The organism is Neobacillus solisequens, from assembly GCF_051233465.1.
Lineage (GTDB): Bacteria > Bacillota > Bacilli > Bacillales > Cytobacillaceae > Neobacillus.
This window is the reverse complement of record NZ_JBKFGJ010000002.1, coordinates 1-115,343: the sequence shown is the minus strand read 5'-3', so window position 1 is coordinate 115,343 and position 115,343 is coordinate 1. Positions and strand designations below refer to the sequence as shown.

The following is a 115,343-nucleotide window of genomic DNA, read 5'->3' as shown; positions in this document are numbered from 1 at the left end:
CTCATCAAGATTTGCAGATTTTGCTCCGTTCCGAGGTGGCGGACCTGGGCGCGCAGGAGCTTCAATCCGGCAGCATAGCCACGGCGTTCAATATCCTTAACAGCATCTGTTAACGGATCGGTAATGCTCTCGGTTGCTCCGTGCTGCAAATTAATTTCATCTACATAGCGTATTAATTCAACTACTTGAGAATCCGGAAGGTAATCAGTCATCCAGCCGCCGAATTCACTTGTAATATTAAACTTTCCATCCGAATAAGCACCAGCTCCACCAAATCCATTGGTAATCGAACAAGCTGGCAAACAGCCTGCAAATTCTTTTCTTCCGGACGCCGGTGGGCATTTTTCAATCTTCTTTTGTAAAATGGGGCAATTTCTCCGATAAATATCATGTCCTTTATCCACTAATAATACCTTTGCGTTAGGCAATTTTAGCGTTAGTTCATAGCAGGTAAAAATGCCTGCAGGGCCAGCACCCACTACAATCACATCATATCTCGTATCCATTGTCAAAAACCCCCATGTCTTGAATTTCTTTAACCATTGGTAAATATATCAGACATCACCCCACTCGTCAACATTAAATACGAACTATTTATAAAATAATTTACTCATTGTTCGTGTTTTTGTTTATGTTTGAAAATACAAAAAATGGCTGATTCTCTTAGAATCAGCCGTCCTAACGCCATATTATTAATATGCCCAGCTAGCGCCAATAATGATTAATAGAATGAACAATACGACGATCAATGCAAATCCGCCAAAACCAAAGCCAAAACCGCAGCCTCCGTAACCATAACCGCCTACAGGGTAGCCGCCGCAGCAGCCATCCATACCATATCCATGACCATAATACATTCGCATTCACTCCTCTAAGAATGTTTCTTTCCCTGTTACTTTATGAAGTAGATGCTTGACCCGTATGTGCAATCGCCTATATTATTTTAAGGACAGGATGAAATGTAGGTGAGAAAAAATTGAAAGCAATCTTGAAAAACTTTATAAATGGGATCTTGACGATCGTTCCAATTATCCTTGTAGTTTATGTAATCTACAAAACGTTTATTTTTCTAGACAGTCTTTTAGGAAATACTCTTAAAATTTATTTTAAGGATGATTACATACCGGGGATTGGATTATTAACTACAATTGTGTTAATAACTTTGTTAGGATGGATGTCTACAAAATTTGTGACAGGTAAATTAATAAAAATCATTGATCGAATTTTAGATAAAATTCCGATCGTAAAAACCATTTATTCCGTCATAAAGGACACGATACAATCATTTTTAGGCGAAAAGAAATCTTTTTCAAAAGTGGCGTTAGTAGTGATACCTGGTACGGAAATGCGAAGTATCGGCTTTATTACTTCCGAACAATTGGAGGATTTCTATAGTCCTCTAAAGGATCATGTGGCAGTCTACATTCCGCAAACCTTTCAGGTGGCGGGATTTACCTTCTTAATCCCAAAAGAACAGGTCGAATTGATGGATGTAAAACCTGAAGATGCAATGAAATTTGTATTATCCGGAGGAATGACTTCAACAGCAAAGCTAAAAAGCCGCTAATGCGGCTTTTTACTTTTCTTCAAATAGTTTTATGAATTCTGCATAGCCTGCCTCTTCAAGCTGATCCTTTGGGATAAATCGTAACGCTGCAGAATTAATGCAATATCGGAGGCCAGTTGGCGCAGGACCATCATTGAAAACATGTCCCAAATGTGAATCAGCCGTTTTGCTTCTTACTTCTGTCCGAATCATAAAATGGCTGTAGTCGGATTTTTCCAGCACTTCTTCTTCCTCGATTGGCTTGGTGAAACTTGGCCATCCACAGCCTGCATCAAATTTATCCAGAGAACTGAACAGCGGCTTACCTGACACAAAATCCACGTAAATGCCTTCTCTCGTTTCATTCCAAAATTCATTACGAAACGGGGGTTCTGTCCCGTTATTTTGCGTCACTTCAAATTGGATTGGCGACAGAGTCTTTTTTAATTTCTCTAGATCCTTCATTTTTTCTGATCCCCCCAATGTTCTTTTATAAACCCAGCCCGGCCGGAACCGATATGATATCTCTCATAATGAACTGGATTTTTTTTATAATACTGCTGATGATACTCTTCGGCAGGATAAAAGGTTTTTGCCGCTAAAATAGGAGTTACGATTGGCTTACTAAATCGGCCGCTCTCTTTCAACGCCATCTTAGAATCTTCTGCTAGCTGTTTCTGCTGCTCATTATGATAAAAAATCGCGGTTTCATAAGATTGTCCACGGTCATAAAATTGACCCCCGGGATCCGTTGGGTCAATTTGTTGCCAGAATAATTCAAGCAGCTTTTCGTATGGAAAAACTTCCGGATCGTATGTTATTTGCACGGCTTCGTAATGACCTGTTGAATCGGAACAAACCTGCTGATAGGTCGGATTTTCAACGGTACCCCCTGTATACCCTGAAATGACGTTGATGATGCCTGGTTGCTGGTCAAAAGGCTTCACCATACACCAAAAGCATCCCCCGGCAAACGTTGCCACCTGATAGGACTGATCCATGTTACCCACCCCTTTTTGTGTTTAATATGAGTATACAGAAAGTCTCCATCAGATTGCAAAAAGCCGAACCAATGAGAATGGTTCGGCAACTTCTTTATCGAATTTTTCGTTGTTTCATTTGCTTATGGATATTCTTCCACTTTTTCTTTTCTTCAGCCTGAGCCCGCTTATCTGTTTTCCGCTCAATAAAAGCTAACTCGCGCTGCAGTTTATTGTAACTTGATAGTCGGTTGACATCAATTTTGCCTTCTTCTATGGCTTTCAAGACGGCACAGCCAGGTTCATCATTGTGCTCGCAATCCCTAAATCTGCATTCTTTGGAAATTTGTTCAATTTCAGAGAATGTTTCTGATAATCCATCTGCACTTTCCCATAACTGCAGTTCTCTCATTCCTGGGGTATCAATTAAAATACTGCCATTTGGAAGCAAAATCATTTCCCGATGTGTGGTGGTATGTCGACCTTTATCATCATCAAGCCGAATTTCTTTTACTAATTGCTTATCAACACCTAATAGACGGTTCGTTAAGGTGGATTTACCAACTCCTGATGAACCCAGTAATGCAATAGTCTTCCCCGGAAGTAAATAGGCATTCAAATGTTGAAAACCTTCCTGAGTTTCTGCACTAATTGGTATGACTGGAACACCGTAAGCAATGGCTTCTACTTCAGCCACCTTCTCCGCCACATTCCCACACAAATCAGCTTTACTTAGAATAATGACCGGGCTTGCACCGCTTTCCCAGGTTAATAATAGATAGCGTTCCATTCTTCTGAGGTTTAAGTCTTCGTTTAAAGAATTCACCAAAAAGACTGTATCCACGTTAGTGGCAACGATTTGTTCTTCTGTTGTCAAACCAGCTGTTTTTCTAGAAAATTTACTTTTCCTAGGGAGTATACCAGTTATGGTTCCTTTGCCATCATCTATTCTTGGCTTAATGATTACCCAGTCGCCAACAGCGGGGTAATCCTCTCGGCTAAAGGCTTGATAGTTGAATTTACCAGATACTTCGCATAATAGTTCACCATGTTCTGTCCAAACACGGTACATTTGTTTATGTTCGAGAGCGATCCTGCCTAGAATCGCATTATCTTCTGTTTTTAATTGTTCAAAATCGGTATGGATCTTCTCCGTTAATCCAATTGTTAATAAGTTCAATGTTAATTCCTCCAGCGAAAATAATTTGAGTTGGCTTTCATGCCATAACAGATAAAAAACCATGGGCAGACACAGCCCATGGTTTTATTCGCAGGAAGGAATAAACGTCAAATATCTCTATAAAGAGACACTATGGGCTGTGCAGATACTAAAATTTTTCTTCACAATTCTATTCGACTGAATAAACATTGCACATCACCCACTTTCCAACTTATTTGTTTTTAGTATATGTTTATAATATCCATTTGTAAACAAAAAATGAAAAAATTATATCTTTTGGAATAAAACTTTGACACTCCCCCATTTCTGTTTGAATAAAGTAGTATGTAAAAGATTAGAGGAGATGGTTGGATGCCTGATAAACGAACCTCTACAGAATATCTGCAAAGAGCTGCACTATACGATACTCTTGCTCAGTATTATAAATACACAAATCCGCAATATCACATCCATTACTACCTTAAACACCTTCACAACATAAATAAAGCAATGGAAGTTATGCTTAATACCGCCCGAACACAGAGTGATGCAACTGTCAGAATTCTGCATTCATCATATAATTCCCCTAATATTGACGTTTATGTCAATGGTCAACAACTCATTAAAGATCTGCCGTTTAAAAAGGTCAGCACTGATCTTACATTAAAGCCCGGCAAATATCATATTGATTTATATCCTGCCGGAAATATGGTTGACAGTGTGTTAAATAAAAAAATCACTGTCGAATCAGGGGGTTCCTATACTTTAGCTACAATTGACCAAGTTACCAAAATGCGACTGCTCATTTTTGAAAATCATCCATCTGTTCCAATGAATGAAGCTAAGGTCCGGTTTATTCATTTATCACCTGATACCCCCTCCATTGATATAGCCGTTAAGGACAGAGATGTTGTATATCCAAATGTGTCCTATAAACAAGCAACTGAATATCTTGCCCTTACCCCTATGACCATTGATCTTGAGATCAGAAACGCAGGAACCAAACACGTAATCCTCCCAATGCCTAAACTGCTTTTTAAAGCCAATGAAAGCTACACCATTCTGTTAGTGGGATTATCAGAAGAGGCACCTGAGCTTCAAATCGTAAGGATCATCGATTGAAAAAGGCGCCCTGCTTTGAAGGCGCCTATTTTACGGGTACTAAAATTGTAAAAGAGATCTTGTTTTTCTTTAAATCAAATTGCTCTGCTTCTATTTTCATATCACTTTTCAATTTCAACTCTTGCATATGAACATATATAAGTTTGTCAGACGGTCTTATTTCCACACCACGAGGCAGTTTATAATTTTCTTTTATAAACGAAAGGACGTAGGAAATGGGTACGCGCAAACTACCAATTGACATTGATTTTTGCTTTAAGACTAAATCCCCGTTTTTTATAGCTTCTGGCTCAAATGTCAGTTTCATATTAATTTTATCGCTAAAAACTGGGAGAATGCCGTACAATTCCACTTCATCATTCAATACTACACGATAATCAATGGGGGAATCTTCCACTTCTTGTTCCAAATAATGATTAATTAATCGGTTTAAATCGTATTTATTTGATTTGACGTGAAAAGATACATAATCTCGATTTGAACCTTTTTTGGCTGGAATATCAGGACTGGAAGCTGGAGACACAATTAAGGAAAATAAAATAATTGCTGTCAAAAGGTTGATACCCATTAAAATCAAGAACGACATTTTCCATTTATTTTTCATATCCGTCTAATTCTCCTCATTACTAACCACGTACGGCTTCTTTTCAAGATCAGGCAGAACCTTCTCCTCCAAGGTATCATTCAGCCTCTCAGCAATCAGCTCATAGCCTCTGTCATTAGGATGAAAGTTATCGGTATATAACAAATTTTCATTAGCGTGCAAAAATACATCCTCAATAGAGACGAAATAGGCATTTCCATAATTGGTCATGATTGCTTGAGCTGTTTGATTCCAATCAGAGACGATCTGATCCATCTCTTTAATATCGGAAAACCACTTGGAAAAAGGATTATATAAGCCCACAAGCACAATCGAGGCATTAGGATTTTCTTCAGAAATTTCTTCCATAATCTCGATTAAGTTTCTCCGATAGATTTCTTTTCCCTCGGTAAAATCCGAAAGCTGGAGATCTGAGAAATGATCCTTCACCACTTTCATTAAATCATTGCCGCCAATAGTCAGGATGACCAAGTCTGCCTTTTGTAATACAGGTTTCATTTCTGGAGATTTCAATCTCTTTAACAGCTGAGTAGTACGATTCCCTTTTACACCGTAGTTATAAAAATCCACTTCTTTGATTCCTTTTTCTTTTTCAAGCATGGTTTTTAAATAGGGCAGATAACCGCCCTGCCCGGTGCTGTCACCTACACCTTGTGTCAGGGAATCCCCTGCTGATAATACAGTTAATTTACGTGGATAAAAATCCGCAGGAACGGGCTCATAAACTTCTATAGCTGTTTGCTTAACCTGATGGAGGGCCATTTTGTCTTCACTGCAGGAACCCAATAATAGGATTAAGAGAACTAGAAGGGGGACAAACTTTTTCAATTTCATTCACCTGCCTTCTATATCATTCTTATTATATCATGACTTAAACAATACAAGATAAATGTGTAATTTATCTTATGCATATTGAAAAAAATAGACCAATTCAATGGTCTATTGCAGTGCTTTAATATCATGAATCATTTCATCATACTGAACATTTTTGTACCCGTCATAGGATTTTTTTATATGTCCATCCGGACCGACTAAATAGATATACGTTTGATGAATAACCTGGTTTCCTGTATCAGGTTTTTTCACAAAAGTCTTGAAGTTTGTTTTAGCAAAGTCTTCTATAAATCCCTGTGAATACCCTGTTAAAAATGTCCAATTCTTAAAATCTACTCTGAATTGCTGAGCATATGTTGTTAATTTGTCCGGAGTATCAACCGTTGGATCAACACTAAAGGAAACAAATTCTACATTTTTTAGTTTTTCCTCTTTTACCATCTTTTGCAATTTGAGCATATTGGATGTCATAGGAGGACAAACGTCAACACAACTGGTAAAAATAAAATCAGCAATCCAAATCTTACCTTTTAAATTCTTCAATTCAACTGGTTTATTCTCTTGGGAAGTTGCCGAAAAATTTGTAACCGGCCAATCTACTTTATTCTGAATCTCTTCTTTTCCACATCCAGATAATAATAAAGCGATCAACATAAAAATGATCCATCCAAACCGAATCTTCATTAGCTTCACACAACCTTTTATTCAATATCCGTCAATAGTGTAACAAAATTTCAAAAAAGAAGAAAGAAAAGTTCTGCTGTAAAAATTTTTTGAACTATTTTTAAGATGTGATATAATGAATGAACATTCACTCATTCTATTAAAAAATGAATGTTAAAGGCGAGGTGAACAGGATGGAACAAATTGGTCCATTGATGATTTTAGAGGGTCCCAACCGGAGCAAAGTCCCTTATTCTAGAAGTTTGTATTTGGATTGCTCTGAAAAAGTATTAATTGACACAGGTGCTGATCCAAAAGTGTTATTGGATGTTGATCATGAAAAGGGAATTGAATTAATCATAAACACTCATTACCATCCCGATCACACCCTTCATAACCATCTCTTTAAAGATGCCACCAAATTAATCAATCCGATTGAATTTGATACCTCCCGTACGGTAGAAGAAGTCGCAAAGGCAAATGGAGTCTATCAGGAATGGGGCGCAGAGGGTGTCGAGAAATGGAAAAGGACACTTCCAAAAGAATGGACTAAAAATCTAGGCGAAATTTCGGGTACCTACGAATATGAATCCCAATATATCTTTGACGGGGTGAAGGTAATCTTCTTACATACCCCAGGACATACCCAAGGTTTTTCATGCCCGTATTTTCCTGACTTAGGGGTTGCGTTTGTTGGAGATTATGATATGACTTCATTTGGACCATGGTATAACGGAACAGATGGAAATATTGATGAATTCATTGCCTCAGGAAATCGGCTGCTAACCCTTGATGTACATACCTATATTACCGGACATCAAAAAGGTATTTTTTCGAAGGAAGAATTCCAGGATTCCATGAAGATCTACCTAGATATTATCAATCGTCGAGACCAACTAATTGAACAGCATGTCCATCAAGGATTAAGCTTTGATGAACTGGTTAAGGTCGGAATTTTTTATCCTAAAAAAGCATTGGAAAATCCAATTTTAAACACGTGGGAACGAAGTGGAATCCGTAAACATTTACAACGGTTGGGGTATGCGATAACAGAAACAAAAGAATTAGTAAAAGACAAATAGGATGGGCAGCTTCGCCCATCCTATTTTTTAATCTGTATAATACATTAAGGCAAAAGCACCTGGTCCCGTATGAGTACTTACCGTTGGACCTGTATAATCGATTTCGACATCCTGAAAACCGGTTACCTCATAAATGCCTTCTTTAATTTTTGCGGCAATTTCATATGCTTCCGCATGGGCAATGCCGACACGTTGAATCGTTTTTCCCTTAACATCTTCTGCAAACTGCTTGACCATAAATTTGACAACCTGGGAATAACTGCGCACTTTTGTAACAGGTGTATATTCCGCTCCTTCAAGAGAGGCAATTGGTTTGATATTCAATAGAGAACCGATAAATGCCTTACCTTTGCCAATGCGACCACCTTTAACAAGGTTCTCCAACGTATCTACCATTATATATAATTTGGTATGGTCACGAATCGTATCTAGGCGTTCAAGAATTTCCTGCATATTCTTGCCTTGTTCAGCCATTTCCGCAGCCTCACGAACCTGAAATGACAACGCTTTAGAAATAAATTTAGAATCAATAACGGTCACTTTCGATTCAGTCATTTGAGCGGCACTTTCAGCAGATCTGACGGTTCCACTCATTTTCCCGGTCATATGAATAGAAAGGACTTCGTAGCCTTCTTTTCCAAGGCGGTCATATACCTCAAGAAAAGCGCCAGTGGAAGGCTGAGAGCTTTTTGGAAGCTCTTTGGAATGACCCATTTCTTCAATAAACCTAACAGGATCTAATTCCACTCGATCTAAATACGTTTCTCCATTTATCGTAATTGCCAATGGAACCACTTCAACACCCAGTTCCTTTGCTACTTCAATTGGCAAGTCCAAAGTTGAATCGGTTACAATTTTAATTTTGCTCATGTGTTCACATCCCTAACGTGTTCCTTCTTTGTATTATACAGGTTTCAAAGCTTGAAAGAAATAAATTCTTCATAATTCCTTAAAATTGACCAAGAAAAAACAGGTCAATTTTACATGACCTGTTCACTAATCAAAGGATTTAAAAATATAAGGACTAATTTTTGGTTGAGTATTCGGTTCATGTTGGAGATCAGATTCCTTTACAATAAATAGATGAGGACCGTCTTGCTTTTTTGCTTTTGGTACAGTGGCTTTTACAGATGTTAGATCCTGATTGCAGGTTGGACAAATCCAATTTCCATCAGCATAGCTACTATAAGAAACTTTGTCACATTTTGGGCAGAGTTTTTTGTACATGATTACGACAACTCCTGCTAATAATTATTATTTTTTTATAATATATGATATAAATTGAATAATAGACCTTCATATAGTAGAGTGTTGTTCTCATTAAAGAACCGTTTAATATGATTATACTATAAAAACCCCTGAAAATAAAGTTTATTTATTCTTTATTAAGAACAAAATGGATATTAAAAAAAATGCCCCCATTCTATGTTGAATGGAGGCATTTTATTAACAAATCCGCGGAAACATTGTTCCTGATAATCTTGTCAGTAATCTTTTTGAACCAAGTGGTGTTTCCAGCAATAGCTGACCTTTTTGTTTTCCAATGATCGACCCAATTACTTTTGCATCTTTTCCTTCAGGAAATTCCTTTAATATATCAAGTATTTTGTCCTTTTCGTTTGCTGCCACAATAATAATTGCTTTTCCTTCATTAGCGAGATAAAGCGGATCATAACCCAAAAGATCACAGGCCCCGTGCACTTCTGATTTTACAGGTAAAGCAAGCTCATCCAATTTCATGGTTAAGTGGAAGTCTTCTGCTATCTCCACAAGAGTTGTAGCTAATCCACCTCTTGTTGGGTCTCTCATGATTTTTACTCCATCTGTTTGTTCAAGAACTTCCCAAAGCATTTTATTTAATGACGCACAATCACTGTTAATCGGTACCGTAATACCTAATTCTCCACGTGCAGCAAGGACAGCAATCCCATGATCACCAATTGTGCCTGTTACTAGGATGGCGTCCCCTTCTTCAAATTCCAAACTGCAACCCTTACCCGTTTCATAGATGCCGATTCCAGTAGTGTTAATGTAAACTCCATCTGCACTTCCCCGTTCAACTACTTTTGTATCGCCAGCTACAATTTTTACACCGGTTTTACTGGCTTCATCTGCCATATCCCTTACAATTTTTTTAAGTTCTGCAATTGGGAACCCTTCTTCAATTACAAATCCACATGTTAAGTAGGCAGGTTTAGCTCCACTAACAGCAAGGTCATTTACTGTTCCTGCCACCGCTAACTTACCAATAGAACCACCTGGGAAAAATATTGGATTAATCACGAATGAGTCAGTCGTAACGGCAATTTTGCTGTTTTGAATAGTAATTTCTGCCGCATCAAATAAGGCTGCTTTACCATCGCCAAAAGACTCCACAAAAATTTCCCTAATGAGTCGGTGGCTCAATTCACCACCATCTCCATGTGCCAGACTAATATATTTCTCCATTAAAAGCTCTCCCTCATGTATTGATAATAGGCTGCACAACTTCCTTCTGCTGATACCATGCATGGGCCAATAGGGTTCATTGGATGACAGGCTTTTCCGAAGAGCGAACACTCCGTTGGTGCAATCAGTCCTCGAATAACTTCACCGCAACGGCATTTTGTTTTTCTAGGCTCTCCTACATTCACTGAGAAGCGCTTTTTGGCATTATACTTATCATACTTTGGCTTTAAATCCAGTCCACTGTTGGGGATGATTCCGATGCCCCTCCATGCCTCGTCGCATTCTGTAAGATATTGGTCCATATGGTTTTGAATCACCTGGTTCCCTGTTTTTCTGACAACAGCTCGATGATTATTTAATATCTCCGTTTTCCCCGACATTTTTAGATCCATTAATTTGTATATACCTGAAAGAAGTTCTGCTGTCTCAAAACCGGTTATGACTCCTGAAATCTGATATTCATCTGTTAAATAGTAATAGGAATCTTCCCCCAGAACAATTGAAACATGTCCAGGCAGTAAAAAACCGTCTAAATGAACTTCACCTGCATCAAGCAAATATCTTAATACAGGCTCGACTAATTTTGTTGTCATCCAGATCGAGAAGTTCTCGATCTTTCGTTTTTCAGCCTCAGCAACCATGAGAGTTAAAATGGGAATCGTCGTTTCAAAACCAATTCCGAGAAAGATTACTTCTTTTTCTGGATGTTCCTCTGCTACTTTAACAGCATCAATCGGTGAATATAATACGCGAATATCCTTACCGGCAATTTTTGATTCCAGCAATGTTCCTTTGGAACCTGGCACTCTCATCATGTCGCCGAATGTACAGATGATTCGGTTCTCTCCCTCGGAAAGGGCAATCATAGCATCTATCGATCGCTGGTCTGTTACACATACGGGACAACCCGGTCCGGAAATAAGGTTTACATAATCCTTTATGTATGGTTTTACCCCTGTTCGGGCAAGCGACATAGTATGGGAGCCGCACACTTCCATGAAAGCCGGTTTACGGCCAAATTTCCCTTGGAATTCCTTTGCTTTTTCAATTACAGCTTCAGCCAGTGGCTTACAGATTTCTGGATTGCTAGACTGTTTCAGAACTTCGTGCATTGACAAGTTTCATCCACTCCTCCACACTTTGTTTAGCATATTCCTCATCGACAATACTCATTGCCTGGCCTGCATGGACAATGACATAATCCCCCAACTCCACCTCAGGCACGAAGATGATCCCCACTGTTGTTTGTGAACCAAGGACATCAACCTCTGCACTAAATTCATCCTTTTTTATTACCTTTGCTGGTACACCTACACACATAATTTTGCCTCCTTCTTGGCTGCAGCCGCAGCTAATTGTCCAAAGGACAGTCCCCCATCATTGCAAGGAATTTGTTCCGGGACAAATACGTGGAATTCATTCTTTCGCAATTCCGCGGAAATTCTTTTTCTAAGGTACCTGTTATGAAAGCTGCCACCTGAAAGTACTACCTTTTTTTCTTCACAAGGAATATCCCTAGTTATGTTGCTCAAAGAAGCGAGAATAGCTTGGACAACCGTTTCATGAAAGCTTCCACTAATCTCGGAGACCTTTTTTTCTTCCAAAACGTCAGAAGCAATTTCCATTAGCATTTCTGAAAAATCAATAGTTAAAATCTCTTGGTCTAGCAATTTATAAGTATACGGTTGATACACTTTATTCTCATCAACCAGCTCAGAAAGCAAAATGGCAGCTTCGCCGTCATAGCTTGAGACCGTTGTCACGCCACATAAGGCACTTACAGCATCAAATAACCGACCGCAGGTTCCGGCATAAACGGTATTGATATTTTTATCAATCATCCTTTTTAATACATCAATATTGGCAGTATGTTCAGGGAAAATTTGTTTCACTAATCGCTCCCCTTCCTTGCCGTTTAGAGATATGAGCATTGCTGCTGCATTTCTCCATGGTTCTTTGATACACTTTTCACCACTGGGAAGAGGAGTATAGTGTAAATGTGCCAGGCGATTAAACGAAGCAGCGTCTCCATGAAGAATTTCAAATCCCCAAACGTTTCCATCTACCCCATAACCAGTCCCGTCCAAAATAACCCCAAATGCCTTTCCAGAAATACGATGCTCCTCTAAACAGGCTGCCATATGGGCATGATGGTGCTGAATTGGATAGACTTCCGAAAAATCAAATTCATTTACTAGATTCTGAACTTGATAGCCGGGATGCATATCAATTACTGCTGTATTCATTGGTGGGTCCATCCATTTAAGAAGATGGGCCAACTCCTGCTGATAATGATTAATGGTTTCTAGGTTTTCTAAATCACCAATATGTGGTCCAATAAAGATTTGTTCATTTCTACCGATTGTAAACGTCGTTTTTTGTTGTCCCCCAAAGGCTACAATCCCAGATACATTCAGTATAGAGGTTAAAGGGTCAGGAACATACCCTCGCGAACGTCGAAAAAAATCAAGTTTACCATCATTGATCTGTACAACAGAATCATCTACAGGATGAAGAATTTCTCGATTATGTACCAAATAATAATCTGCAATTCCGTCTAAATAGTGAAAAGCCTCTTCATCTTTATATAAAATTGGCTGACCGGATGGATTTGCACTTGTCATAACTAGGCAGGAAAGATCTTGGTCTGCAAATAATAAATAATGAAGCGGTGTATAAGGCATCATGACTCCGATCGTACCCATACCGGGTGCCACACTATGAGCCAAGTCGTAATTGGATTGTTTTTTTAAGATGACGATTGGTGATTCAGGACTTTTTAATAGATTTCTTTCGGTCAGATCCATCCTCGTAAACTCTGCAGCAGAGTCTAGTGAGGACGCCATGACGGCAAGAGGACGATTAGGTCGTTTTTTTCTGATACGGAGCATAGATACAGCTTGCTCATTTCTCGCATCACAACTGAGGTGATATCCACCAATCCCCTTAATTGCCACAATGCCGCCTTGTTTTAGTAGATTGATCGTGTGTTGAATTGGATCCTCACAATCCACCTCATTACCTTCCCCGTCAAGTAAGCGGACTGTAGGACCGCACTTAGGACAAGCAATTGGTTGAGCATGGTGTCTTCTATTTGTCGGATCCTCATATTCCTTCCGGCAGTCTTCACACATTGGAAAGCTTTCCATAGAAGTGTAAGGCCGGTCATAGGGCAGTTCTTTAATTATCGTGTAACGTGGACCACATTGAGTGCAGTTAATAAATGGGTATTGATAACGAAAATCTGTCGGATTATTCATTTCTTGTAAACAATCCTCACAAACAGCCGAATCAATAGGAATAACTAGCATCGATGTTCCGCTCCGCTCACTTTCAATAATCGTAAAATCGCTTACATGTTGAAATTCAGCTTCTTCAACTATAATTTCAGTCATTTTTGAAAGTCTTGGAGCTTTATTTTTTAAATCTGCTAGGAAGGCATCCAGAACGTGGTTGTCTCCTTCAAGATAAATTTTGACACCATCCATATTATTTTGTACAGTGCCGCACAGCTGATATCGCTTAGCAAGCTGAAACACGAATGGCCTGAAGCCTACCCCCTGTACCCTTCCTCTTACAGCAACCCTTATTGCTTTAAGCATTTGCCATATGCTCCTTCAATCCATGATATCCATTCATGAAGTCCTTCCTGAGTACGTGCGGAAATAGGCAATAAGAGGGATTCAGGATTAATCTCAGTCAAATCCTTTTTGGCTTCTTCAACGCTAAAATCAAGATATGGCAATAAATCTATTTTATTTAAAAGTACCAGTTCAGTCCGCATGAACATTTGCGGATATTTTGGGATCTTGTCATTACCTTCAGGAACACTGAGGACAGCTACCTTATGGTTTTGCCCAAGATCGTAGCCTGAAGGACAAACCAGATTACCAACGTTTTCGATAAATAAGAGATCAATCTCCTCCAGATCAAACTCAGCCAGTGCAGCAGCTACCATTCTCGCATCAAGATGACATCCTCCATGAGTATTGATTTGAACTGCTTTAGCACCCATTGCTCTAATCCGATCAGCATCTCTTTCTGTAGCCAAATCCCCTTCAATAACGGCTATCCGATATTTTCCTGAAAGAGCTCTTACTGTTTCTTCTAACAGCGTGGTCTTACCCGCACCAGGTGAGCTCATCAGGTTAATCACTAAGGTATTAGTGCTTTGAAAAAGCTCTCGATTGAACTCTGCAGCTTTGTTGTTATTTGTTAATACATCTGTTCTTAATGTTACCTTCATAATAGATTACTCCCCCTCATATGATAGTACCTGAAAAGTTTCCCCTGACAGCATCCTGCCGGAAGGAATGTTGCATTGAGGACAAAGGGCAATCTTTTGCTCGGGACGGTAAACATGCCCGCATAGTACGCATTCGGCCTTTGCCTCCTCAAGGTGTATAACCAGTTCAGCAGTTTCGGAAAATAGCTGGGGATTTTGCTCACGAATTATAGCAAAGGCCATTCTAAGAGCGTCCGGCATAGCGTTTGCTATTTCTCCGACAAGCAACTCAATTTTTTCCAGCCTTTTTATTCCTTTTGCCTCAGCGTCCTCTTGAACAAGCTGGATGATATCCCCCATTAGTGACATCTCATGCATAACTACCACCCTGTCTCTTATACGTCTGTATCCCTATGTAATACTGGTGATCCTTTAATTTCAACGGTAACGAATCAAGTCTTAGTTCACCTGTCATGGACTTAAAATTAAAGTCTTTTTCGCAATTCAAACATTTCCCTGTTGAATATTGCGAAGCCAGGAAAATAATATTTGAACATTCAGGGCAAATCCCATCCACTGCATGCAGGTTCTCACCATGCTTTGAAACAATAATGGGTTTACCATTAAGAAATTTCATTTCCACTTCAGCGTAAAGCTCACTTTCGTTCATTAAAGGAATCCAGCTAATCCCCAAAGCTTTATCGGCAGCCTCCTCCATTTTTTCCAAGTCATCACTCAAAAATGGCTCGTAAACAGATTTAACTGTATGGAACAAACTTCCAGCCATCTCTTTTAAAAAATCTCCCCGTTTCATCTTGAATGACTCCAATTTTGGACCTGCTTAATTACAGCACTTGCTAGTTCATCAAGATTGGCTTGATTGGTTTCAGTCAAGCCAATTCCAAGTTGAAGTGAAGTTGGCTGCATTCCCAACATGGCTATTCGCTTCGGATATCTTTCCCGCATTTTGGCGGCCATTAAGACCTCTTGGAAACCCAACTGATGAATAGACATTTTAATTCCGAAGTATGCTGGAATCTCGTCACCTTCCAGTTTAATTATCGTCCCTCCAGGTTTACCTGCATTAATGGCATCAATGATTATTAAGTTCTCTGCGTCTTCCACTGGACCAAGCAACTTGATCCCATCTGTCAACCCTTCAATTATTTCAATATTTTCATTGTTCTTGAATGCTTCCTCTAATAATGGTAAAACATAAATTCCTACACCCTCATCCGAGAAAAGAGTATTACCAATTCCTAAAATGGTTATTTTATTTTCGCTCATGGCTATTCTCCGATCTGTTTCATTTCATTCAAAAAACAACCAACCGTTATGGTTTACAATTCCCCTCCGTAATTCCTAATAAGTTCTTCTATTCATAATGCTATCACTTTGACATGGTAATAACTGTGAATATTTTTTAAATCTTTTTTGGCCGATAGGAAAGTATAAACTTACCATCAGGTATAAGTGCAACTACGCCTCTGTCTTCGGCTAAAGGTTCGCCAATCGTCGAGTTTTCTTATTAAAAAACTTGACTGTTGATTTCCGCTCCAGGCACTTCGCTTTCCAAGGGCGTTTCGGAGAGCCTCCTCGGCGCTTGCGCCTGCGGGGTCTCTCCAGAACCGTACTCCAACAGGACATTGATTTTCTTCCTAGAATTCGCCCACGCACGAAGGAAATGCGTTAGCATTTTCGAGGAGTCTTCGTGCCTTCCTCTCCAATCAACAGGGTACAAAAAATCAACAATGTCGTTTAACGTAGCCATTAAAAAAAAATGGAGTAAGCAACTTCAACAACCCGACTAGGACTATTAAAGTGCATACTCCAATTCAATTTAACCCCTATTTTTCATCCTCTTTTACTGCTTTTTTCGGTTCGGTTTTATAGCCAGTAAACATAGATGAGATTGAACCGCAACGTTCTAGGTAATCATCTCGGAAGGCTAAATATACATGGAGCACGATAAAGAGCATAAAAGCCCACGCTGTCAGATGATGCCATGAACGACTTAAATAGCTATCCCCAAAAATATATGGAACCCAAGCAAACAACTTTGCCCAAATAGTTTCCTTTTGAGGCTCAAAATACATATAAAAACCTGTCACAATGACAATGAAGGATCCAAGATAGTTAAAGATCCAATAGCTTAAAAATGCCAGTGGATTATGACCTACGAAGTGTGGTTTTTTATTTGGCAAGAACAAATAAAATTTGATGGTTTCCCATGTATCCTTCCAGAATACCCAACGAAACGGATTAAATTTGGCAAACTTGTTCCCAACAAAACACCAGAACATCCGATAGATAAAGGCTGCTGTAAACACAAATGCAGTAAAAAAGTGAATGTATCTAACCCAGCCCATCAGATTGGAATAGTAAGCCTCTTCAGGAATGCCTGCTCCTGCAAAGGGTTTCCCTATATAAATTCCTGTTACCATCAAAATGACTATACAGATCGCATTGACCCAATGGTAAAGTCGTACCGGCAAATCCCACACATATGCCTTTACATCATTTTCCATCGTTGTATACTTGATTGGCTCTTCCGGGTGGAATGAATTCTCGCTGTTTTTAATAACTGGTTTTTTAAGGAAGGTTCCCGGCGGCTGGGTCGGTAATTTAGGCGCACCCATTTGTTTCCCTCCTAACCTAAACGAATTTCAGTCGTCTTATTTGTTTCCAAATCGGTTAAGTGAACAGCACATGCAAGACACGGGTCAAACGAATGGATTATTCGTAATAATTCCAATGGCTGTTCTTTGTTTAACAGTGGTGTTCCTTTTAGTGCTGCTTCATATGCACCAATATTATTTTTATGATCTCGAGGCGATGCATTCCAGGTTGTCGGAACAACTGCTTGATAATTTTTGGTCTTTCCATTTTCGATGTCAATCCAATGTCCCAGAGCTCCTCGAGGGGCTTCTAACCAGCCAACCCCTTTAGCACGTTCAGGCCATGTATCTGGATCCCATTTAGTCCTGTCAAAGGTGACCTGGTTGCCGCTCTTGACGTTTTTCAGTAACTCATCCATATCATTTCGCATCCAGTCAGCAATCAAAACTGATTCAAGCCCCCGTGCAACGGTTCGTCCTAGTGCAGATTGCAATGCTGTGATGGGTAGCCCCAATTTTTTCAAGGTATCATCGACAATGCTTACAAACTCATCTTTACCAGATGCATAACCGACCATCATCCTTGCTAATGGACCAGTCTCCATTGGGTGTTCTTTCCACCTAGGAGCCTTCAACCAGCTATATTTCTTATCAGTATCCAATGTTTTGTACGGTGCTTTAGGTCCTGTATAGTTAAATTCAGTTTCACCAACAAATGGGTGCTTTCCTTCTCCACCATCTTTACCGTCATAGGTGTACCAAGAATGATCAATAAATTCTTGGACATGTTTAGGGTCTTTAAGATCTACATCAAGTACTTCGTTCAAATTTCCGTTTAAAATTATACCTCTAGGCATTCTGTAAAGCTTGGTATCGTAAATATCACCAGTCGAGAAATCTCCGTAGCAAAGATAATTATTCAATCCTCCCCCATACGTCCAATCCTTATAGTAAGAGCCGATTGCAAGCAAATCTGGTATGTATACTTGGTTGACAAAATCCCGTGCTTGGTCAATTATTTGGGAAACATGCATCAATCTTTCAGCGTGGACACCATTATCGCTATTAATATCTAGTGGAGTCGCCATACCACCTACCACATAATGTGGGTGAGGGTTCTTTCCACCAAAAATAGTTTGAATTTTTACGACCTCTTTTTGCCAATCTAAAGCTTCCAGATAATGCGCAACAGCCATCAGGTTCACTTCTGGCGGCAGCTTATAGGCTTTATGGCCCCAATAGCCATTAGCAAATATACCCAATTGCCCACTTTGTATTAGTTTCTTTATTTTATTTTGAACATCTGTAAAATAACCGGGAGATGATTTTGGCCAACTTGAGATAGATTGGGCAATTCTTGAAGTTTCAGCAGGATTGGCCTGGGTAGCACTTACAACATCAACCCAATCTAATGCATGTAAATGATAGAAATGCACCACATGGTCATGCAAAAAAACTGTTTGGTTCATAATGTCGCGAATTAAATGAGCATTTCTTGGTATTTTGATGTTTAATGCATCTTCTACTGAACGGATCGCTGCTAGTGCATGAACCGATGTACAAACACCACAAATTCTTTGAATATATGCCCAAACATCCCGTGGATCGCGATCCCTAACTATTAATTCAAGACCGCGAACAGCAGTTCCTGAACTGAAGGCGTCTTTAATTACACCTTTTTCATCAATATCAACTTCAACCCGAAGATGACCTTCGATTCTTGTTATCGGGTCTACAACAATTCGTTCACTCATTCTTCTGCACCCCGCTTGTCGTCTATCTTTTTCTTGATCACTGTTCCTGCAGCATGCACAGTTACACCAGCCGCCGCCAAACCAACAACGGCTGCTCCTACGCTATCCGGATTAATTGTTGTCTGTGTACCTGGAATTTTCGCTCTTCTTGTATATAGCGGGCCATTATCCCAGAAATCTTTCTCCGAACAGCCAATGCAAGGATTACCGGATTGAATGGGATAACTTACTCCCCCACTCCAGCGCATCTCAGCACAAGAGTTGTAAGTCGTGGGTCCTTTACAGCCTACCTTATATAAGCAATAGCCTTGTTTAGCACCTTCATCATCAAAGGATTCAACAAACAGACCGGCATCAAAGTACGCACGTCGGTTACATTTATCGTGGATGCGGTGACGGTAAAATGCTTTTGGTCGACCGAATTGATCTAATTCAGGCAACTTACCAAATGTAATAATATGGGCTATCACACCTGTCATTACTTCGGCAATAGGAGGGCATCCCGGTACAAGGATAGTTGGAGTATTTTTCACATAGCTGGTGACAGATTTGGCACCTGTAGGATTTGGATGTGCCGCGGGTATACCCCCCCAGGAAGAACAGGATCCATAAGCAATAATCGCCATGGCACCTTCTGCCATTTTCAGAAATGTGTCTTTAGCAGATTTACCTGCTACCATTAAAAAAGAGTCATCTTCAGGAATGCTTCCTTCAACAGCTAGTACGTATTTTCCTTTATAATCTTTTAATACTTGTTCCATTGAAGCTTCCACTTGATGACCTGATGCTGCTGAAAGTACCTCAGAATATTCAAGTGAAATCATTTCTAATAAAACGCTTTCTGTTTTCGGCTGTGATGAACGAATAAATGATTCAGAACAGCCTGTGCAATCTTGGAATTGGAGCCAAACTACTGGTACTCTTGTTTTTGTTTCCATCGCTTTTACAACTTGATCGGATTGTGTAAATTCAAGTCCTAGCGTAGCAGCAAGAGCTGTACACATTTTCAAAAAGTCACGACGGCTAAAACCGTGTTCTATCGCGGCCTCATATACAGTCTTCTGTCTTTTCATCCGCTTTCCCCCCACTTATATGGAAATATAGTCCAAAACTAGATTTCAAGGCAATTGTAGTATAATTTTGGTTCTTTCGTCTTGAATTTTCAAAAAAAGACACAAAGTATCCTTATCTTTGTTTCAATGTTATAAATAGTGTTTAAGTTGATAATGTTGATTGACTGAAGATATGATGCCACTATAGTAGTGTTTTGAGCATTAAAAAAGACCTTAAGAGATGATAATCCCCTAAGATCTTCTAACTTACGCTTCTATTAATTCTTCTTCCTCATTCTGCTGTTTTTTTAAACGTTTTCGATATACAAACTTCGATAGATTAATACTAATTTCGTATAAAAGCAATAATGGTACGGTAACAACAAAGTCAGACATAAAATCCGGTGGTGTAATCACAATTGCAATAATCACAAGGACGAAATAAGCATATTTACGTACCTTCGATAATATAAACGGATTGATGATTCCTAAAGAAGTTAAAAACATAACCACCACTGGCAATTCGAATAATACTCCAAACGGAATGGTCATATTCATAATAAAGCTAAAGTACCGTTCTGCGGTAAAGTTTGTAACGAACATGTCCTGACCGATTTTTACCAAAAAATCCAGAACCATCGGAAATATTACAAAATACCCAAAGGCAAGACCAATGATAAATAGAAAAAATAATGCTGGTACATACGATAAAGTAATTTTTCTTTCCACCGGTTTCAAGGCCGGCCTGACAAACAGCCAAATTTGGAAAGCTAAAACAGGAATTGTTCCAGCAATGGCCACCACGGTAGCCAGCATAAAATAAATCCACATGATATCACTGGGACCAAGCACCATTAATTTGGTACTACCCACAAACCATCGATAAATATCATCTACATAAATAAAGCCAACTATAAAAAACAAAACAAAAGCAACAGCGGAAATGATGATTCGTTTCCGGAGTTCTTCTAAATGATCAACCAATTGTAATTCTTTATCTTCCATTTATTTCCCCTGCCAATTTCAATGGTAAGAAAGTAGTCTATCCTTAAACATATTTTTAAGAAGAAAAAGGTGCAAGACACGGAATCTTACACCCTTATTTTGTCAACTTTTTCTTTTCATCATCTATTTCACTCATAACGTCATCTGTAAGTTCGCGTGTAGACTTTTTGAATTCCTTTAAAGTTTGTCCAAAAGCTTTACCGATTTCCGGAAGTTTTTTGGGTCCAAAGATAATCAATGCAAGTGTTAAGATTAAAATTAATCCAGGTACGCCAATATTTGAAAACATTGAAATACATCCCCTTCAATTTAGAAGTAACTTCTACTAAGATTATAGTATTGAAAAAACTTTTTGCATAATTTATTTGAGATAATTCATAGTAATTTCACAATATTAAATAAAAATAACGTATTTGTGATATTTTTCATTTCGTTTTACTGCCTGCCAATCTCTATAACAATTTAACAGCAACCCCATTATTAGTCAACCTAAAAATTACGATTGAATATTTAATATATTTTGACTACATATGCATTCATACATATAATCAGACCGCCATACGCATAATATATAGAAAATTCTGAATTTGAATGATTGGATGTGAATTGGATGGAATTTTCACTCTTCAGCTTTGATGGGGCCCTACCTGTTGAAGTAACCATTGATGATGACAATGGAAGATATACCATTCGCAAGAGCGACCGAAGTGGAGAATACTTCAACAGTTCTAAGGAACTGATCACATGGGTAAAGACCCATTTCCGCGAGGAGGAATTTCGCCATCGCCATGAATTCCATAGCATGATCGCTGCATTAACAGAATACGAAACGAACGGAAAGTTTTAATGAAAAAGCATCAGACGTGTCTGATGCTTTTTTATGATACCATACCATGGTCATCAAGATTTCTAATCACGATTTGGCGAACATTTTCCGCTAATTCTTTCAAATCCAAATTTGCATATACTTGTGGATTGATAGGTTGACCAATCGTTATCGTAATAGTCGCAGGACGAATGAATCTGTTATTTTTTTCAAATACGTCTGATGTTCCTTTTATTGAAATCGGTACAATTGGAACTCCTGCATCCTTGGCTAAGTGAAAACTGCCAGTTTTAAATGGAGATATAGGTCCACCTTTACTTCTCGTTCCTTCCGGGAAGATTAAAATCGAATGGCCCCTTTTTAACATAGCTGCTCCTTCTCGAATCGAATTAACAGCTTGTCTACGATTCCTTCGATCCAGAAAAATGCAATTCATAACTTCCATCCAAGAAGAAAGGATTGGAACCTTCATGACTTCCATCTTTGAAACAAATCCAAATGGTTTATTAATATACCCAAGGAGCGAAGGTACATCAAAATCGCCCTCATGATTGGCAACAAATACTACTGGTCCATCCGGAATAAATTCCTGTCCTTCCACACTAACCCTTGATCCTGTAATTTTCATAATGGTTCGTGACCACATTTTCGGTACTTTATGTATTAGTAAATCTCTTTCAGAAACTGGTATATTCTTGGACAGTCTTTTCATCTTCCTTAAAGTTGGAATGCTATAAATCAAATAACCGCTCATATATAAAAAGCACGTGATTAATCTAACCATGAAGTCTACCTCTCCTAATTTTACTTCCGGTCATAGATACTAAATTCATACTTGTAGGGATTTTTTTCGTCTGTTTTCCCTTTTTCAGAAGAGATGAGTTTCCAATCCTCCCAATTAAATTCCGGAAAAAATGTATCCCCATCAAATTTCTCATGAATCTTGGTAATGTACAGACGGTCAGCATAAGGAAATAATTCTTTAAAAATTTCCGCACCGCCAATCACAAAGATCTCGTCTTCTCGACCCTTACTAGCCGTCAAAAACTCCTCAATAGAATGAAAAACCGTGCATCCCTCACACTCAAGTTCTGCCTGTCTAGTGATCACCATATTTTCTCTGCCAGGAAGAATCCTGCCTATCGATTCATGCGTCTTTCTCCCCATTGCAATAGGGTGCCCCATGGTAACACGTTTAAAAAATTTCAAATCCTCCGGTAAATGCCAGGGCAATTGGTTTTCCTTTCCAATCACCCTGTTTTCATCCATCGCTACTATATAGGAAATCATACACTCACGACTCCTTTAATGTGCGGATGTGGATCATAATTTTCCAGCGTAAAATCTTCAAACTTATAGGAAAAAATATCTTTTACCGCAGGATTTATTTTTAAAATTGGTAATGCACGTGGTTCTCTGCCTAATTGAAGCTTAACTTGCTCTAAATGGTTTTGGTAAATATGGACATCACCAAATGTATGAATAAATTCACCAGGCTCTAAATCGCAAACTTGGGCAATCATCATCGTCAGTAGAGCATAGGATGCTATATTAAATGGAACGCCAAGAAACACGTCCGCAGAGCGTTGATATAATTGACAGGAAAGCTTTCCTTCAGACACATAAAATTGAAACATGCAATGACATGGCGGTAATGCCATGTTATCAATTTCGGCCACATTCCAGGCATTGACAATCAGACGTCTAGAATTAGGATTTGTTTTAATTTGATTGATTAACTCGGATATTTGATCAACAGTTTTTCCATTGGCACCTGTCCATGAGCGCCATTGATGTCCATAAACCGGTCCAAGCTCACCGTTTTCATCAGCCCATTCATTCCAGATTCTGACACCATGGTCTTGCAGATACTTCACATTAGTATCACCATTTAAAAACCATAGTAATTCATGGATGATGGATTTTAAATGAAGTTTTTTTGTTGTTAATAAAGGAAATCCTTCCTCCAAGTTAAATCGCATTTGATATCCAAAAGTGCTAATCGTTCCAGTTCCTGTCCGATCGCCTTTGACGGTGCCATGTTCAAGAACATGCTTGCATAAATCTAGGTATTGCTTCAATTTAGTCACACTCCTTGCTGTGTTTCATATCTTAACATTTTACCATAACTTTTAGAGTATGTTTTCGAAAAATTTATATGTGTTTGGTGCCTTTATTTTAAGTTCATTTTTTGAATCTTTATTTAAATAATACATCGCAAATGTCTCAGCAAAATATTCCTCTTGGTAATTGAAATAGCTGTTTCCGGGGAACAACTGGTCGTGCTCTTTTTCCCAAATATCATGAAACTCCTGTTTTTGACTAGTATCATCATAGACATAATGGTCAATAGAATGGGCCAGTTCATGAAGTTCCAAATTGATGGAACCATGTCCTTTACCTTGTTCACTGCAGCCTATTTTGACAAGAACTACCTCAGACCCACCAACACCGGGGACATCATCCCAGGTTGTTTTTGTTTGATAGCCTCTAGGAATTTGTCCGCTTAAAGCACTTGCAGTTGGATTATCCGTTAGTTTTCCTGTGAACAATTTTAATGTGATTCCTTTGTTATCTATATCCTGTAACAAAGAAGGTGGCAATTCATTGATCCGATTAATGATATTTGCTGCTTCCCTCTGATTGAAATGTTGCCTAGGAAGCACAATGATGTCATTCAAAGATCTAGAGTAATTTGGTGTGATAGACTGATAGAGTACAGAGTTCCTTGAAAAATCCCCCAGCAAAATCCCGTCATATGATGCTTGGGATGTTGATATAAAAAAAAGGAACGAGCAAGTGATGATAAATAATCCAAACCATTTACGCATGCTAATTCCTCCACATATACAGTTTTATATAGTATTATAGCATGTTAAGAAGCCAGTTTAAGATGATTTTAATAGGCAAAGCTGGAAATAAAAGTAGAGAAAACAAAATATAAGCTGTCCATTGAAGACAGCTTACAAATCTACCATTATCCATATATTCTAACTACCTCACTTAGATTGGCAGCCCTTATCCCCTCTCCAATCGCTGAAAATTCCCATGAAGTTTCATCTCGATATAATTCACCGACAAGGAGGCTTGTTTTTTCAGCAAAATCCTCGGTAATATTAAAATGAAGTAATTCCTGCTGATTTGTCGCATTAACAATCTTTATAAATGCATTTTTTATCATTCCAAAATGCTGCTGCCTTTTGATTGGTTCATAAATAGTAACGACAAACACTAATTTTTGAATAGTAGATGGAACTTTGTTTAGGTCAATTTTAATACACTCATCTTCTCCTTCTTCCGAACCAGTTAGACTATCGCCCGAATGTTGTACACTTCCATCATGGCTGCTTAGATTTCCAAAATAAATGACATCTTTGTTTTGCAAAAGCCGATCGTTCTTTCCAAGCATGATGACAGATGCGTCACAGTCGATATTAGGCATATCTCCAATCCCAAATAAAGCTCCAAATAATCCTCCATTATTTAGGACCGGATTCCAACCTAAACTGACAATAATCTCAGATAAACCAGGGTTTCTTTGGGTTAAATTTACTCGTTGACTTCTTTGTAAATTAATAGCCATTTTTATCACCCCAATAGTTTTTTCCTATTCCTTTCAAACAATAGACATGAAAATGTTACGTCTGCTGCTTTTATCACATTCTGACTTGTACCCGCATATATTTGAGTACAACTATGCTAAGTAGGTGCTTCTATGAGATTTTTATATAAACGACCGAAAATGGAGGCAGTTCAGGAAGAACTGAATACAGTATTAGAGGTATTGGGTTCTGAAGTGTTTGTATTTCTTGATTTTATTCTCTTCAGTATTATTTTAACATTACTTTTAGTGCCTGTATTGAAATCGCTTGCAGTTTCAATTATATTTTTTATTATTTGTTACAGCTTTTTGTCTACCCTATATATTTTTGTCGTCAGCCGTTTAGGTAAGAAGAGATAAAAAAGGCAAATCTCATTTTCTCTATGAAATTTGCCTTTTTTTTAATAATTCTTTTTTACATTCTTTTTCCGGTTCAAAAAGTGCACAATAAAGGTAGCTCCAAAAGTGACGATTAAAATGAGAAAGAAGGTTATGTGATGTATTTCAATATGAAAAACGGTTAAGAACATCTTTATAGAAATGATCATGATTAAGACATAAGCTGCTGTTTCAAGTTCCGGAATCTTGTCAATCAAGGATAAAAATATCCCGGCTACCCCACGCATCATTAAAACCCCAAGCATTCCGCCAATGAGCAATACCCAAATTTCATCGCTGATTCCAAAAGCAGCCAGCACGCTGTCCACTGAAAAGGCTACATCCATCAATTCAACAGATGCAACTGTTCCCCAAAACGTTCCAAAAAGGCGAATAAGCAGACCGCTCTGATCCAATCCCTCGGCCTCAGGTTCTTTATCAGTTCCAGTCTTTCGTTTATCCAAAAAGTATTTAATTGATAGCCAGGACAAGTAGGCTGCTCCCAGCACCTTGATCCACCAGAATTTTATTAAGTATACCCCGATGCCAATCGCGATAAAGCGAAAAGCGTATGCCCCCAACAAACCATAGAAAAGCGCCTTTTTTCGTTTCTCGGGTTGCAAATGTTTGACCATGACAGCCAGTACGAGAGCATTATCAGCTGAAAGGAGTCCCTCCAATATCACCAATGTACCTATCAGCCCCCAAGCAACCGGATCCGTTAATACTTCCTTCCACATATGTAAATCAAAAAAGCCTGCGTATGTTTCAATGATTCCTTGAAAGACTGACATAAAGATGCGCCTCCATCAATACGATTACATCCCGTAAAAAGACCCAGCTCGTCACTGGGTCTCTAGTAGGTAGATTAATAGTATATTTACGAGTATATCTTAAAAAAGTTTCATTTATAAACGATAAAATTTTAGCTCATCCATTTTGGAGGTATATTTTTATCCCAATAAATTGAGCCAAGCTCATGATGGACTTGAAAATGATCAAAACAAGTATGATAATGAAAGTTAAACCAATACCCAGCATGTGGTGGGTGATCCCGTCTCACATGAAATCGAAGAATATCTTTACCTGTAACACGATTTTTCACGTTAAAAATTTTTTCCGACATTCCCGCACCAGGTTGTTCCGTAATCGTCAAATTTTTCAAATCCTCTTGGGGAAATTGAGCAGCAGTTTCAGCAATTGCTAAGTCAATTTTAGGCAAAATAATATCACGAAATTCATTTTCAATAACAGGCTTAATTTTACTGCCAAATTTTTGATAGGATTGTTCTTCCGCCTGTTTCACTAGCTCGTCAACAAACTCTTCTCTATCAAAATCGGAATCTTCTTCAATATAACTTTCCAGATGAACATAATTCGTTTCAGAAGTAGGTACTTCTAAAACGTCCTGATCAACTGGAGTCTCCGCATTAACTGAATTCATTAGTTGTGTTGGTGTAACCAAACCAAAAGTAAGAATCGATATGATGACAAAAAGCGATTTACGGAGCCACTTGTTCATTGCTTTCACCTATTTTTTCAAAATTTACTTTCATAATTGATTATACTGTTTTTTTCTTAAGAAAAGATTAATTTATTAAAAATGAAATTATTTTTTAATAATTCCATAATGGAATTTTGCCGATTTTCTTTGAATCACTTCGAAGCCGTATTGATGGAATCGTTCACTCCTATAATGGTCCTTTAAAATAACCCTTTTTTTTGCCACTCTTTTGGCATGTAAAATCACTTCTGGGCTAAGGTCATCATGAAGGGCCAAGCGTGCAAGTGGCTGTAATCCTACTGACCCCTCAATGCTTTCTTCAAACATTGGATCAAAATAAACACAGTCAAATGATTTATCTGGAAGACCAGTTAAGTAATCTATAGCTTTAGTATGGATGACCTTTATTCTTCTCATGGCAGCATTGATCGCTTCAACCCCTGAGTCCCATGATTGAAGTCCTTCGCTGACAAGGTACGCGAGATATTTATTTCCCTCTGCCCCCACTACTTGACCGTCATCGCCAACTAGGTAGCTGGCAACTGCGGCATCGGATGCTAACCCCAATGTACAATCGAGTAATGTCATTCCCTTAGAAAGATCAGCAGCTTCTGCAAAAGGATCATGTTCTCCGTTTATAAGACGTTTAATACGGAACATGGCGGAATTGGGATGAAAGAAAAAGGGTTCTGTGCTCCCCGTTTCATGTAACTCTAGTCGGTCCTTCCCCACCACGATACAATGGCTGTCCTTCTCATTTTGAAGCAGACTGATAGACTTCTTTCTACGGGGAACATAAGGTATTTCAAGTGTTTCTGCCACACCAATAGCAGTTTCGATCAAGTGTTGATTTGTCCTCCCTGATGTTGTCACAAACATGTAAGATCCATCCTTTTTAAAAAGAAAGAGACGAAAAAATCGTCCCGTTTCTTTAGCAATTGGCTTCAAGAGCGCCTTTTAAATTTTCCATTACAACTTCCATTGGCATACCTTCAATATTATGCCGCGGAATAAAATGTACGACTTCCTTACCTTTAAGTAAAGCCATAGAAGGAGAAGATGGTTCAATTCCTTCAAAATATTCTCGCATTTTTGCAGTAGCTTCCTTATCTTGACCCGCAAAAACAGTTACGAGATGATCCGGTTTTTTCTCACTGTTTAATATTGCTTGAGTAGCAGCAGGTCGAGCTAATCCAGCTGCACAGCCGCACACAGAGTTCACGACAACCAGTGTGGTCCCTGTTACATTTTCCATAAAGTTTTCTACTTCATCAGCAGTTGTCAGTTCTGCAAATCCCGCTTTTGTCAATTCTTCACGCATCGGTGTAATAATTTGTTTCATGTACTCTTCGTATGCATTTGACATATTCATTCACTCCATTTCTGTTATATAGAATACTATAAGCTAGTATTTTTGCAAAATTACTCTTCCCTTTGTCTGGCTTCGGTCATTTGCTTCCAGACCGACCCTTTGGCTTCTTCTCCACCCGCAATTCGCTCAATTGCCATTTTCACTTGCAAACTAACCTCAAATTCAGGATCATTTTCTGCTGCTTTTAAAGCAGGAAGGGCTCGTTCATCACCGACCTCATATAAAAACATCGCAGCACGCCATCGAACCAACTTACTGGAGTCTTTGAGAGCTTTAGACATTTCAGGTATTGCTTCAGGAAATCCTAAATCGGACAAGCAATCCCCTGCTGTTCGACGGACTGTAACAGATTTGTCTCTTAATGCCTTATATAGAAGAGGCAAAACATCTTGATCCTCAATCATGCCTAAGTACACGGTGGCAAGGCGCCGAATGGACGGTTTTTCATCCGCTAAGGCCTTTTCTAAAATTGGCAGATCAGTCAATTCCGGATCGTCCATTTGCTCAAGTAGACGATAACGGCTTTGCCATTCAGGATTGCTTAAATCTTCTGCTGAAATTTTGATGCGTTTCTTCATTGGTTTTATTTGGTTAAACGATTCCGTTGTTTGGGCTTTCTGTACTAACTCTTCTAGTCTTTCAAGCGGATAGGCTGCAATCAATTCCTCTACAATTTCAATTCCGATTTGGTCCATTTCACCATATCTGACTCCTTGATTTTTCCACTTTCGAAGTAAGATATAGTTGTCCTCTGGAAGCTGCGCCCTTTCCCTAGCCTTTAAAAATTCTTCTGGCATTCCAAAGCGTTTTTCCGATGTTCCATCAGTCAATTTCACTTGAAGAGGAATGTCTTTAAATATTTGGACCTCGACTTTTATCTCACCGTAATGTTCATTAACTTTATTATGATCGGGTGCCTCTTGTGCTTTTTCTCCAAATGCCTGTCGGACCTTTGGTAGAATCTCTTTCCAATCATATTTGGCGTTCCGCTCAACGGCCAGGAAATCTGCGACATGATACACTCCTTTAATACCTTCAATCTGAAGAATAGATTGAATGACCGGAGGGGCATCTGCTGATGTTTCTTTCTTATAATTATGACTCTTCCCCATCGGAAGCTCCTGATCCAGATTGATTTTCATCGTATTTGGACTTGGGGTAGGTTCGATCGATTTCATTTTCATGTTATCACCTATTTATGTGCTTTCTCATTTACAAGTTTAACATATTGGCGATGGTTCATTCATGTGAAAAGCCTCGTTTTATGATACTCGTATTACCTGTTTGTTCAAATGCTATATTATATAAGTTGAAATACCAATAAAAGAGTGCGCCATCCGGCACACTCTCTTTATTCATTCTCAGCCAACTCGGCCAAATAAGACCACCGTTCAATTAAATATTCCAGTTTTTCGTTTAATTCCCTCTCTTGCTTCATCAATTCCTGCAATTTTGTAAAATCACTGCCTGCTGTAGCCATTTCCGCTGTAACTTCTTCCAATTTCGCTTCGGTATTGGCGATGACTTCATCCATTTCGCTCCATTCTTTCTTCTCCTTATAGCTCATTCTTTTCTTCTTTTCTTTTTCAGGAGCTTTTGGTACTGAAACTGATACTGTCACGTTTTTTGGGGCTTCCTTCAGTGACTCTTTTTCTAGAAACTCACTATAATTTCCATAAAACGAATCTATTTTTCCTTCGCCTTGCAACACTAATAATTGCTCAACCACTTTATCTAAGAAGTACCGATCGTGGGAAACGGTAATGACAACTCCTGGGAATTCGTCTAAATAATCTTCGAGAACCGTTAGTGTCTGTGTATCAAGATCATTGGTCGGTTCGTCCAATAATAGCACATTGGGTGCTGTCATCAGGATTTTCAACAGGTACAAACGGCGCTTTTCACCGCCAGAAAGCTTGCGAATTGGCGTTCCGTGAGTAAAGGACGGAAAAAGAAACCGTTCAAGCATTTGGGCAGCTGAAATTGATTTACCATCTGATGTTTCCACAATTTGCGCTGTTTCCTTAATATACTCAATCATCCGCTTGTTTTCATCCATATCCTCGCCTTCTTGCGTGTAATAAGCGATTTTAACCGTTTGTCCCATGTTAAATTCGCCCTCATCAAGCGGCATTCGTTTAGCGAGAATGTTTAACAATGTAGATTTTCCTGTACCATTTTTCCCGATTATTCCGATTCTGTCACCAGGCTTTACGAGCAAGTCAAAATGACTGAGGATGATTTTCGCATCATATCTCTTGGAAGCATCTTTTAATTCAAAGACCTGCTTGCCTAGACGGCTTCCCGATAATGAGATATCCATTTTTTCAGTAGTAGAACGGCCTCCGGATACTTTTTCATCCAACTCCTCAAAGCGTTGAATTCTTGCCTTTTGTTTCGTTGTCCGCGCTTTGGCGCCGCGTCTTATCCATTCCAGTTCACGCCTAAAAAGATTTTTTCGTTTTTCATAGGTAGCCGCTTCGTTTTCCTCACGAATAGCTTTGGCCTCCAGAAAGGCCGCATAGTTTCCCTGATAGCTGAAGAGATTGCCGCCATCCAATTCAAAAATCCGGTTTGTCACCCGATCCAAAAAATAACGGTCATGTGTTACTAATAGAATGGAACCTTTATACCGGGTCAAATATTCCTCCAGCCACTTCACGGCTTCGAAATCAAGATGGTTTGTCGGTTCATCCAAAATTAATAAATCCGGTTCGGCTATTAATACCTGTGCTAATGCTACACGTTTCTTTTGACCGCCGGAGAGCTGACCAACCTTTTGCGTAAAATCCTCAATCCCGAGTTTCGTTAAAATGGACTTAGCATTGGTGCTGACATCCCAGGCATCCAGAGCATCCATTTGTTTTTGCATACGGAATAAATCCTCTTGAACTTTGCTATCGTTCGGAGCAGAATTCAACTTTATTAAAGTATTTTCATATTCGCGCATCAACTTTAAGATCGGTGCATCACCATGAAACACCTGTTCAAGGATTGTTCTGTCTGTATCAAAATCCGGTTGTTGATTTAAGTAGGTAATAGAGTAATCTTTTCCGGCAATAATTTGACCATCATCAGACTGGTCTAAACCGGCGACAATTTTCAATAATGAAGATTTACCTGTTCCATTAACCCCAATCAAGCCGACCCGCTCTTTTTCGCCAATTGTAAATCCAATATGATCAAACAATTGTTTCTCTCCATATGTTTTCGATACATTTTCGACTGTGAGCATTTTCATGACTACTTACCATTCCATTCTTGAAAAAATTGGTTTAAAAAGAGTTGCATCATTTGCTGTTTGCTTCGTGCCATTTTTTTAGCACTATCCGTGTTTAAAAGATCCTTTAATTTTAACAGTTTTTCATAAAAATGATGAATGCTCGTCGATTTCCCTTTTCGATATTCTTCTAGAGTCATTCCCTCTCTTACTTTTATTTCGGGGTTATAAATAGGCTGTCCCTTTTTACCTCCATACGCAAATGCACGGGCTATTCCAATAGCGCCAATTGCATCCAACCGATCGGCATCCTGGACGATTTCTGCTTCAATGGATTCTAATTTTGCGAAATTACCTCCTTTGAATGAAATCGTTGAGATGATTTGCTTAATTTGACTTTTTTCACCAGCAGTTAGTGATATTGATTGTAAAAAGTTCTCAAGTTTTTGCTCGCCTTTTTCAATACTTTCATTGATTTTTTCATCTGGGATATCATGAAGGAGGGCCGCCATTTCCACGATAAACGGGTCTCCAGCTTGTTCCTCTTTGCATATATGTAAAGCATTTCGTCTGACTCTGTCAACATGGTACCAATCATGTCCAGTCGAATCTTCACTCAATTCATGACGGACAAATTCTTCTGTTTGTTTAATGATGTGATCTTTCACTTCATAGCACCTGCCTTTATCCTAGCTATTTTATCATGAAGTCAAAAAAAAGCCCACGGGATAAACCGTGGACACCTCTTAAATTAAGTCAAATTATTAAACCAACTAATACCCAATGTGTTTTCTCCGGCATGCACTCCGATCACAGCTCCTAATGGTGATGTTGAAACCTGTAACTCCGGATATTCAGCCTGCAGTTCCTGTTGCCATTCTTTTGCCTGTTCCTGATGCAATCCATATAAAATATAAACCTCTTTAAAATGATGTTTTCCATAGGATTGCTTAAAGTAATCAAGAATTTTTTCCTTCGCCTTTTTCTCACTGCGGACTTTTTCCTTTACAAATAGGGCACCTTGATCAAAAGCTATAATCGGTTTCACATTCAACATACTGCCAAGAAAAAATTGCAAGCCAGTTAATCTTCCGCCGCGATGAAGTTGCTCGAGACTTCCCACAAGGACGTAAGTCTCGTTGGTGTCTCGATACGCAGTTAATGTTTCGATCACGGAGTTAAGGCTGTTACCGGCTTCTAGTAATTCCATTCCCTTTTTTAATAATGCAGCCATTGGCATGGTTAAGATATTCGAGTCAAAAGTGACAACCGGAATCTCAACTAATTTTGCAGCCTGCTCACTGGATGAGACAGTTCCGCTTAATTTCCCTGAGAGCAGCACAGCAACGATTTGATCGTAGTCTTTTGATAATTGTTCGTATAATGCTTGGAATGCACCTACAGAAGGCTGGGACGTCTTTGGCGGTGATTTTACCTGTTTTAGTCGTTCAAAAAGCTGCTCCGGTGTCAACTCAATCCCATCAGCGTAGGATTCACCATCAAGGATGACAGAAAGAGGAACTGAGTAAAGGTCTGGATGATTTTTCAATTCTTCATCCAAAAATGCCGTACTGTCAGTTACCCAAGCCGTTTTTGCCAATTACATCCTCCCCTTAATTTTTATCGTAAAAACAACCATCTCCACCGCCGATATTCTACAGTAAGGCTTCAATATCTTTAGTCAGTTCACTTGGCTTAGTATTTGGAGAGTATCTCTTTACAACATTTCCTTTAGAATCCACAAGAAACTTAGTAAAATTCCATTTCACCATACTCATGCCAAGCAATCCAGGTGTTTGTTTCTTGAGATAGTCAAATAACGGATGAGTATAGACGCCATTTACATCTACTTTTGCAAACATGGGAAATGTCACCCCGTAGTTTGTTTCACAGAATGATTTAATTTCCGCTTCCTCTCCGGGTTCTTGGCTCATGAATTGGTTGCATGGAAATCCCAAGACAGTCAAGCCCTTATCTTTGTATGTTTCATAAAGTCCTTGCAGATCTTTATATTGAGGTGTGAATCCGCATTTACTTGCTGTGTTTACAATTAATAAAACTTTACCTTCAAATTCCTTCAATGATACTTCGTTTCCATCAATTGTTTTTGCTCGAAACTGATAAATTGACATCTTGGTCCTCCTAATCATTGACCGTCCAGGAAATTTTGCAACTGTTGAAGAGTGATGACCATGAATTCGGTCATTTCCACCAAGTCTTCCATTTGTTCTTCCTTGATCAGTCTATCAAAATCGATCATTATCCTATTTTTTACTATTGGCTGCTTGCCTAAGGGATTATATTCTACAGTTTGTTTCATAATCCTTGTTTCTCCCCAGACTTTTTTTAAAATTACCTCAACCGTTTGGAAATTTTCGATATTATCTTCGAGTTCCATGGTGAATTGCAGGCGAACAAAACAGCCAGCATTCTTTTCCGCTACTGTATCAGGCAGAAGTTCTGCAGCTAAATTTAAGATACCAGTTTCTAGCTCCATCTTCGCTTCCATTTTGCTATTAGGCAGAGAAAAGCTGACGGAAAACAAACGCGCCATTTTCGCTAAATTGTGCCAATCATTTCGATCAGTAATAACGATGGTTCCCTGCATATCAAAATCATAAAGGGCTCCTTCAATGACGACTTTCATATTATCAAAAGCAGTTGGATCAAACATAAAGCACCTCCAAATAAAAGAAATCGGCGAAATAGCCGATTTCTGCTAACTAGAATAGTCCTACCGCATTTCCATTTTCATCAACATCCATATTTAAGGCAGCCGGCCTCTTAGGTAGTCCTGGCATGGTCATAACCTCACCTGTTAAGGCAACAATAAATCCGGCACCAATAGAAGGCTTAAATTCTCTAATTGTGATGGTAAAGTCAGATGGTCTGCCAAGTTTTGAAGGATCATCTGATAAAGAGTACTGGGTTTTTGCCATACAAATGGCCAAATGGGACCAGTCAAATTTTTCAAAATCAAGTAACTGTTTCTTGGCTTTAGGTGAAAACTCCACATCTTTTCCACCATAGACTTTTTGAACAATCGTCCTCACTTTATCTTCCAACGAATCTGATAATTCATAAAGTGGTTGAAATTTATTTTCGCCTTTTTCAATGATTTCTAATAGCTTATTAGCCAATTCTATTCCGCCTTCGCCGCCTTTTTCCCAAACTTCTGTCAAAGCAACGGAAACATTTTCTCGCTGGCACCATTCTAATAAGGTCTTTACCTCAAGATCGGTATCCGTTATAAATTTATTAATGGCAACGACGACAGGAAGACCAAAACTTTTAATCGTTTCAATATGCCTTTGAAGATTAGCAAATCCAAGGGTCAATGCTTGGATGTTCTCCTTAGCCAGTTCAGTTTTAGGAACACCGCCATGCATTTTCAACGCCCGGATGGTAGCCACAACGACAACAGCCTCCGGTTTTATACCAGCACTCCGGGACTTAATATGTAAAAATTTCTCAGCCCCCAAATCTGCACCAAACCCCGCTTCAGTAATCACATAGTCAGCCAATTTTGAAGCAGCAAGGGTGGCTATCACACTATTACAGCCGTGTGCAATATTGGCAAACGGTCCGCCGTGAATCAGGGCAGGAGTATGTTCAATCGTTTGAACGAGATTTGGCTTAATCGCATCTTTTAATAGTAACGTTAATGCCCCTTCAACCCCTAAATCACCTACTGTTACAGGCTCCTTATTATAGTTATAGGCAACAACGATACGGGACAAACGCAGTTTTAAATCTTTGATATCCGTTGCTAAACATAAAACTGCCATTATCTCAGAGGCTACGGTAATATCAAAACCATCTTCTCTTGGAACGCCTTGTAATGGTCCCCCGAGGCCGATGATTACCTTTCTTAGCGCACGATCATTTAAATCAACAGCTCGTTTCCATACAATCCTGCGTTGATCGATATTAAGTTCATTTCCTTGCTGAAGATGGTTATCGAGTAAAGCTGCAAGTGCATTATTTGCCGCAGTAATGGCATGGAGATCACCTGTGAAATGGAGATTAATATCTTCCATTGGCAATACTTGTGAATAGCCGCCTCCCGTTGCACCACCCTTTATCCCCATCGTTGGTCCTAAAGAAGGCTCACGCATGGCAATCATGGCTTTTTTTCCAATTCGGTTGAAGGCATCTCCCAGTCCGACTGTAACGGTTGACTTCCCCTCACCTGCAGGAGTAGGGCTGATTGCTGTTACTAAAATAATTTTTCCGCTTTTATTTGTTTTTATTTTTGCCAGTGCTTCGTTCGATAGCTTCGCTTTATATTTCCCAAAAGATTCAATATCGTCCTCATCCAAACCAATGTTTTTGGCGATTTCAACGATAGGTTTCATTTTTGATGCTTGAGCAATTTCAATATCTGACTTAACTGATGTCTTCATTAGCAAAATATTCCCCCGCATTCTGAAATAATAACTCTCTAACTTTAATTGTAACAAAGGAGGCGTACCATTCCGAGTTAAAAATATAAAAAAATTATTATCTTTTCTGAACTTGTAATAATGTTTATAATATTATTATTGAATTTTTAAAATATTGTTGACTTTTCGTGTTATGACGTTGTATTAATGAATTTAGCATTCAAAAATTGAAAGGGGATGATCGCTTGCCTATTAATATTCCAAAACTTCTGCCTGCACGGGAAGTATTAGAACAGGAAAACGTTTTTATCATGGACGATGATCGAGCAACCAGCCAGGACATCAGGCCATTAAATATTTTGATCTTGAATTTAATGCCTGAGAAGGAAAAAGCCGAAACGCAATTATTAAGATTGTTAGGAAACAGCCCGTTACAGGTTAATGTAAGGTTCCTTAAAACCATTTCGTATGAGTCAACACATACTAGTAAACAACATCTTGAGCAATTTTATACGACCTTTGATCAAGTGAAGAATCACAAATTTGACGGGATGATTATTACCGGTGCTCCAGTGGAATTATTGGAATTCGAGCAGGTAAAATATTGGTCTGAATTAAAGGAGATTATGGATTGGACCAATACTAATGTAACCTCGACATTACATATTTGCTGGGGGGCACAGGCTGCACTTTTCTATCATTTTGGAATCGGAAAGTTCGAATTATCTCGAAAATGTTCTGGTATCTATCCACATCGTGTATTTGAACAAAACGATATTTTGTTGCGTGGATTTGATGATCAGTTTTATGCACCACATTCCCGTTATACAGATGTTTCTATTGAGGCCATTAAAAGTCATCCACACTTGAAATTGTTAGCCGCATCTGAAGAAGCTGGTGCTTTATTAATATCTTCCAGAGATCGTAAGCATGTGATGATAACTGGTCATTTAGAATATGAAGCAGATAGTTTGGCACAGGAATATGAGAGGGATTTAAATAAAGGCTTGGAGATTCATATGCCGGAAAACTATTTTCCTAATAATGATCCTACTCAACCGCCAATCAATCGCTGGCGTTCCCATGGACATTTATTCTTTTCCAACTGGCTTAACTATTATGTATACCAAGAAACCCCATTTATTTGGGGATAGCAGCTCGCCTAAATGGCGAGTTTTTTCATCTCGATGGTTTATTATTTGGTTAATCCTGACAAAATATAAGGAATACTTATCATAATGGAGGAAACAATTTTGGAAACGATTGTAGCTTTACATCGAAATCATTTCGGTGAAATTATTAACTTTGTCACATCCGGGGGACGGGTCATTTCCTATCAAAAAGCACTTATAGAGACTGAAAATGGGGAGCTGCAAGGGGTTCAATCCATTGAAGGAATCGATGGAGCCCCAACCTTAATGCCGTTAAACGATTCATCATTTGAACACTACCCCAATTTATTTTAAATTAGAGCTTTCAAAAAAAAGAACTCCGCGGTTACGCTATTGCACGTTCCGTGGAGTCTCTAAAGTAAACGAGTTTATTCATGTTCATTTTGTTTTTGGATTTCTTTTAATGCTTCAATACGTGAGGTATCATCTTCAAAGAACTGAACAAGGTCTACGATTCGATCGATGGCATCCCAGCTTAAATGATGCTCGATCCCTTCAACGTCTGTGTAGATATTTTCATCCTTCACACCAATTATCTTTAAGAATTGTTCCAGCAAATCATGCCGAAACACTAACCTTTTACCGATTTTTTTCCCTTTTGATGTTAACACAAGACCTCGATACTTTTCATAGACTAAATACTCATCTTTATCGAGTTTTTGAACCATTTTTGTCACTGAGGAGGGATGAACAGATAGCGCTTCCGCAATATCAGAAACCCGGGCGTATCCTTTTTCTTCAATTAATATATATATTTGTTCGATATAATCTTCCATACTCGGTGTTGGCATCCCATACCCTCCAAAAAAATAAAATCAATAAAAGTTTACTATAGAAAAAATAAGGTGACAAGGCACTTTGTCACTTTAGAAAAATTCAGCTAATAGATAGATGATCATTCTTGTTATTTTTAACAGAAACAAGTTACCACCTATTGTGTTTTCGATTATTTGATTTGTTAATTTTCATTAACTTAGTGGCAGGTTGTTTTCGTATCCATTTTATAAAACTCTGCAGTTGTTGATCTTCTCTTAGTTCTTTTACTGTTGTCAAGCGCGCAGAAATTTCTTCATTAGTATATAGTGCGTGAATTTGTTTATGACATGGAATACACAGTTCAGCAATTGCACCAAATGTTCCTCCCATTTCTTTTGGAAGGAGGTGATGAATTGTTATTTCAACCTCACTTCGTCTGCATAACTCACATGTACTCATTACTTTTACCTACTTTCATTTAACCCTACAGCTTATTCGAAATACATTCACCGTTAAAAATTAGATCTTATTTTTGAGGCAAAATAGACACTCAGGATGGAGTGCCTTATCCATTTACATTTATTATTGTTGTACCTTTTAAAGAAAATATTTAAATAATGTTTACTAATTTCCAGATGGATCCTTTATTAAAGGGCTTGTATCCCCTGATAACCAAAGTATATTCCAAAAGCAATTAAGGACGCTCCAGACACAATCGATATCGTAATTAGGGTTTTTAGATTTAATAGCTTCCTAAAACCTGTAGTGAGAGCTGCAACAAAAATATCCCAAAAAGTTAGACCAAGGAATATCATACTGCTATAAATCAAAAGGGACTCTGTTCCATTCGTTTGGGCGGTTTTTGCTAAAACAGATCCATAAATCCCTAGCCAAAAGAGAATAGATAAAGGACTGGAAATCGATAAAATAAAACCTGTAAAAAAACATTTAAGTAATGAATCCTTCGCTCGTGTATAGGTTAAGGAAATCTTATTTGCATTTTTAATACTTTCAATACCCGAGTAAATTAGGATAAAACCTCCGGATAACCATAAAAAAATTTGTACAATTGGAACACCTAAAAATTGAACCATTCCTAGATATACCATCAACATAAATATCCCATCAGCTATCATCGAGCCTACTCCAACAATCCAAGCATGCAAGAACCCATTCTTGATCCCTTTATCCAACCGTGCAGAATTTACAGGACCAATGGGTGCTGCTAATGTAAATCCCAATAATATGTAACTCATTAATATGGTAATACTCAAATACATCACCTTCATAAATTTAGGTCAACTTGTACATTTTATGAAAATAGCGCTTGCTACATGTCCATAAACATATTTCCATATTTACAAAAAAAGAGATTGTCTTATCTAAAGACAGCCTCTTTGTAAATTTCAAGTTATTCAGTTAACAGTCACCCTTTTTATTGAGGTGTAACGGTGGCGGTATGAGCCAGCCCTTCTCTTTATTTAAACGAAGTACTTTTGCCCCTAATGCGGCTTTTTGATTATGGATTTGAACAAACATCATAGCTATATCTTCTCGAATTGATTTTCCGATTATTTGGCTGCTAAGAACCAATCCTGCAGCAAGATCTGCTGAGAGTGTAGCAGCAATGGCTGGATCCGGTACTCTAGCACCAACTGGGATATCTTCTAAACAAGCTTCTGGGGGTTCAGGAGAAGCAGGAGGTAAGCCAATACCATTTTCCTTTAATAATACTTCTACCTGTTTTTTTTCCTGCTGACAAGTTTCAATAGCCTCCATTAATAATTTCTTTAGATCCTCGTCACCAGCATGGTTCATCATGGTTTGATAACCTGCTATCATTCCATTACCTGCTAGCACTGAAGACCAAAGATCAAAAACCTCACCGTAATGTAATGGTTCTTCTTTTGGATTACCACTTAATATTCCCATTGTTGCCCTCCTTAACATATATGAAAAGTTATTCATTTACCGTGCCACCCTTCTCTAAGCACATCTATAGTATTTCCAACACCGTAACAAATTAAAAATTACTTTTCCGAATCTAACAACATAAAGAATTAAATAAGTGCCCTAAATAGGACTCCATTAAGCATTTAAATCAGATAACCCGGGACTATGTTCATTTGGCATTTCTGGAAGTTGTGGGACTGGGAACCCCTCAGGTGGAGGAGAGACTCTTAATTCCCCACTGTTTCTACTTGGGGATTCACCATTAAATATTTCACCTATAAGAGTATTATCTAATCTAAAATTAAATTGCGCGTTATGAAATCCCATTTCAACATATTTACGACATTCAGGATACTTATTGATATCATAATTGGGTATAGGGAAAATTTTGGCCCAATCCACTCCAAGTGTTTCTAAAGCTTTAGCAAAAGCATTTTGATGTGCATTGTCTCGAACAATTAAGAAAGCAAGGGTTTCCCTAAATGTCTTATTCGAACTCATTTCATAGATTCGGGTTTTTTGGAGAACTCCAGTGGATTCTAAAACCACATTATCTAACAAATCACTAATTAAGTTACCATGACTATAAACATAGTTCCCGTTCCAAGGGTTTCCGGCGGCATCTACAGGGAGTGAACTTTGTGCTCCCATGATAAAATGGTGTGGATTTGCGTGCTTAATGGCTTCTTCAAGTGAAGCACCTGTTTCGCCTGCGGCACCAACTGCATCTTCTCCGGATCCGTTTAATAGCTGATTAATAGTTGTTTGTACTAATTCAACATGACTAATTTCTTCAAGGAAAACTCCCCTTATTAAATCACGGTATTTCTTCTGATTCCCCCGGAAATCCGAACTTTGAAAGAAAAACTGCATCATAGTTCTCATTTCACCAAATCGACCACCTAGAGTTTCTTGAAGCACTTTTGCTGCTGAAGGGTCTGGTTTATCAGGTACAATAACGTTGATTAAATCTTCTTTGTAGAAATACATATAAGTCCCACTCTCATTCATTTTTTCATTTGAGTTTTTTTGATTTTATGCTTAGACATAAAAGGCCCCTATTTAATAGAGGCTTTAATTTTTATTGTTGAGATAGATTCATCGCTGTTTGTGAGGCAGTAATATCCACATTCAATTGCTCAGCTAGGTTGTTTGGGTGATAATATCCTTTATCGACCATATACTTAAATATTTGTTCATGAGTATCAACCGCATCCATTAAATATTGTTTTAATGTCTGCCTCACTTCTGGCGTTGATGTTTCTGTAATAGCCATTGCTATATTTTTCACACCTGTTTTGGATGCAATTAAGAAGTCAGTTGCAATAACTTGATCTGACATAGCACCCATACCAGCCATATTTTGCATAAATCCTGCCATTATTGAGCACCCCGATTTGTCATAAATTCTTGTATACGTTGAACTTGCTCTTTAGTTTTTGTTACGTCTTGTTCTAAAATGCTTTTTAATTGTGGATCTTGAACTAATCCACTCATAGTGGCAGACTTCGTTAGACAAATATTTTTGAAAGTTAACAATTCATGAAGTTCATATGTTTCATGTGGTGCCAAGTATTGAGTATTCATATTTATTCCTCTTTTTGTTTTGTTTCCGCAGTTCATAATTTAACCAATTCCCCAAAAAATATTTTAGGGGCGTTGGATTTTTTACTCAAATCCTAAATTAAAATTTGTATATCATCCTTTGTAACATTTACGACATCAAAGCAGCTAATCTAATTTTAATATTGATTAGAGCAAAATAAAAAGAGTTGCAATGCAACCCTTCAATGATTGTTTTAAATTAAAATTTCAGATTCAATTAGAACTAAAGCTTCTTGGATCTTTTCTTTAAGAATAGGATCTTCTTGCATTAATTCAATTATAGATACCTTACCTGTTCTTAACTTTCTTGTTATGACATTTATATATGATTCTTTAAATCCATTTAGTTTACCTTCTAAAAACATACATTGTAATTGGTCTGCCATCATTTTTTCTTTTTTCATTGATTAACCTCCAGCAAGAGACCATTTTTTACTTATCACTAAGGTTTGCATCATATTATGGAATTTTTTTAAAAATGAACCATGTCTTGCTGATTTTTTGCCCAATAATTCAAAATAATTTCAGGTGATGATCCATTTTCTTATAGTAAAACAAAATAATCAGGAAGAATATCTCCTGATTATGATCCTAGTTCTTAATATCCTATTTTAGAGTGTCGAAGGAATAGGCTCTCCGAAAAACCCCCTCCAAAAAACAAGAAGAAGGCTTTCTGCCGTTTCCTGTATGGATTGGAAAATGGGCATACCATAAGAATTTTTGTAATTTCCAACCTTAATTAAAGCTATATATGCGTGTGCAGCGAACTTTGTATTTATGTTTGGAATTTCTCCAGTGTCTATTGCCTTTTTAAATCCCTGTTCAATACTCGCAAACATCTTTTCCTCTGCTAATTTCATTTCAAGCACCTGTTCTTCTGTAAGTGAAGTCTTAGTTTCTCTCATGAATCCTTCCAAATCAACAGAGGTAGTTGCTTTCAAATGTGCGATTGTGATATCCATCAACCTTTCATATAAAGACTTATTTTCTTCCATTTTTTTTAATATGATTTGTTGAACTCTTCCCATTAGCGCTACCATCGCCTCTTTATAAAGTTCTGCTTTAGAATTGTAATAATAATATACGGTAGCCTTCGTCATCCCAGCTTCTTTAGCAACTTCATCAATTGAGACCTTTTGATACCCAAACTCTAGGAAAAGTTTCGTAGCAACTTGCAGGATTAAATCACTTGTTGGAACCTCGGTTTCATTCGCTTTTGGCCTCCCAATTGGTCTACTATAATTTTGCTCCATAAAAAACATGCTCCTTATTAAAAAGTAATGGTTTATTTAATATCCAATGTACCACTTCAATTGTTATTTATTATTTTACCATATATAGTAATAAATAGATTGATAATTAACTGACCAGTATATATAATTAATTTACATCGTAGTAATTTGTATGAAGGGGGAGATGGAGAAAGTGTTGAAAAATTCTTTGTCTTTATTGATAAGAGCCATTATAAGTAGAAGGGGAAGATGGGTAACAGTTGGAATTTGGATTGTACTTGTAGGTATTCTTTCTTCCACATTCCCAAGTGTCAATAAATTAGCTGATAATAGTGCAGCAAATTTACCAAAAAGTGCTATGTCTATGCGTGCTGCAAAAATAGTTGCAGAACAATTTCCAAATAATAATGGTACTCCATTGCTACTAGTTTGGTACAGAGCTGAAGGATTAACTGACCAGGATTATCAGGTAGTTTCAAAATTATATCAACATCTGCAAAGAACCCCTTTAACTGAACAAAGTAACATACCTCCACTATCAAATATGCCATTGGTTGCACTTAAAGGGCTGTCATCAGAAGATCATACAACGATCATTACACCCATTTTTATGAAAAAAAATGCGAGTACTGATGACCTAAGTTCAGATCTAAAAATATTAAAAGCTAAGTTGGTAACATTTCAATCAAAATCAATTTTTGATGAAGATTTGCATCATAAAGGGTTGCATGTTCGCTTTTCGGGTCCTGTAGGCATTGCCACAGATGCTACCAAACTATTTAGTAAAGCGGATGTTACTCTGTTGATTTCAACTGTAGCTTTGGTGCTTATTTTGTTAATTTTGTTATACCGTTCACCTGTATTAGCAATTGTCCCATTAATTGGGGTAGGATTTGCTTATGGAGCTATAAGTCCAATATTAGGTTTCCTGGCAAAAAATGATATTATCATTATTGACTCACAAGCTATTTCAATCATGACTGTGTTACTTTTTGGAGCAGGAACCGATTATTGTTTATTCTTAATTTCTAAATACCGAGAAGTCCTGCTTGAAGAAACAGATAAATATAAAGCCCTTCAACGTGCGATACACCACACTGGCGGAGCGATCTTCATAAGTGCCATAACAGTAGTTCTCAGCCTTTTTGCACTTTATTTTGCAGATTTTGGTTCCTATCAAAGATTTGCAACACCTTTTAGTTTAGCCATCCTTATAATGGGAATTGTTGCCTTAACCCTTCTCCCTGCTCTGCTGGCTATTATTGGAAGGGTTTCTTTCTACCCATTTATTCCAAGAACAGAAAAAATGATTCTTGAATTGGAAGAAAGAAAAGGGAGGAAACTGAAAAGAAGAGAAGTGCATGGTCGTTTTGGGAAAGTTCTGGGAAGATGGGTCACCGTAAGGCCTTGGACTGTTATCATCTCAAGTGTTGTGATTTTAGGAATATTAGCTTCCTTTACACCGCGTATTCAGTATACTCAAAACTTAATCGAGTCATTTCCTGCTAATATGCCATCCAGAGAAGGCTTTGAAATTATGGCAAAACATTTCTCACCTGGTGAATTGGCTCCCGTTCGGATTATAGTCAAGACAGACGGAAAAAATATAGATTTTAAACAAAAACTAAGCAATTTATCATATGTCTCACAGGTTTCCGAGTCAACTAAGGGAACTAAGAATCAAGAATACCTATCCTTTGAGATATTTCTAAAATATGATCCCTACGAAACAAAATCGGTTAACCTGATTCCTAAAATCTCAAAACAAGTCTCTGCAACTTTAAAGGAAGCGGGAATAAATCCTAAGGATCACTACTGGATTGGTGGGGAAACATCTACCCTATTTGATACAAAAAAAGTAACAACCAACGATTATAAAGTGATAGTACCAATTGTAATAGCGATTATCTCTTTGCTACTTCTACTATATTTACGATCGATAGTTGCAATGGTTTATTTAATTCTAACCGTACTACTTTCTTATGTTTCTGCCCTTGGAGCTGGATGGCTGCTTATTCATTACGGTTTGAATATCCCTGCTATACAAGGATTGATTCCACTGTATTCATTCGTTTTCCTTGTGGCTCTAGGAGAAGATTATAATATTTTTATGATATCAAGTATTTGGAAATACAAAGAAACCCATCCTCATAAACAGGCCATTTCACTTGGGGTAAATGAAACTAGCAGTGTGATTACATCTGCAGGGCTAATTCTTGCTGGGACATTTGCAGTCTTAGCTACTTTACCAATTCAAGTGCTACTGCAGTTTGGTATTGTAACGGCTATTGGTGTCATCCTAGATACATTTGTCGTTAGGCCATTACTAGTACCTGCCATCACAACTGTCCTAGGCCGATATGCATTTTGGCCGGGGAAATTATGGAGAGTGGATGAAGGGTATACAAAAATGAATGATCAGGAAGAGTAAAATCTTCCTGATCATTGGCTATTTTTCTTTTTTATACTCCGATAAATCTGTCTCTTCACTAAATTCAGTCGCATAATTAGCATTTCTATTTCCTTGTCTATTCACTTGGTCAGCCTTTTCCTGCCCAAAAGGTGTAACTAAAATACTTGTACAAATTAAACCACTAATCCCCACAAGACTATAGATTATTCTTGCTAAGAAGGAGCCCTGCCCTCCAAAGATGGCAGCTACTAAATCAAACTTAAAAAAGCCAATTAATCCCCAGTTTATAGCACCAATTATAACTAAAGCTAAAGCGATCTTTTGCAGAATACGCATGAATATCACCTCCTTCTATGAATATCATTTGAAAAGAGGATTTTTTTCATGCATATTGGAAAACCTTTTATTCAGTATTTCTTTATTTTGTTTTTTTGGAAGGAGTGTTCCCTATTGTTGAATTTAATCCCAATAAATTAAAAATAAAGACTATGCCATATACTTCTAATTTAATACCTATTCAAGGCCGCAAATATACATTGACACATTCAGATCGTACCGGTGAGTTGTATTTGAGTATTGGTTTTCAGTACGATATGTCTACCATTAATAAAAATATACGTGATGAGTTTTTAGCAGAAATTATTTTACAAAACAATCAATATTTCTTACAAGGAAAAGTTTATGTAAGTGGCGGGGAATTTAATGAACAAACGGCTAAAAAACGGTATATAATCTTTCAACGTGAACTAAGGCTTGCTATCACCGCTATCATATATGGTGACTGGGGTTTCTTCTTTCAAAATCCACATTTACTTGATGCCAATATTATGATTCATTTTGAATCGGATTATCCTTCATTTAATCAAATACTGTGCTATGGGACACCTCGTCATTATATTAGTACATTTCATTTTCAAACAAGTTAATTTCAATCTTATGATTAGAATAAATGAGTCCTTATCCCATATGGAACTTTTAATTTGAAGCATATTTATCCCAATAAGGTGAAAAATAGGGATGGTGATCACACCACTAACTGCGATGTAGGGGGATATGGCGATGAATAATATTCGTGAAGGTTTAATACCAACTGCTTTAGGGACAGCTGTTACTGCAACCGGCTTCGCATTAAAACAAAAACGCGGTTCGAATAAGATGATTGCAAATACCGTTTTTGGGTTTGGTTTAGCACACGTAGTATTAGGCGTAATAGACCTTGTTGAACATCGTCGTTAGTTTTAAGGGAGATGAGCTTATGATTTAGCTCACCTCCTTTTATTAATCGTTCTAAAAATAGCAAGGGACCATTTTTCAAGGAAATGATGAGGTGAAAAAGATGACAGGAAAGCAAGTAGGGATGAATAATCAATCTCAAATCGGTAAGTATAAACAAGGTTCGGGATCGAAATATCACGAGGAACACGCAAGCCACGTTCCAGATTACGGTGCAAATACTGTTGATCCCAATGCGAAAATGGCTAATACTACTGATGAAAACAATTTAGGTTAGAAAAAAACCCTCTCTTGAGGGTTTTTATTTTAAAAACTAGTAAGCATCGTATCGCTCAATCATGTAAATGACCTTGATGTTATTGGGATGATCACTTCAATAATTGTGCCCATCTCGTCACTCCAGAAATGAACACTTCCGTTATGGGTTTCGATAATTTGTTTGGAGATCATGATTCCTAGTCCAGTCCCGTTCTCTTTAGTAGTAAAAAAGGGCTCCCCCATACGGTTTAAAATATCGTGCGGAATGACTGACCTAGTATCCTTAAAAAATATTTTTTTCTACCTTACTTGCCTTTAGATAATTCTGTATTTTCTTACAAAAATGAATCAATGCTTTTACATAAAAGTTTTCATTTAGAAAATATTATATGAGAGGTGAAAAAATGAACAAAAAAAGACTTCCTTATCTTTCCTTATTAATCATAACGGCTACTGGATTAGCTTTATTACCCTTCGCAATCGTTAAACGATCTTTTAAGGATTGGATTATCGTTTACCTTGTAAGTGCCATTGGTAATTACTTTGCAGATTTTTATTTAGTTTCAAAGGGATACCTAAAATATCCAGAAAAGCTATTCCAACGATATAAAATTCACCTTCCCTTTGATTTTATCCTCTATCCCCTAATGGTTCTATATTATAATCAGTGGACACTTAACAGTGGACCATTTGGCATATGTTTAAAAATCTTCCCTTTTGCCTTACCGCAGGTTCTAGTAGAAACATTTGCAGCTAGATATACAAAATTAATTACTTGGAAAAAGGGTTGGACTTGGTATCACTCTTTTATTAGCATTGTATTAAAAATGGTTATATGCAGAGTAATGATTGGATTTATTAGAATAATAAACAAAGGGAAAATTTCTGCTAATTAATAGGCTGTGTTAAATGACACTGTTGATTGGAGAGGAAGGCACGAAGACTCCTGTGGGAGTACGGTTCTGGGGAGACCCCGCAGGCGCAGAGCCGAGGAGGCTCGCCGAAACGCCCACGGAAAGCGAAGTGCCTGGAGCGGAAATCAACACACAAGTTTAATAGAGCTAATTAATAAAAAAACATCTACAAATGAATGTAGATGAATTCGCAAAGTTTCCTACCTTTTTTCTATGATTTATCGACTACTTTATTCAAACAGGAATTTTACAGTATGATCTTCTGCGTCAATGGTCAGTCTTGCATTGAAGCTTTTATCCTTTTTGGTAAAACCTTCGATCAGTTCTGTTTTTCCATCAGATAGGAGCAATTTTATATTTTTCTGCGTGATGTTTTTACCAAGAATTTGTTTTGATATAGTAAAGTCGCATTTATTCTTCTGATAGTTGTTGCAGCCATAAAAGCTGCCCTTATCGACAATCGATCCATCACATTTTTTACAGGGTCCGAGCTTGGTCAATGTTTTTTGTTTCGTTTTTCGTTTACCAGGAGTAAAATTACTACTGACTTCTTCAGAAAAAGTCCAACTTGTCACTTGTTCCTTACTAGAAGAAATCAGATGAAACACCATTTTTTTAGTTTGTTCCATAAAGTTTTTTGGGGAAGCAGTACCTTCAGAAATTTCCTTCAGCTTCTCCTCCCATTTTGCCGTCATTTCCGGCGAAGCGAGGATTTCCTTCCCAATTGCTTCGATTAAGATTCTGGCTTTAGCGGTTGCATAAACTAAGTTCTTTTTCACGTCAATATAGGAGCGATCCTTTAACATAGTAATGATACCCGCTCTGGTTGCCTCTGTACCTAACCCTTCTGTTTTGGACAATATCTTCTCCATTTCTTTATCATTCAAATGCTTTCCAGCGGTTTTCATAAGCGTAATTAATTGACCTTCTGTATATCGCTTTGGTGGTTGCGTTTGACTTTCAATGACTTCAACTTTTATCGTCTTCCCTTGCTCTCCTTTTGTTAAAGCAGGAAGGTTCTGCTCTTCATCCTGATCTTTGGAGTGTATTACCTTTCTCCAACCCTCATCAATCTGAACTTTTCCTTTAGAAATAAACGTAGCTCTTCCATCAACAAGTGTGGTAATCGTTGTGTACTCGGCAATAGACTTATTGTAATGAGCCGCAATTAAACTTTTTACAATCAAATCATAAAGTTTCCGTTCATCCAGGCTTAACTTTTCTACATTCGGAATTTGTTCAGTAGGAATGATGGCATAGTGGTCTGTAACCTTCTTTTCATTTACATATCTTTTGTTGTCAGCGATCGAAGCATACGGCAAAGGAAAATAGGGTTCATAGTCTTTGATATGACTTATTTTATTTAGAATATCGGGGAAATTATTGGCTTCTTCTTTTGTTACATAACGAGAATCAGAACGAGGATAGGAGACATTTCCTTTTTGATAGAGTCCTTGCAAGACGTCCAAGGTTTTTTTCGGTGAAAATTTATAACGTTTGTTTGCCTCTGCTTGAAGTGCTGATAAATTATAGAGAAGTGGCGGAAGAAATTCTTTGCGTTCACAATTTACCTCACTAACCTCCGCTGGTTTCTCCCGACAGAAAGTTGCTATCTTATCAGCCATTTCCTTTGTCTTTACTCGGGTTTCACCATCATTTTGCCACTTTCCATTATATTTCTTTCCATTGATGTTAAAATGAGCTTTGACCTCCCAAAATGGTTCCGCTTTAAAGTTTTCAATTTCGAGCTCGCGTTTGACGATCAGAGCTAATGTCGGTGTTTGCACCCGACCTACTGAAAAAACGTCGGAAAACCCCCGTTGCTTGAGAAGCAAGCTATACAATCTAGAAGCATTCATTCCCACCACCCAATCGGCACACGCCCTTGTGTAGGCTTCAAAATAAAGGCTCCTAGTCTCGTCTTCATTTAGCAGCCTTTGAAAACCTTCGCGAATCGCGTTTGGTGTCAAAGAGGAAATCCATAATCTTTTCATCGGCTTACGGCAATTCGTTAGCCGCAAAATATTTCGAATGATCAGCTCCCCCTCGCGTCCGGCATCTCCTGCATGGATAATTTCCGTAACCTGTGGGTGTGATACTAATTTTTTGATGACTGAAAATTGTTTCGCCTTATCTCTTGTCACTTCGTACTCAAAATGCGAAGGAATGATTGGCAAGTTATCCAAGGACCAACGTTTCCACTCCGGTTGATATTTTTCCGGCTGAACCAATTGGCATATATGACCGATTGCCCAAGTCACATAAGCCCCCTTTGAAAATACCTCATTTGGGAAAATTTCAATAAAGCCGTTTTGTTTCCTATGTTTAAAGATGGATGCAAGGGTTGAGCCTTGATCCGGTTTTTCAGCAATGATTAATTTCATAGAATAATAGCTCCTTAAAAAAGGTTCACATTCTATTTTACTCTCATTTTAAAAAATCAGCAAAGGAATTTCGTAACCCTTACCTAAAAGGGTTATCCAATTGATAAAGGTTACGGTATCTTTGTTCCTTATTAAGAAGCTGTTCGTGACTGCCAACCATGGTGATGGCACCTTTTTCTAGAAAAAGAACCCGGTCCATTTGTTCAACTCCAATTAAATGGTGGGTTACCCAGATAATGGTTTTATCTTTCAATGTTGAAAAAATGGTTGTTAATAATTGATTTTCTGTGATTGGATCAAGACCAACAGTTGGTTCGTCCAATAACACAATTGGCGTATTTTGCAAGAGAATTCTCGCTAAGGCAATTCTTTGTCGTTCTCCTCCTGAAAAGCGTTGGCCAGTCTCTTGCATATTGGTTTCATATCCATTCGGTAAATTGCGAATCATGTCATCCAATTGAACCAGCTTGCAAACGCGAAAAACCTCTTCGTCTGAGGAATTGGGATTCCCCAAGCGAATATTATTCATGACAGAGGTATGAAAAAGGTAAGCCTTCTGGTTTAGGACGCTAATAATGCTAGACATATCATTTGCTAAGGTGAAAGCATCTCGTTCATTTAATAGGACTTGACCACTTGTCGGTGCAAGAGCTCCTTGAATAAGATGAAGCAGCGTGGATTTCCCTGATCCGCTTCTCCCAAGAATCGCCAACTTCTCTCCTGGCTGAATGGTTAGACTAACCTCTTTTAATAAATGGTCTTCCTGTAAATATCCAAAACTGACTTTGTTAAGTTGAACCGTTACAGGCATGGTCATTTTCTCTACTGTTGTGTTGATTATGGGAGAATCGGTCGGTTCAATCTCGGTTAGCCGCCTTAATGATTCTTGATAACTTGTAGTCTCACTAACTACTCCAGAAATTGGTAAAAATGATTCTAGCAAAGAAAATATAGCTAAGCAAAAGGCGGCGATAAAAGTGGCCGGTGCTTCTCCTCTAACAGTTAACCCATTTGCCCAGGCCATCACCAGAACCACTACAATTCCTAAAACCAGTTGATTTAAACAATCCCGCCAATTGACAAATATCTGCTTTTTTACTTCTATTTTATAGAGCTGTTGTTCTTTATTTTCATAATCAGAGATGAAGTTTTGATAATTCCTGCTAAAGATCCAATCACTAATTCCAAATACGGCATCTGTAAACTTATAATAAAGCTCATGCCTCCCCCTTTTTAACCGTTCATTTCTTGCTTTGGTGACCAATAAAGAAATAGCAGGTCCAACAAAAAGTAGCAAGCCGACTAAGACTGCTAATAGAATCGCAAATGGTACAGAGAAAATACCGATACTAATCATCATCATGACATAGATCACCAAAGAAACGACTGATGGAAAAATGGTTTTAAGATAGAAGTCCTGTAGATGTTCGATATCATTTGCCAGCAAACCGAGAATGTCCCCGGTACGAAATCTTTGATGTATAAGAAGTGCCTGCGGCTCAATCATTTTATAAAGCTTTACCCTCATGTTTGATAGAATTTTCAAGATAAGAGAATGGCCAGAAAGTCTTTCAACATAACTTAGAACAGCCCTTCCAATCCCAAAAGTACGTACACCTACAATTGGGACATACACCATTAAAATGGATTCAGGTTGGGTTGCAGCTTTTGATATGAGGTACCCTGATGTAAACATCAGCGCCCCACCGCATGCAATGGTTAGCGCCCCAAGGAGAATGGAAACAATAAAAAAATGGCGGTATTGACGAATATAAGGCAGAATCCAATTTTCATTTCCCACTTTTTATTCTCCTTCCTGACCTAAAACAAATTTATAATAGATTGATTGTAATGACATGAGTTGTTCATGGGAACCTTTTTCAACTATTTCTCCTTGATTCAAAACAAAGATTTCATCCATATCCGTCATCCAATGCAAACGGTGGGTAGCTAAAAACACCAATTTTCCCTGAAATAATTCCAACATGGCTGCCTTTATTTCCGCTTCCGTTTCAATATCTAAATGGGCCGTTGGTTCATCGAGCATAACAATGGGTCTTTTACTTAAATAAGCACGTGCAATGGCAATACGCTGTTCCTGTCCTCCACTTAGAGCCCGCCCGCCCTCACCAATGACCGTATGAAATCGTTCCGGTAAACCCTCAATCACATCTAGCAATCCCGCTTTTTGAGTGGCTATTTCTACTTCAACATCAGTAGCACTAGGCTGATAAAAACGAATATTATTCATGATAGTATCATTGAAAATATAAGGATGTTGTGGAATATAAGTAATTTGATTTTGCCAACTTTCATCAGTGAGCGTGGCTATACTTTGTCCATTTAGCTGAAAATTGCCCAACGAATGTGGAAGAAATCCGCTAAGCAAATCAATAAAGGTTGATTTCCCTGCACCACTCGCTCCGATAATTCCAATTTTTTTTGCTCCAGAAATGGTAAAATTAAGATCTTTTAAGCCAGTCCCCGGATGATCAGGAAATTGATAACAAATACCAGTGGCAGAAAAAGCACTATTGGGCTGCCATGATATTTCGGCTGACTCTTTTGGCGATAATGATGGGTAGCTTAAAATCTCCTTAATCTTAGATTCTGCATTTTTTCCATCAAGGGTTGCATGATAATCAGCCCCCAATTCTCTTACAGGCAGAAAATATTCAGGGGCCAAAATCAAAATAGTCAAAGCCGATTGCAACCCAATCGAACCATCTATTAGTCCGATCCCCAGAAATACTGCCACGGTAGCAATTGAGAGCATCGTAAAGAAATCTAGAGCAAATGAGGATAAGAATGCAACCTTCAATACAGCCATTGTTGCGCTGCGATACCGTTCGCTTACCAAGGCAATTCGATCAATATGGGCTTTACTTAAACCTAAATATTTTAATGTCTCCACCCCTCTTAAGGAGTCGACGAAATAATTGGATAAAGCTTGATAAGAATCAAATTGTTTATCAGCTTTAGATTTAGCTGCCAACCCAAGAAGAATCATAAAAATAATGAGTATGGGCATTGCCAAAATTAAGACGATAGCTGAACGAAGATTTTCAAATAAGATAAACAGGACTATCGCCATAGGAATAAGCAGCATGTTGATGGACTTGATATAGATGATTTCCAGATAGCGTCGAAACTTCACAATACCTTCCATTACCAAAGTTACAGTTTGGCCAGAACCCTCATTTTTTACAAACCGGGGTCCCAACTGAAATATTTTTTGTAGTAAAGACTTCCGCAAAATTTCTCCCGTACTGGCAGCAAAATGAAAAGCCATTCTCTTTTTCCAGATGGTAATTAGTTGGCGAAGCATGAGTGCCAATAGGAATGCTGCTAAAAATTTAATCACATCATGAAATAAATCTCCTCTGAAAAGAGAGGAGATTGCAGCTGACAAGCAATATGCCTGGATTATGATAAATCCACTTTGGAAGGTAGTGAACAAGACCAATTTTGTCATATAGGTTTTTGCGCCTTTGTAAGTGAACATATCTTTATTCATTAGTAAGTTAGATGCTCCTTATCCGTAACGCGTTTACGGAAAATGTAGTAGCTCCAAATCGTGTATCCCAATACAAATGGCAGAATGGTTAACGCTACAATTGTCATGATCTTTAGCGAATAACCTCCGCTGGATGCATTGTACACCGTTAAATCGAAGGCTTTATTAATGGAACTGATCATTACCCGTGGGAATAGACCTGCAAAGATCACACAAACTGTAAACGCTAAGCCCAATCCGGACATCGTAAAGGCCAACGCCTCGCGTTTTTGGGTAATAAACAAATAGGCAAATACATAAGACAAAACAATAAGAACAACAAGTACTATCTCCGGGATGAGATGCTCATCAAAAATATCCGTCATAAACCATGATAATACCGCGAAAACAGCTAAAGCTCCTAATACAGCCAGTGTCACTTTCTTTGCCAAATGGTTGGCTCTTTGCCTGATTTCTCCATCCGTTTTAAGTGTAAGGAAAAACAGTCCATGCAGAAAGCATAACAGCGTGACAGTCACTCCACCCCAAATGGAGTACAAATTAATAAAATCTGTGAATCCAGCATTCATATTCATATCTTTATGAATTGGCATACCTTTTAGCATACTGGTAAATAATACTCCAAGTAAGAATGGCGGAAGCAGACTGCTAACAAAAATCACCCAATCCCAGGTATTTGTCCACTTCGTATTTTTCACTTTTCTACGGAACTCAAATGATACTCCACGACCAATAAGGCAAAGCAATACGGCTAACAAAGGGAGATAATAACCACTGAACATCGTTGCATACCAATTTGGAAATGCCGCAAAGATGGCACCCCCTCCAGTCAGCAACCACACTTCATTGGCATCCCAAAATGGTCCAATCGTATTGACCATGACTGTTCGTTCACCTTGACTTCGTGCCAATAAGCGTGTGGACATTCCAACTCCAAAATCAAAACCCTCAAGGAAGAAAAAACCAATAAAGACTACTGCAATCAAAACAAACCATAATTCACTTAATTCCATGTTAAGCACCTACCTTAAATGGGTCAGTTGAAGGTTTAGCGTCTACTGCTTGAAGTACTTCAGGGCCCTTTTTAATTTCACGGATCATTAGATATACCATGACCACCAAAAGAATGGTAAATACTAACAAATACATAATAGTAGAGAATAATATCATTCCTGCTGGGACATTCGGCGAAATCGCATCAGCGGTGGTCATCAATCCAAACACTGTCCATGGCTGTCTGCCCATTTCCGTCATCATCCAGCCGGCAGTATTAGCCAAGAACGGAAAAGCGATGGCCGGCAATAAAAACTTTAAGAACAAAGGACTGTTTTCAAGGCGTCCTTTTCTCCAGAGATACATTCCTATAATCGGTAATAGAATCATAGCCACCCCGAAACCAATCATGAACCTAAAGCTCCAATAGGTGGTTTTAACCGGTGGAATATAGTTCGTTCCTTTACCAACCACAGAATCATATTTCGCTGTATATTCTTTTTGCAGGGTTTCCATTCCTTTTAAGCTACCTTCAAATTTGGAATAGGATAAAAAGCTTAAGGCATATGGGATATTAATTTCAAATGAATTTTCTTTATTTTTTGTATCGATAATAGCTAATGCTGACCATGGCGCGGGATCTGCAGTGTCTTTCCAGATTCCTTCTGCAGCAGCCATTTTCATCGGTTGCGTTTTCACAAGATATTGCGCTTGGGTATGTCCGGAAAGTGCTACCCCAATACTGCCGATTAAACCGATGATTAAGGCGATATTCATAGATTTCTTATAAAATAAAATATTTCTTTTCTTTAATAGGTTAAAAGCACTGACTCCAGCTACAAAGAATGCTCCTGTACATAGGGCTCCTGTAATAACATGAGGGAATTCTACCAATAACTGTCCATTAGTAATTAGTGCTAGAAAATCATTCATTTCTGCCCGACCATTATTCATTTTAAATCCAACAGGAACTTGCATAAATGAGTTAGCTGTTAAAATCCAAATAGCAGAAAGAGTGGTTCCCAATGAAACAAGCCAAATACAAGCAAGGTGGAGTTTTTTCGAAAAGCGTTCCCAGCCAAAAATCCAAAGACCGATAAAGGTTGATTCCATGAAGAAAGCTAATAGTGCCTCTATCGCAAGCGGCGCACCAAAGACATCCCCTACAAATCTTGAATAATCCGACCAGTTCATTCCAAATTGGAATTCCTGAATAATTCCTGTGACAACCCCGACAGCAAAGTTAATTAAAAACAAGTGCCCCCAAAACTTTGCCATTTTTTTGTACATTTCGTCTTTTTTGACGACGTACATGGTTTCCATTAATGCGACGATGAGGACAAGCCCAATTGATAGTGGAACAAAGAAGAAATGAAATATGGTTGTCGCTGCAAATTGGAGTCTTGCCAATATAACCGGATCCATCGTTTAACACTCCCTTTTTTTAATATTAACATAGTGCAAATAGTATTATGCTCATCATTTCACAATGATGATTAATATTACATATGTGTGAACGAAAACACACATATAATGTGATTTAAATCAATTTAATTATATCAATATTTACCAGTGTAACCATTGTAACTTGTGTCAAATTTGTTACAAATATCACAAAGTAAATAGGACAGCAATCACATTGCTGCCCTTCTTTTTAAAGTAGGCTGTGTTAAAGAACAGTGTTGATTTTTTACACTTTGTTGATTGGAGCGGAAGGTGCGAAGACTCCTCGAAAATGCTAACGCATTTCCTTCGTGCGTGGGCGAATTCTAGGAAGAAAATCAACGTCCTGTGGGAGTACGGTTCTGGAGAGACCCCGCAGGCGCAAGCGCCGAGGAGGCTCGCCGAAACGCCCACGAACCGCTTGCACCTGGAGCGCAAATCAACAGCCAAGTTTAACTGAGCCTTAAAGTAAAATAGGACTATTATCGCGGTTTAACAGATGATTCTTGAGTATACCAATTTTCTTTGGAAACAATATTGGAAACAGTTAAGATAAGTGAAGGTATTCTTTCGACATCAAATACAATGGCACCAATTTTCTTTGAAAACATAATAAAAGCATCTCCATGAGGAAAACCTGTCAGATCTTCTCCAATATGCAGCAATGACATTACTATTTCTTCTCTTTCGTCAGTGTCGATGAGAATCTGTGGTGAGAATCTTAATATCCATTCCTCTCCTTCTATTGAAAATCGATACACTTATCCTCACCTCGGGTAAGAAGTATTTGGTAAATTATACATATGAACAAACTAACTTTTTATGTTAAATAAAATGAAAATAATCCTTTATTAATCGGCTTTTCCTACTGCCTTTTCTTGACTGTTTTTTGGCATTATTGTATATTTAAAGCATCATGTAATCGAATACAATTAGCATCCTGATCGACTTCCAGTTACATGGTAAATATTTTTATCTTTGGACTTACATAAGGTGTCCTGAAAGGCTTAGGAGGAAGAAGTACATGCAAAACGGCAAAGTTAAATGGTTCAACAATGAAAAAGGCTTTGGATTTATCGAAGTTGAAGGCGGAGACGATGTATTCGTACACTTCAGCGCTATCCAAGGAGATGGCTATAAGTCATTAGAAGAAGGCCAAGAAGTTTCTTTTGAAATCGTTGAAGGAAACCGTGGACCTCAAGCATCTAACGTAGTTAAACTTTAATTTTTCAACCTTATAATGAAAATGCAAAGGCTGACAATACTGTCAGCCTTTTTAATTTTCCCGGACCTGTTACATAAGTTTGTCACCATATTCCCTTAGTTTTTCTCCAACAGTGCATTGAGAAATGCAGAATCGATGCGCTGTTCTTCGTCCATTTTCATTTTTTAGTGTTTTATGAACGAAACAGCCCTCGCAATATTGTGTCATTAACTTTTCAACCTGGCTAAAAAGCTCCATTCTGCTTGTTTGTTTCAATGATCATTGGCACCCCACTTCCTATAAAATTTGTGTCTTTGCAAAGATTTCTTTTCCTTCTAAGGCCTGTGTTGCCAATTTATCCGCCTCTTTATTTTCATTCCTTGATATTGGAGTATACTTTGGTTTAATTTTCATTGATTTTATTTTTTCTTCAATCCGATCTAGCCAGCGGTTAAGCGTTTCTTCATAGCAGGGCCAATCTCCTTCAAGCTGCTTTAACACCACCTGAGAGTCACCTTTGAACTCACATGAAAGATGGTGAACACCGAGATCTTCTAAAATTCTTAAGCCATAATAAAAAGCAGCGTATTCCGCTTCGTTATTCGAATCCATCTCATCGAACCGTTCATTGGCGCGAATTCGATATTTCTTTTTCCCTTGCTTAAAGAAAATAACCACTCCAAGACCTGCCTGATTCGTTTGCTTTTGGAACCCCCCATCAAAATATACGGTAATATCCTGAGGTTCCTCTTCTATTTCCGTTAACAGCTTTTTCATTTCTTTTAAAATCCATGATGTACCATTCTCATCATAAAAATACAAATCGGATATTTTACCTGTCTGCTCAAGTTCATCTCCCATTTGAACTGCGACATCACCGGAGATCCATTCAGAAGTGCATTGAACTTTATCATTACTTTTAAGTTTATACATCCATTCAAGCCTATATTTCATTTTTTTCAGCCTTTCGAAAAATTTTATTTTTAACACTTTTTGAAATTATACTTGCAATTACAATGTAAATTTATCACACGATAATAATATTATATGATAAAATTTTAGTTATATTTGGAAATGGAATCGGGGGCTATTTCATCATGAAAAAACCTATTTTCGCAGACATCAGTTTATTGTTAGTAACACTCGTATGGGGCATGACCTTTGTGGTTGTCCAAAATGCCATTAGTTATTTGGATCCACTTGCATTTAACGGAATCCGATTCATTATTGCCTCTGTTTTATTAATTATCATACTACTTCTATTTGATCGGAACCAATTAAAACAGCTGAACTGGAAAATGATGGCATCTGGTGTATTCATCGGTTTCTGGCTTTTTCTGGGGTACATTACCCAAACAATTGGATTACTTTATACTACCACTTCAAAAGCGGGCTTTATTACCGGACTTAGTGTGGTTCTAGTACCTGTATTTTCCATGTTGTTATTTAAACAGATACCAAGAAAAAACGGTATACTTGGCGTTTTAACGGCAACTATTGGATTATTTTTACTTACTATGACAGATATCTCTGCATTAAATATTGGCGATGGTCTTGTATTAATTTGTGCAATCAGTTTTGCTTTGCAAATTATTTTTACTGGCAAATACTCAAGTCAATATCCTTCGCTTTTATTAACCGCCATTCAACTGACAACGGTTGCTGTGCTCTCTACCATTTCTTCCTTTTTATTTGAGGATTGGAAGAAGTCATTTAATTTGGATGTATTGTTATCAGAAGATATTATTTTTGGACTAATAATTACTAGTATATTTGCTACAGCTATTGCCTTTCTTGTACAGACAAACTTTCAAAAATACACCTCCGCCACGAGAGTTGCGTTAATCTTTGCGATGGAGCCGGTATTTGCTGCCATTACCGGATACTACTGGGCTGATGAACGTTTAACTCAAAGTGCCTTATTTGGCTGTATGTTAATTTTTCTAGGGATGATTTTCTCTGAACTGCCTTCGGATAAAATCCCTCTCTTAAGAAAACGCAACAGTATGGAAAGTTAAGAAACTCCCTCAAATTTGGGAGTTTCTTTTTATATTGCCGCTATTTCATTTTCCTTCATAAATTTTAAGACATCTTTTCTCGTTTTTAATTGTTTAGAAATAAATGTCTCGAGCAATAAAACATAGAAACTCCCATCAAAACTTTTTTGTGCCTTTAAAGTCATTTCAATCGCTGCATTTATTAACTCATCGGAAGCATTCGTATAATGTTTTCCGAAGTATATAAACCCGACAGCGTCCTCTTGAAATTGAAAACCCTTTCCTTTCAAGTAATGCAAATAATCTTCCACAGTTTGCACTTAACACAACACGCTCCAAACTTTATAAAATATTCCTTAAAATCTTACCTTAATTTTAGGCCATTTTCTATCCTTTTTTGTTGCTAAATGACCAGCGATCCCCACCAATACTCCTAACAGGGCACCACCAATCACTTCTTCAGGCTTATGACCTAAAACTTCTTTTAACTTTGGAGCATCTTGTTTGAATTCTACACTTTCATTTTTTTGAATTTTTTCAATCAACTCATTCATTGAATTAACTTTTAAGGTAAGTTCGCCTGCTTGCCGCCTAACCCCCTGTGCATCGTACATGACAATTAATCCATATATAAGGGAAAGAGCGAAATCCATCGTTGGCACGCCCCGTTTAAGGGCTATATAAGTAGTTAGAGTAGATACACCTGCGGAATGGGAGCTGGGCATACCACCTGTTCCAAAAAATAAATCAGGTCTCCATTCTTTCTTTTTAAAAAAGTGTAAGGGAATTTTTAAGCCTTGGGCTAGTCCAATACTAAACAGGGCTAAATATACAGCTTTGTTCATCTGATCACCTCTTCCTTATTGTGTGGTGTTTGAATGACTTTTATTAATATAACTGGTCATACTAAAAAAGTGGAGGTGACGTTCGATGAGTAAAAAAGGAAATACAAGCCGTGGCGTAAAAGCACCTGGTGTTAATCCACAAGGCTATGGACAGGATGCGGAATTTACGGAGGAACCAAAAAGCAAGTTAGAAAATGCAGCTAAAAAAGCTAACACTAAATAATAATGAAGAAACTGGCTGTCTTTAACGAGCGACAGCCAGATCTTTCACTTAGGGATTTGTTGATTCAACAGGAATTTGCCAAACCCAATTGGAGTTTTATAAGTCTCTTTCCAAACTTCCAATAAATTTGCATTTCGGAAACTATATCTTAAATCTCTGGCATTACATTCAATAAACATGGGAAAACCTTTTTCTGTAATCCCGATGTCCAAACCTAAATCAACCAGGAACGGTAACCGATTGCTTAACTGATCTGCTATGGCGAGACTCAAATACTTGATCTCGTCATAAACTTGTTTATATTGTAATTGTGGATGGTCTTCAAGGATTTGATTAAGCGAATAACAAGTACCTCCTCTGGCAACATTTGTTACAAAGTTGCCTACCCCCGCAACTTTTGCTACCATACCGGTAACCTGCCATTCTCCCCATTCATTCCTTTGCACGGATACACGTATGTCAAACGGATTTTGTTGAAACGTTGCCAAATTTATTCTTTCTTGGATTAAGTAATAATTCCGTTTTGTCTTTACAAGTTTTGACACTAAGTCTTGAATGGTCATGATTTCTTCTTTATAAGAATCACCACAGAGAGAGGTCAAAATCCAATGACGATTATTTAATTTAGTGAGTTTCTTATTCCTTTTTCCTAAAGTTCCCTTATTTGGTTTTACAATAAGTTCTTGATATTTATTTATCATGTCATATAAGTGTTCTTCATTTACAATTTGAGTTTCTGGAAGATGAGGAATAAGTTGTTGATTTTCCATAAGTATTTGATGAATGTAAAGTTTACCGTAACAATTCCACTCATTAAAGATCATCATGCCTTCTTCTCTCAACCGCTTAAGTCTTTTTTGGGCTGATTTTGAATTTTGATACCCTCTATTATGAATGACCAACGGTTTTTCTATATATGCTAGTTGATAATCTCCGTTTGTATTTTGTATATATGCTTTGATTTGTGGTTGGTTGGGGATGATATCTTTAAAACTAATGAAACATGGATTAAGGTTATAGTTTTTACATGCTTCCTCATACAATGTCAATATCTTAGTTTTTCTTCCCGCTTGAAGTTTCCGATATAATTTAGAGCCAATTAAAATTCCAATGTTTTGTTTTCCCATGCTCTTCCCTCCAATCATGGAGCCATTAATCCAGTTTATTTAATTTATTCTTAGTCAAGTATATGGTGACGATACCTTTTCATATTGTTTATTTGAAAGAGAGGTGCTTTAGCATATGACAATAAAGCCAAAAGTGGCCATTATCACTCCAGGATCATTTCCGATTCCCTCTAAGCGATCTAGTTCAGTAGAAACAGTTATAGAAAAGCTGACGCATGTGCTTCAGGATAAAATAGATTTTACGATTTTCGGAAAATCCTCCAAAAAGCTGCCTAACAGAGAAAGTCGTGGCAATATTAACTATATTCGTATCTCCAGGAGGAGTTGGTCAAGTTATGCACATAAGATTGCCCGAGAACTTCAATTGCGTAAACATGATGTCATCCAGGTAGAGAATCGGCCCAAGTTCGTACCCATAATCCGTCAATATGTAAAAGATACGAAAATTATCCTATCCCTTCATTCCATTACGTATATTTCCACCTCCCACATTCCAAAAACAGATTTAAATAACTGTCTTGAAAAAGCAGATTTCATATTAGTCAATAGCCATTTCCTTAAAGACTTTCTTATCCATCATACAACCTTCCCGTCAGAGAAAATATTAGTTAACCACTTAGGGGTTGATACCAATCGATTTTGCAGCAAATGGATCAATCAGGAGTCAAAAATGGTCATATCATTAAAAAAACAACACAAACTCGAAGGTAAAAACATTCTATTATATGTGGGGAGGCTAAGAAAAATAAAAGGGGTTCATAAAATCCTTCGGTTATTTCCAAAGATTAGGGATTTGGTGCCAGGTACCGTATTAATTATTGCCGGAAGTGCTTATATTGGTTCTGAGAAGAAAACAGGTTATGTGGAATCTTTGCATCAGTTGGCATCTGATTTAGGGGACGATGTCAGATTCATGTCGTTTATTCCTCATGACCAAATTCATTCATGGTTCGCGGCGGCAGATGTTGTTCTAGTACCTTCTATTGGAAAGGAAGCATTCGGATTGGTGAATGTGGAGGCAATGGCCTGTGGGGTACCTGTCATTGCAACGAACATTGGCGGGATTCCGGAGATTATTGAACATGGCAAGACTGGGTATTTAGTAAGTACAGAAACGATGGAAACAGAAATCATTCATTATGTAAATAAACTCCTTTCGAATCCAGAATGGCTAAAGGAGATGGGGGAAAATTGTGTTCAACATGTCAAAAACAGGTTTACTTGGGAAAAATCAGGTGAGCATATTTTTACCATTTATACAAGAGATATTTTGTGAATTTTCATTTTTAAGCGTTTACAATATTGACAGTATGTTTTTATTTTTTTCAAAGTTTGTTCACTTTTTCACATATTTTTGTCATAGATTCCATGCTAAGATTTAAACATAAAGAAACAAGGAGTGATCAAACATGATGATTTGCGAATGGAAAGAATTTGCTACTGACGCAGAAGTTTATACGCAAGAAGTCTTCGAAGAAATCATCGGCGACGAATTTGAAGCCATGATGTTTAAAGAAGACGATCAAATTCCTTCCTATATTTGGACAGTGAATTTTGTCATCATTGTAAAAAGAAGCTCAAAGGTAATGACCGATATTTCTTTTGAAAAAATCCCAAGAAATCCGGTCTGTGAATAAATATTATTCTAGCTTTACCTAATTATACTAATTAGAAATGTACTATGGAGGGATTATCAATGGCAGTAGAAGAAAAAGTTCTTACAGTTAATGAAATGGTAGACAAATTAGTAGACAATGGCCTAAAAGCACTAGAACAATTTCGTCGCTTAGATCAAGAAAAAGTAGATGAGATTGTGAAGGCAATGGCTTTAGCCGGTCTAGATCAGCACATGCAGCTTGCAAAACTTGCTCATGAAGAAACAGGACGCGGTGTTTATGAAGACAAAATCATCAAAAACATGTTTGCTACCGAATATGTTTACCACAACATTAAATATAATAAAACAGCTGGTATTGTTAGTGAAAATGAGCACGAAGGCATTATTGAAATTGCTGAGCCAGTTGGAGTTGTTGCCGGTGTAACACCTGTTACTAACCCAACTTCAACAACCATGTTTAAATCATTAATTTCTATTAAAACTAGAAATCCAATTGTGTTTGCTTTCCATCCATCTGCCCAAAAATCTAGCAGTGAAGCTGCAAGAATCTTAAGAGATGCTGCGATTAAAGTTGGTGCACCTGAAAATTGTATTCAATGGATCGAATTGCCTTCCCTTCAGGCAACACAAGCATTAATGAACCATCCAAAAATTTCACTTATTCTTGCAACTGGTGGATCAGGCATGGTGAAATCTGCCTACAGTTCTGGAAAACCAGCATTAGGCGTTGGACCAGGAAATGTACCTTGCTATATCGAAAAATCAGCTAACCTTAAACAAGCCGTAAATGATCTAATTCTTTCTAAAACATTTGATAACGGTATGATTTGTGCCTCTGAACAAGCAGTAATCATCGATAAAGAGGTTTATGCTGAAGTTAAAGCTGAAATGATTGCAAATAGCTGCTACTTCTTAAACAAAGAAGAAAAGAAAAAGGTTGAAAAACTAGTAATCAACGAAAATACGTGTGCCGTTAACGCTGACATCGTTGGTATGCCTGCTTTTAAAATTGCTAAAATGGCTGGTGTGACTGTACCAGAAGGAACTAAAATTTTAGTAGCCGAATTGCAAGGTGTTGGACCTGACCATCCACTATCAAGAGAAAAATTAAGCCCTGTATTAGCCTGCTACAAGGTAAACAGTCTTGAAGAAGGGTTAACAAGAGCAGAGGAAATGCTTGAATTTGGTGGACTTGGTCACTCAGCTGTTATTCATACAACTAATGATGATGCAATAAGAGCATTTGGTCTTCGGATGAAGGCTGGCCGTATTATTGTCAATGCTCCATCTTCTCAAGGTGCGATCGGAGATATTTATAATGCCTACATTCCATCTTTAACATTAGGCTGCGGTACTTATGGCGGCAACTCCGTATCAACGAACGTAGGAGCCATTCACCTAGTAAACATTAAAAAGGTGGCTAGAAGAAACGTGAATATGCAATGGTTTAAAGTTCCATCAAAAATTTACTTTGAAAAGAATTCAACTCAGTATTTAGCTAAAATGCCTAATATTTCAAAAGCATTTATTGTCACTGACCCTGGCATGGTTAAATTGGGCTATGTAGATAAAGTACTTTACTATTTGAGAAAACGCCCTGATTATGTTCACTGCGAAATTTTCTCTGAAGTAGAACCAGATCCATCAATCGAAACAGTCATGAAAGGTGCCGAAATGATGGCGAAATTCCAGCCAGACGTAATCATCGCTCTTGGCGGCGGCTCCGCAATGGATGCGGCTAAAGGAATGTGGTTGTTCTATGAGCATCCAGATGCAGACTTCTTCGGTCTAAAACAAAAATTCCTGGACATCCGTAAACGGATTGTTAAGTATCCACATTTAGGATCACATGCACAATTTGTAGCGATTCCAACAACATCAGGAACTGGATCTGAGGTTACTTCTTTCTCTGTTATTACTGACAAAGAAGCGAATGTAAAATATCCACTTGCTGATTATGAATTAACTCCAGACGTAGCGATTATCGATCCACAATTCGTTATGACTGTACCAAAACATATTACTGCAGATACTGGATTGGATGTTTTAACTCACGCAATTGAAGCTTATGTCTCTTGTATGGCAAATGACTATACTGACGGTTTAGCAATGAGATCTATTCAATTAGTATTTGAATATCTGCCAAGAGCTTATAGAAATGGCAGTGACGAAGAAGCACGTGAAAAAATGCATAATGCATCTACCATTGCTGGTATGGCGTTCGCAAATGCCTTCCTAGGCATTAACCACAGCCTTGCGCATAAACTTGGAGCAGAATTCCATATTGCTCACGGCCGTGCAAATGCAGTTCTTTTACCGCATGTTATTCGCTATAATGCTACTAAACCGAAGAAATTTACTGCATTCCCTAAATATAAGCATTTTATCGCTGACCAACGTTATGCTGAAATTGCAAGAACTCTTGGCCTACCTGCAAGAACAACTGAAGAAGGTGTCGAAAGCCTCGTTAAGGCTATTGTTGAATTAGCGAAAGAGCTTAATGTTCCTATGAGCCTTGAAGCTAATAATATCGATAAAGCTGAATTCGAAAGCAAAGTTGATTACTTGGCAGACCGTGCATTTGAGGATCAATGTACAACAGCTAACCCTAAATTGCCGCTTGTAACAGAACTTGCTGAAATTTACCGCTTGGCATATAAAGGAATTTAATAAGTTAAACCAAAAACAGGGTCCCTCACGAGGAACCCTGTTTTTTTCATAAACTTAACCGTTTGTCTAACCTCAATAAACCCCCTGGAATTGTTTATTCTTGGTATATTTCACTGTGTCAAAAATTTGGAAACCTTGGATTTCAACTGCATAAAAGATGGGCTGGTAACGAATTTTTAAATACTTTTGATAATCTAATATTTTAAACCCTTTAAAGCTGGGGTAAATGTTGGCTTCAAGAATCCAAGGATAACCTTCCTCATCCAAAGCAATATCAATGCCAAATTCCGCGTAATGATGATCTGATTCATCCATCAATTCACAAAACTTGTAGCATAGATTTAAAATGCTTCTATAGACATTTAGATAAGATAGGCGAGAATTGGTTCGTTTGATAACTTCTTGTAATTCCATTGCTTCTCCGCCTCTTGCGATATTCGTAAGCTCCTCGTCTTCACCCGCAACCCTGCACTCAATACCAGAGCACATCCATTCATTCTTGTTAAATTTTTGCATGACTACCCTTACATCCAACGCCCTATTGTTAACCTTTAATAAAGGAATGTAAGTTTGATATAAATACTCCTTTGATAACACCCCTAGTTTATTTAATAACTCCTTTAATTCTAGGAGATTTCTTGTTCTATACTGTACCTTTGGGGTGAAAGAGTAGTCGGATAAAACAAATTCAGTGCCATCTTGATTTTTATTTTCTACTATATAGATTCCTCTTCCGCGTGATAAACTGATAGGTTTAATAATGACTTTTCTTTGTTCACGAACAAATTCGAATAGTGCCTCAGGATTTTTCAATAGAAAAGTCTCAGGTAAATGTTGTTTTAATTCAGGATGATGTTTTAAAAAATAAAGATCCGATTTTTTAAAGTGATATGAATTAAAAACTTGGTTATTTGTTAACTTTATTAATGCTTGAATGCTCCCCTGATCTTGGTGGAAATTTCTCCGGTAAATGGTTGCCGGTATAGCTGTAGAGCCATATTTCCACTTCTTTTCATTGGGATCATAAATAAATCCGTGGGCAATGTTCTCATCCCAATTCACAGACCTTGTGGAAAAAGCAATGATTGTTCCACCAAAACGGTCATATTCCCCTAATCGATCCAGAAATTTCTCCATATAGTTTAAGTTATACATATGATTTTTTTCTCCAAGGAGAAAACCAATTGTTGGTCCCAATATTGCTTTGCCATTATTGAAATGCAATTGAAAAATGTGTCCTTCAGGAATGTGTAATTGATCCGACAAGGTAGTGGAAATAAAAATTTCTGCGGGTGTGTGGAAAGAGTTTCTTTTAAGTGAAAATGGATCCTCGTAATATTCAAAAAAGCATACTTCGTCCTTCACACCAAACTTTAGTGACTTTGGTTGGTCTCGTAACATCTCACCCATTTGATTTGGAATTTTAATGATATTCATTTCTTCGTGGAACACTGACAGCTTAACCCAATAGTTTAACCTCTTTTGCTTCTCCGTTTTCCCTTCCACTTTTGCTGAAGTTATTAATGGAAGATCATGTAAGATTTGTTTTCTTTGCAGCAGATGACGTGCCAGTTCAATGGGCCTATGAATCAGCTGTTGTCGTAATGACTCTTCCCACTTAGAAAGATCTTTAAGCATCTTATCAATGGAGCAGGTCGCCAATATTCGAAATTCCCCATCCATATTTAATGTGAATTGAAGACCTATTTCATGGATACCTGGATAATAATAATGGATTAGTTCGAAGATTGGTTGGCTAATACGCAGCAAATCAGTTTCAACCTCTTGCGGGTTGGTATTATATGAATCCAGAACCTCTTTGATAGCCTTCAATGGGACTACTTTATCGCCCACTTTAGCATATAGGATTGGAAAATCCCATTCCGATTCAGTAGATAACGATTTTTGACCAAGAATCGTGAAAGTAATCGGTGCTACTTGAATATGTTTCGATTGAACAAAATCCATAAACTCTGGCTTTGCTGCAAGCAGCTCCTGTAGGTGTTTTTTCTTGATAATAGGACGCTCATTAATCACTGTTACACCTTGGTGGGCGGCAAGATGCTGTATACTGCGTTGCTCTTTTAGTTGTCGATAATTGGAGGGATTATAAAAAATCGATGGTATCGCCATTGATGGATATTCAATAAGTTGATTCTTACTTATTTCAAAGGCATGACCAGTTTGATTTTCGAAGTTTAGATGGGCAACATTAAAAAATAAAAGTTGAAGGTCTAGATCATCCCCCCGCTTTACATATTGGTTAATCCTGTATTCATCGATTCTATTCATTTTTCGTTGAAAGGTTTTTTTCCATGCTGTCTCAGATAATAAAATTCCGATTGTCTGTCTGTTCATCGCCTGTCACCTTCAGTTATTTTCAGGTCTTTACATCAATATATTCAGACTAAAAAAAAGAGTTATGGAGGATTAGCTATTTCTGATGCGAAGTTTTTTCCATTGTTCATAAAACTGAGGTTCAATCGGTTTCACCTTTTCTAAAAATTCTTCTAAAAGGCCGATTTGCTTTAAATCCTTTAATAATCGGGTAGGAACGGTGCGCTTTACTCTAAATGAATTCACATGGTCAATCAGTTTCAACCTCCCCTTATCATCATAGATTGCGTGTCTCAAGGCAAAATCTATTCGAGGAAATTGGCAGCGTATTTGTTCGTGAAGCAACTCAATCATTTGTTGACAAATTGGCTCACTTATTTCTCGTTGTTCTTCAAGTATTTCTAGTAAGGAGGGCCCTGATAAGTATTCCATAATAATATACTTATCGCCGATCTCGTATATTTTAGGAACAATCGATGACTGTTTGCCGATTTCTTTTAAAACTTGGCCATCTCGTTTGCAGTATCGCTTCCTTGAATAGATTTTTACACATCGATCCTCAGACAATTTAAACACTGCCCCCTGTAATCCCTTACCTATTAACGGGTAATTTGTTGGATTCTTCTGGAGCAAGACTGGATTCCCTGGAACAATTTCGATTAGTTTAAAATCGTCCAACCTATTCTTCTCCTTTTAGATTGTTATGAGTGCTAGTTAAATACCAAACGGTGCAAGAGCATCGAAAAGTTCTTGCGCTGTTTGAAAACGTCTTTTTTTGTCCTTATCAACTGCTTTTCTCAGGACCTTTTGCAGGTCTGGATTGATTACTTTTAAACAAGCTTGGCTTTTCCGGAAGGGTGCTACCCCTGTAAGTAAATATAAACAAATACAAGCCGCACTGTATAAATCGGAGCTGTAATTTAAGTCTGCAGTAAACCTGTTTCCCTGCTTTCTGAGCTCAGGAGGTCGATACCATTTGGTTGCCCCCTTATGGCTACCCTTATATACTCCAGATAGATTGGCACTAACCGAAGATCCAAAGTCAATAATTTTGACTGTTTGAGGATCATCCCTGTCAATGAGAACATTATGTGGAGTAAGATCACAATGTAAAATCCCAGATTCATGCGCCACTTTTAGCCCTTTTAAAATATTTAAAGTAATCTGAACAGCCAACGTTTGTGAACGCGGCTTTCCTTTTTTAAAATGTCCTAGAATCTTCCCAGGGTGATATTCAAAAACCAGATTACCAATAGGGCCTTCAGGAAAAAATTCAATAAATGAAACAATGTGTTCAGATAACGGCAGGCGTTTATGAAGGTCAGCCTCAGCTTCAGCCTCAGCCAAATTTTTCACCTTTTTGATTACGACCTTCTCCCCCTTGTGATTCTGTGCCAAATAGACTGTACTAGTTGCCCCTTTGCCAATTACGTCATTTTCTAAAGAGTACTTTCCCATGAGCCCCTTCCCCTTAAAAGTGTGTAGACTCCTTTTTTATTCTATTAAGATTTCACACAGTTGTGCATACAGAAAAGACATAAATAAAAAGGCTGCCTGATTGGCAGCCCAGTTGTTAGGAAATAAATGCTTCTTCGAGCGGCAATAAACGATTCAAGCCGCGCAATTCCAGTTCTTGTAATTTTTTTAGTGCTTTTTCTTTTTCAATTCTCAGACCAGCTTCCTCAAGGCTGCAGGATACAGGTACATCACATTTAATTTCTGCCAGTTTCCTAGATAAATGCAGCATGTCCAAATCCTGTTCAATCTTGGTCTTATGTGATTTGGATAGCTGTTCCAAATTGGAGACAATACCATTAACATGCTCAAAATCCTTCAGCAATTTTAATGCTGTTTTTTCGCCTATTCCTTTTACTCCTGGATAGTTGTCGCTTGGATCACCCATCAAGGCCTTCAAATCAATCATTTGTCGTGGTGTTATTCCCTTTTCTTCAAAAAAGGTTTGTGGTGTATGAACGAGATAATTTCCAAAACCCTTTTTTAACAAAATCACTGAAATGCGCTCGTCAAGAAGCTGCAGGATATCCTGATCTCCCGTTAAAATAGATACTTGAGCATGGTTCTTGGATTGATTGGCAATCGTACCGATACAATCGTCTGCTTCGTATCCAACCATGCCGATATTAGGGATATCAAAAGAAGCAACTACCTCTTTCACTAAATCAAATTGTGGTATTAATTCAACCGGTGCTTCTCCACGGTTGCCTTTGTAGTCTGGAAAGAGCTCCGTTCTGAACGTTTTGCTGCCCATATCCCAGCATACAGCTACATGGGTAGGTTTAAAGGTAGATACGGCTGTAAATAAGTGCTTGATAAAGCCATGGATTCCATTGGTAGGAACCCCTTTAGAATTAATCATAAAATGCCCGGAAACGGCTGTTGCATAAAATGCCCTAAATAACAAAGCCATACCGTCGACAAGCAATAGTGAAGGCTGTTTATTGTTCATGTCGGAACCTCCTATATTAAAAACACAAGCCTCATTATAACACACGATTGTTTGGAAGCTTAGTCTATTTTATTTCCATCATAGGAGATCCAGTCGCTAAAGCTGCCAACGTAAAGCTTTACATTTTTGAATCCAGCTTCTTTTAAAGCAAGGTAGTTTGGTGTGGCTGTTACCCCCGAACCACAATAAACGATGATTTGTTGGTCTGAACTGAGTTCAGCAAAGCGTTCTTGCTGTTCTCCTGCCGGCTTATAATAGCCATCCTCCAGTCCTTCCATCCATGGTTTATTGATTGCACTTGGAATATGTCCCGCTTTTTTATCTATCGGCTCTTCTAAGCCTAGATACCGTTTTTCTTCCCGTGAATCAATTAACACAACGTCTGATTTTGCTCCTGAAACAACATCCTGTACTTCGGAATACTGGGCTAAAATCCCAGGCTTTACCTGATACTTAAAATGGGCAGGTTCATGTAAAGGGATGTCAGTTGTTACCGGCAAGTCAGCCAGAACCCATTGTTTAAAACCACCGTTTAAAACGTATACTTTTTCATGACCTAAATATTGTAGCATCCACCAGAACCTCCCTGCGAATGCCCCCTCTCCATTGTCATAAACAACCACAGTTGAATCCTCGTTGATCCCTGATTGTTCGAGCTTTTTTACGAGCTGATCTAGGTTTGGCAATGGATGTCTTCCTCCGTGAAGACCAACAGGGCTTGATAAATCCTTTTCTAAATCAAAATAGCTGGCACCCGGGAGATGACCGGTGAGGTAATCCTGTCTCCCTTTTTCCGGATCTGTCAATGTAAAACGACAGTCCACAATCCTTACTTGGCGATCATGTAAATGGTCTAATAGCCATTCTCTATCCAAGATATATTTCAAGAAACTCACCTCTATTTGAAAAATTAATTTAAGCCAATTGTTGCTGAATATTTTTTAATACCTCTACCGGAACCCCGCCTTCCATGGCTGCATGTAAGCTTAAATAATAATCATTTGCCTGCTCATTCATTTGTTCCAACAAACGGGTAAATTCTTGTTTCAACTCCTGCAAATACATGCTGTTCATTCGTTCAGCCTCTTGAAGTAAATACTCATCCGCTTTAGGATTGAGCTGGTTATGGAGTTCATCACTTAAATTTTTCTTCTCATTTTTTTCAAAAAAGGCCTTCGGATTTTTAAAATAACTGAATGCTTTCGTAAATAGTTGTTCGTTAAAAGACTGAAATGCAATCGGGAAATCGATTTCAGTGAATTTCCCTTTTTCAAAGTCAGAAAAGGAAAGGTCTTTATTGATATCATGTATCTTCCTTGTCAGAGTGGCTTGCGCATCACTCAGCAAGCCCTCAGCAAATCGTTCAAGCCTAACTGTTGTTGCCCTCATTTCTTGGGCAAAATCATAACCAACACTCTCGATAAATTCATCCAAGGCCAACTGAAAGGCTTTCTTTATATTTCTTCTGTCCTCCTTAAGCGTCGCCGGATTAAACGCCTCTTTAAAGAAGTCACTAAAACGTAAAAATACTCTTTGTTTTATATAAAAAGTTAGTTCCCTGGATTCTTGAGAAAAGCGACTTTGAATTCCTTCACTCGTTTGGTTTCCAAGCAATTGCAAAATAGCGGTTTTTTGATTGGTTATTTCCTTGAATTTTTGCTCTTTAACTGTCTTTTCTTCGCTTGAGCTCAAAATTAGTTTATCTACTAATTCACGCACACGTACTAATTCTTTTTCAGCACTGGAAATGACCATCCCCGTTAAATCTGTTGAGATAAATTGATAGAATGACTGCTCGAAAAGGTTCATACCGGAATGTAGTTTTTCATTTGTATTTTGCTTTTCCTTAAGAGCCAACAGACTTGATAAAGGATAAAGATGAGGATTTCTAATACCATATTTAATGAGTTGACTCTGAACATATTCTGCTACATCATTCTTTTCTTCCTCATTTTCTGCAAGATCGATTGCGTTAATAATGAAAAACATCTTGTCTAAATGGAACGATTCCTTAACCCGTCCTAATTGAATTAAAAATTCCCTGTCTGCTTTTGAAAAGGCATGATTGTAATAGGTTACAAATAATATGGCATCCGAGTTTTTAATATAATCAAAGGCTACTCCTGTATGGCGCGCATTGATAGAATCTGCACCGGGGGTATCAACTAAAGTAATGCCCTTCCGTGTTAATTCACAGTCATAATAAAGTTCTATCCATTCCACATAACAGGATCTTTCTTCTTTTGCCACAAAATCTTGGAATTCATTTACATCGGTTTGTTTAATGGAACCCAGCAAATCAACGTAAGATTGATAACCTTTATTAAAAGCCATTAAAAAAGCATAGTGAGTCTTTTCGAAAATGCCTTCTTGGCTTTTCTCCTTCATCATTTTGTCAATCAGATTTGATGCTTGCGCAAAATCATGGGCATGGAGTTCAAACACCTTAAGGGAACGATTCACATCCTCAAGCATCTTCTCAGGTTCTTTAAACTTCACCAATACCGTTCCATGTTGAAATTCTTCCGTTACCGGCTTAATTTTATTAATAGCTGCCGTCGTTGGATTTGGCGATACCGGTAATACCTTTTCACCCATTAACGCATTGGCAAAAGACGACTTTCCAGCACTGAATGCACCAAATAATGCAACGGTAAATCCTTTGTTATTTAGCCTTTCTGCTTTTTCGATTAATTCTAGGGACAACTTCTCCATTCCTGGTAAATTCTTTATCAAAGATGATGCATGTAACAATCTATCAACTGTTGCTTGTAATTGGTTTTCCTGATCCAAGTTAGGTTGCATCACTGCATTTTCAGCTGGTTGTGGCAACTCTACCTGATCTGATTGTTGGTCTTCTATCTTATTTCGAATTTCCTCTGTCGTTTTAACCACTTCAACATCTTCTTCTTCGGCATCAAATAAATGATATTTATCTTCTTCCAAGCCTTGTGATTGCTGAAGAAGGGTTTCAACCTGCTTTTCTTTTTCAGTCCATTTTCTCTCTTGTTTTTCGATCACAGTCAATGCCTGAACATATCGTTCAATGTCTCCATGTTCTTGTTCAAATTGCTTTTTCTGTTTTTCATCCAGTTCGGCTATTGCATGTAAGTACTGTTCTTTAAATTTTTCTAGCTGTGTTCTAGCAAGTTTTTTAACCCCATTCGCCACATCGTCTGTGTATTGCAGAACATATTGACCAGATAGACGGGCTCCCGGTTTCACTGCGTTCATTAATAATTCTTTTTGGACATGGATTGAAAAGGACTGCGCAAGGTGTAACAATTCTCCATCATCCAGTTTCTTTGCCTTCAGGGTTCTTAACAGGAATTCCCTAATATGCCACTCCAGTTGAGAATTAGCTTTTTCAGCTATATCTTGATAGAAAGTTTCCAATCTTGCATTCTTTTCTTCTTGTGTCTTTTGTTTGGAAAAAAGGAAGCCAACCTTAAACTCTGGCTGACAGGATTCTAAATAACTTTCGGCCAATTCTCTTGTTTGAAACGGCATTAAATAGGCATTTTTCATCAGCTGAGCTATTTCTTTTTCAAAGTCCTGTTCACTTTGGTCCTTACTTAAAGTCTCTAGGTCTGAATGGATTTGTTCGAAAGAATCAAGCAAGGTCAATCGCTCTTTCTCTGTTAATTCATTCATGATTTCCATATAAGGAGTAATATTTTCATTTGTTTCCTCGCGCAGTTGGTGTAGATGATCTGCTGCGATTTTTTTCAAGGAATGAAAAATGGATGGAAGAAATAATTGATCTTTAACAGCGAGTTTTTCCTTTATAAAAGTTTGTAATTCGTTAAATTGATTATAAGGGTGGTTTGGCTGCTTTAAGGATGTATAAAATATTCTTGCTGGTTTCACTCCCCATGAAGCGAATGATTCTATTACACTTGTTTGAAACTCTTGAAAACTTAATTCTTCAGCCCTATGCTTATCTACTTGATTGATCACTAGGTATACATCTTTTCCTGCCTCGGTTAATTCCTTAGTAAATTGAAAATTTAATTCTGCCTGAACATGGTTATAGTCCATTACATAAAAAATTAAATCAGCCAGATGAATGGCAGATTCTGTAGCAATTCGATGTGCATCATCAGCAGAATCTATTCCCGGAGTATCCATAATGACTGTATTGGCAGGAAGGTTTGTATCACTATGGCTCATTTCAATTTCTTGAATCTGATCTCCATCCTTACAGTAATTTTTCACTAGATTATAATCATAAGGTGCTAAATAAAGCCTTGGCTTTTCTGATTTAAAAAATACCTTGGCATAGTCCTCTCCAGCTTTAATCCTTACTAAATTGGCACTGGTTGGAATCGGACTTGAAGGTAAGAGGTTTTCACCAACAACCCGATTAATCATGGTTGATTTACCGGCCGAAAAATGCCCACAAAACGCAATAGCAAACTCGCGATTTTCCATTTTTCGTGCCAGCTGTTTTACCTTTTCGGCTTGCTCAACATCTTGTTGATTCAACAAGTATTCATAAATCGATTCAATTTTTCCTTTTAACGTAGAAATTGTTTCATTTGGATTGGCTATTTTCACCATTTTCTTTTATCCCCTTGGCAACTTGATAATATATTTATTTTATACGATAATTCGAACTTTTCCTATTATGTTACTTAAAAATAAAAAAAAAGCCGGGATTGCCCCGACCTAATCCATCTATTATTGAGTTACATTTTTTAAGACATGCTTCATGACAAACCCATACGTAAGGATGGTTCCAGCAACAAAAATATAAGCCATATGTAACACCTTCCTTGTTAGATTGATAACTGGCTTGAGAATGATTTTCATTAATGATTAGATTTTATCATGAGTGAGAACTATTTTCAATATTTCCAATCTATTTGTCAAAATTATTTAACAATCTTATGGAAAAATCGTTCACAATTGTTAAAGACTTGGTCATATTCTGTCAGCGTTATTAATGCTCTTTCCTCTTCAGGAATACGAATTCTTAGGACAATCATATTCAGAATAGTGAACAGACATGTTGTGATGTAGGCATTAAATAACAATGGAATCATCATTAATTCAAGCGTAACAACAACATAATTAGGATGTTTAATCCAACGATATGGTCCTTTTCTGACAATCTTAGCATTAGGTAGGACAATGATTTTTGTATTCCAATACCGGCCTAATGAAGCAATTGCCCAAATGCGTAAAACCTGTGTTAAAAAGAAAATCCCAATAATTTCTGGCCAGATCGTTGATAATCCATGATTGAACCAAACCTTTTCACTTAGAAAACTGCAAAAAAACAGTAGATGAATAAGAACTATCATTCGGTAATGACTTCCACCAAATTCAAGTGCGCCTTGCATTTTCATCCATTTTTCATTTCGTTTTGCAACCATTAACTCGCCTATCCGTTGAATAACAATAAATGCGAAAAAAAGGGTAAAAGGATAGACATCTTTCATTCTTCCCACCTCAGTAATAGCAATTCTGAACTGAAGCCTGGGCCTAGGGCCGTACAAAGTCCAAACTCCCCCGATTTCGTTTCCTGTCCCATAAATCGTCTGAGTACATATAAAATGGTGGATGAGGACATGTTCCCGAACTTTTGAAGCACTTCCTGAGAGATTCCAGTCATGGATTGAGGGATTTCAAGTGATTTTACGTAGGCATCCAAAACCTTTTTTCCACCAGGATGGGCAATAAAATAATTGATTTGGTCAAGGGATAGATTATTTTCTTCTAAGAAACCAGAGACATTCGGTTTTAACCATTGTTCAATGATGGTTGGGATATCCCGTGAAAAAATAACATAAAGTCCGTCGTTTTTAATATCCCATCCCATTACATCCAATGAGTCTGGCATTAGGGTAGATTGCGTATCAATAATAGCCGGGGATACTGTCCGTGAGCAATATTCTGCCATATTAGATTCATCCCCACAAATCAATGCACAGGAGATTCCATCAGCAAACAAGGAAGTACCAATCAAATTACTTTTTGATTGGTCATTCTGCTGAAAGGTTAGGCTGCAGAGTTCTACTGCCAGTACGATGACTTTCGCTTCAGGAAAAGCAAGACAATATTCATATGCTCTCGATAAACCCGAAGCACCACCGGCACAGCCCAGTCCCCATATGGGAATTCGCTTTGTATGGGCATGAAAAGGAAGGAGATTCATAATTCGCGCCTCTATGCTGGGAGTGGCTAATCCAGTTGTCGAAATAAAGAAAATGGCCTCAATCTCATGAATAGGAATGTCTTTCTTCAAGAACTCATTTTTGCTTAAACATTTAATAATAGCCTCTTTTCCAAACATAACGGCTGCCTCTATATATGCATCGTTTTTATCAGCAAATGAGTGTTTTTCGTAAAACCATTCCATCTTTTTAACAAAATGTCTTTTTTCAATCTGCCCATTTTGAAATGCTTTTAAAAGTCTTCCAATATCCTTAAAGGAATGTGCAAATAGCTCGCCTGCGAATGCTGAGGCTTGATCCTGTTTTATTTCATATGGAGGGACAACCTCCGCAATGGATATGATTTTCGGCATCTAAATCACCTTTTGTTTAATTTAAAGATATCATTTCCATATTATGTAATTATATTCAAATAGAATAAACGTTCCCCTTTATCTAATAAAAAAGCTTCCCCATGTGGAGAAGCAAACGTTTTGAAGGTTGTTGTTGTGCTCCTTCATTATATAGTAGTATGGCCTTTTGAGCATTAGATAAACTTTTCCAATTGATCGTTCACACAAAAAAGCGCCTGAACCAGGTAACTGTAGGACCTACTTCTCAGGCTGCTTCTGCACTTCAATGATAATTTTATTATTTACTATGAATCCGCAAATCTTGCAATTCTCCTTTTTATCATATAACAGTCTGCATTTTTCACAATAATACTTTTCCATCCTAACCACCACTTCCAAAGAAAATCATCTTCCCTTTTTTTTATTCTATTAGTACCTATACTGTTTTGTGACAGAACTGTGACAAATACAGTTTGTGAAATGATTATCAATTACTTTTATCACAGAGGTCCTGTGATAATTCACATTTCATTCACATTTCACCTCTGATATATGTGATATAAATCACTGTTGCATCAAGTTTTTATCATTAACATAGTAGATACATAAGGAATGAACAATTTGTGAACTTTGGATTTTCATATTTTTCTTCCACAATTGTTTTGTATTATGAAAGAGAACTTATTTAATTTATTTCCAAAGATCTGAAAGGAGTGTAAGGGGATGGCAAAAGCGGAGTTAAAAACAAAACAAAAAACAGAAGTAGAAGACAGTTCTTCATTAAAAGGGACCATGGCATCCGTTTTCTTTTTGGGACTTTTCATAATTGTTACTTGGTTAAGTGTCTACTTCCTATTTGTAGAACGTTTTTAATGATCGAAGGAGGAAATCATTATGCATATGCATAAGCTAGAAAAAATTTGGCTGACTTTCGGAATCAGCTGCCTAGTTATTTTCTTAACAGTAGTAGGGGTAAGTGCCTTCTATCTAGGTAATAAACCACCAAGTTGTTTAACAACGATAAATCCTGAAAAAGTTGATCAGACCAAACCATTTGATAAGCCCGGACTTCATAAGGTTGAGGGAAAAGAATGGGATTATGAATTAGTGTATGTTGCTCAAGCATTCTCTTATAATCCAGCACAAGTTAAGATCCCGCTCGGAGCTAAAGTAAAAGTGATCGCTACAACAAAGGACGTTATTCACGGTTTTGAAGTGGCTGGCACCAATATTAACATGATGCTGGAACCTGGCTATGTCAGTGAATATACAACAACATTTGACAAGGCAGGAGAATATTTAATCGTTTGTAACGAATACTGTGGTTCCGGCCACCATTTAATGTTCTCGAAGATTGAGGTGGTTAAATAATGCTAAAGACTACAACAAACGTAAAAGTTGACCCACGCGATGCGAAGCTTTCAATGGCACACTTCTTTGTTGCTTTCACAGCACTTGCACTCGGTGGTCTAATGGGCCTCCTGCAGACTCTTGTCCGCTCAGGCAAATATGAACTACCCGGCGGTATCGGCTATTATCAAATTTTAACCGTTCACGGGGTGATGATGGGCCTTGTCTTAACAACATTCTTTATTATGGGTTTCCAATATGCTGCTGTCAGCAGAACAGCCGGCACACATTCTCCTGCTGCCCGCCGCACAGGCTGGATCGGTTTCTGGTTAATGACCATCGGAACGGCTATGGCTGCAACAATGGTCCTGCTTAATAAAGCTTCTGTCCTTTATACGTTTTATGCACCACTGCAGGCTCACTGGATATTCTATCTAGGTATGACACTTGTTGTAGTTGGAAGCTGGGTTGACGGTGTTGCTCAAATCATGACCTATGCCAGATGGCGTAAGAACAATCCTGGTAAGCCAAGTCCGTTATTAAGCTTTATGGCGGTGATTAATACTGTACTTTGGATTGTAGCGACGCTTGGTGTTGCTGCGACGGTATTATTCCAATTACTCCCATGGTCACTCGGATTAGTAGACAGAGTGGATGTTTTAGTTAGCCGTACATTATTCTGGTATTTCGGTCACCCACTTGTATATTTCTGGTTGTTACCTGCTTACATGTGCTGGTATGCAATCATTCCAAAAATAATCGGTGGAAAAATTTTCTCAGATTCATTAGCACGTCTATCATTTATTTTATTCTTGCTTTTTTCTATACCGGTTGGTTTCCATCACCAATTAACAGAGCCGGGAATTGATCCTTCATGGAAGTTTTTCCAAGTTATCTTAACGTTTATGGTTGTAATTCCATCATTAATGACTGCCTTCTCTCTGTTCGCAACGTTTGAGAGATATGGTCGCTCTAAAGGGGCAACTGGGTTACTTGGCTGGTTCAAAGTTTTACCTTGGAATGATGCTCGTTTCACAGTTCCGTTTATCGGCATGGCATCGTTCATCCCAGCGGGAGCTGGCGGTATTATTAATGCATCAAACCAAATGGACCAAGTTGTTCATAACACTATCTGGATTACCGGACACTTCCATTTAACAGCAGCAACATCAGTTGTTTTAACATTCTTCGGAATCTCTTATTGGCTGGTTCCACATTTAACAGGACGCAAATTAACAAAAGCAATGAACAAATTAGGGATTATTCAAGCATGGGTTTGGTTTATCGGAATGTGTTTCATGTCCGGTGCTATGCATATTCAAGGTTTGCTTGGCGGCCCAAGACGGTCATCATTCTCAACTTACGGTGGCTCAAAGCAGGCGGCTGAATGGATTCCTTATCAAATCGCTCAAGCAGTTGGTGGAACAATCCTTTTCCTTGGGATTATCTTAATTCTAATTATTTTTATAAACCTCGCCTTCTTTGCTCCAAAAGGAGAAGAAGAATTTCCGGTTGGCGAAGCAGAATCTACTGAAACGTCTGCACCAATGGTATTTGAAAACTGGAAATTGTGGCTTGGTATTGCGGCTGCCCTAATCCTGTTTGCCTATACCATACCATTTATTGATATCATTCAAAATGCACCAGTGGGCTCAAAAGGCTTCAAGACTTGGTGATGAATAAAGGCATCAATCTCATTGGATTGATGCCTTTTGCTTTTTCGGCAGGTTAATGATAACAACAGAACCCAAGATTATACATGAACCGATTGCCTGAATAACCCCAAAGCTTTCCTTATATAAAAAGACACTTAATAAAGTGGCCACAACTGGCTCCATAGTGGCAATAATCGCCGCTTTACTACTCTCAATCTTTTCAAGACCCTTTGTATACAATAAAAAGGCAATAACAGTCGGAAAAAGTCCAAGTCCAAGCCCATAACCCAGTACTTCCACATTCCCTAATAATTCTGCTTTTCTCCATAATCCCGTTACAGGTATTAAGGAAAGTGCTGCAACCAAAAAGGTATAAAACGTCACCGTAAAAGAATGATATTTTACTAAGGCAAACTTACCAAAGATACTATAAAGGGCATAGCCAAAACCAGCTCCCAGCCCAATCAGGATTCCTGTTGTATGAATGGAACCAGCATCCCTTTGACTGACCCCTGCTATTAAAAAACAGCCTAGAATTGTACCCATCACTGAAATTATTTTAAGCAAATCCATTTTCTCTCCTAAAAAAACAAATGAGAAAACAGCTACAAATGCTGGTGCCGTATATAAAAGTATGACCGCCAGTGAAAGATTCATTTCATTAACAGAAAAAAAGAAACACCAATTAAATAAGACAATACTTAAAATGCCAGTTCCTATAAACAGCTTTATATCCTTGATATGAATCCTCATTTGCGGCCGATATTTTACTAAGCCAAAAAGGCCTAGTATTAACGCTGCAATCACCACTCTGATTGTTACGATTTCCATTGAGGAAAAACCGATGCTGTTTAATTTTCTTACAAAAATAGCAATTCCCCCCCATAGGGATGCACTGATTAAAATCATAAAAATGGGTATAATCCGTTTCAATTTTTTTCGTACCCTCCTTTTGCTTTCCCATTTTATCATATTTATATAAAATGTTCTGAAAAAAGCAAAAAAGGGCAACAGTGGATTGACTCATTCGTAAAATAAGTAATAGGCTAAAGGTTTTAATAGACCTTCTACAACTTAAATTTTAGTACATCTTGGCATCGCACTTCCAACATGGTTTTATGAATAAACGGCTTAGGAGGACAGACATGAAAGAATTAGTCGGCTCATGTAAGGACTGTGGAAAAGATGTATATTGTTTGGATGGATTCTTCAATGGGATTATTACGGAAGATAAAGAAATCTATTGTTTCGATTGCCATGAAAAAAATCCGCAAAGCTAAGCTTCGCGGATTTTTTATGTTACTCTTCATCAATAGATAGATCTCTAATTGGAAGTTTTTCTTCTTCCTTATGAGTTGGTTTTCTTAAATTAAAGAATGCTTTAATACAGAATAGCACTAAGATTAACACACCTATTAAGAAAATGGTGTCAGGCACTGCACGCCAGGTTAAGATAGTCTGAACCACATCCTGTTTCAAGAAAGATGAAGAACGGCTTGCGGCATAACCATGATCAAATGCTTCTTTCATTTGCATAATGCCGACTGGAAGCAAGGAGAAGAATACCATTCCAGCTAGACCTACGTTCAACATGATACAGCTGATTTTTATCCATTTATCATTCCAAGCTTCTGGCTTCACAATGTTTCGAAGCGTGTAAATAAGAACTGCACAAGCAAACATCCCATATACACCCATCATTGACCCGTGGCCATGTGTTGGAGTTAAGAATTGACCATGTTCAAAATATGATACTGCCGGCAAGTTAATTAAAAAGCCTAATACACCCGCACCAACTAAATTCCAGATGGCTACAGAAATTAAGAACCAGAATGTGCCTTTATAAGGGAAGTCTACACCCCCATCACGCATCATCTTATATTGTTCATAAGCTTCCAAGATCAATAGAGTTAATGGAATTACCTCGAGTGCTGAGAATACAGCGCCAAGCCCAATCCAAACTTCTGCTGAACCGTTATAGTAATAATGGTGGCCAATTCCGATTACACCACTGCCTAATAGCAGAATTAATTGGAAATATAATTGTCTAACCGTTGATTTTTTCGTCACTAAACCTAGTTGTACTAATAAGAATCCAATCACTACGACTGCAAATACTTCAAAAATACCTTCTACCCAAAGGTGGATAATCCACCAGCGCCAATAGTCAGCAAAGGTAAAGCTGGTATCAGGATTAATAAATAATGCAAAGATATAGAAAGCAGGTACCGCAATAGCAGAGTAGAATAGCAAGTGGATAAGTCCACCCTTATCTGTTTCTCTTTTAAGCCCTGCTTTTACACCACGGAACACAATGAAAAGCCAAATTAACATACCAACAATTAAGATTACCTGCCATACACGACCAAGTTCAATATATTCCCAACCGGAATGACCGAATAGGAACCATTCGTTTCCGAGTTTCCCATTGGCACCTAGCCATTCACCGACCATACTTCCGCCAACAAGAACTACCAATGCCCAGAATAAAATATCCACTAGTAAGCCTTGTTTCTTCGGCTCATATCCACCTACAAGTGGAGCCACATAAATCCCCATACCCAACCAAGAAGTAGCAATCCAGAAGATGGCAAGCTGTAGGTGATAGCCTTTTGTAATATTAAATGGTAGAATGTCATGAATCCATTTTATGCCAAAGAAGCTGTCCGGCTCGATATAATAGTGAGCTAGTAAAGCACCAAACATACATTGAACAAAGAACAAGATCGAAACAACTGTAAAATACTTACCTGTTTTGATTTGTGAACTAGTAACAGGAATTTTCCGTAAATCAATCCGTGGGAAATTCCCTTCTTTATATGCCTCAACCATGCCAAATTTATAACGATGGAAGAAATATAAAATAACCCCTAGCATTAGAATAAACAGAGTGATGCTTGCCCCGCTCCACCAAACTGCTGAAAATGACATTTTGTTTCCTGCATCTTCATAATAAGGCCAGTTATTTGTGTAAGTAATTTTATCACCTTCACGGACTGTACTTGAAAGCCATGCTGTCCAGAAGAAGAAATCAGAAATTTGTGTAATTTGATCACCTTTAGCGACATAGGCACGATGATCCTTTGGCATATCAGAGTCTTTTATCAAGTTAGCCTTTAATCCCCAGTCGTCGCCTTTAGTGAAAACTTGTTTATAGTAGGTTTGAACTTGTTTAAGTCCATAGCTTTGCGCATCCGTTAACTTTAAAGTCTCTTTACTGCTATCATAGCGATTCTTACGCATTTCTTTGATGACTTCAGCTTTTATCGAAGTTTGTTGACCATCATCTAGTTGGGCAAACCTCTTACTAAATTCCTGATTTGCCTTATAATCTTGCATTCCTTCAGTATATATCTTTAAAGACTCTGCCGTGTAGTCAGGGCCCATATATGAACCATGTCCCAACACCGTCCCATAATCCATTAGCCCATATTTTTGCCAAACCGCTTGGCCGCCCATTATGGTTGCTTTTGTAAACAAGACGTCCCCTTTTTCATTTGTGACTTCAAGAGGTCTTGGCGCTTGTTCCTTGAATATCCAATAGCCACCGCCCAATAATACGGTAAAGCTTAGTAGAATTGTAACAATTAAAATGGATTTTAAAAGGGCGTTTTTATTTTCCTTCACCACTTTTTTCGTGGGTTTTCCCCGTTCGATTTCCATACCAGAATCATCCTTTCGTTTTTGTTCACATTTGTATTGTAAATGTCAAAGGCCTAATACATAGTGAAGCACCTCATCTAAACCATGTGATATTCCTCACACCACTGAGAATTATTTTCAATCAACGTTTCATCTATGACGTAGGTCACATTTTTCCTGTGATATGACTGCTAAAATGAGAGTAATCAATATTTAATAACACGAAGGTGATGTTTAATGAAACAAGAGGATATTGAAAACAGATTATCAGAAGTTCCCTTATTTAAAGAGCTATCCAAGGAAGAACTTGCTCCAATCATAAAAATTGCGCAAACCCGATTCTATAAACATAAAATGTATGTCTTTATGCAGGACGATCCACTTGACCGAGTTTTCTTTATTCATAGTGGTAAAATCAAAATTTATAAAACGGATCTATCTGGTAAAGAACAGATTATCTCCGTTCTCGAACCAGGTGAAATGTTTCCACATGCTGGATTCTTCCGAAAGGGGAATTATCCTGCCCATGCCGAGGTGATGGAGGATGCAAATTTAATCGTAATCCCCATCGATAAATTCGAAGAAATTTTAATCACTTACCCGGAACTATGCATAAAGCTATTTAAGGTATTGGGCGAAAAAATTATCGACTTGCAAGGAAGATTAGAAGCCCAAGTTCTTCACAATACTTATGAGCAAATAGTTCTTCTACTAATCAGGCTTTGTAAAACTAATGCTGAAAAGGCTGGGGACCTATATAAGCTCTCCACACCATTTACCAATAGAGAATTGGCCAATATGATTGGTACAACCAGAGAAACAGTCAGCCGGACTATTAATCATTTAAAAAAGAAACAATATCTGCTCCAAGCAGAAGACGGGAATTTTATGATTGACCGTAACGCTTTACAACAAGAATTATTTTTATAACCAAATCAATACTAAAAAGGTGGAGAAAATGATGGAATCAAAAGTTATTGAGTTAGATGTGCGTGAGGATTTAAAAAATAAATTGGAACCATTTCAAAAAATCATGGAAGCTATTAAAGATTTAAATAAAGACGACACCTTTATACTCCATGCACCATTTAAGCCTGTCCCGCTATTTGCCGTTATGAAAGCAAAAGGATTTATGCATGATGAAGAAGAAATCGACAAAAAACATTGGAAGGTAACATTTACGAAGAAAAACTAGTGAAGGAGTGGTAATTTATGATCTTAGATAATCGCGGCTTAGAACCTCCACAGCCGATGATGCGGACCTTGGCTGCATTAGAAACACTAAGTGAAGGTGAAACCTTAACCATTATAAATGATCGGCGCCCCATGTTCCTTTATGAACAATTAGAGGAATTAGGCTATAAACAAAAAACTGAACAACAATCAGACGGAAGTTATAAAATAGAAATTTTCCGTTAAGAAGGTGATCTCATGGTATCGCAAAATTTAGGAAGCGAAACAAATATTAAGCTGCCTTTTTCCTTTATCTTATTTAGCTTAGTGGCTCTCATTACTTCACAGATTATATTATTAGTGAATGGACAATTAATGTCCGATGGCATTTTCCGTATCCCGGCCATTTGGTCTGCGGCACATCTCCTCATATTAGGATGGGCCTTAATGGTGGCAATGGGTGCGATGTATCAACTGGTGCCAGTAGCGTTTTTAACAAATATTTGGAATGAAAAATTTGGATTTTTTCAGTTTGGTGTTACAGCTGTAGGAATAACCTCGTTTGCGGCAACCCTTTACTGGTCACCACAAAATGCAGTCATTCCTGGGATCCTTACTTTAGTAGGCATTTTAATGTTCCTTTTCCAAATGCTGATGACATTAAGACTGCAAACCAAACCAAACATCCTGACCGCATTTGTCGGAACCGCATTTGTATGTTTATTGCTCACCATTTCACTAGGTATTACGTTAATCTATTGTTTAAAAACTGGTCACGGTTCACAATACTATCAAGCATTCTTTAAAAGCCATTTACTATTGGGACTTGCAGGTTGGTTTACACTGCTTATTTTCGGATTCTCTTATAAAATGGCCCCTATGTTTGCCCTTGCCCATGGTTTCCCCATGGTTCAAGCAAGATTTGTTTATAGCATTTATGTTGCCGGACTGATCTTAACAGCTATTTCGTTTTTCAATGAAAACAACTGGCTATTAAAAGTAGGATTTTTTCTTTTACTTGTTGGTTTTTCAACCTTTAGCTGGCATATAAGCATTATTGTAAAAAAACGGCTAAAGAAGAAGCTGGATAAACCTTTTTCGTTTGCATTAGTTGCCATTTTGTTTGGAAATATCGTCCACTTCGCTGCTCTACTTTTATTATTTAGCAGCCATTTCTCTGAAAATATCGCACCATTAGTTTATTCTTACATCTTACTGTGGATTATCCTGAGTATTATTGGCTATTTATATAAGATTGTCCCTTTTCTTTGGTGGACCCATAAATACAGTAAGGAAATCGGCAAAAACAGGGTGCCAACATTAAAGGAAATGATGAATGAAAAACTGGTCCCACCTGTTTTTTCAATCTTCATTGTCGCTGTGATCATTGTTTTCATTGCCTTATTATTGAAAATACCGATGCTATTTAATGTGGGTCAATTTATCCTATCAATCGTATTAATCATTATTGCCTTTAGTATCTTTAGAGTCTTAAAAAAATAACGAGGTGTTTATCATGAATTTAAAAGAACAGGTTCTTGAATCACTAAAAAGTGTTTATGATCCAGAATTAAGTATTAATGTAGTTGATTTGGGATTAATTTATCATGTTGAAATAACAGAAGAAAATGATGTTACGGTGACAATGACTTTAACGACACCAGGCTGTCCGCTTCATAATAGTATTACGAACGGTGTCCGTTATTGTGTTGAGGGTATTGAGGAAGTAAGAAATGTAGAGGTAAATCTAGTCTGGGAGCCTGCTTGGTCTCCTGAGAAAATGACTCCGGATGGAATGAGATTATTAGGACGTTAATAAGAAAAGCGGATGATTCCTTAATGGGAACCTTCCGCTTTTTTTTAGACTTCTTTTGCTACGGTTGGCAATACTTGTTTTACTGATTGAATCACTTCCGGCTTGACTGTATCGTCAATTAATATATGAACGGTGCCATGGTCCTGTTCACTTCGAATTAACCTGCCTACACCTTGGCGAAGACGTAACAGCATATATGGTAAATCAACCTCCTCAAACGGATCTTTAAGGCCGGTTCTTTTTGCTGTAAATACCGGGTCATGCGGTGGGAATGGCAGAGAAAAAATGATAACATTTTCAAGGGAACGGCCTGGAATGTCCAACCCTTCCCACAAATGAATGGAACACAGGACCGAATGTTCATTATTTTGAAATTTGGAGACAAGAGTACTAATTTCTTCTTCCCCTTCAAAATAGACAGGAAACTCAAATTTCCCTTTTAGCCCTTCCTTCAGCTTTGCCATTTCACCTTCATTATTTAAAAGGACAATGGCTCGACCTTCTGTATGACTGATCTTATCAATACAATAAGCGATTTTTTCATCCATTTGCCCTTTTTGATATTTCTTTAGGAAAATACCCATTTTTTCTTCATAATCAAAAGGAGACTCAACAGAAAAACTTAAAAATTCATCAATTCCTAAGCTGGAAGAGATGTAATCAAATGATTTTTGATTAGATAAAGTCGCTGAGGAAAAAATATATGGCTTTTGTTGTGAAAATACTTCCTCTCTCATGACATCCTCAACCATCTTAGGCATGATGACCAATGTTCGTTCCCCGTGTTTTTCTTCAAACCAAGAGATCCCGTTTAATTCCTGTAGAAATAATGTTAATGAATATGTCATCCGCTCCAAATATTCTTCGACAATTTTCAAATCATACTCGTTAATGACAAATAACTCACTTTCAAATACCAATTCTTCTTCTAATGTCTGTAATAATGTTAGCAATTGGCGGCCGTGCTTCAAAACAATAGGGTGCTTTTTGATCGTCCATTTATCCGAATCATCGCTGCGCAAAGAAAATTGGGAAATTACATCAAAAAAAGCTTCGTTTTCCACTAAGATATTTTCAATAGTATATAGGGTTGTTTCCCTTACATCATTTTCCATTAATCTTGTTAGAAGGGTTTCCAATGTATAATCAGTAAATCGGTAGCTAAGTGCTTTTTGTGCTGCATATTCCAATAAATGCCCTTCATCAAAGACTACAGATGAATGTTCTGGAAGCAACGGCAACTGTCCTTCCCGTTTGCGGGCTTCCTTTGTCCAAACATGCTCCATATAAAAATCATGGGAGCAGATAATTAAATCTGTAGATTTACGGTAAAATTCGCGATTTAGCGTTAAACCACAGCGGTGGCGTTTATCACATGCAAAACAATCCTGAAGCTGGTCCCAGTTAATCCTATTCCAAACTTCATCAGATAATTCAGGATAATCACGGCGATCCCCATATTTGGCAAAGTTCTGCATCGATTCATTGGTGTGAACGAAATCTGGAAGTTGCTCATAAATAGAGCCAATAGAATCTGCCATATCTGTCAATCTTGCTTGGTCTAGTTTCTTTAAACATAAATATTGTTCCTGAGATTTTGCCAGGCGCACATCAATATCCAATGCTAACAATTGCTCCAATTTAGCAATATCGCCTTCTTTTTTTACTAATTGTTCGATTAAGGTCTCATCAGCGCAGGCAATAATTGCAGGTCGATTCGTGTATCTGGCATACATAATTGAGTACAGTAAATAAACAATAGTTTTCCCAGTTCCGACCCCTGCTTCCGCAAACATGATTTTCTTTTCTTTATAGGCCTTTTCTAGTTGAAAAGCCATAAAGATTTGTTCGTCACGAAGTTCAAATCCTGCTTCTGGTAAAATGTCGTAGAATAAATCGCCAATCCATTCTCCTAGCTTATCATAAAAATTTTCTGTTTTTGAAACGGTAAATGGCATATGTTTTTGCATAAAATCCCTCCAAAAAGAAAAGCGTCCAAAAGACGCTGTACTAGATAATAGTTATATTACCGTCACTTTCAAACATGGCAGTTTATTTGCGCTCCAATCAACAGGTGTCAAAATCAATTTTATCCTTAAACAGAGCCTATAAGTTAAACACGTGGCGGTCTTTTTCCCCAATATTGATAAAGGTCAGTTCGGATAAAGCCGTTGAATAGTTTGCGTTTCTTTGTGGCTGGTTTTCCGTAAAATTGTTCAAACTCTTCATTGGAAGTGAGGATATAGATCGACCATGTATCAAGCTTATCAAATGCTTGGCCCATTTCCTTATACATTCGTTCAACCTCTTGCTTTTCACCCAGTCTTTCTCCATAAGGCGGATTACCGATGATGACTCCATAGTCCCTTTTTACAGTAAGATCCTGAACGCGCATTTGTTTAAATTGGATCATGTCACCAAAACCCGCTTCAAAGGAGTTTTCCTCAGCCATTTTCACCATTCGGTGATCAATATCTGAACCGACAATGTCCAGTGGCTGATCGTACTTGGCCAAATCTTCAGCCTCTGTGCGAACTTCCTCCCATACCTTAGCCGGAATCCAATCCCACTTTTCTGATACAAACTCTCTATTGAACCCTGGAGCAATATTTTGTCCTATTAAAGCAGCTTCAATCGGTATAGTGCCGGAACCGCAAAAAGGATCAATAAACGGTTTGTCAGGATGCCAATTAGTTAACATGACAAGAGCAGCAGCCATTGTCTCCTTTAATGGAGCTACACCTTGGGCAGCCCGATAGCCTCTTTTATGTAAACCGATGCCACTGGCATCAATGGTAATGGTAGCAACATCTTTTAATAAGGCTACTTCAATACGGTATAATGCCCCGTTTTCATCAAACCATTGTTTTTTGTAATGCTTTTTTAAACGCTCAACAACCGCTTTTTTCACAATTGCCTGGCAGTCAGAAATACTAAACAGCTTTGACTTATGTGACTTTCCAACCACAGGGAACTCAGCATTTTCAGGCAAATATTGTTCCCACGGTAGTGCCTTTGTTTTTTCAAATAATTCGTCAAAGGTAAACGCCTTGAATTCTCCAACAATGATTTTTATTCTATCTGCAGTACGCAGCCATAGGTTGCTTTTGGCAATGGCGGTTTCATCCCCGAAAAAAATCACCTTGCCATTTTCAACTTGACAATCATAACCAAGATCTCGAACTTCTTTTGCCACTAAGGCCTCTAACCCCATTGCTGCTGTCGCAATAATTTTGTATGTACTCATCTTTTCACCCTTATCAACTACACCTTTTTACTATCCATTATGTTCTAAAAGAATGCGTTAAATTCATAAACAAAAAGCCCTCCTTATGGAGAGCCGTTTCATTTCCACAATACTTTCCCATTAATAACGTTCTATAAGCCATGTTCTGTACCTGAGTACTGCATGCGACCTATAAGGTCTCGTACTTAGGTGGCAATCATCTATCTACAGATTATTAAAAATCTGTCCTTCTCCTCGTTCATTTCCTAAGAGAAAGTGCCCCTACCATAATTTGGGTTTCTCGCTCGTGGGGTTTACCCGTTCCACCCTTTCCATTTCTGGAAAGGTTACGTCACTGTGGCACTTTTATAGGTATTCATACCATATCCAAACGGACTTAGGTATTTTCCCGGCCGTCAGTCGAATTTTAACTCCGACTGCCTCAGCTTATGATTTCGCTGAGCACGAACACTACGGACATCTCAGTCCGTGCGAGCATGGACTTTCCTCTGCAATTCGCCAAAGCTCCTTACAGCGATTACCCGAACGTTATTAACAAAGACAATTCTTATTATATGTATATCTTGATGAAAATACAATGGTTTTCAATAGGATAATATGGTTTATTCTGTTAATCGTAAAGTTTATCACCGAATACGTGCTTTTCAAGGTTTGATAATCGTTTCAATATATCGAAATTGGTGGTTCCAGCAGGTTGAGCAACTGATTGTCTCTTCGATACCTCTTCCAGTTGCTTGCGAAGGCGCAGGTTTTCCTGTTGAAGGTCCTCCAATTCCTGATGGAAGGTTCCGTAATCCTTGATAATTAAGTCTAGAAATTTATCGACATCCTCCTGTTTATAACCACGTACACCTGTTTTAAATTCTTTTTCCAAAATATCCTTTGCTGTTAATTTCACTTTGTCTGACAGCATTCCAAATCACCTCAAGTTTAGCCAATCATTACCTATTATTTTTTCAAAAATGTGGCTGTTTGTCAATTTTATTTCGTAAGCAAATACTGCTCCAGGTACATTATATTTATTAGTTATAAAAATCTTTCCTGATTTAATAAAAGTCTGATTGTTTTAATTGTTCTTCTTCCACAATCATTTGCAGGTCATAAAACGTAATTAATTCAAGATAAAATGGATTATTTTTTTGATATTGTTGGGCTAATTCATATAAATACATAGGGCTGCCTTCCTTTTCTTGATCATAAAGCAGCAATAACCCATTACTTTTTTCAATAAAAAATTGGTTTTTCAAGCGAAATTGCCATGGTTTTTCATAGCCTTTTTTTGTGACGGAGTCAATGAAGTCTGCTTGCATAAGAACGGATTCATACCATTCCTTATTTGTGTCACTCCAGCTTGCTTCTTGTTCTAAAAATGGAGTAATAACAGCTAGTTTTAATTCTGGGAACTCAGTTTGAAGTTCAAAAACGACCTCTGCCGCCCAAAGCTCGACACCTAATTGGCCGCTGATCAGAACCCATTCTAAACCTGCCTCCACCAGAGGTTGCAGCGATTTCTTTATTGCCCCTTTAATAAAGATAGACGCCGGATCATCCTTTTTAAAAATTCCCAATTCATAGGATTTATAACCAGATATTGTTAGAACTTTAATAAAGGTCACACTCCTTTATTAACTCATTTAGCTAATGATCAACTCTTTTTCTTAACAGCATACCATACATGCCGATAATAAATAAAAACAAGGGCATAAAGCCCCTGTTTAGTGACATAAACTAATTTTAAGGTCTTCTTCTCATAAACGGACCTGGTCCAAAACCAGGGGCTCCCATTCCAGGGGCCGGCATTCCATAACCTGCTGCTCCAAAGCCTGGTGCAGCGTTTGGTACTGCATTCGGCAATGCATTAGACATCGGCATCGCTGCTTGAGGGGCACACGGATTACAGCAGTTGATCTGCTGATTACATACCTCCTCAGCGCATGAAGCAGTTTGAGGACAGTAGTGTTTATGCTGATACAAATGATGATTGATTGTTGTTGTATGAATTGGATGAATGTGCGGAACCACAGTAGTTGAAAAAGTATGGTTCACAAAATTTGTTGTTGGATGAATGACCGGAGGTGTAACATTAGCTCCAAGAAACATATTAAGTTCTCCTTCCTTTCGGTTATTTTCTATTTACATTAACAGCCTATGAGGAAAGGAGTATTCTTGTACTAATGAAATGACCTATTTTTGCCGATTAGGACAAACTCGATTTATAAAAATGTATAAAAACTGTCTCTTAAGCTTGAAAAGATGAAGGCAGTCAAACATACCACGACGAAAAATAAAACTAAAATTGCCTTATACATAATACCAGCTCCATAAAGATTTTAAACTTATTTTTTACTCAACACAATTTAAAATTGTACCTCTTTATTTGGAGCAAGACAATATGGAATTGGTAGTTTTATAGCAATTAATTATGAAATTTTTGTTACATTTTTTTAATGTAACTCGTTCAATAGTTTCTTCTCTAAACGCTTGAGCCTTTTTTGAAATTGCTCAGGTGACTGGTCACCAGAAATTTTAGGGATTTGGACTATTTTTAATAGGTCAATAGCTTTATAGCAATAATCAATGGCTAGCTCAATATTTTTAATCCGGTGCTCATGAATCTTCGCAAGCTCTAAATAGGATTCAAGAAGCATCTTCTCATCAGAATCTGAAGTCGTAATCTCTTCAAATAATTTCCTGGCCGTTTGCCAGTTATTCTCTTTTTTATATTGGTAAGCTAATGTTAGCTTTGCTTTGCAAGATGTCAAATCATGATGATCCATGAGATTTGTAAGGACTTCTTTGGCTTTCTGCTTTTCTCCCAAGGCATCAAACCAACGTCCAACCTCATATGATTCCATTCTCGTTTGGGCCTGGTCAACCCCACAAAGTTGAAAAGTTAAGTGAGTGTATAGGGTAACCAGTGAGAGGATATCGATTTCATTGTGTTTCATTACACCCAAAATTCCTTCAGGATTTTTATTTTCAATAAAATCGTAATAAATCATCGGTGCAAGATAGCCTGGAATATCATCGGTTCTTTCAATCCCAAGAACTTCTTTTTCCACAATAGATAGCTTTAAACGCTCTAATTTGTGCTTCCAAAGCCTTCTGGCAGCATGAAATAAATCAAAATGGCCAAATGCCGGTAATTTAGGAACATGATCTCTTACAAGTGTGTGTCTTGTTTGGACCTGTGGCCAATCAAAGGCTTTCCCATTATAAGTAACAAGCGTTTTGTAATTGACCTTTTCCAGAAAGCTCTGATATAAAGGTATTTCTGCCCCTGGGTTTGGCAGTAAGTGCTGCCTAAGTAAAAGATGATCCCCCTGTACACTGGCATATCCCAACAGAAAGATGGTATTGCCCACTCCTCCGCCAAGCCCTGTTGTTTCAGTATCAAAAAAGAATAAATCCGCCCCGTTAAACCCCTGTGCTGATAGCGGATGTTTGATATGAGTTTCATTCCACAGGTTAATTGCCTTTAAAAAATCAGCAAATTGATAATGACCGTGCTTATGGGAAAGAGGGAATCTCACCTCACGAATGAAACAATAGGTCCCATCAAAAAAAAACGGTGAAACTTGTTCATTTTGCCATCTTTCTAGAAAAGGTATTTCCACTTTTCCTTCCCTATTGGGTGATACTTCTGTTTTTCCAACCCCTTCACCGAGTGAAAGATGGGGTTTTAGGCGATTTAGTTTATTTTTCAAAGACATTGCGATACATCCTTCTCCGTTTCAGTTGACGATAATAAAGCTTCAAGTATTCTCACGGCATCTCTTTTCGCTGTCTCATTTATAGCCTCGGTTCCAATACAGGAAGGGCACCCCGATTCACACTGGCATTGGGCAACCATATTTTTGGTCTCGGATACTATGTCCTGAAGTCCTGTATAAATCTTTTCACTTAAGCCAATGCCTCCAGGATATCGATCATAGAAGAAAATCGTTGGCTTTTCATTATGATCCGCCTTAACCTGTGGGATAACATGTATATCTTGCGGATCTGACATCACGAATAAAGGTGCTATATGGTTAAGAGCATGTGCTGCTCCAATAAGACCTTGTTCCATTCTCTCTTGCTCCCATTCAGCAAGATTGCGATTTAATGAGATCCAAGCCGCATTCGTATGAAGCTCCTCCTCAGGGAGATGGATGGGGCCTGACCCAATGTTTTCATGGGTTTCAAATTTAATTTTTTTAAAAATCGTCGCCATGGCTCTGACACTGACATCCCCATAACCTATTTCTGCTTCAGACTTGCTTGTTAATCTATCTACTTCTAACACTTTTAATTGAACAGCAAGATTGGCATCGGTAAAATAATCTACAGCCACTTCCCGAACAAAGGCCTTTTTCTCCTCCCAATCCAGCTTTTCTACCTGGAATTGTATACCTTGATGAAGATAGATTGCTTCATCATGCAAAAGGGTCATAGCTGAAAAACGATCCATTTCTCCAATGACCTTAACGTTGGCAACATTGGTTTGATCTACAATGATGACATTTTCTTGAGAGGCGGAGCGCAAACTGATGTTATGTGCAGGAAAGGAATCATTCATCCAATACCATTTATCACCATTACGATATAGAACGCGTTCTTCCGTTAAATACTCTAAAAGTTCCTCTGTTTCCACTGTTCCAAATTTATCACCGGCTTTAAAAGGAAGCTCATAGGCCGCACATTTCATATGATCAATTAAAATAATCAGGTTATCAGGATTAATTCGAGCCGTTTCAGGGCTTTTATTAAAAAAGTATTCTGGGTTTTGAATGATATATTGATCCAACGGGCTTGAACTGGCGACCATGATCACCAACGCCTCTCCATGCCTTCTCCCTGCTCTTCCGGCTTGCTGCCAGGCACTAGAGATAGTCCCGGGATAACCGGTCATGATACATACCTGAAGTTGGCCAATATCCACCCCCAACTCCAAAGCATTGGTACTGACCACACCGTAAATATCACCTGAACGTAAACCTTTTTCAATCTTTCTCCGTTCAGTAGGTAGATATCCGCCGCGATACCCCATAATTGACTTTTCACCCAATTGACTTTTCACTAATTCCTGTAGATATGTCAGAATGATTTCCACTCTGACTCTACTTCTGGCAAACACAATGGTTTGAATTTTATTTTTCAATAATTCCCCGGCAATTTTACGCACCTCAAGTGTAGCGCTTTTTCTAATATTTAACGGTTTATTGACAATGGGGGGATTATAAAAGAGAAAATGCTTGATCCCACTTGGAGCTCCATTATTATCGATGAGCTTCATCTTTTCTTCTGTTAAATTTTTAGCCAGTTCTAATGGGTTTGCGATTGTAGCCGAAGTACAAATAAATACAGGATTGCTACCATAATAGTTGCAAATTCGTTTTAGTCTTCTGATGACATTGGCTACATGGCTGCCAAACACGCCACGATATGTGTGTAGTTCATCAATAACGACAAATTTAAGATTTTCAAATAGTGACACCCATTTTGTATGATGCGGAAGAATTCCGGAATGAAGCATATCAGGATTCGTAATGACAACATGGCCTGCTTTTCTTACCCGTTGCCGAATATTTGCTGGAGTATCGCCATCATAAGTATAACTGTTTATTTCGACACCAGCAGATTGGATGATTTCATTGATTTCACTTTTTTGGTCCTGGGCAAGAGCTTTTGTCGGAAACATATATAATGCTCTAGCATTAGAATTTAGCAAAATCGTCTGAAGAACTGGCAAATTGTAGCATAATGTTTTCCCTGAAGCAGTAGGGGTAACCGCCACAATACTTTGTCCTGACATAATTTGCTCATAGGATGAGTGTTGATGAGTATAAAGCTGATCAATCCCCCTTTGTTTTAACGCGTCTCTTAAGGCTGGATGTAAATTTGCCGGCAGGGGTACAGTCTTTGCCTCTTTTTCCGGAATAGTTCTCCAAGTAACAATATTTTCTTTAAATTGTTCATTAATTTTTAATTCTTGTATAAGATCATGTAGATTCTTTCTCCATTGCATACCGTTCACCTCATATCTATATTTTAGCGAATAAGCGTTCGGAACAAAAGGAAAATTCATTTATTTAATAGGATAACTATTTGGTAATTTTTTTGTTACAATGAGAATAATTGATTCTTTAATTGAAGGTGATGACATGAAGATAGAGGAAATTAAAAATGTTCTATCAGAGTTTACTCTTTTTCGGAATTTAAATGATATAGAGCTTTCGAAGATAACGGATATTGCAATTGTTAGGGAATGGAAGAAGCAAAGCCATGTGTTTCTCCAAGGAGATCCTTTAGAAAATGTTTATTTTATTTATAATGGGAAGGTTAAAATCTATAAGAGTGATGTAAACGGCAAAGAACAAATCGTGGCAATAGCCAAGAAAGGCGATATGTTTCCCCATGTTGGTTTTTTCCGCAAAGGCGATTATCCAGCCTATGCTGAAGTCCTTGAGCCATCCACATTAATCGCTATTCCCATTTCCAGATTTGAACATGTTCTGATTGAAAATCCAGAACTATGCATCAAGGTGTTCAGGGTTCTGGGAGAGAAAATTGTTGACTTACAAAATCGTCTAGAAGAACAAATCCTTAATAATACCTATGAACAAATTATCAAGCTCCTTATTCGCCTGGGCCAAAAACATGGGACAGAGCAAGAAGACGGTACCATTCTATTAAAAGCGGAATTCACGAATAAAGACTTGGCCAATATGATTGGGACGACTAGAGAGACCATTAGCAGGACTTTGACAAAAATGAAAAAAGAAGAATTAATAGAAGTAGATGATGAAGGAAACATGATTTTAGATATAGAAATTTTAATGGAAGAAATTAATTTGATATAAAGGAAATACCGCAGCTCAATTGCTGCGGTATTTTTGTATTTATTATTTAAGCATATCAGCCATATCTTCTTGGGCTGTGCCAATTAATTTTAAATTAAACGTTTCTTGTAGGACATTTAATACGCCTTCAGAAATGAATTCGGGTGGTTTTGGTCCGATTCTGATATCTTGAATTCCGAGACTGAATAGTCCCAATAAAATCGCTACTGCCTTTTGCTCAAACCAGGAAAGAACGATACTTACCGGTAGTTCGTTTACTTCACATCCAAAAGCATCTGCCAATGCTGCAGCAATTTTTACAGTCGAAACAGAGTTATTGCATTGGCCCAAATCAATATAACGAGGAATATTGGTTCCAGGCACCGTACCGTAGTCCACATCATTAAAACGGAATTTCCCGCAGGATGTTGTTAAGATCACTGCTTCAGGCGGGAGGGATGTTGCAAGCTCACGATAATAGTCCCCGCCTTGTCCAGGTGCATCACAGCCGGCAATGACGAAGAACCGTTTAATTTTTCCAGTCTTGACTGCATCGATTACTTCTGGTGCAAGGCCAAGTACGGTTTCATGGTGGAAACCGGTGAGTAACGTTTCGTCTGATTCGATTGCAGCTTCAGGAAGCTGCAGCGCTCTATTAATTAACGGAGTAAAATCGTCGTTGATAATTTTTTCGACACCTTCTAGACCAGCAACTTCATAGGAGAACATCCGGTCTGCATATGTACCTTTAATTGGCATTACACAGTTTGTCGTCGCTAAAATCGCCCCTGGAAACTTTTCAAATAAGCGACGTTGATCATACCAAGCTTTTCCGATATTCCCTTTTAAATGGGAGTATTTTTTTAATGCCGGATAACCATGAGCAGGCAACATTTCAGAGTGAGTGTAGATATTAATTCCTTTGTCTTCAGTTTGTTTAAGCAGTTCTTCAAGTGCGAACAGGTTATGTCCGGTTACAACAATACTTTTGCCTTCTATCTTGTTTTGAGTAACTGTGATTGGTTGCGGAATACCCAAACGTTCAGTATGCGCCTTATCAAGCAATTCCATAACCCTAACAGCGGCTTGCCCCACCTGCATGGCCATATTAATATGTTCCTGCACATTAAAATTCGAATTGGTTAATGTCATATATAATGCTTCATGAGTTGTTGCATCTACGAAGGAATCTGTGTATCCCAGCTGATTGGCATGTGTCCGATAAGCAGCAATCCCTTTTAATCCAAACACAATGGTATCCTGCAAACTTGCGATTGTTTCATCTTTTCCGCATACACCAACTACTTTACATCCTCCTGAAGGAGTTTGCTCACATTGATAACAAAACATTTTTTTCCCTCGCTCTCATTTAATTACAGTTTAAGAATACAAATCCTGTCACACTTTTTGTGTGATTTAGATCACACAAATAGAAATTGACATAAATCGTTCAAAAAATTATTACCAATTTATGACTAAACACCTACTCATACTATTTTGCATATGATATCGTGAAAAATTTTGAAAGTGAGGGCTTTTAGGATGGCATCGAATTTTCCCGTTGATAAAAATAACTCAAAAAAACCGATTCCTGATCCCTTTGGCGAATTGGTTAAATCCATGAACAACTTTTTTTCAGAAAAGCCCATTAAGGGTTTTTTACAATCAATTGATGATCTTTTCAAAACACCTTTTCCGTTTGAAGGAGGTTTTGTTGCTGAGACAGTGGAATCAGGAAATGAATATATCGTCACAGCAGAACTTCCTGGTGTAAAAAGAGAACAAATCCATCTTAATATCACCGGTAATTACTTAACCATTTCAGTAGAAAACAAAGAACTAGAGACAGCCGAGGATCAAAACCGGCAATTTTATAGCCGCAGATTTGTCCAGCAGCGCTCTTCCCGTACGATCTCCCTTCCGCAAGCCATCAACGAAAAGAAGATCAAAGCCTCATATCGTGATGGATTACTTCAAATTCGGATTCCTCGGGAACAAGGCAAAATTATTGAGATTGATGAATAAAAAAGACGGCGGATTCGCCGTCTTCTTTTATGCTTTAAAGATTCCTCCAAAACCCTTTATTAAACTTCCAACTTGGGTCACTGCATTGACCATTTGCCCTGCAGTGTTAACCATTTTATTAAAGTCTACCGACCCATCCTGTGATTTAAATGAGTTCATGAATGACTGCATACCACCTGGCTGTTTTGGAATAACATTATTTTTAGGGTACGGATTCATGATCGGGTAACCATTCATCGGCATATAAGGTTGTTGAATCATCTCTTCTTTTGGTTGTAGTGGATTATGGAACAAAAATTGCGAATCCTTCTGGTAATGTGATTGATTAAAATTTGGAACATGTTGAGTAGGGAATCCGGGTTGGGCTCCTTGAAGTTGAAAACTTTGCTGAAGATAGGAACTTTGCTGCTGATATGGCTGCCACCCATAATTTTGGGGTGCTAATGGATATGGAAAGGGTTGTTGAGTCCGGAAGTACATAGGGTTCATTTGCTGACTATATGGAACGTTTTGCATCATTTGCCCGGGATTCCCAAATTGATTATTCCTATATTGCTTCACTCTTTCAAACATGGGCAAACACTCCTCCGCATTTATCACTATTACAAACTATGTGGGCAAACAGGGAGAGGTGACTCATATAAATATGAAACTTCCTGTCAAAATGCCGAGAATTTTGTCTGAAGTTTTAATTTTATAAAAACAAGAAATTGTTTTATTTCGTGTTACTATAAAAAAAAATGGAGGGGGAGCAAAACATGAACATTGGCGATTTAAAAACCAGATTCATTCAAAGTCGTGATTACAGTACAGATGATGTTAATACACTAATGGATTTTGCCAAAAAAGCCTATATTCAAAATGAAATAAATATTAAAGAATATAGTCATCTCGTCCGTGAACTCGAAGAACTAGGTGCAGTCATGCCGGATCATATTGAAAACTCCCTCATTGAGAATTAAAAAAATGAAGAGATGCATTGCTGCATCTCTTTTCTTTATCCCTTTAATAACCCATTTTCAGCTTTAGCGTATTGGCTGATTGAGGTGAAAGAACCCTACCATCTGTCACTTGTTTATTATTCCATTTGGCTTCCATGTTTGTAAGTTTTGTTACTACATTTGCAACTTTTATCTGCTCTTCCCTTTTCATTCTTACTCGTTGCTCGGAGAAAGAAGCTTCAAGTGCTAACTCTAAACATTCCAATTGATTATTAATCCCATTTAGCATCGCTAACAGCTTCTCTTTATCAGTCATTCGTCCACTCATTTTTAAGACCCTCCCCGCAGATAATTACGTTATTAATTCTATCTTTTTCATACACTTCCTTCCTGCTTGACAAAACTAGAAGTGATTCGTCAAAGAAAGCGTCCATTTGGCATGTACTTTTTTTCATTCGACAGAAACATCCGAATGAAAATTTGCATTACCGCACATGATAAAATTGGAGGTGGAAATGATGACGAAAAAGAATAATCAAACTAAAAAGCAAGCTGGACAATCACAAACAGAACAACGGGTTGGATATGGCGATAAAAAGCTAGAGGGACCAAATCGGCCAGCAGAATAAGCAAAATTTTTAAAGCAAGGGAAAATACCCTTGCTTTTTCTCTTATTCCCACTTCTTTAACTGTAAGGTTTGGTGGAATGACTGCAACAGTTGAAGTTGATAGGCTTTATTATAGTACCAATCCGTTAAATGAATAGGATGGCGATGACGGGCGGGACCGTACAGCCATGTTGGAGAAACCATCCGATGTTTACTCCAATCAACAGTAGCCCTTTGATGATGTTCAACAATTGGAAAAGTCAATCTAAGAATTGGCGTTTTCCCAGGTGTTTTTAATTTAAAATATTGTTCATAATCTGACCTAGATCCGGTATGAGGGGTTTTCTCGGCAAACTCAAAAAAATAAGGGTATAACCGAGGATGAAACAGAATGCTAGCTAGCCTTTTTCCAAGGTTAATTCTTTTAGACAAACTCCTAAAGCCATTCACACTTGCTCCATACACCTCTCCCCCGCATGTTGGAAATAATACACAACTAAAATGTAGCCAATCTTGAAAGTTAAATAAAAATGAATGGAACACCTTCTTCTGATAGATGGGATGTTCAATCACCGGGGTTTGAATGACATTTTGCTCATTAATAATTAAAGCAGTTGTCAACCGATTTTGGTCTTTTTCTTTCCAATATCGAATCCATTCTTTTTGAATAAAAGAAGAAACCTCAAAATAAGGTAGTAAGTGAAACAAAGGGCGGCCTGATTTCGTCGAATATTGGTAGAGCAGCAATTGCGGGAATACATCATGAAAAATAAGCCAATTAGCCCTTTCATATGTTAGAAACAGCTGTTTTCTAATTTGGGGTGATAATAATTGTCGAAAAGTGGACCCTTCCAAATCACACATATTCCACCCCCCGTTCCGTGAGACCATACTGGCGAGGAAGGACCACAATATATCCGAATTCTTTTTAAAATATGTAAAATAGGCATTCGTTCTTGAGATATTATCCTTATTTTTAAGGTCCGTTTCAGTTTTAATTTGACGAATGATCATTTCTTCGTGTATGGTAATGGGATTCATATGATTTTGATCATCCCTTTAAGTTAATAGTTTATAAGTTAGAGGTTATTGGTGTGTATAAAGAAGCATTTCTTTTCATGTGAGGATTAGTACAATTGATATTAGGGTTTGCTAGGTATCAAATATTATTCACCCTATTCTGCTTAGATTTGTTATCATAAGGTATGTTATAAAGAGGTGTACATATCATGAGTGTTAATTACCCTAATGGAAGAAAGTTTGTACGAAGGAAACAGGAAGAATCAGTAAATAATACCAAAAAGAGTACCTATAGTAATAGAGGGATGACGTTAGAAGAAGATTTAAATGAATCGAATGAATATTATCGTAACAGAAAAATTGCTGTCATCCATAAAAAACCTACACCGATCCAAATTGTTCAGGTAGATTATCCGAAGCGGAGCGCAGCTGTAATTAAAGAGGCCTATTTTAAATTAGCCTCCACTACCGATTATAATGGAGTATATAATGGAAAGTATGTTGATTTTGAGGCAAAGGAAACCATTAACCCAACCTCATTTCCATTAAAGAACTTCCACCAGCATCAAATTAGTCACATGGAGGAAGTAGTTGGTCAGGGAGGAATTTGTTTTGTAATCATTCGATTTACTAAATGGGATAAAGTCTTTTTACTTGAGGCAAAGCATTTATTTATCTTTTGGCAAAGAATGTTGGATGGTGGCAGAAAATCCATCACTAAAGAAGAAATAGAAGAGGTTGGCCACCACATTCCACTAGGATTTCAGCCAAGAATTGATTATATTAAAATATTAGAGAGACTTTACTCTTTTTATTGAGGGAAATGAATGATTTGAAAGGAAGGAATTTCAAAATGGCAGATCAATACCAATCTAGGGAGGAGCGCCGAAAAAATCTCCAGGCAAAAGGCCAACAAAAAACTAAGAAAAAGCCACGTGGACTATTTAAAAAAATTCTACTCTTTTTGGTTATCTTTGGTTTCATTTGTTTAGCTGCTGGAGTTGGCACTTTCGCCTATTTAGTGAAGGATACACCTGCACTTGATCCTAAATTACTAAAAGACCCCATTCCTTCAAAGATTTTAGATAAAAATGATCAAGAAGTGACAGAGGTTGGAGCAGTCAATCGGGAATATGCTAATTATGCAGATATTCCAAAAGTGGTTGAAAACGCAATATTAGCTACCGAGGACTACCGTTTTTACCAGCATCATGGGATTGATCCAATTCGCTTAGGCGGTGCGATTTTAGCAAATTTTCAACATGGCTTTGGTGCTGAGGGAGGAAGTACGATCACTCAACAGGTCGTTAAAAACTCTTTCCTGACCCATGAAAAAACGTTAAAGCGTAAAGTGCAAGAAGCATGGCTTGCCTATCAACTTGAGCAAAAATATACAAAACACCAGATTTTTGAAATGTATGTTAACAAAGTGTTTGTTTCTGAAAACAGTCACGGAATTGCCACTGCAGCCAAAATTTATTATGGAAAAAGCTTAAAAGAATTAACATTGGCGGAAGCCGCGCAAATTGCCGGTATGCCACAAAGTCCTAACAACTATAATCCATTTACCCATCCAGATTTGGCAGAGAAAAGAAGAAATATCGTATTAAGTCTGATGCATCAACATGGTTATATTACCAAACAGCAAATGGAAGATGCGATGAAGGTTTCGGTTAAAGACGATGTGTTAAAACCCGAACAACGTAACGTAAACGATAAACCATTTGACCCATTTGTCGATGCTGTCATAGATGAAGTTAAAAAAAATACGGATTTTGATATTTTTACAGATGGATTAATCATCCATACTACCTTGGATAAAGATGCTCAAACCTATGTGGATGGACTATTGAATACGTATGATAATATACCATTCCCTGACGATCAGTTTCAGGCTGGAGTGGCCTTAATTGACACCAAAACGGGTGAAATTCGTGCCCTTGGCGGTGGCAGAAATCCACAGGTTGCCCGAGGGTTTAACTATGCAATTGATACGAAAAGACAGCCCGGTTCCACGATAAAGCCTGTTCTGGATTATGGTCCCGCTATTGAATATTTGAACTGGGGAACATATCAAATGATTGAAGACAAACCAATTACCTATTCAACCGGTAAAAAGTTTGGCAACTGGGACCAGTCTTATAAAGGTGCCATGACGATTAGAACGGCCTTGCAGCTTTCAAGAAATACACCTGCTGTCCAGGCGCTTCAGCAAGTCGGTCTGGATAAAGCGAAAGAGTTCGCGGTTAACCTTGGCATTCCTTTAAAGGAAATTTATGAATCCTATGCCATAGGTGGCTTTGGCGGCAAAACCATTGGTGTCTCCCCTCTTGAAATGGCAGGAGCCTATGCGGCTTTCGGTAATAATGGAATTTACAATAAACCGCATGCTGTCGTAAAAATTGAATTGCGTGATGGAACTGAGATTGACATGGCTCCAAAGCCTAAAGTAGCGATGAAAGATTCAACTGCGTTTATGATTACAGATATGCTAAAGAGTGTGCTAGTTTCTCCGGGTACAGGTACAAGAGCCAGTGTTCCAGGCTTACCAATCGCCGGAAAAACAGGTACAACCAATTACTCAGAGGAAGAAATGCGACAATGGGGAATTACTAGCAGTAAATCAGTCCCAGACTCTTGGTTTACTGGATACACCACGAATTATACAGCATCCATTTGGACTGGATACAGTGACCGTAAAAACCCCATTACAGCAGTAGGAGACAATCAAAGAATCGCTCAATTAATCTTTAAAAATTTAATGACTTATGTGTCCAGGGACGTTACAACACCTGATTTCACCATGCCTAGCAGTGTTGTAAAAGTTAAGATTGAAAGAGGTACGATGCCGCCTGTCCTAGCTAGTTCATACACACCAGACAGTATGGTCACAACAGAGTATGCTGTTAAAGGTCATATACCAAAGGCTGTATCCGAAAAATATAAAAATATCGATTCACCTACTAACGCGAATGCAAAATATGATGAAACAAATCAACAAATCAACTTGACCTGGAGTTACAATAGCTCTGGAAGCAACCCAAAATTTGAGGTAACCTATAGCGATGGTAAAAATACGAAAAAGGTTACGGTTTCAGATAAAAGCTTAACCATTCCTGCAAATCCAGGAACTAAATACTCGTTCTCGATTGTTGCCATAGTGGATGGTCGAACAAGTAATGCAGCTTCTGCATCCGTTGAAATTCCAAGTCCGCAAAATGATCAAACCGGAAATGTAGAAAACGGTAATTCAAACGGAAATAACAATGGAAACGGGAATAACAATAATAATAATAATGGCAATGGGAATAGTGGTAACAACAATAATAATAATGGCAATGGGAATAGTGGTAACAATAATGGGCCTGGTCAAGGAAACAGCGAAACTCCCCCTCCTACAACAGGAGGACAAACAACAGGTACAAATGGAACATAAATTGAAAAAACGTCCAGAATTATGGTCTGGACGTTTTTCTTTGGATATTTTTTTTGGCCAACTGCTTTTTTTGTTCTGTCACTAATTCTGATAATTGGCGATAGGAATGATGTAGCTTTGGTCTGGACATGATAAACTTTAATCTTTCCTCTAGATTAACAGGCTTCCACTCAAGCTTCTGATATGGGATCGAAAATTGATCGCTATAGGGTTGATTATTGGCTACCATCAAGAATTCAATGAACAACTGTATTCCTTTATCCATCAATTTCTTTGCTTCTATTTGGTTTCGTTCACGGAATGATTTCTCAATAGATGGTTGTATTCCTTCCCATTCCTTGAGGATGCTAGAAATGATGTTCATTTGGTCATCCATTTACTTCCGCAGCCCCTTTCATTCTTTTCTTCCCTTCACGGCAAAGTTCCAATAATGGACAGCTAGGGCATTGGGGATTCTGTGCTTTACAATGATACCTTCCAAAAAAAATTAATCGATGATGGGTTTTTGACCATTCTTCTTTCGGTACCTTCCTCATTAAAGTTTTCTCAACTTCTAGCACAGAGTCTTTCCACCGACATATACCTAGACGTTTGCTCACCCTTTCTACATGGGTATCGACGGCAATTGCCGGGATATCGAAAGCAACGGAAACCACCACGTTAGCCGTTTTCCTTCCTACTCCAGGAAGTTTTGTCAATTCATCTCGATCTTTGGGTAATTCTCCCCCATATTCCTCCAATAGTAATCGACATAAGCTTTGGATGTTTTTGGCTTTATTGCGAAAGAGTCCAATAGAGCGAATGTCATTTTGTAGTTCCTCTAATGTGACACTTAGATAATCCTCTGGTGTTTTATATTTTTTAAATAATTCCTTAGTTACTTTGTTTACTAATGCATCCGTACATTGTGCAGATAAAGATACGGCAATAACTAATTCAAAAGGATTGGAATGGTAGAGCTCACAATGTGCTTCTGGAAACATTTCGCCGATTTGGTCTAAACAATATCGAATTTGGGTGTTATTCAACATGACATTCACCTGCCTGGTATCGTGTAAAATGAAAATAAACGAGAGAATATTGTCCTCTCGTTAATGCCTAATTATTGCTCAAGCCAATTATAGAAAGGGACTGATGTTGAATGAGATTCCTCTCGTCCAGTAGTTTTCTGGGTTTGTTTTTGCCTGAATTTTTTTCCGTGATTTTTAGCTTGTTCGATGGTTTTAATACCGTTTTTCTTCCATTCAAATAGAATTCGATCGATATAACGGAAGTTCAATTTTCCTGACATGACAGCCTCTCGTAACGCAGCCTTTATTATAACCGGATCATGGTGGTCATCATCCATCCACATCGCAAGAGATTCGCATTCAAATGGTGATAAAGGACGACCAAATTCCTTTTCAAAACACGTATATAAATCCATCTCATCTGATTTCTTATTTTGTTCTTGGCTGCTTTTCTGGTTAGATAGAAATTGTTCAACCAGTCTTTCCCATAAAGGCTGAATAGAATATTTCTCAAATCGGATCCCTTCATGTGAATATTCTTCAATAATTTCCAAAAAACCTCTTTGCATCAATCTTCTTAGCATTTCATTGCAATCTGGAATGGAAATGGTCATTCGTGCCGATAATTCTTCTGGAGTAGGAAATTGATTACCTTTTTCTAAAAAAGTAAGAATATTTAAAAGAAGAACAAGTTCAGTCTCGTTCAAATTCAGATATCGATATTCAGAAAATAATAAGGTTGGAATAGTAATATTACCTTCTTGAAGCCAAGATAATAGAGTATCTTTCATAGTTTGGACACCTCCAAAATAGTATAACATGAACTTTCAATTTTAAGTAAGAGGATTTAGGTATCCAACTTTGGTAAGGAAAAACAAAAAGTCTGCCTGTGTGCAGACTTTTTGCAATAGATTGTTTAATTATGCTTGAACCTTAGCAGTCATAAACTGCTGTATTCTCTCGATGGCTTTTTCTAGTTGTTCTAATGAAGTTGCATAGGAAAGGCGAATATTATCCGGAGTACCGAAACCGGAGCCTGGAATCACCGCAACTTTTGCTTCTACAAGTAATGCTGCAACAAAATCATCCACATTTTCATAACCTGTCATGATTGCAGCTTCCTTAACATTTGGATACAGATAAAAAGCTCCTTGTGGTTTTACACAAGTAAAACCTGGGATCGCGATTAATTTCTTATAAATAATTTCAAGTCTTTCTTCAAAAGCCTTTCTCATTTCCTCTACCGGCTCTTGAGGTCCATTATAGGCAGCAATACTTGCATATTGTGCCGTGGTCGTTGGATTGGAAGTGCTATGGCTTGCAAGATTAGTCATGGCTTCAATAATTTGTTTATTACCGGCAGCATAACCAATTCTCCAGCCTGTCATTGAATGAGACTTGGACACACCGTTAATAATAATCGTTTGCTCTTTTAGTTCAGGAGAAAGTTGAGCAATTGAAACATGTTTTGCTCCACCATAAACTAGCTTTTCATAGATCTCATCAGAAACAATTAGAATATCTTTTTCAAGGCAGATTTTACCTAATTCCAATAGCTCCGTTGCGGAATACATAACCCCGGTTGGATTGCTCGGTGAATTGATAATAACAGCCTTTGTTTTATTGGTAATGGCATTTTTTAATTGCTCAGGAGTAATTTTAAAGTCATTTTCTTCTTTTCCATCAAGGTAAACAGGGATGCCACCTGCCAATTTAATTTGTTCAGGATAACTCACCCAATATGGAATCGGAACAATGACTTCATCACCATCGTTCAAAAGAACTTGAAATAACGTGTAAAGTGCATGCTTAGCTCCATTTCCCACAATAATTTCATTAGGGTTATAGGAGATGCCTTGGTCTGTTTCAAATTTTTTAATAATAGCTTTTTTTAATGCAGGTAAACCGGCTGAAGGCGTATATTTAGTTTGTCCTTCGTACATGGATTTTTCTGCAGCCTCTAAAATATGTTTTGGGGTATTAAAATCAGGTTCCCCTGCACCTAGACCAATAACATCGATACCTTGTTCTTTTAATTCTTTTGCTTTTGCTGTAATTGCCAGTGTTGAAGAAGGTGTAAGAGCTAACACCCGATTTGCTAATTCTACCATACCTTAATTCCTCCATTCACCTTTTCTGTCAAAGATTCTCAATTTTTTTTAGCCATTCACCGGTTTCGAAATGGATATAATAATAATTTATTAAGTTATTATCAGAACGATAATAGATCTCCCATAAGGGGATATTCTTTTCCATTCCCAACCTGACTGATATAATCTTTTTAGGATTACTCTCTTCTTTTAGTTTTTGTATAGCCTCTTGTTTGGACAAACCATTCTTGGCTTTTTTGATAATCACTTTTTTACTTTTTTCAGGTATCCAAACAATTACCTTTTCGCCTTTTTTATTTTTGCCCTCAATAACAAATACCCGCTCAAGACCGTTATAAATATGAAAGTCCTGAACCTTACTGAATTGAATCTGTTTTTTAGCAATTGTTAGGGCTTTGGCCTCCGCAGTTTTCACAGGCCCAGTAGCGTTAACATATATTTTGATCGTGGCAGCCAAGATTCCAATGAAAATAATGACAGCCAAATATATCCACTTTTTCAACATTCACTCACTTCTTTATGTAAAATACTATTCCCTATTATAACAGGTATCAATGAAACTTGCTGAGAAACTCACGCATTTTTTTAAATTTTTTCACTTCAATCCTTTAAGTTATTCCTCTTCTTCAATCGGAATCGTAATGGCCTCATATTTTGAATCGGTAAATTTAACCGTAACGGTTCCATGCCGTTTAGTAAAATATACTTCAGACCAAGTTTTATGAAGGTCATGGAGAATCTTAGGATCCGGGTGGGAATCCTCTGAGGCAAAAAGAATTGAAATTTCAGGATTTAGATATTGGATAAAGGCTTCGGACAATGACTTTTCCTCTGAACAGTTTGGAGTTTTAAACACATTTATTCCGTCCAACTTTTTGTGCATGAGAGTCTCCTCTGACTTTTCACTCAATGAAGACATTAGAAAAATGCGGTGTTTATAAAAGCGTAGTAAAAAATCCAAGCCTTCATATGGCTCATTACCGACATATTGTACTTCAGCCGTTAAATCGGGAATGGTCGTTTTTTTGGTGCCAATACCCCATACAGTTATTTGCACCTGAGCTTCCGGGTCAATATTTTTCTTAAGCCAACCTTCATTAGCAGGTGTACTAATAATTTCTTTAATGTTATATTTTGAAATAAATTTATTAAGTCTTGGGACAGCTAGGTTCTGAACATCCTTAGAAAGGATTAAAGTTTGAATTTTCTTTACATCATAAAGAGCCAACCAGTTTACCAGCTCTGCTTCAGTGTTCTTTCCGCCGGTATTTACTAAGATATTTTCGCCATTAGGGCCTTGAATTAATGTTGCCTCTCCTGCGGACAAACCTAAAAAAGTAATGGCCATTTCATGGTTCTTTAAATTTAAGTCGATATTCTCCACCTTGCCAGTGAAAGAAGCTTGGACCATAGTGGCACCTGGCATTAATAGGGCAATTAGAATCAGTAAAATTTTCATACACAATCCTCCCTTACAATTAGGATGTGTAATTTTCCAATATTTATCATAACCACGAAAGAATAATTTTGACTAATTCATTCATTGGTGCTTTTTTTATAGTAACTGGAGGGATGGATTTCAGAAAACTCTTTCCATATTGAGTATTCACGATTCTTTTATCAAAAACAATGACAATTCCCCGATCATTTTCAGTTCTGATTAACCTGCCAAAACCTTGTTTAAATTTTAGAATGGCATCGGGCAGTGAATATTCCTTAAAAGCATTTCCTCCACTTTTTTCAATGATCTGGCATTTTGCTTCAGTAAATGGCTCATCAGGAGGACTGAATGGCAGCCTTACGATGATTAAGCAGGATAGATCTTCACCGGGAATATCTACACCTTCCCAGAAACTGCTTGTTCCCATTAGAATGGCTTTGTCATATCGTTGGAAGTTTCTTGTCAACCTAGAACGACTTCCCCCGCTGATTCCTTGGGCAATTAGCACATAATCATCAAGAAAACCACTCTCCTTGATTAATTCATGTGTTTTCTTTAACATATCATAGGCCGTAAATAGAATGAGCATCCGACCTTTAGTAGCCTCTGCAATGGTAATAATATGTTCCGTTATGGCAATCACATACTCATCTAAGGAAACTGTTTTTACTTCAGGTAAATCCTCCGGAATTAAAAGTTGAACTTGCTCATGATAATGAAAGGGTGATGGGATCGTTAAGGTATGTACAGAATTTGAGCCCAGCCCCATTTCTTTTTTTATATAATCAAATGAATCATTAACGGTTAGTGTAGCAGAGGTTAGAATGACTGCTTTTTTCTGTTCAAAAAGCTGCTGCTTTAATGCAGGTGCTACCGAAGCAGGTTGTGCCATGAACGTCGTAACATTTTGCGGAGACCTCACATCCATTTCAATCCATTTAACAAAGTGGGTATCTGTGATAAAACAATGTTTAACAATCTGCCTTAGGTTATCTATTTCTTTGAGGAATAAGGCAATTTCTTCGATCTTTGTCTCCTGATCGAGTGTAAGAATTTTATGTTCTTTTTGAATCAAACCCAATCTGTTCTCAATGGAAGAATGAAAATCTTTTAAAAGAAAAATCAGTCTTTCTGCACTATGAATAAGAGCTCTTTTTTCTTTTGAAAAGTCGGTCTCTGAAAAACGAACTTTTGCCTTATAAAAGCCTTTTGTGTTGCTTTGTTGACTTTTGGCAAATATAGCGATCAATTTAAAAAATTCATCCATTTCAAAAGTAAGATCTATAACCATTTGATTTAATTCAAAGGTATGTAGAGTAGGTTCCTCTGAACTAGGGACCTTGGTTTTGATTATTTCCTCCAACTCATAAAAAAGCTGTTTTTGTTCGTACTGTCCAAATTGCCCCAGTAATAAACGAGTTGATAAATAATCAAGTGAATATCCAAAAAATCCAATGGCTGTTTTTTCAAGATGATGAGCTTCATCAATTATGACATAATCATATTTAGGTAAAACAGTTCCATTCTCTTTTAGATCACTTAACAGCAAAGAATGATTTGTAATGATTATTTCTGCCTTTTCTGCAGCCAGCTTTGCTTTATGATAAAAATCTCTTTCTATCCATTCAGGGTCACTTGGAAAGAGAGAAGGATCATTTTTAATTTTATTCCAAAAAAGAGATCCACCACTCGAAAGATTCAATTCATCCTTGTCACCGGTCTCTGTCTCCGTTAACCACACAAGAATTTGCATCTTCGTTAAAGTGCTATCATAATTATCACTTTCTTCATCCAACAATGTTTTCTTAAATTTTTTTAAATCAATATAATGGCTTCTTCCCTTTCGTAAAACGGCCGTGATTTCGAATGGAAGTATTTTATTTAATAAGGGTATTTCCTTTTTTAAAATTTGTTCTTGCAATTGAATCGTATGTGTACTCACAATGATGGGTTGATTTGTAAGCTTGGCAAAATAAGCAGCAGGTAAAAGATAACCCATTGTTTTTCCAACACCAGTACCTGCCTCAATCAAGGTATGATTGTCATTTTGAAGACTGTTAAAAACAGCATCCATCATTTGAAATTGCCCTTCTCTCGTTTCAAAAGAAGGGAAGCTATCTTTTAGCATCCTGATTTTTTCTGATTCACCATTCGGATATTGCAAATCTGTCTGATTACTAAGCAACTTTTGTTTTTCCGGTATTTTTTTCAGAGCAATCCCTTTAAAAATTTCAAAAGCGTCTGAATGCTCTTCTTCATTGAAACTTATTTCTTCTAGCATTTCTTCTAGGAATTGCTGTAAATCACTTTTTAGACCACCCGATAACGGCATCAGCCTTCTGAGTGTTACAAGTGGCAGCTGACAGAAACGTTTTATTAAGATTAAAAACAGTTCGGCGGTTACAAGTGCATCACTATCAGCTTGGTGTGGTCGGTCATGCAGCAGATTTTCTCTTTCAGCAAGGTCGGACAACTTATAGCCATCAGCTGTTGGGTATAGGATTCTGGCCATTTCAACTGTATCGAGAACTGGGCCATAGAAACCGGGGAACCCGGCCTGAATCAACTCCTCTTGTAGAAAAGAGAGATCAAATAAAACATTATGGGCAACAAAATAGGCGTCTTTTAATAAGGAATTAACTTTTGGGGCAATTTCTGCAAAAAGAGGAGCATCCTTAACCATTTCATCCCGAATCCCAGTTAGTTCTTCAATAAAAGTTGGTATTGTTTTTTGCGGATTTAGGAAAGAGGAAAATTTCTCTGTAATAACCCCATTTTCAATCACCACAGCCGCAAATTGGATGATTTTGTCCCCTTTTTTAGGGAGATTTCCCGTAGTTTCTAAATCCACTACAACAAATTTATTTTCCATTTTCATACACTCCAAAACTTCGTTCCTTAAACGGTATCACAAAAAGCGCAAAAAGAAAACTCATTGCCCGTTTTCAGTCAATTAGTAAAAAAAATCCCCAATAATGGGGATTACATAATAGTATTTGCCGGTTCAGCGTGAATTAGTTCTTTAATTCGATTATATTCATCCATGATGGCAACTTTTGGATGGTGTGTTGGGACCTTCTCTTCAGGAATCAAGGCATAGGAGATGATAATCACAATATCTCCTTTTTGGACTAGTCGAGCCGCAGCGCCATTTAAACAAATAACCCCGCTGCCTCTTTCCCCTGGGATAATATAGGTCTCTAGACGGGCACCATTGTTATTGTTTACGATCTGTACCTTCTCGTTTGCGACCATCCCAACTGCATCTAAAATATCTTCATCTATTGTGATACTGCCAACATAGTTCAAGTTTGCTTCTGTGACTGTAGCTCGGTGAATTTTACCGTTCATCATGTGGCGAAACATCTTGGTTTGTTCCTCCTCTTTATGGTTTAATCTATATCTAAAATCAAATTATCTATCAACCGTACCTTAGAGAATTTTACAGCAAGTGCGATGATAATCCTACCCTTTATTTTTTCCAGTGGTTTTAAATTAGGATAGGAATAAATATCAACATAATCAACCTCTCCATCAGATTGGTTTGTAATCATCTCTTTAATAAAAGAAATCAGCCGTGCAGGATTCCGTTCACCCATTATAATTTCCTCTTTGGCTGCTTGTAAACTTTTATAGAGAATAACAGCTTGCTCTCTTTCATGCGGTAACAGATTTACATTCCGGGAACTCTTCGCAAGTCCATCTTCCTCTCGAACAATATCAACTGGGATGAGTTCAACCGGAAAATTGAAGTCTGAAATCAAGCCTTCGATGACAGCAACCTGCTGGGCGTCTTTTTTGCCAAAATAGGCCCTAGAAGGCATCATGATATTAAATAATTTGGTAATAACCGTTGCTACCCCGTCAAAATGACCTGGTCTGGATTTACCGCAAAGGACATCTGTGCGATCCTTGACAACTACACTTACAGATGGTTCAGTTGGATACATTTCCTCCACCGAGGGAAAGAAAAGATAATCCGCCTTCTCACACTCTGCCAAAGCACGATCCCGTTCAAAATCACGAGGATAAGTGGAAAAATCCTCTTTTGGACCGAATTGAAGTGGATTGACAAAGATACTTAAAACGACAATGTCATTTTCTTTGCGTGCTTGTCTTAATAATGTTAAATGTCCCTCATGCAAAAAGCCCATGGTTGGGACAAACCCAACAGATTTTCCCTGACTCTTTTGTTTTAAAAGCTCTGCCTGCATTTCGTTTATCGTGGTGATGACGTTCATCCTTGACCTCCATAAAGCACCTTTAGTTCTTCTTCTTTCATCGTAAATGTATGTTTATCTTCAGGGAATTGCTGATTCTTCACTTCATTCGTGTAGGCTTGGATCGATTCAATGATAAATGGATTGACGGAATGATATTGTTTGACAAACTTCGGTACACGTTCCACTCCATAACCCAGGATGTCATGATAAACAAGAACCTGTCCATCCACCTCAATACCAGCCCCTATACCGATTACAGGGATGTTAAGCTCCTTGGTCACTTCCTCTGCCAACTGTTTAGGCACACATTCAAGCACGATCATAAACGCACCGGCTTCTTGACATTTTTTAGCATCATCTATTAACTTTCTTGCTGCCTCGGCATCTTTACCTTGGACCTTGTATCCGCCCAGTACTCCTACAGATTGTGGGGTTAAACCTAAATGTGAACAAACAGGAATCCCAGCACTTGTCAGGGCTGTAATTTTTTCAATTACATCATCAGCCCCTTCCAACTTAACGGCATGGGCACCTGATTCTTGAATAATTCGACCGGCGTTCATTAATGTATCTCTTACAGACAGGTGATAGGTTAAAAACGGTAAATCGGTAACAATAAATGTATCCTTTGCTCCTCGTTTAACTGCTTTCGTGTGATGGATCATATCATCAATCGTCACTGGTATCGTGGAATCATAGCCCAAAACGACCATTCCCAAAGAATCACCGACTAAAATCATGTCTACTCCGCCTTGTTCTGCAAGCTTTGCAGATGGGTAATCATAAGCTGTCAGCATGACGATTTTTTCATTTTTCTCTTTCATTTTCAGAAAATCTGTTGTTTGCTTCATACTTTTCCCTCCTTGTAATGGGGAGAGGAGATACAACGATTGAGGAGCAAATAAAAAGATCCTTCTGAAGGCAGAGGATCTTTAGCTACTCTATTACATGTTCCATCCCTCTGTCCCGGTCCGTTATACGGATCTAGGCAGAAACCTTTTTAATTGTAGTATTCCAAAAAGGTGCAGTTCCTGTAGGATACTGCCCATAAAAATTATAGAAAAATTATGCAAAAAGTACAAGTAATTTCTTTTAATAACGTTTTAATGGTGGTTGATTTGCACTCAAGGCACTTCACTCTCGGCGGCCGTTCTTCTTCAGTAAACGCAGTTAATAAATATTGGGACCGACTTCTTCAGACACCTGTGGCCTGGATTTTTTGCTTTACTGTCCGAAGTTAGAGCTTCTTCGGACACCTGTGGCCTGGATTTTTTGCTTTGCTGTCCGAAGTTAGAGCTTCTTCGGACACCTGTGGCCTGGATTTCCGCTTTGCTGGCCGAAGTTAGAGCTTCTTCGGACACCTGTGGCCTATATTTTTACTTTACTGTCCCAAGTTAGATCTTCTTCGGACACCTGTGGCCTGGATTTTTACTTTACTGTCCCAAGTTAGATCTTCTTCGGACACCTGTGGCCTGGATTTTTTGCTTTGCTGTCCGAAGTTAGAGCTTCTTCGGACACCTGTGGCCTGGATTTCCGCTTTGCTGGCCGAAGTTAGAGCTTCTTCGGACACC

125 protein-coding genes and 1 other RNA gene (1 of these 126 running past the window's edge) are annotated in these 115,343 nt (G+C 37.9%); 32 read left to right on the top strand and 94 right to left on the bottom strand.

Features of this window, described 5'->3' with window-relative positions:
* On the bottom strand, positions 1 to 506 hold the start of the coding sequence (locus ACI3K6_RS01045) for an NAD(P)/FAD-dependent oxidoreductase (protein WP_435553344.1). It extends 961 nt beyond the left edge of the window; only the first 506 of its 1,467 coding nucleotides appear in the window; its start codon is at positions 504 to 506; the stop codon falls past the left edge of the window.
* A gap of 186 nt (positions 507 to 692) precedes the next feature.
* Complete coding sequence (locus ACI3K6_RS01040) at positions 693 to 857, bottom strand: YjcZ family sporulation protein (RefSeq protein ID WP_435553343.1); 165 nt, start codon at positions 855 to 857, stop codon at positions 693 to 695.
* 119 nt (positions 858 to 976) lie between these two features.
* Between ACI3K6_RS01040 and ACI3K6_RS01035 the strand changes: the two genes are divergently transcribed.
* Positions 977 to 1,567, top strand: coding sequence for a DUF502 domain-containing protein (locus tag ACI3K6_RS01035; RefSeq protein WP_335480112.1), 591 nt, complete (start codon positions 977 to 979; stop codon positions 1,565 to 1,567).
* Between the two features lie 9 nt (positions 1,568 to 1,576).
* Here the strand turns inward: ACI3K6_RS01035 and msrB are convergent, their stop codons facing one another.
* The 3 genes from msrB to rsgA all read right to left on the bottom strand — a co-directional run bounded on the left by msrB (position 1,577) and on the right by rsgA (position 3,706).
* Positions 1,577 to 2,011: a peptide-methionine (R)-S-oxide reductase MsrB gene (gene msrB, locus ACI3K6_RS01030; RefSeq protein WP_435553341.1), complete on the bottom strand. Its 435-nt coding sequence runs from the start codon at positions 2,009 to 2,011 to the stop codon at positions 1,577 to 1,579.
* Complete coding sequence (msrA, locus tag ACI3K6_RS01025) at positions 2,008 to 2,547, bottom strand: peptide-methionine (S)-S-oxide reductase MsrA (protein ID WP_435553340.1); 540 nt, start codon at positions 2,545 to 2,547, stop codon at positions 2,008 to 2,010. The genes msrB and msrA overlap by 4 nt, the downstream gene beginning before the upstream one ends.
* A gap of 94 nt (positions 2,548 to 2,641) precedes the next feature.
* On the bottom strand, positions 2,642 to 3,706 hold the full coding sequence (rsgA, locus tag ACI3K6_RS01020; protein ID WP_435553339.1) for a ribosome small subunit-dependent GTPase A: 1,065 nt from the start codon (positions 3,704 to 3,706) through the stop codon (positions 2,642 to 2,644).
* 351 nt (positions 3,707 to 4,057) lie between these two features.
* On the opposite strand from rsgA, the gene ACI3K6_RS01015 reads away from it, so the two are divergent.
* Positions 4,058 to 4,807 (top strand): DUF4397 domain-containing protein, encoded by a 750-nt coding sequence (locus ACI3K6_RS01015; protein WP_435553338.1) that lies wholly within the window; start codon positions 4,058 to 4,060, stop codon positions 4,805 to 4,807.
* Positions 4,808 to 4,832: 25 nt separating this feature from the next.
* On the opposite strand, the gene ACI3K6_RS01010 is transcribed toward ACI3K6_RS01015, so the two are convergent.
* The 3 genes from ACI3K6_RS01010 to ACI3K6_RS01000 form a co-directional block, all read right to left on the bottom strand.
* Positions 4,833 to 5,411, bottom strand: coding sequence for a YpmS family protein (locus tag ACI3K6_RS01010; RefSeq protein WP_435553337.1), 579 nt, complete (start codon positions 5,409 to 5,411; stop codon positions 4,833 to 4,835).
* Positions 5,412 to 5,417: 6 nt separating this feature from the next.
* Positions 5,418 to 6,245, bottom strand: coding sequence for an SGNH/GDSL hydrolase family protein (locus ACI3K6_RS01005; RefSeq protein ID WP_335480064.1), 828 nt, complete (start codon positions 6,243 to 6,245; stop codon positions 5,418 to 5,420).
* 105 nt (positions 6,246 to 6,350) lie between these two features.
* Positions 6,351 to 6,929: an SCO family protein gene (locus ACI3K6_RS01000; protein ID WP_435553336.1), complete on the bottom strand. Its 579-nt coding sequence runs from the start codon at positions 6,927 to 6,929 to the stop codon at positions 6,351 to 6,353.
* 173 nt (positions 6,930 to 7,102) lie between these two features.
* On the opposite strand from ACI3K6_RS01000, the gene ACI3K6_RS00995 reads away from it, so the two are divergent.
* The gene (locus ACI3K6_RS00995; RefSeq protein WP_435553335.1) at positions 7,103 to 7,990 is read left to right on the top strand and encodes an MBL fold metallo-hydrolase; all 888 of its coding nucleotides are present in this window, start codon (positions 7,103 to 7,105) and stop codon (positions 7,988 to 7,990) included.
* 27 nt (positions 7,991 to 8,017) lie between these two features.
* Here ACI3K6_RS00995 and ACI3K6_RS00990 read toward each other — a convergent pair whose 3' ends face one another.
* The 15 genes from ACI3K6_RS00990 to tatA all read right to left on the bottom strand — a co-directional run bounded on the left by ACI3K6_RS00990 (position 8,018) and on the right by tatA (position 21,381).
* Complete coding sequence (locus ACI3K6_RS00990) at positions 8,018 to 8,860, bottom strand: DegV family protein (RefSeq protein ID WP_435553334.1); 843 nt, start codon at positions 8,858 to 8,860, stop codon at positions 8,018 to 8,020.
* 126 nt (positions 8,861 to 8,986) lie between these two features.
* A complete protein-coding gene (locus ACI3K6_RS00985) occupies positions 8,987 to 9,217 on the bottom strand; it encodes a hypothetical protein (RefSeq protein WP_335480055.1) in 231 nt (76 codons plus the stop codon).
* 219 nt (positions 9,218 to 9,436) lie between these two features.
* The gene (gene hypE, locus ACI3K6_RS00980; protein WP_435553333.1) at positions 9,437 to 10,438 is read right to left on the bottom strand and encodes a hydrogenase expression/formation protein HypE; all 1,002 of its coding nucleotides are present in this window, start codon (positions 10,436 to 10,438) and stop codon (positions 9,437 to 9,439) included.
* Positions 10,438 to 11,550: a hydrogenase formation protein HypD gene (gene hypD, locus ACI3K6_RS00975; RefSeq protein ID WP_335480108.1), complete on the bottom strand. Its 1,113-nt coding sequence runs from the start codon at positions 11,548 to 11,550 to the stop codon at positions 10,438 to 10,440. The genes hypE and hypD overlap by 1 nt, the downstream gene beginning before the upstream one ends.
* Complete coding sequence (locus ACI3K6_RS00970) at positions 11,525 to 11,758, bottom strand: HypC/HybG/HupF family hydrogenase formation chaperone (protein ID WP_335480050.1); 234 nt, start codon at positions 11,756 to 11,758, stop codon at positions 11,525 to 11,527. The genes hypD and ACI3K6_RS00970 overlap by 26 nt, the downstream gene beginning before the upstream one ends.
* Positions 11,749 to 14,040, bottom strand: coding sequence for a carbamoyltransferase HypF (hypF, locus tag ACI3K6_RS00965; protein ID WP_435553332.1), 2,292 nt, complete (start codon positions 14,038 to 14,040; stop codon positions 11,749 to 11,751). Before hypF ends, ACI3K6_RS00970 begins: the two co-directional genes overlap by 10 nt.
* A complete protein-coding gene (hypB, locus tag ACI3K6_RS00960) occupies positions 14,025 to 14,684 on the bottom strand; it encodes a hydrogenase nickel incorporation protein HypB (RefSeq protein ID WP_435553331.1) in 660 nt (219 codons plus the stop codon). The genes hypF and hypB overlap by 16 nt, the downstream gene beginning before the upstream one ends.
* Before the next feature lie 6 nt (positions 14,685 to 14,690).
* Complete coding sequence (locus tag ACI3K6_RS00955) at positions 14,691 to 15,041, bottom strand: hydrogenase maturation nickel metallochaperone HypA/HybF (RefSeq protein ID WP_435553330.1); 351 nt, start codon at positions 15,039 to 15,041, stop codon at positions 14,691 to 14,693.
* Positions 15,034 to 15,477, bottom strand: coding sequence for a Rieske (2Fe-2S) protein (locus tag ACI3K6_RS00950; RefSeq protein WP_435553329.1), 444 nt, complete (start codon positions 15,475 to 15,477; stop codon positions 15,034 to 15,036). The genes ACI3K6_RS00955 and ACI3K6_RS00950 overlap by 8 nt, the downstream gene beginning before the upstream one ends.
* A complete protein-coding gene (locus ACI3K6_RS00945) occupies positions 15,474 to 15,950 on the bottom strand; it encodes a HyaD/HybD family hydrogenase maturation endopeptidase (RefSeq protein ID WP_435553328.1) in 477 nt (158 codons plus the stop codon). The genes ACI3K6_RS00950 and ACI3K6_RS00945 overlap by 4 nt, the downstream gene beginning before the upstream one ends.
* Before the next feature lie 560 nt (positions 15,951 to 16,510).
* Positions 16,511 to 17,302 carry a Ni/Fe-hydrogenase, b-type cytochrome subunit gene (gene cybH, locus ACI3K6_RS00940; protein ID WP_435553327.1) on the bottom strand — a complete coding sequence of 264 codons (792 nt, stop codon included), beginning with the start codon at positions 17,300 to 17,302 and terminating at the stop codon, positions 16,511 to 16,513.
* 11 nt (positions 17,303 to 17,313) lie between these two features.
* Positions 17,314 to 19,035, bottom strand: coding sequence for a nickel-dependent hydrogenase large subunit (locus tag ACI3K6_RS00935; protein ID WP_335480038.1), 1,722 nt, complete (start codon positions 19,033 to 19,035; stop codon positions 17,314 to 17,316).
* Positions 19,032 to 20,108 carry a hydrogenase small subunit gene (locus tag ACI3K6_RS00930; RefSeq protein ID WP_435553326.1) on the bottom strand — a complete coding sequence of 359 codons (1,077 nt, stop codon included), beginning with the start codon at positions 20,106 to 20,108 and terminating at the stop codon, positions 19,032 to 19,034. Before ACI3K6_RS00930 ends, ACI3K6_RS00935 begins: the two co-directional genes overlap by 4 nt.
* A 246-nt stretch (positions 20,109 to 20,354) precedes the next feature.
* A complete protein-coding gene (gene tatC / locus ACI3K6_RS00925) occupies positions 20,355 to 21,092 on the bottom strand; it encodes a twin-arginine translocase subunit TatC (protein ID WP_435553325.1) in 738 nt (245 codons plus the stop codon).
* 94 nt (positions 21,093 to 21,186) lie between these two features.
* Positions 21,187 to 21,381, bottom strand: coding sequence for a twin-arginine translocase TatA/TatE family subunit (gene tatA / locus ACI3K6_RS00920; protein WP_335480031.1), 195 nt, complete (start codon positions 21,379 to 21,381; stop codon positions 21,187 to 21,189).
* 321 nt (positions 21,382 to 21,702) lie between these two features.
* Between tatA and ACI3K6_RS00915 the strand changes: the two genes are divergently transcribed.
* A complete protein-coding gene (locus tag ACI3K6_RS00915) occupies positions 21,703 to 21,939 on the top strand; it encodes a hypothetical protein (RefSeq protein WP_435553324.1) in 237 nt (78 codons plus the stop codon).
* A gap of 31 nt (positions 21,940 to 21,970) precedes the next feature.
* Here the strand turns inward: ACI3K6_RS00915 and ACI3K6_RS00910 are convergent, their stop codons facing one another.
* The 5 genes from ACI3K6_RS00910 to ACI3K6_RS00890 all read right to left on the bottom strand — a co-directional run bounded on the left by ACI3K6_RS00910 (position 21,971) and on the right by ACI3K6_RS00890 (position 25,501).
* Complete coding sequence (locus tag ACI3K6_RS00910) at positions 21,971 to 22,702, bottom strand: lysophospholipid acyltransferase family protein (protein ID WP_335480026.1); 732 nt, start codon at positions 22,700 to 22,702, stop codon at positions 21,971 to 21,973.
* A gap of 20 nt (positions 22,703 to 22,722) precedes the next feature.
* Positions 22,723 to 23,208 (bottom strand): dihydrofolate reductase, encoded by a 486-nt coding sequence (locus ACI3K6_RS00905; RefSeq protein WP_435553323.1) that lies wholly within the window; start codon positions 23,206 to 23,208, stop codon positions 22,723 to 22,725.
* Entirely contained in the window at positions 23,205 to 23,999 is a 795-nt protein-coding gene (locus ACI3K6_RS00900) for a thymidylate synthase (RefSeq protein WP_335480023.1), read from the bottom strand. Before ACI3K6_RS00900 ends, ACI3K6_RS00905 begins: the two co-directional genes overlap by 4 nt.
* Positions 24,000 to 24,050: 51 nt before the next feature.
* A complete protein-coding gene (locus tag ACI3K6_RS00895; RefSeq protein ID WP_435553322.1) occupies positions 24,051 to 24,749 on the bottom strand; it encodes an anthrax toxin lethal factor-related metalloendopeptidase in 699 nt (232 codons plus the stop codon).
* Positions 24,750 to 24,895: 146 nt separating this feature from the next.
* The gene (locus ACI3K6_RS00890) at positions 24,896 to 25,501 is read right to left on the bottom strand and encodes a TerD family protein (protein ID WP_435553321.1); all 606 of its coding nucleotides are present in this window, start codon (positions 25,499 to 25,501) and stop codon (positions 24,896 to 24,898) included.
* A gap of 132 nt (positions 25,502 to 25,633) precedes the next feature.
* On the opposite strand from ACI3K6_RS00890, the gene ACI3K6_RS00885 reads away from it, so the two are divergent.
* A complete protein-coding gene (locus ACI3K6_RS00885; protein WP_435553320.1) occupies positions 25,634 to 25,879 on the top strand; it encodes a hypothetical protein in 246 nt (81 codons plus the stop codon).
* A gap of 41 nt (positions 25,880 to 25,920) precedes the next feature.
* Here ACI3K6_RS00885 and ACI3K6_RS00880 read toward each other — a convergent pair whose 3' ends face one another.
* The 11 genes from ACI3K6_RS00880 to ACI3K6_RS00830 form a co-directional block, all read right to left on the bottom strand.
* Positions 25,921 to 26,691 (bottom strand): TerC family protein, encoded by a 771-nt coding sequence (locus ACI3K6_RS00880; RefSeq protein WP_335480013.1) that lies wholly within the window; start codon positions 26,689 to 26,691, stop codon positions 25,921 to 25,923.
* A gap of 131 nt (positions 26,692 to 26,822) precedes the next feature.
* On the bottom strand, positions 26,823 to 27,419 hold the full coding sequence (locus tag ACI3K6_RS00875) for a YpjP family protein (protein WP_435553319.1): 597 nt from the start codon (positions 27,417 to 27,419) through the stop codon (positions 26,823 to 26,825).
* 87 nt (positions 27,420 to 27,506) lie between these two features.
* Complete coding sequence (locus tag ACI3K6_RS00870; protein WP_435553318.1) at positions 27,507 to 28,280, bottom strand: class I SAM-dependent methyltransferase; 774 nt, start codon at positions 28,278 to 28,280, stop codon at positions 27,507 to 27,509.
* A gap of 52 nt (positions 28,281 to 28,332) precedes the next feature.
* Positions 28,333 to 28,767 carry a BrxA/BrxB family bacilliredoxin gene (locus ACI3K6_RS00865; protein WP_435553317.1) on the bottom strand — a complete coding sequence of 145 codons (435 nt, stop codon included), beginning with the start codon at positions 28,765 to 28,767 and terminating at the stop codon, positions 28,333 to 28,335.
* A 56-nt stretch (positions 28,768 to 28,823) separates the two neighbouring features.
* Complete coding sequence (locus tag ACI3K6_RS00860) at positions 28,824 to 29,957, bottom strand: conserved virulence factor C family protein (protein ID WP_435553316.1); 1,134 nt, start codon at positions 29,955 to 29,957, stop codon at positions 28,824 to 28,826.
* Positions 29,958 to 30,124: 167 nt separating this feature from the next.
* Positions 30,125 to 32,014, bottom strand: a complete 1,890-nt coding sequence (locus tag ACI3K6_RS00855) for an ABC-F family ATP-binding cassette domain-containing protein (RefSeq protein ID WP_435553315.1) — start codon at positions 32,012 to 32,014, stop codon at positions 30,125 to 30,127.
* Between the two features lie 2 nt (positions 32,015 to 32,016).
* Positions 32,017 to 32,661: an HD domain-containing protein gene (locus ACI3K6_RS00850; protein ID WP_435553314.1), complete on the bottom strand. Its 645-nt coding sequence runs from the start codon at positions 32,659 to 32,661 to the stop codon at positions 32,017 to 32,019.
* 83 nt (positions 32,662 to 32,744) lie between these two features.
* The gene (locus ACI3K6_RS00845; protein WP_435553313.1) at positions 32,745 to 33,593 is read right to left on the bottom strand and encodes a DegV family protein; all 849 of its coding nucleotides are present in this window, start codon (positions 33,591 to 33,593) and stop codon (positions 32,745 to 32,747) included.
* Between the two features lie 55 nt (positions 33,594 to 33,648).
* Complete coding sequence (locus ACI3K6_RS00840) at positions 33,649 to 34,125, bottom strand: glutathione peroxidase (protein ID WP_435553312.1); 477 nt, start codon at positions 34,123 to 34,125, stop codon at positions 33,649 to 33,651.
* A 14-nt stretch (positions 34,126 to 34,139) separates the two neighbouring features.
* Positions 34,140 to 34,667 carry a hypothetical protein gene (locus tag ACI3K6_RS00835; RefSeq protein WP_335479993.1) on the bottom strand — a complete coding sequence of 176 codons (528 nt, stop codon included), beginning with the start codon at positions 34,665 to 34,667 and terminating at the stop codon, positions 34,140 to 34,142.
* Between the two features lie 49 nt (positions 34,668 to 34,716).
* The gene (locus tag ACI3K6_RS00830) at positions 34,717 to 36,399 is read right to left on the bottom strand and encodes a formate--tetrahydrofolate ligase (RefSeq protein WP_435553311.1); all 1,683 of its coding nucleotides are present in this window, start codon (positions 36,397 to 36,399) and stop codon (positions 34,717 to 34,719) included.
* A gap of 224 nt (positions 36,400 to 36,623) precedes the next feature.
* On the opposite strand from ACI3K6_RS00830, the gene metA reads away from it, so the two are divergent.
* Positions 36,624 to 37,532, top strand: coding sequence for a homoserine O-acetyltransferase MetA (gene metA / locus ACI3K6_RS00825; RefSeq protein ID WP_435553310.1), 909 nt, complete (start codon positions 36,624 to 36,626; stop codon positions 37,530 to 37,532).
* 99 nt (positions 37,533 to 37,631) lie between these two features.
* Entirely contained in the window at positions 37,632 to 37,844 is a 213-nt protein-coding gene (locus ACI3K6_RS00820) for a DUF3892 domain-containing protein (protein WP_435553309.1), read from the top strand.
* 74 nt (positions 37,845 to 37,918) lie between these two features.
* Here the strand turns inward: ACI3K6_RS00820 and mntR are convergent, their stop codons facing one another.
* From mntR to ACI3K6_RS00775, 9 genes are all read right to left on the bottom strand, one after another.
* Positions 37,919 to 38,341, bottom strand: coding sequence for a transcriptional regulator MntR (gene mntR, locus ACI3K6_RS00815; protein ID WP_335479982.1), 423 nt, complete (start codon positions 38,339 to 38,341; stop codon positions 37,919 to 37,921).
* Between the two features lie 133 nt (positions 38,342 to 38,474).
* Positions 38,475 to 38,765 carry an HNH endonuclease gene (locus ACI3K6_RS00810; protein WP_435553308.1) on the bottom strand — a complete coding sequence of 97 codons (291 nt, stop codon included), beginning with the start codon at positions 38,763 to 38,765 and terminating at the stop codon, positions 38,475 to 38,477.
* Between the two features lie 188 nt (positions 38,766 to 38,953).
* The gene (locus tag ACI3K6_RS00805) at positions 38,954 to 39,580 is read right to left on the bottom strand and encodes a LysE family transporter (protein WP_435553307.1); all 627 of its coding nucleotides are present in this window, start codon (positions 39,578 to 39,580) and stop codon (positions 38,954 to 38,956) included.
* Positions 39,581 to 39,725: 145 nt separating this feature from the next.
* Complete coding sequence (locus ACI3K6_RS00800; protein ID WP_335479975.1) at positions 39,726 to 40,238, bottom strand: DUF3231 family protein; 513 nt, start codon at positions 40,236 to 40,238, stop codon at positions 39,726 to 39,728.
* A 156-nt stretch (positions 40,239 to 40,394) separates the two neighbouring features.
* Positions 40,395 to 41,249 (bottom strand): manganese catalase family protein, encoded by an 855-nt coding sequence (locus tag ACI3K6_RS00795; protein ID WP_435553306.1) that lies wholly within the window; start codon positions 41,247 to 41,249, stop codon positions 40,395 to 40,397.
* A 91-nt stretch (positions 41,250 to 41,340) separates the two neighbouring features.
* Positions 41,341 to 41,640: a spore coat protein gene (locus ACI3K6_RS00790; protein WP_435553305.1), complete on the bottom strand. Its 300-nt coding sequence runs from the start codon at positions 41,638 to 41,640 to the stop codon at positions 41,341 to 41,343.
* Positions 41,640 to 41,846, bottom strand: a complete 207-nt coding sequence (locus ACI3K6_RS00785; RefSeq protein WP_335479969.1) for a DUF892 family protein — start codon at positions 41,844 to 41,846, stop codon at positions 41,640 to 41,642. The genes ACI3K6_RS00790 and ACI3K6_RS00785 overlap by 1 nt, the downstream gene beginning before the upstream one ends.
* Positions 41,847 to 42,058: 212 nt before the next feature.
* Positions 42,059 to 42,268, bottom strand: a complete 210-nt coding sequence (locus ACI3K6_RS00780; protein ID WP_435553304.1) for a hypothetical protein — start codon at positions 42,266 to 42,268, stop codon at positions 42,059 to 42,061.
* A 207-nt stretch (positions 42,269 to 42,475) separates the two neighbouring features.
* On the bottom strand, positions 42,476 to 43,117 hold the full coding sequence (locus tag ACI3K6_RS00775; RefSeq protein ID WP_435553303.1) for a TetR/AcrR family transcriptional regulator: 642 nt from the start codon (positions 43,115 to 43,117) through the stop codon (positions 42,476 to 42,478).
* 172 nt (positions 43,118 to 43,289) lie between these two features.
* Between ACI3K6_RS00775 and ACI3K6_RS00770 the strand changes: the two genes are divergently transcribed.
* Complete coding sequence (locus ACI3K6_RS00770) at positions 43,290 to 45,527, top strand: MMPL family transporter (protein WP_435553302.1); 2,238 nt, start codon at positions 43,290 to 43,292, stop codon at positions 45,525 to 45,527.
* Between the two features lie 18 nt (positions 45,528 to 45,545).
* Here the strand turns inward: ACI3K6_RS00770 and ACI3K6_RS00765 are convergent, their stop codons facing one another.
* Positions 45,546 to 45,845, bottom strand: a complete 300-nt coding sequence (locus ACI3K6_RS00765) for a DUF378 domain-containing protein (RefSeq protein WP_335479960.1) — start codon at positions 45,843 to 45,845, stop codon at positions 45,546 to 45,548.
* Positions 45,846 to 45,949: 104 nt separating this feature from the next.
* Between ACI3K6_RS00765 and ACI3K6_RS00760 the strand changes: the two genes are divergently transcribed.
* From ACI3K6_RS00760 to ACI3K6_RS00750, 3 genes are all read left to right on the top strand, one after another.
* Positions 45,950 to 46,435: a staygreen family protein gene (locus tag ACI3K6_RS00760; RefSeq protein WP_435553301.1), complete on the top strand. Its 486-nt coding sequence runs from the start codon at positions 45,950 to 45,952 to the stop codon at positions 46,433 to 46,435.
* Between the two features lie 133 nt (positions 46,436 to 46,568).
* Positions 46,569 to 46,745: an asparagine synthase gene (locus tag ACI3K6_RS00755; RefSeq protein ID WP_335480102.1), complete on the top strand. Its 177-nt coding sequence runs from the start codon at positions 46,569 to 46,571 to the stop codon at positions 46,743 to 46,745.
* 100 nt (positions 46,746 to 46,845) lie between these two features.
* Positions 46,846 to 47,019: a hypothetical protein gene (locus ACI3K6_RS00750; protein ID WP_335479958.1), complete on the top strand. Its 174-nt coding sequence runs from the start codon at positions 46,846 to 46,848 to the stop codon at positions 47,017 to 47,019.
* 59 nt (positions 47,020 to 47,078) lie between these two features.
* Here ACI3K6_RS00750 and ACI3K6_RS00745 read toward each other — a convergent pair whose 3' ends face one another.
* Positions 47,079 to 47,294, bottom strand: a complete 216-nt coding sequence (locus ACI3K6_RS00745) for an ATP-binding protein (protein WP_435553847.1) — start codon at positions 47,292 to 47,294, stop codon at positions 47,079 to 47,081.
* A 110-nt stretch (positions 47,295 to 47,404) separates the two neighbouring features.
* Here ACI3K6_RS00745 and ACI3K6_RS00740 point away from each other — a divergent pair, with 110 nt between their 5' ends.
* Entirely contained in the window at positions 47,405 to 47,896 is a 492-nt protein-coding gene (locus ACI3K6_RS00740; RefSeq protein ID WP_435553300.1) for a CBO0543 family protein, read from the top strand.
* Between the two features lie 248 nt (positions 47,897 to 48,144).
* Here the strand turns inward: ACI3K6_RS00740 and ACI3K6_RS00735 are convergent, their stop codons facing one another.
* The 6 genes from ACI3K6_RS00735 to ACI3K6_RS00710 all read right to left on the bottom strand — a co-directional run bounded on the left by ACI3K6_RS00735 (position 48,145) and on the right by ACI3K6_RS00710 (position 57,012).
* Entirely contained in the window at positions 48,145 to 50,298 is a 2,154-nt protein-coding gene (locus ACI3K6_RS00735; protein ID WP_435553299.1) for a DNA topoisomerase III, read from the bottom strand.
* A gap of 79 nt (positions 50,299 to 50,377) precedes the next feature.
* Positions 50,378 to 52,099, bottom strand: a complete 1,722-nt coding sequence (cydC, locus tag ACI3K6_RS00730) for a thiol reductant ABC exporter subunit CydC (RefSeq protein WP_435553298.1) — start codon at positions 52,097 to 52,099, stop codon at positions 50,378 to 50,380.
* A gap of 3 nt (positions 52,100 to 52,102) precedes the next feature.
* Entirely contained in the window at positions 52,103 to 53,815 is a 1,713-nt protein-coding gene (gene cydD, locus ACI3K6_RS00725; protein WP_435553297.1) for a thiol reductant ABC exporter subunit CydD, read from the bottom strand.
* Positions 53,815 to 54,828 (bottom strand): cytochrome d ubiquinol oxidase subunit II, encoded by a 1,014-nt coding sequence (gene cydB, locus ACI3K6_RS00720; RefSeq protein ID WP_435553296.1) that lies wholly within the window; start codon positions 54,826 to 54,828, stop codon positions 53,815 to 53,817. The genes cydD and cydB overlap by 1 nt, the downstream gene beginning before the upstream one ends.
* Position 54,829: 1 nt before the next feature.
* Positions 54,830 to 56,233: a cytochrome ubiquinol oxidase subunit I gene (locus ACI3K6_RS00715; protein ID WP_435553295.1), complete on the bottom strand. Its 1,404-nt coding sequence runs from the start codon at positions 56,231 to 56,233 to the stop codon at positions 54,830 to 54,832.
* A gap of 500 nt (positions 56,234 to 56,733) precedes the next feature.
* On the bottom strand, positions 56,734 to 57,012 hold the full coding sequence (locus ACI3K6_RS00710) for a hypothetical protein (RefSeq protein WP_335479328.1): 279 nt from the start codon (positions 57,010 to 57,012) through the stop codon (positions 56,734 to 56,736).
* Positions 57,013 to 57,275: 263 nt separating this feature from the next.
* On the opposite strand from ACI3K6_RS00710, the gene cspD reads away from it, so the two are divergent.
* Entirely contained in the window at positions 57,276 to 57,476 is a 201-nt protein-coding gene (gene cspD / locus ACI3K6_RS00705) for a cold-shock protein CspD (protein ID WP_435553294.1), read from the top strand.
* Between the two features lie 69 nt (positions 57,477 to 57,545).
* Here cspD and ACI3K6_RS00700 read toward each other — a convergent pair whose 3' ends face one another.
* Positions 57,546 to 57,713, bottom strand: coding sequence for a zinc-finger domain-containing protein (locus tag ACI3K6_RS00700; protein ID WP_335479338.1), 168 nt, complete (start codon positions 57,711 to 57,713; stop codon positions 57,546 to 57,548).
* 39 nt (positions 57,714 to 57,752) lie between these two features.
* Positions 57,753 to 58,409, bottom strand: a complete 657-nt coding sequence (locus tag ACI3K6_RS00695) for a ribonuclease H family protein (protein ID WP_435553293.1) — start codon at positions 58,407 to 58,409, stop codon at positions 57,753 to 57,755.
* Positions 58,410 to 58,552: 143 nt separating this feature from the next.
* Here ACI3K6_RS00695 and ACI3K6_RS00690 point away from each other — a divergent pair, with 143 nt between their 5' ends.
* A complete protein-coding gene (locus ACI3K6_RS00690) occupies positions 58,553 to 59,473 on the top strand; it encodes a DMT family transporter (RefSeq protein WP_435553292.1) in 921 nt (306 codons plus the stop codon).
* A 29-nt stretch (positions 59,474 to 59,502) separates the two neighbouring features.
* Here ACI3K6_RS00690 and ACI3K6_RS00685 read toward each other — a convergent pair whose 3' ends face one another.
* Positions 59,503 to 59,772: a DUF6123 family protein gene (locus tag ACI3K6_RS00685; RefSeq protein WP_435553291.1), complete on the bottom strand. Its 270-nt coding sequence runs from the start codon at positions 59,770 to 59,772 to the stop codon at positions 59,503 to 59,505.
* Between the two features lie 36 nt (positions 59,773 to 59,808).
* A complete protein-coding gene (locus tag ACI3K6_RS00680) occupies positions 59,809 to 60,297 on the bottom strand; it encodes a divergent PAP2 family protein (RefSeq protein ID WP_435553290.1) in 489 nt (162 codons plus the stop codon).
* Positions 60,298 to 60,382: 85 nt separating this feature from the next.
* Between ACI3K6_RS00680 and sspL the strand changes: the two genes are divergently transcribed.
* Positions 60,383 to 60,520, top strand: a complete 138-nt coding sequence (gene sspL, locus ACI3K6_RS00675; RefSeq protein WP_435553289.1) for a small, acid-soluble spore protein L — start codon at positions 60,383 to 60,385, stop codon at positions 60,518 to 60,520.
* Between the two features lie 44 nt (positions 60,521 to 60,564).
* On the opposite strand, the gene ACI3K6_RS00670 is transcribed toward sspL, so the two are convergent.
* Positions 60,565 to 61,647, bottom strand: coding sequence for a YheC/YheD family endospore coat-associated protein (locus ACI3K6_RS00670; RefSeq protein WP_435553288.1), 1,083 nt, complete (start codon positions 61,645 to 61,647; stop codon positions 60,565 to 60,567).
* 115 nt (positions 61,648 to 61,762) lie between these two features.
* Between ACI3K6_RS00670 and ACI3K6_RS00665 the strand changes: the two genes are divergently transcribed.
* The 3 genes from ACI3K6_RS00665 to adhE all read left to right on the top strand — a co-directional run bounded on the left by ACI3K6_RS00665 (position 61,763) and on the right by adhE (position 65,935).
* Entirely contained in the window at positions 61,763 to 62,923 is a 1,161-nt protein-coding gene (locus ACI3K6_RS00665) for a glycosyltransferase family 4 protein (protein WP_435553287.1), read from the top strand.
* A 133-nt stretch (positions 62,924 to 63,056) separates the two neighbouring features.
* Positions 63,057 to 63,284 (top strand): hypothetical protein, encoded by a 228-nt coding sequence (locus tag ACI3K6_RS00660; protein WP_335479311.1) that lies wholly within the window; start codon positions 63,057 to 63,059, stop codon positions 63,282 to 63,284.
* Between the two features lie 59 nt (positions 63,285 to 63,343).
* The gene (gene adhE, locus ACI3K6_RS00655) at positions 63,344 to 65,935 is read left to right on the top strand and encodes a bifunctional acetaldehyde-CoA/alcohol dehydrogenase (RefSeq protein WP_435553286.1); all 2,592 of its coding nucleotides are present in this window, start codon (positions 63,344 to 63,346) and stop codon (positions 65,933 to 65,935) included.
* A 72-nt stretch (positions 65,936 to 66,007) separates the two neighbouring features.
* On the opposite strand, the gene ACI3K6_RS00650 is transcribed toward adhE, so the two are convergent.
* The 8 genes from ACI3K6_RS00650 to ACI3K6_RS00615 form a co-directional block, all read right to left on the bottom strand.
* Positions 66,008 to 68,293, bottom strand: coding sequence for a YheC/YheD family endospore coat-associated protein (locus ACI3K6_RS00650; RefSeq protein WP_435553285.1), 2,286 nt, complete (start codon positions 68,291 to 68,293; stop codon positions 66,008 to 66,010).
* A gap of 72 nt (positions 68,294 to 68,365) precedes the next feature.
* Entirely contained in the window at positions 68,366 to 68,950 is a 585-nt protein-coding gene (locus ACI3K6_RS00645; RefSeq protein WP_435553284.1) for a protein kinase family protein, read from the bottom strand.
* A gap of 36 nt (positions 68,951 to 68,986) precedes the next feature.
* Complete coding sequence (locus ACI3K6_RS00640) at positions 68,987 to 69,730, bottom strand: serine/threonine-protein kinase (protein ID WP_435553283.1); 744 nt, start codon at positions 69,728 to 69,730, stop codon at positions 68,987 to 68,989.
* 115 nt (positions 69,731 to 69,845) lie between these two features.
* Positions 69,846 to 70,739 (bottom strand): 5'-3' exonuclease, encoded by an 894-nt coding sequence (locus ACI3K6_RS00635; RefSeq protein ID WP_335479301.1) that lies wholly within the window; start codon positions 70,737 to 70,739, stop codon positions 69,846 to 69,848.
* Between the two features lie 59 nt (positions 70,740 to 70,798).
* Entirely contained in the window at positions 70,799 to 71,635 is an 837-nt protein-coding gene (locus tag ACI3K6_RS00630) for a sulfurtransferase (protein ID WP_435553282.1), read from the bottom strand.
* Between the two features lie 19 nt (positions 71,636 to 71,654).
* A complete protein-coding gene (locus ACI3K6_RS00625; protein WP_435553281.1) occupies positions 71,655 to 75,302 on the bottom strand; it encodes a dynamin family protein in 3,648 nt (1,215 codons plus the stop codon).
* 314 nt (positions 75,303 to 75,616) lie between these two features.
* Positions 75,617 to 76,186, bottom strand: coding sequence for an isoprenylcysteine carboxyl methyltransferase family protein (locus ACI3K6_RS00620; protein ID WP_435553280.1), 570 nt, complete (start codon positions 76,184 to 76,186; stop codon positions 75,617 to 75,619).
* A complete protein-coding gene (locus ACI3K6_RS00615; RefSeq protein WP_435553279.1) occupies positions 76,183 to 77,274 on the bottom strand; it encodes a type III polyketide synthase in 1,092 nt (363 codons plus the stop codon). Before ACI3K6_RS00615 ends, ACI3K6_RS00620 begins: the two co-directional genes overlap by 4 nt.
* A gap of 702 nt (positions 77,275 to 77,976) precedes the next feature.
* Between ACI3K6_RS00615 and ACI3K6_RS00610 the strand changes: the two genes are divergently transcribed.
* From ACI3K6_RS00610 to ACI3K6_RS00600, 3 genes are read left to right on the top strand one after another with little or no spacing between them, the layout of a single operon-like run.
* Complete coding sequence (locus ACI3K6_RS00610; RefSeq protein WP_335478228.1) at positions 77,977 to 78,126, top strand: cytochrome c oxidase subunit 2A; 150 nt, start codon at positions 77,977 to 77,979, stop codon at positions 78,124 to 78,126.
* 21 nt (positions 78,127 to 78,147) lie between these two features.
* Entirely contained in the window at positions 78,148 to 78,624 is a 477-nt protein-coding gene (locus ACI3K6_RS00605; protein WP_335478226.1) for a cytochrome c oxidase subunit II, read from the top strand.
* Entirely contained in the window at positions 78,624 to 80,279 is a 1,656-nt protein-coding gene (locus tag ACI3K6_RS00600) for a b(o/a)3-type cytochrome-c oxidase subunit 1 (RefSeq protein ID WP_335478224.1), read from the top strand. The genes ACI3K6_RS00605 and ACI3K6_RS00600 overlap by 1 nt, the downstream gene beginning before the upstream one ends.
* 18 nt (positions 80,280 to 80,297) lie before the next feature.
* Here ACI3K6_RS00600 and ACI3K6_RS00595 read toward each other — a convergent pair whose 3' ends face one another.
* Positions 80,298 to 81,191 carry a DMT family transporter gene (locus ACI3K6_RS00595; RefSeq protein ID WP_435553278.1) on the bottom strand — a complete coding sequence of 298 codons (894 nt, stop codon included), beginning with the start codon at positions 81,189 to 81,191 and terminating at the stop codon, positions 80,298 to 80,300.
* Between the two features lie 212 nt (positions 81,192 to 81,403).
* On the opposite strand from ACI3K6_RS00595, the gene ACI3K6_RS00590 reads away from it, so the two are divergent.
* A complete protein-coding gene (locus tag ACI3K6_RS00590; RefSeq protein WP_435553277.1) occupies positions 81,404 to 81,538 on the top strand; it encodes a hypothetical protein in 135 nt (44 codons plus the stop codon).
* A 19-nt stretch (positions 81,539 to 81,557) separates the two neighbouring features.
* Here the strand turns inward: ACI3K6_RS00590 and ACI3K6_RS00585 are convergent, their stop codons facing one another.
* Complete coding sequence (locus tag ACI3K6_RS00585; RefSeq protein ID WP_435553276.1) at positions 81,558 to 83,921, bottom strand: nitric-oxide reductase large subunit; 2,364 nt, start codon at positions 83,919 to 83,921, stop codon at positions 81,558 to 81,560.
* Between the two features lie 216 nt (positions 83,922 to 84,137).
* Here ACI3K6_RS00585 and ACI3K6_RS00580 point away from each other — a divergent pair, with 216 nt between their 5' ends.
* The 5 genes from ACI3K6_RS00580 to ACI3K6_RS00560 are packed head-to-tail and all read left to right on the top strand — an operon-like array spanning position 84,138 to position 86,889.
* Positions 84,138 to 84,830 carry a Crp/Fnr family transcriptional regulator gene (locus tag ACI3K6_RS00580; protein ID WP_435553275.1) on the top strand — a complete coding sequence of 231 codons (693 nt, stop codon included), beginning with the start codon at positions 84,138 to 84,140 and terminating at the stop codon, positions 84,828 to 84,830.
* 31 nt (positions 84,831 to 84,861) lie between these two features.
* Entirely contained in the window at positions 84,862 to 85,095 is a 234-nt protein-coding gene (locus ACI3K6_RS00575) for a DUF2249 domain-containing protein (RefSeq protein ID WP_335478214.1), read from the top strand.
* Between the two features lie 17 nt (positions 85,096 to 85,112).
* The gene (locus tag ACI3K6_RS00570) at positions 85,113 to 85,319 is read left to right on the top strand and encodes a DUF2249 domain-containing protein (protein WP_435553274.1); all 207 of its coding nucleotides are present in this window, start codon (positions 85,113 to 85,115) and stop codon (positions 85,317 to 85,319) included.
* A 12-nt stretch (positions 85,320 to 85,331) separates the two neighbouring features.
* The gene (locus ACI3K6_RS00565; protein ID WP_435553273.1) at positions 85,332 to 86,576 is read left to right on the top strand and encodes a hypothetical protein; all 1,245 of its coding nucleotides are present in this window, start codon (positions 85,332 to 85,334) and stop codon (positions 86,574 to 86,576) included.
* Positions 86,577 to 86,589: 13 nt separating this feature from the next.
* Complete coding sequence (locus ACI3K6_RS00560; RefSeq protein WP_335478208.1) at positions 86,590 to 86,889, top strand: metal-sulfur cluster assembly factor; 300 nt, start codon at positions 86,590 to 86,592, stop codon at positions 86,887 to 86,889.
* A gap of 44 nt (positions 86,890 to 86,933) precedes the next feature.
* On the opposite strand, the gene ACI3K6_RS00555 is transcribed toward ACI3K6_RS00560, so the two are convergent.
* The 8 genes from ACI3K6_RS00555 to ACI3K6_RS00520 all read right to left on the bottom strand — a co-directional run bounded on the left by ACI3K6_RS00555 (position 86,934) and on the right by ACI3K6_RS00520 (position 96,143).
* Entirely contained in the window at positions 86,934 to 88,859 is a 1,926-nt protein-coding gene (locus ACI3K6_RS00555) for an ATP-dependent DNA helicase (protein ID WP_435553272.1), read from the bottom strand.
* Positions 88,860 to 89,002: 143 nt separating this feature from the next.
* Positions 89,003 to 90,136, bottom strand: a complete 1,134-nt coding sequence (locus tag ACI3K6_RS00550; RefSeq protein ID WP_435553271.1) for a THUMP domain-containing class I SAM-dependent RNA methyltransferase — start codon at positions 90,134 to 90,136, stop codon at positions 89,003 to 89,005.
* A gap of 129 nt (positions 90,137 to 90,265) precedes the next feature.
* An RNA gene (rnpB, locus tag ACI3K6_RS00545) (RNase P RNA component class B) lies at positions 90,266 to 90,665 on the bottom strand.
* Between the two features lie 81 nt (positions 90,666 to 90,746).
* A complete protein-coding gene (gpsB, locus tag ACI3K6_RS00540; RefSeq protein WP_335478202.1) occupies positions 90,747 to 91,049 on the bottom strand; it encodes a cell division regulator GpsB in 303 nt (100 codons plus the stop codon).
* 133 nt (positions 91,050 to 91,182) lie between these two features.
* Positions 91,183 to 91,743: an SLOG family protein gene (locus ACI3K6_RS00535; protein ID WP_435553846.1), complete on the bottom strand. Its 561-nt coding sequence runs from the start codon at positions 91,741 to 91,743 to the stop codon at positions 91,183 to 91,185.
* A 127-nt stretch (positions 91,744 to 91,870) separates the two neighbouring features.
* Entirely contained in the window at positions 91,871 to 92,236 is a 366-nt protein-coding gene (locus tag ACI3K6_RS00530) for a CotD family spore coat protein (RefSeq protein ID WP_435553270.1), read from the bottom strand.
* 344 nt (positions 92,237 to 92,580) lie between these two features.
* On the bottom strand, positions 92,581 to 93,849 hold the full coding sequence (locus ACI3K6_RS00525; protein ID WP_435553269.1) for a ribonuclease H-like domain-containing protein: 1,269 nt from the start codon (positions 93,847 to 93,849) through the stop codon (positions 92,581 to 92,583).
* The gene (locus ACI3K6_RS00520) at positions 93,840 to 96,143 is read right to left on the bottom strand and encodes a DEAD/DEAH box helicase (protein WP_435553268.1); all 2,304 of its coding nucleotides are present in this window, start codon (positions 96,141 to 96,143) and stop codon (positions 93,840 to 93,842) included. The genes ACI3K6_RS00525 and ACI3K6_RS00520 overlap by 10 nt, the downstream gene beginning before the upstream one ends.
* A 136-nt stretch (positions 96,144 to 96,279) precedes the next feature.
* Between ACI3K6_RS00520 and ACI3K6_RS00515 the strand changes: the two genes are divergently transcribed.
* Positions 96,280 to 96,978 carry a Crp/Fnr family transcriptional regulator gene (locus tag ACI3K6_RS00515; RefSeq protein WP_335478190.1) on the top strand — a complete coding sequence of 233 codons (699 nt, stop codon included), beginning with the start codon at positions 96,280 to 96,282 and terminating at the stop codon, positions 96,976 to 96,978.
* Positions 96,979 to 97,020: 42 nt separating this feature from the next.
* Here the strand turns inward: ACI3K6_RS00515 and hcp are convergent, their stop codons facing one another.
* Complete coding sequence (hcp, locus tag ACI3K6_RS00510; RefSeq protein WP_435553267.1) at positions 97,021 to 98,307, bottom strand: hydroxylamine reductase; 1,287 nt, start codon at positions 98,305 to 98,307, stop codon at positions 97,021 to 97,023.
* A gap of 192 nt (positions 98,308 to 98,499) precedes the next feature.
* On the opposite strand from hcp, the gene ACI3K6_RS00505 reads away from it, so the two are divergent.
* Positions 98,500 to 98,982 carry an Hsp20/alpha crystallin family protein gene (locus tag ACI3K6_RS00505; RefSeq protein ID WP_335478186.1) on the top strand — a complete coding sequence of 161 codons (483 nt, stop codon included), beginning with the start codon at positions 98,500 to 98,502 and terminating at the stop codon, positions 98,980 to 98,982.
* A gap of 27 nt (positions 98,983 to 99,009) precedes the next feature.
* On the opposite strand, the gene ACI3K6_RS00500 is transcribed toward ACI3K6_RS00505, so the two are convergent.
* Positions 99,010 to 99,555 (bottom strand): YppG family protein, encoded by a 546-nt coding sequence (locus tag ACI3K6_RS00500; RefSeq protein ID WP_435553266.1) that lies wholly within the window; start codon positions 99,553 to 99,555, stop codon positions 99,010 to 99,012.
* Positions 99,556 to 99,740: 185 nt separating this feature from the next.
* On the opposite strand from ACI3K6_RS00500, the gene yppF reads away from it, so the two are divergent.
* On the top strand, positions 99,741 to 99,944 hold the full coding sequence (gene yppF / locus ACI3K6_RS00495) for a YppF family protein (RefSeq protein WP_335478182.1): 204 nt from the start codon (positions 99,741 to 99,743) through the stop codon (positions 99,942 to 99,944).
* Between the two features lie 43 nt (positions 99,945 to 99,987).
* Here the strand turns inward: yppF and ACI3K6_RS00490 are convergent, their stop codons facing one another.
* Together ACI3K6_RS00490 and ACI3K6_RS00485 are read right to left on the bottom strand one after the other, a co-directional pair.
* On the bottom strand, positions 99,988 to 100,251 hold the full coding sequence (locus ACI3K6_RS00490) for a hypothetical protein (RefSeq protein WP_435553265.1): 264 nt from the start codon (positions 100,249 to 100,251) through the stop codon (positions 99,988 to 99,990).
* Positions 100,252 to 100,594: 343 nt separating this feature from the next.
* Positions 100,595 to 101,545, bottom strand: coding sequence for a DUF2515 domain-containing protein (locus tag ACI3K6_RS00485; protein ID WP_435553845.1), 951 nt, complete (start codon positions 101,543 to 101,545; stop codon positions 100,595 to 100,597).
* 215 nt (positions 101,546 to 101,760) lie between these two features.
* On the opposite strand from ACI3K6_RS00485, the gene recU reads away from it, so the two are divergent.
* Positions 101,761 to 102,369, top strand: a complete 609-nt coding sequence (gene recU / locus ACI3K6_RS00480) for a Holliday junction resolvase RecU (RefSeq protein ID WP_435553264.1) — start codon at positions 101,761 to 101,763, stop codon at positions 102,367 to 102,369.
* Positions 102,370 to 102,404: 35 nt separating this feature from the next.
* Positions 102,405 to 104,987: a PBP1A family penicillin-binding protein gene (locus ACI3K6_RS00475; protein ID WP_435553263.1), complete on the top strand. Its 2,583-nt coding sequence runs from the start codon at positions 102,405 to 102,407 to the stop codon at positions 104,985 to 104,987.
* A 19-nt stretch (positions 104,988 to 105,006) separates the two neighbouring features.
* Here the strand turns inward: ACI3K6_RS00475 and ACI3K6_RS00470 are convergent, their stop codons facing one another.
* From ACI3K6_RS00470 to ACI3K6_RS00420, 11 genes are all read right to left on the bottom strand, one after another.
* Positions 105,007 to 105,363, bottom strand: coding sequence for a YpoC family protein (locus ACI3K6_RS00470; protein ID WP_435553262.1), 357 nt, complete (start codon positions 105,361 to 105,363; stop codon positions 105,007 to 105,009).
* A complete protein-coding gene (gene nth / locus ACI3K6_RS00465) occupies positions 105,356 to 106,018 on the bottom strand; it encodes an endonuclease III (RefSeq protein ID WP_335478170.1) in 663 nt (220 codons plus the stop codon). Before nth ends, ACI3K6_RS00470 begins: the two co-directional genes overlap by 8 nt.
* 71 nt (positions 106,019 to 106,089) lie before the next feature.
* Complete coding sequence (locus ACI3K6_RS00460; RefSeq protein WP_435553261.1) at positions 106,090 to 106,788, bottom strand: DnaD domain-containing protein; 699 nt, start codon at positions 106,786 to 106,788, stop codon at positions 106,090 to 106,092.
* Positions 106,789 to 106,917: 129 nt separating this feature from the next.
* Positions 106,918 to 108,108, bottom strand: coding sequence for a pyridoxal phosphate-dependent aminotransferase (locus ACI3K6_RS00455; protein WP_335478166.1), 1,191 nt, complete (start codon positions 108,106 to 108,108; stop codon positions 106,918 to 106,920).
* A gap of 28 nt (positions 108,109 to 108,136) precedes the next feature.
* Positions 108,137 to 108,613 carry a cell wall elongation regulator TseB-like domain-containing protein gene (locus ACI3K6_RS00450; protein WP_335478164.1) on the bottom strand — a complete coding sequence of 159 codons (477 nt, stop codon included), beginning with the start codon at positions 108,611 to 108,613 and terminating at the stop codon, positions 108,137 to 108,139.
* A 108-nt stretch (positions 108,614 to 108,721) separates the two neighbouring features.
* A complete protein-coding gene (locus ACI3K6_RS00445) occupies positions 108,722 to 109,567 on the bottom strand; it encodes a ComEC/Rec2 family competence protein (protein ID WP_435553260.1) in 846 nt (281 codons plus the stop codon).
* A 46-nt stretch (positions 109,568 to 109,613) separates the two neighbouring features.
* Positions 109,614 to 112,421: an ATP-dependent DNA helicase DinG gene (gene dinG / locus ACI3K6_RS00440; RefSeq protein ID WP_435553259.1), complete on the bottom strand. Its 2,808-nt coding sequence runs from the start codon at positions 112,419 to 112,421 to the stop codon at positions 109,614 to 109,616.
* A gap of 110 nt (positions 112,422 to 112,531) precedes the next feature.
* The gene (panD, locus tag ACI3K6_RS00435; RefSeq protein WP_435553258.1) at positions 112,532 to 112,915 is read right to left on the bottom strand and encodes an aspartate 1-decarboxylase; all 384 of its coding nucleotides are present in this window, start codon (positions 112,913 to 112,915) and stop codon (positions 112,532 to 112,534) included.
* Between the two features lie 26 nt (positions 112,916 to 112,941).
* Positions 112,942 to 113,790 carry a pantoate--beta-alanine ligase gene (gene panC / locus ACI3K6_RS00430; RefSeq protein WP_435553257.1) on the bottom strand — a complete coding sequence of 283 codons (849 nt, stop codon included), beginning with the start codon at positions 113,788 to 113,790 and terminating at the stop codon, positions 112,942 to 112,944.
* Positions 113,787 to 114,623 (bottom strand): 3-methyl-2-oxobutanoate hydroxymethyltransferase, encoded by an 837-nt coding sequence (gene panB / locus ACI3K6_RS00425; protein WP_435553256.1) that lies wholly within the window; start codon positions 114,621 to 114,623, stop codon positions 113,787 to 113,789. Before panB ends, panC begins: the two co-directional genes overlap by 4 nt.
* A gap of 530 nt (positions 114,624 to 115,153) precedes the next feature.
* On the bottom strand, positions 115,154 to 115,343 hold a 190-nt coding region (locus tag ACI3K6_RS00420; protein WP_435553255.1), incomplete at its 5' end, for a hypothetical protein.

Coding starts and splice junctions, on each gene's coding strand:
- ACI3K6_RS01040 (WP_435553343.1), bottom strand. CDS start 857: ATGTATTATGGTCATGGATATGGTATGGATGGCTGCTGCGGCGGCTAC.
- msrB (WP_435553341.1), bottom strand. CDS start 2,011: ATGAAGGATCTAGAGAAATTAAAAAAGACTCTGTCGCCAATCCAATTT.
- msrA (WP_435553340.1), bottom strand. CDS start 2,547: ATGGATCAGTCCTATCAGGTGGCAACGTTTGCCGGGGGATGCTTTTGG.
- ACI3K6_RS01015 (WP_435553338.1), top strand. CDS start 4,058: ATGCCTGATAAACGAACCTCTACAGAATATCTGCAAAGAGCTGCACTA.
- ACI3K6_RS01010 (WP_435553337.1), bottom strand. CDS start 5,411: ATGAAAAATAAATGGAAAATGTCGTTCTTGATTTTAATGGGTATCAAC.
- ACI3K6_RS01005 (WP_335480064.1), bottom strand. CDS start 6,245: ATGAAATTGAAAAAGTTTGTCCCCCTTCTAGTTCTCTTAATCCTATTA.
- ACI3K6_RS01000 (WP_435553336.1), bottom strand. CDS start 6,929: ATGAAGATTCGGTTTGGATGGATCATTTTTATGTTGATCGCTTTATTA.
- ACI3K6_RS00995 (WP_435553335.1), top strand. CDS start 7,103: ATGGAACAAATTGGTCCATTGATGATTTTAGAGGGTCCCAACCGGAGC.
- ACI3K6_RS00990 (WP_435553334.1), bottom strand. CDS start 8,860: ATGAGCAAAATTAAAATTGTAACCGATTCAACTTTGGACTTGCCAATT.
- ACI3K6_RS00985 (WP_335480055.1), bottom strand. CDS start 9,217: ATGTACAAAAAACTCTGCCCAAAATGTGACAAAGTTTCTTATAGTAGC.
- hypE (WP_435553333.1), bottom strand. CDS start 10,438: ATGGAGAAATATATTAGTCTGGCACATGGAGATGGTGGTGAATTGAGC.
- hypD (WP_335480108.1), bottom strand. CDS start 11,550: ATGCACGAAGTTCTGAAACAGTCTAGCAATCCAGAAATCTGTAAGCCA.
- ACI3K6_RS00970 (WP_335480050.1), bottom strand. CDS start 11,758: ATGTGTGTAGGTGTACCAGCAAAGGTAATAAAAAAGGATGAATTTAGT.
- hypF (WP_435553332.1), bottom strand. CDS start 14,040: ATGCTTAAAGCAATAAGGGTTGCTGTAAGAGGAAGGGTACAGGGGGTA.
- hypB (WP_435553331.1), bottom strand. CDS start 14,684: ATGAAGGTAACATTAAGAACAGATGTATTAACAAATAACAACAAAGCT.
- ACI3K6_RS00955 (WP_435553330.1), bottom strand. CDS start 15,041: ATGCATGAGATGTCACTAATGGGGGATATCATCCAGCTTGTTCAAGAG.
- ACI3K6_RS00950 (WP_435553329.1), bottom strand. CDS start 15,477: ATGAAACGGGGAGATTTTTTAAAAGAGATGGCTGGAAGTTTGTTCCAT.
- ACI3K6_RS00945 (WP_435553328.1), bottom strand. CDS start 15,950: ATGAGCGAAAATAAAATAACCATTTTAGGAATTGGTAATACTCTTTTC.
- cybH (WP_435553327.1), bottom strand. CDS start 17,302: ATGGGTGCGCCTAAATTACCGACCCAGCCGCCGGGAACCTTCCTTAAA.
- ACI3K6_RS00935 (WP_335480038.1), bottom strand. CDS start 19,035: ATGAGTGAACGAATTGTTGTAGACCCGATAACAAGAATCGAAGGTCAT.
- ACI3K6_RS00930 (WP_435553326.1), bottom strand. CDS start 20,108: ATGAAAAGACAGAAGACTGTATATGAGGCCGCGATAGAACACGGTTTT.
- tatC (WP_435553325.1), bottom strand. CDS start 21,092: ATGGAAGATAAAGAATTACAATTGGTTGATCATTTAGAAGAACTCCGG.
- tatA (WP_335480031.1), bottom strand. CDS start 21,381: ATGTTTTCAAATATTGGCGTACCTGGATTAATTTTAATCTTAACACTT.
- ACI3K6_RS00915 (WP_435553324.1), top strand. CDS start 21,703: ATGGAATTTTCACTCTTCAGCTTTGATGGGGCCCTACCTGTTGAAGTA.
- ACI3K6_RS00910 (WP_335480026.1), bottom strand. CDS start 22,702: ATGGTTAGATTAATCACGTGCTTTTTATATATGAGCGGTTATTTGATT.
- ACI3K6_RS00905 (WP_435553323.1), bottom strand. CDS start 23,208: ATGATTTCCTATATAGTAGCGATGGATGAAAACAGGGTGATTGGAAAG.
- ACI3K6_RS00895 (WP_435553322.1), bottom strand. CDS start 24,749: ATGCGTAAATGGTTTGGATTATTTATCATCACTTGCTCGTTCCTTTTT.
- ACI3K6_RS00890 (WP_435553321.1), bottom strand. CDS start 25,501: ATGGCTATTAATTTACAAAGAAGTCAACGAGTAAATTTAACCCAAAGA.
- ACI3K6_RS00885 (WP_435553320.1), top strand. CDS start 25,634: ATGAGATTTTTATATAAACGACCGAAAATGGAGGCAGTTCAGGAAGAA.
- ACI3K6_RS00880 (WP_335480013.1), bottom strand. CDS start 26,691: ATGTCAGTCTTTCAAGGAATCATTGAAACATACGCAGGCTTTTTTGAT.
- ACI3K6_RS00875 (WP_435553319.1), bottom strand. CDS start 27,419: ATGAACAAGTGGCTCCGTAAATCGCTTTTTGTCATCATATCGATTCTT.
- ACI3K6_RS00870 (WP_435553318.1), bottom strand. CDS start 28,280: ATGTTTGTGACAACATCAGGGAGGACAAATCAACACTTGATCGAAACT.
- ACI3K6_RS00865 (WP_435553317.1), bottom strand. CDS start 28,767: ATGTCAAATGCATACGAAGAGTACATGAAACAAATTATTACACCGATG.
- ACI3K6_RS00860 (WP_435553316.1), bottom strand. CDS start 29,957: ATGAAAATGAAATCGATCGAACCTACCCCAAGTCCAAATACGATGAAA.
- ACI3K6_RS00855 (WP_435553315.1), bottom strand. CDS start 32,014: ATGAAAATGCTCACAGTCGAAAATGTATCGAAAACATATGGAGAGAAA.
- ACI3K6_RS00840 (WP_435553312.1), bottom strand. CDS start 34,125: ATGTCAATTTATCAGTTTCGAGCAAAAACAATTGATGGAAACGAAGTA.
- ACI3K6_RS00835 (WP_335479993.1), bottom strand. CDS start 34,667: ATGTTTGATCCAACTGCTTTTGATAATATGAAAGTCGTCATTGAAGGA.
- ACI3K6_RS00830 (WP_435553311.1), bottom strand. CDS start 36,399: ATGAAGACATCAGTTAAGTCAGATATTGAAATTGCTCAAGCATCAAAA.
- mntR (WP_335479982.1), bottom strand. CDS start 38,341: ATGCCAACACCGAGTATGGAAGATTATATCGAACAAATATATATATTA.
- ACI3K6_RS00810 (WP_435553308.1), bottom strand. CDS start 38,765: ATGAGTACATGTGAGTTATGCAGACGAAGTGAGGTTGAAATAACAATT.
- ACI3K6_RS00800 (WP_335479975.1), bottom strand. CDS start 40,238: ATGGGAATATTAAGTGGTAATCCAAAAGAAGAACCATTACATTACGGT.
- ACI3K6_RS00795 (WP_435553306.1), bottom strand. CDS start 41,249: ATGTATTTCTACAAAGAAGATTTAATCAACGTTATTGTACCTGATAAA.
- ACI3K6_RS00790 (WP_435553305.1), bottom strand. CDS start 41,640: ATGGCAGGATTTATGCAAAATATGGCTGGTATGGGTGCTATGTCAGAT.
- ACI3K6_RS00785 (WP_335479969.1), bottom strand. CDS start 41,846: ATGAATACTCAATACTTGGCACCACATGAAACATATGAACTTCATGAA.
- ACI3K6_RS00780 (WP_435553304.1), bottom strand. CDS start 42,268: ATGAAAAAAGAAAAAATGATGGCAGACCAATTACAATGTATGTTTTTA.
- ACI3K6_RS00775 (WP_435553303.1), bottom strand. CDS start 43,117: ATGGAGCAAAATTATAGTAGACCAATTGGGAGGCCAAAAGCGAATGAA.
- ACI3K6_RS00765 (WP_335479960.1), bottom strand. CDS start 45,845: ATGCGTATTCTGCAAAAGATCGCTTTAGCTTTAGTTATAATTGGTGCT.
- ACI3K6_RS00755 (WP_335480102.1), top strand. CDS start 46,569: ATGAATAATATTCGTGAAGGTTTAATACCAACTGCTTTAGGGACAGCT.
- ACI3K6_RS00750 (WP_335479958.1), top strand. CDS start 46,846: ATGACAGGAAAGCAAGTAGGGATGAATAATCAATCTCAAATCGGTAAG.
- ACI3K6_RS00740 (WP_435553300.1), top strand. CDS start 47,405: ATGAACAAAAAAAGACTTCCTTATCTTTCCTTATTAATCATAACGGCT.
- ACI3K6_RS00735 (WP_435553299.1), bottom strand. CDS start 50,298: ATGAAATTAATCATTGCTGAAAAACCGGATCAAGGCTCAACCCTTGCA.
- cydD (WP_435553297.1), bottom strand. CDS start 53,815: ATGAATAAAGATATGTTCACTTACAAAGGCGCAAAAACCTATATGACA.
- cydB (WP_435553296.1), bottom strand. CDS start 54,828: ATGGAATTAAGTGAATTATGGTTTGTTTTGATTGCAGTAGTCTTTATT.
- ACI3K6_RS00715 (WP_435553295.1), bottom strand. CDS start 56,233: ATGGATCCGGTTATATTGGCAAGACTCCAATTTGCAGCGACAACCATA.
- cspD (WP_435553294.1), top strand. CDS start 57,276: ATGCAAAACGGCAAAGTTAAATGGTTCAACAATGAAAAAGGCTTTGGA.
- ACI3K6_RS00700 (WP_335479338.1), bottom strand. CDS start 57,713: ATGGAGCTTTTTAGCCAGGTTGAAAAGTTAATGACACAATATTGCGAG.
- ACI3K6_RS00695 (WP_435553293.1), bottom strand. CDS start 58,409: ATGAAATATAGGCTTGAATGGATGTATAAACTTAAAAGTAATGATAAA.
- ACI3K6_RS00690 (WP_435553292.1), top strand. CDS start 58,553: ATGAAAAAACCTATTTTCGCAGACATCAGTTTATTGTTAGTAACACTC.
- ACI3K6_RS00680 (WP_435553290.1), bottom strand. CDS start 60,297: ATGAACAAAGCTGTATATTTAGCCCTGTTTAGTATTGGACTAGCCCAA.
- sspL (WP_435553289.1), top strand. CDS start 60,383: ATGAGTAAAAAAGGAAATACAAGCCGTGGCGTAAAAGCACCTGGTGTT.
- ACI3K6_RS00670 (WP_435553288.1), bottom strand. CDS start 61,647: ATGGGAAAACAAAACATTGGAATTTTAATTGGCTCTAAATTATATCGG.
- ACI3K6_RS00665 (WP_435553287.1), top strand. CDS start 61,763: ATGACAATAAAGCCAAAAGTGGCCATTATCACTCCAGGATCATTTCCG.
- ACI3K6_RS00660 (WP_335479311.1), top strand. CDS start 63,057: ATGATGATTTGCGAATGGAAAGAATTTGCTACTGACGCAGAAGTTTAT.
- adhE (WP_435553286.1), top strand. CDS start 63,344: ATGGCAGTAGAAGAAAAAGTTCTTACAGTTAATGAAATGGTAGACAAA.
- ACI3K6_RS00650 (WP_435553285.1), bottom strand. CDS start 68,293: ATGAACAGACAGACAATCGGAATTTTATTATCTGAGACAGCATGGAAA.
- ACI3K6_RS00640 (WP_435553283.1), bottom strand. CDS start 69,730: ATGGGAAAGTACTCTTTAGAAAATGACGTAATTGGCAAAGGGGCAACT.
- ACI3K6_RS00635 (WP_335479301.1), bottom strand. CDS start 70,739: ATGAACAATAAACAGCCTTCACTATTGCTTGTCGACGGTATGGCTTTG.
- ACI3K6_RS00625 (WP_435553281.1), bottom strand. CDS start 75,302: ATGGTGAAAATAGCCAATCCAAATGAAACAATTTCTACGTTAAAAGGA.
- ACI3K6_RS00620 (WP_435553280.1), bottom strand. CDS start 76,186: ATGAAAGATGTCTATCCTTTTACCCTTTTTTTCGCATTTATTGTTATT.
- ACI3K6_RS00615 (WP_435553279.1), bottom strand. CDS start 77,274: ATGCCGAAAATCATATCCATTGCGGAGGTTGTCCCTCCATATGAAATA.
- ACI3K6_RS00610 (WP_335478228.1), top strand. CDS start 77,977: ATGGCAAAAGCGGAGTTAAAAACAAAACAAAAAACAGAAGTAGAAGAC.
- ACI3K6_RS00605 (WP_335478226.1), top strand. CDS start 78,148: ATGCATATGCATAAGCTAGAAAAAATTTGGCTGACTTTCGGAATCAGC.
- ACI3K6_RS00600 (WP_335478224.1), top strand. CDS start 78,624: ATGCTAAAGACTACAACAAACGTAAAAGTTGACCCACGCGATGCGAAG.
- ACI3K6_RS00590 (WP_435553277.1), top strand. CDS start 81,404: ATGAAAGAATTAGTCGGCTCATGTAAGGACTGTGGAAAAGATGTATAT.
- ACI3K6_RS00585 (WP_435553276.1), bottom strand. CDS start 83,921: ATGGAAATCGAACGGGGAAAACCCACGAAAAAAGTGGTGAAGGAAAAT.
- ACI3K6_RS00580 (WP_435553275.1), top strand. CDS start 84,138: ATGAAACAAGAGGATATTGAAAACAGATTATCAGAAGTTCCCTTATTT.
- ACI3K6_RS00575 (WP_335478214.1), top strand. CDS start 84,862: ATGGAATCAAAAGTTATTGAGTTAGATGTGCGTGAGGATTTAAAAAAT.
- ACI3K6_RS00570 (WP_435553274.1), top strand. CDS start 85,113: ATGATCTTAGATAATCGCGGCTTAGAACCTCCACAGCCGATGATGCGG.
- ACI3K6_RS00565 (WP_435553273.1), top strand. CDS start 85,332: ATGGTATCGCAAAATTTAGGAAGCGAAACAAATATTAAGCTGCCTTTT.
- ACI3K6_RS00560 (WP_335478208.1), top strand. CDS start 86,590: ATGAATTTAAAAGAACAGGTTCTTGAATCACTAAAAAGTGTTTATGAT.
- ACI3K6_RS00555 (WP_435553272.1), bottom strand. CDS start 88,859: ATGCAAAAACATATGCCATTTACCGTTTCAAAAACAGAAAATTTTTAT.
- ACI3K6_RS00550 (WP_435553271.1), bottom strand. CDS start 90,136: ATGAGTACATACAAAATTATTGCGACAGCAGCAATGGGGTTAGAGGCC.
- gpsB (WP_335478202.1), bottom strand. CDS start 91,049: ATGCTGTCAGACAAAGTGAAATTAACAGCAAAGGATATTTTGGAAAAA.
- ACI3K6_RS00530 (WP_435553270.1), bottom strand. CDS start 92,236: ATGTTTCTTGGAGCTAATGTTACACCTCCGGTCATTCATCCAACAACA.
- ACI3K6_RS00525 (WP_435553269.1), bottom strand. CDS start 93,849: ATGTCTTTGAAAAATAAACTAAATCGCCTAAAACCCCATCTTTCACTC.
- ACI3K6_RS00520 (WP_435553268.1), bottom strand. CDS start 96,143: ATGCAATGGAGAAAGAATCTACATGATCTTATACAAGAATTAAAAATT.
- ACI3K6_RS00515 (WP_335478190.1), top strand. CDS start 96,280: ATGAAGATAGAGGAAATTAAAAATGTTCTATCAGAGTTTACTCTTTTT.
- hcp (WP_435553267.1), bottom strand. CDS start 98,307: ATGTTTTGTTATCAATGTGAGCAAACTCCTTCAGGAGGATGTAAAGTA.
- ACI3K6_RS00505 (WP_335478186.1), top strand. CDS start 98,500: ATGGCATCGAATTTTCCCGTTGATAAAAATAACTCAAAAAAACCGATT.
- ACI3K6_RS00500 (WP_435553266.1), bottom strand. CDS start 99,555: ATGTTTGAAAGAGTGAAGCAATATAGGAATAATCAATTTGGGAATCCC.
- yppF (WP_335478182.1), top strand. CDS start 99,741: ATGAACATTGGCGATTTAAAAACCAGATTCATTCAAAGTCGTGATTAC.
- ACI3K6_RS00490 (WP_435553265.1), bottom strand. CDS start 100,251: ATGAGTGGACGAATGACTGATAAAGAGAAGCTGTTAGCGATGCTAAAT.
- ACI3K6_RS00485 (WP_435553845.1), bottom strand. CDS start 101,545: ATGATCATTCGTCAAATTAAAACTGAAACGGACCTTAAAAATAAGGAT.
- recU (WP_435553264.1), top strand. CDS start 101,761: ATGAGTGTTAATTACCCTAATGGAAGAAAGTTTGTACGAAGGAAACAG.
- ACI3K6_RS00475 (WP_435553263.1), top strand. CDS start 102,405: ATGGCAGATCAATACCAATCTAGGGAGGAGCGCCGAAAAAATCTCCAG.
- ACI3K6_RS00470 (WP_435553262.1), bottom strand. CDS start 105,363: ATGGATGACCAAATGAACATCATTTCTAGCATCCTCAAGGAATGGGAA.
- nth (WP_335478170.1), bottom strand. CDS start 106,018: ATGTTGAATAACACCCAAATTCGATATTGTTTAGACCAAATCGGCGAA.
- ACI3K6_RS00460 (WP_435553261.1), bottom strand. CDS start 106,788: ATGAAAGATACTCTATTATCTTGGCTTCAAGAAGGTAATATTACTATT.
- ACI3K6_RS00455 (WP_335478166.1), bottom strand. CDS start 108,108: ATGGTAGAATTAGCAAATCGGGTGTTAGCTCTTACACCTTCTTCAACA.
- ACI3K6_RS00450 (WP_335478164.1), bottom strand. CDS start 108,613: ATGTTGAAAAAGTGGATATATTTGGCTGTCATTATTTTCATTGGAATC.
- ACI3K6_RS00445 (WP_435553260.1), bottom strand. CDS start 109,567: ATGAAAATTTTACTGATTCTAATTGCCCTATTAATGCCAGGTGCCACT.
- dinG (WP_435553259.1), bottom strand. CDS start 112,421: ATGGAAAATAAATTTGTTGTAGTGGATTTAGAAACTACGGGAAATCTC.
- panD (WP_435553258.1), bottom strand. CDS start 112,915: ATGTTTCGCCACATGATGAACGGTAAAATTCACCGAGCTACAGTCACA.
- panC (WP_435553257.1), bottom strand. CDS start 113,790: ATGAACGTCATCACCACGATAAACGAAATGCAGGCAGAGCTTTTAAAA.
- panB (WP_435553256.1), bottom strand. CDS start 114,623: ATGAAGCAAACAACAGATTTTCTGAAAATGAAAGAGAAAAATGAAAAA.